Genomic DNA, 113,958 nt, shown 5'->3' on the forward strand with positions numbered 1-113,958 from the left:
CACGGCTTTGCTCCACGCTTCCTCCCCACGCTCGGTCACCCTTACGCAGTTGCGCTTCACTTCATTCGCTGTGGTCAGCTTATGGGAGGACTTGCACCTCCAGGAGTGCGCCCATGCTGGGCGCACATGAAAAAGCCGGCGTCCCAACGGACGCCGGCTTTCCTTATACAGCGGCAAAGCAGGCCGATAAGCCGGATTCTGTGCACGCGCCGCGCCCGAAGACTCGACCCGCGTGGCAGCCATTCCTCTAGGCGCGCCATTACTGACGCGCTCAAGCTTCCTACCCGCAGACGAGACGGGGGCCCCGTCCTGCATCGCGAAGATGCGCGCCTGCCTACTTGGAATTGCTCCGGGTGGAGGTTACCGTGCCGGTCTGCCTTGCGACAGCCGCGGTGCGCTCTTACCGCACCGTTTCACCCTTACCTGATCCCGACTTGCGCCGGGCCATCGGCGGTTTGCTTTCTGTTGCCCTGTTCCGCGTGTCGCCACGGATGGCCGTTAGCCATCACCCTGCCCTGTGGAGTCCGGACTTTCCTCGCCCTCGTTGGCCGAAGCCGTCGAGGCCGCGACTGCCTAGCCTGCTTTGCTGGCGCGAATTTTAACACCGAACTTGGAAGCGCCTAGCGCTTGCGTCGCCCCGCGCGGAACACGGACGTGTCGTCGTAGAACGCCGGCGATTCGTTCTCGGGCCACCAGCCCGGAATGCCGAGCACCGGCAGCGGCGCGAACATGCGGCTCGTCAAAGCGTCGGGGCCGAGCAGCGCCGCGCTGACGGCTTCATCGAGCCATGCGTCGCGCGTCGGGGTGTCCCATTCGAAATACTCTGCCGGAACGTCGACGATCCATGCATGGCCGGTGCAGCCCTTGAACGGCGCGATCAGCTTTTCGAGCAGCGCATGGCCGAAGCACCGCACTTCGCAGCTCCGCCCCCACGCATCGCGCCACGCGACAAACAGCGTCTGCCACTCGAAGCCGCGTAGCGCGGCGCTCAGCGAAGAATCGGCGCAAGCGAACAGCAGCGCGTTTTCGTCGAAGAGAGTCAGCATGTCGCGCACACCGCCACGCGTCGGGCCGACGCCGAGCACGTCGAGCTCCGCCGACTGGCGCGCGTTCAGCGCCGCCTTGATGCGCGGAAACGCGAACCACATCGAACCGTTGAAGAAGTCGTGCAGATTGTGGCGCGTCGGCACGCGACCGGTCGACGCTATATGCCCCTCGTACGCGGCACCCGGTGGCAGGTCGTCCTGCGCGATGAACGCAAGAGGCTGGCCGCGGCCGGTGGTCTGTTGCATCTGGGCGGCGTCGGCGTTCATCGCGGCGAGAAGGTCCGCGTGGCCGGTCAGCGCGGCTTGCTGCCAACGCTGACCGCGTGTGGCGAATTGCGCGAACCACGGCTTCGACCAGTCGATTGCGGCGAAGCACGGTGGCAGAGGCTCGGGAGCCATGCCGCGCGCAGCTTTGGCCGCCGCGGCTTCATGCGCTACCGCGGAGCCCGCTTTCGCCGCCTTATCAATATTGGCAGCGCGCTGCCCCGCCTCACGCTCCCGCATCTACCGCAGCCTCAAACGAGACGCCAGCCAATCGACTCCCCGCCTCGCAGCGGCACGACCGGCGTATCGCCGGCCGGCAGCTCGGCCGGCAGCGTCCATTCCTCACGACGCAGCGTGACCTTCTCCGTATTGCGCGGCAGACGGTAGAAGTCCGGACCATGGAAGCTCGCGAAGCCTTCGAGCTTGTCGAGCGCGCCGGCCTTGTCGAATGCTTCGGTATAGAGCTCGAGCGCGTGCAGCGCGGTGTAGCAGCCCGCGCAACCGCACGCGTGTTCCTTCAGCCCCTTCGGATGCGGCGCGCTGTCGGTGCCGAGGAAGAAGCGCGGATCACCCGAGGTCGCCGCCTCGACCAGCGCGACGCGATGGGTCTCGCGCTTGAGCACCGGCAGGCAGTAGTAATGCGGACGGATGCCGCCCTGGAAAATCGCGTTGCGGTTGTACAGCAGATGGTGCGCGGTGATCGTAGCGCCAAGCAGTTCCGGCGCGACGCCCGCTTCGCGGACGTAGTCGGCCGCGTCCTTCGTCGTGATGTGCTCGAACACGACCTTCAGCGCCGGAAATGCGCGGCGCAGCGGCATCATCACGCGATCGATGAAGACCTTTTCGCGATCGAACAGATCGATGTCCGAATCGGTCACCTCGCCATGCACGAGCAGCGGCATGCCGACTTCCTGCATCACTTCCAGCGTCTTCGCGCACTTCATCAGATCGGTGACGCCCGCGTCGGAGTTCGTCGTCGCGCCCGCCGGGTACAGCTTCACGCCGTGCACGAAGCCGCTCTCGCGCGCGCGGCGGATCTCGTCGGGCGGCGTGTTGTCGGTCAGGTACAGCGTCATCAGCGGCTCGAATTTCGCGCCCTCGGGAATCGCGGCGATGATGCGCTCGCGATATGCCTTCGCCATCGCGGTCGTCGTGACCGGCGGCTTCAGGTTCGGCATGATGATCGCGCGACCGAACTGGCGCGCGGTGTCAGGCAGCACGGCCGCGAGCATCGCGCCGTCGCGCACGTGCAGATGCCAGTCGTCCGGGCGGACCAGTGTGACGGAATCGGGGGAAACGTTGGAAGCAGTCATGGCAGGAATACGAGACTTCGCGCGCCTCGCTGATCGACCGGTCAAACCGCGTTGTAGCGGCCCAAACACATGTCAATTTCGCTATTTGGCGTCTCCGGCTCGGTGATATGCTTGGAAAATCATCATTGTAACGGCTCACTCCGTTCACAGGCTCACCTGCAACATGTGCCAACTTCTCGGAATGAACTGCGCCGCGCCGACGGACGTCACGTTTTCCTTTACCGGCTTTGCGGCGCGTGGCGGCGTCACCGATCACCACGCCGACGGCTGGGGCATCGCTTTCTTTGAAGACAAGGCGTGCCGCTTGTTCATCGATCATCAATCGTCGGCCACGTCGCCGATCGCCGAGATGGTCAAGCGCTATCCGATCAAATCGAAAAACACGATCGCGCACATCCGCAAGGCGACGCAAGGGCACATCCTGCTCGAAAACTGCCACCCGTTCATGCGCGAACTGTGGGGGCGTCACTGGATCTTCGCGCATAACGGCGACCTGCAGGCTTACGCGCCGGAACTGAACGGCGTGTATCAGCCGGTCGGCACGACCGACAGCGAACTCTCGTTCTGCGCGCTGCTGGAAGGTTTGCGTAAGGCTTTTCCGGGCGCGCAGCAGCCGCCGCTTCACGAGCTGTTCGCCGCGCTCGAGACGCTCACGCGTGAAATCACGCAGTACGGCGTGTTCAATTTCCTGATGTCTAACGGCCAGGCCCTGTTCGCGCATTGCTCGACGCATCTGCATTACGTCGTGCGTCGCTGGCCGTTTTCGACCGCGCATCTGGTCGACGCGGACGTGTCGATCGATTTCGCCAAATACACGACACCCGAAGACCGCGTCGCCGTCATCGCGACCAAGCCGCTGACCGACAACGAAGTGTGGACCGCGTTCAAGCCCGGCGATCTGCTGATGTTCCAGCATGGCGACGTGATCGGCTGCGCCAATATTCCGGTGCCGGAGTCGGTGCTCGAAAAGTTGCGCAATCCGGCACTCGACGCATCGGCGTCGGCCACGACGATCGCGGCGTCGAACGGCGCGCACGCGGTGGGCACGAGCGCAACCACGCTTTCACCCGACAGCGAAACCGATCTCGAAGCCGCCGATGACACGGCAGCGTTCGAGTCGTAAGCCGCCGCGTCACCCTACGCGTGCGAAACAAAAAGCCGCTCCACGGAGCGGCTTTTTTTCGTCCCGCGCGAGCCCCGAAACGAGGCCTGCGCACCCACCCTCAGTGCAGAATCTTCGCGAGAAAATCCTTCGCGCGATCCGACTTCGGATTCGCGAAGAAGTCTTCCTTGCGGTCGTCTTCGACGATCAAACCCTTGTCCATGAAAATCACGCGATGCGCGACCTTCTTCGCGAAGCCCATTTCGTGCGTCACGCACATCATGGTCATGCCTTCCTGCGCGAGTTCGACCATCACGTCGAGCACTTCGTTGATCATCTCCGGATCGAGCGCCGAGGTCGGCTCGTCGAACAGCATCGCGATCGGGTCCATGGACAGCGCACGCGCAATCGCCACGCGCTGCTGCTGACCACCGGACAGCTGCCCCGGATACTTGTCCGCATGTGCGCGCAGACCGACGCGATCGAGCAGCTTCAGGGCCTTCGCGGTCGCCTCGTCGTTCGAGCGGCCGAGCACCTTGACCTGCGCGAGCGTCAGGTTCTGCACGATCGACAGATGCGGAAACAGTTCGAAGTGCTGGAACACCATGCCGACCTTCGAGCGCAGCTTCGAGAGATTGGTTTTCTTGTCGGTCAGCGACTGGCCGTTGATGACGATCTCGCCCTTCTGGAACGGCTCGAGTCCGTTGACGGTCTTGATCAGCGTGGACTTGCCCGAACCGGACGGCCCGCACACCACGACCACTTCGCCCTTTTTGACTTCCGTCGTGCAGTCGGTCAGCACCTGGAAATGGCCGTACCACTTCGAAACATTCTTGATAGAGATCATCTTGCGACCTTTTTCTGAAGACCTTTGACGAGGCTCGACGCGATCACGCAGATCACGAAATAACACGCGCCCGCGAACAGTACCATCTCGACGTTCGTGCCGTCACGATCGCCAATATTCGTAGCCGTGCGGAAGAAGTCGGCGAGGCTGATCACGTAGACGAGCGACGTGTCCTGAAACAGCACGATACCCTGCGTGAGCAGCAGCGGCACCATCGCGCGGAACGCCTGCGGCAGCACGATCAGGCGCATCGCCTGCCCATAGGTCATGCCGAGCGCGAACGACGCGTTGACCTGGCCGCGCGGCACCGCCTGAATGCCGGCGCGGATGATCTCCGAATAATACGCGGCCTCGAACAGCGAGAACGCGACCATCGCCGAGGCGAGCCGGATGTCGATGTCGGCCGACAGACCGAGCACGCTTTGCAGCACCTGCGGCACGATCAGGAAGAACCACAGCAGCACCATCACGAGCGGGATCGAACGGAAGAGCGTCACGTAAGCCTGCGCGAACCATCCGAGCGGCTTGATCGGCGACAGTCGAAACATCGCGAGAATGGTGCCCCAGATGATGCCGAATACGATCGCGATCAGCGTGATCTTGAACGTGATGATCGCGCCGGTCCATAGCGTAGGCAGCGCGCCCGGAATACCGCTCCAGTCGAAATGATGCATCACTTTCCTCCGATATAGCCGGGCAGCCGGGCCTTCACTTCGACCCAGCGCATCAGTTGCATCACGATCAGATTGATCAGCATGTATGCGACCGTGACCGCGATGAACGACTCGTAAGTTTGCGACGTGTAGTCGACGAGCTGGCGCGCCTGCGCGGACAGATCGAGCAGACCGATCGTCGAGGCAACCGCGGAGTTCTTGAAGATGTTCAGAAACTCGGAGGTGAGCGGCGGCACGATGATGCGGTACGCGACCGGCAGCAGCACGTAGCGATACGTCTGCCACTGCGTGAAGCCCACCGCCAGACCGGCCGCGCGCTGCCCACGCGGCAACGCGTTGATGCCCGAGCGCACCTGCTCGCACACGCGCGCGGCGGTGAAGAGGCCCAGACACACGATCGACGATGAGAAGAACTGCGCGCCCGGCGGCAATTGCTTGAACCAGTTGCCGATCGACACAGGCAGCAGCTCGGGTATCACCAGATACCAGATGAAGAACTGCACGATCAGCGGAATGTTACGGAAAATCGCGACATAGACGGTGCCGACGCCCGACGCCCATTTGTTGGGCACCGTGCGCAGCACACCGAAGAGCGAGCCGACGATCAGCGCGATCACCCATGCCGACAGCGACACGGTGACCGTCACCCGCAGCCCCGAGAACAGCCAGCCCAGATAGGTGGTCGGCTCGCCCGTGGAGACGGGACTCAGCAGAATGCCCCAGTTCCAGTGATATGACATGACCAAGACTCCGGCAAAAAGAAACGGAAGAAGCGCGTGGCCCCTTCCGTTCCGTTCAGCGTTTCGAAAGTGTCGAAAAAGCAGCTAGGGTTTAGTCGATTGCCTTGTCGTTCGGGTTCTTGAACAGCGCACGCATATCGTCGCTCATCGGGAAGTTCAGGTTCAGGCCCTTCGGCGGGATCGGCGATTCGAACCAGCGCTTATAGATCTGTTCGCCTTCGCCCGACGTTTGCACCTTCGCGATCGCGTCGTCGGCGACCTTCTTGAAGTCGGGGTCGTTCTTGCGCAGCATGCAGCCGTACGCCTCCCGCGATTGCGGCGTGCCGACGATCACGAAATCGCCCGGGTTGCTCGACTTCGCGCGCTCGCCGGCGAGCAGCGCGTCGTCCATCATGAACGCGGCGGCACGGCCCGTCGACAGCGTCAGGAACGATTCGCCGTGATCCTTCGCGCTGATGATGTTCATGCCCATGTTCTTCTCCTGGTTCATCTTGCGAAGCAGGCGCTCGGACGTGGTGCCGGCGGTCGTGACGACCGTCTTGCCCTTCAGGTCCGGGAAGTCCTTGATGCCGGAATCTTTCTTGGTCATCAGGCGCGTGCCGATCACGAAGATCGTGTTCGTGAAGGCAGCCTGTTGCTGACGCTCGAGGTTATTCGTGGTGGAGCCGCACTCGATGTCGACCGTGCCGTTCTGCACGAGCGGAATGCGGTTCTGCGACGTGACCGGCACGAGCTTCACCTTCAGGTTCGGCATGTTCAGCTTCTGCTTGACGGCCTCGACGATCTTCATCGCGTAATCCTGCGAGTAGCCGATCACGTTCTGCTTTTCGTCGTAATAGGAGAACGGGATCGACGATTCGCGATGGCCCAGCGAAATGACGCCCGTATCCTTGATCTTTTTCAGCGTGCCCGAGTCTTGCGCATGCGCGCCAACCGTAAACAGTCCGAGAGTCGCGAGCAGCAGCGCAGCTTTTTTAATCTTCATCTTGATCTCCTTGGCAAGAACCGGCGCCAGTGTAACAAAGTAATTTTTCTGAAAGTATCGCTATTAACCATTCTGTTGCGCGCACGCCGCGATGGGCCCGCGGCGCCGTGGCACGGCCGTTTCGCGCATATGAGAAGGCGGGCGGCATCGATAGGATGCCGCCCGCCGGTCAAACACGCCGTCTTGTGGACCGCGTTGATGCACGAACTTTCGACGGTGTGCGCCTCCCGGCCCGGATACCGCGCCGCGTCACCGCCGTTTCAAACAAGATAGGACACGGTCCATCAGGGATACAAGCCGCGCATCTCGCGCGCCTGCAAAATCCGCTTGCACGCGACGATGAACGCAGCCGTGCGCACCGACACGTTCTGCTCGCTCGACACCTGCCACACCGCCGCGAACGCTTCGCGCATCACGCGCTCGAGGCGCTCGTTGATCTCGTCTTCGGTCCAGAAGAAGCTCGAGAAGTCCTGGACCCATTCGAAATATGACACTGTCACACCGCCGGCATTTGCGACCACGTCCGGAATCACGAGGATGCCGCGATCGTGCAGGATGTCGTCCGCCGCCGTAGTGGTCGGGCCGTTCGCGCCCTCGACGATGATCCTGGTCTTGATCTTGCCGGCGTTTTTTTCGGTGATCTGATTTTCCAGCGCCGCCGGAATCAGGATGTCCGACTCGACGGTCCAGAACTCATCACCGGTGATCGCGTCCGCTTCGGGGAAACCGCCGACGCCGCCCGTCTTCGCGACGTAGTCGAGCAGCGCGACCGCGTCGATGCCGGTGGACTTGTACACCGAGCCGGTGTGGTCCTGCACCGCGACGACCTTCGCGCCCGCCTCCTGGAACAGACGCGCGGCGATGCCGCCGACGTTGCCGAAGCCCTGCACCGCGATACGCGCGCCTTCAATGTCGAAGCCGATGCGGCGAGCCGCTTCGCAGCCCACCACGAACACGCCGCGGCCGGTCGCCTCGCGACGGCCGAGCGAGCCGCCGAGCGTGATCGGCTTGCCAGTCACGACGCCGGTGGCCGTCTGGCCCTGATTCATCGAGTACGTGTCCATCATCCACGCCATGATCTGCTCGTTCGTGTTCACGTCCGGCGCGGGGATGTCGGTATTCGGTCCGATGATGATGCCGATCTCGCTCGTGTAGCGGCGCGTCACGCGCTCGAGCTCGCCACGCGACAGCGTGCGCGGATCGACGCGGATGCCGCCCTTCGCGCCGCCGTACGGCACGTTCACCGCCGCATTCTTCACCGACATCCACGCGGACAGCGCCATCACTTCGGATAGCGTAACGTCCTGGTGATAACGCACGCCGCCCTTGCCCGGACCGCGCGACACGTTGTGTTGCACGCGATAACCCTCGAAGTGCGCGACCGTGCCGTTGTCGAGTTCGATGGGCACGTCGACGACGAGAATGCGCTTCGGGCGTTTCAGGGTTTCGAGCCAGCGGGACAGCGAACCGAGATACGGCGCGACGCGGTCGACCTGGCGCAGATAGTTGCCCCAAGGGCCGAGGTCTTCCTTATTGAGGTAGGAGGGAACGGCTTGCAACGTTGAGGCGGCTTGTACCGATTCTGCGGCTTGTTGCTGGGATGACATGAACGCTCCGGCGTTTGATCGAGTACGGGCATTGTGGAAAAACGCCGTATCGAAATCCAATGCCGTTTCCTTATCCCGTTATGTTTTTCCTGCATAACGTTCGCAAAGCCGCAAATTCGCGTCGTCGCGACGCAGGTTCGAGTTTGAGTTTTATGCCGCGGCTCAGGCGGCGCTCTGCCGGAGTTCCTCCGACACCACGTCCCACAACTGGCGCACGAGAATCTGGCGCGCGTCGTCGCTTTTCGCGGCGAGCTTGTCGCGATACAGGCGAATCTCCATGCTGAGCGTCAGCTGCCCTTCGGGCGTGCCGCGCGTCGCGCGATCGAGGCGGATCAGCCGGCCTTCGGCCACCGCATCTTCGACCGCGCTATGCGGCAGAAACGCGATGCCGTGACCAGCGAGCGCCATCGCCTTGAGCCCCTCGGCCATGTCGGTTTCGTAGAGCCGGTCGAGGTACAGGCGCTCCGGCGCGTTCGCGAGAATCACCTCGGTCATGCGCCCGAGGTACGCGTTCGGCGTGTACGACAGATACGGCGCGGGCGCATCGGCCGAGCCTGGCAGCGTGTGACGCGGCCGCCCCGCGCGGGCCGGCGCCGAGAACGGGCTGATCGGCTCGTGGCCGAGCGTCAGCATGTCGTAGCGCGCCGGATCGAGCGCGACCGGATGGCTCGGATGGTGGTAGCCCATCATCAGATCGCAGCCGCCTTCCACCAGCGAGAGCGCCGCATCGTGCACGTTCAGCGCGCGCAGCCGCGTGTGGATCGGGCCCATCTGCGCCTCGATGCGCTGCAGCCAGCGCGGGAAGTAAGTGAGCGACAGCGTGTGGGGGACCGCGAATTCGATCGTCGCCTGGGGCGTCGCCGTGTGGCCGCGCAGCAGCGCGCGCGCCTCGTGGAATTGCGACAGCATCGCGAGCGCCTGCTCGTTGAACACCTGGCCGGCCGCCGTGAGCCGCGTCGGATAAACAGAACGGTCGATCAGTTCCGTGCCGAGCCACGCCTCGAGCGCCTGGATGCGGCGCGAGAAAGCCGGCTGCGTGACGTGGCGCAACTCGGCCGAGCGGCTGAAGCTACGCGTTTCCGCGAGCGAAATGAAGTCTTCGAGCCATTTCAGTTCCATGCGATTGCGCTTGCCGTCGAGAGGGAAGAAGTCTGCATTCTAGCGGCGCGGATTGCGACCGACGCATCCGGGCGGGCCGATCGCGTCACAGTGGTAAAATCCACGGTTCCCTCCGTTCCCGACCCGCTCGCTGAGCGCTCAACCGCTTCAACCCGGTCCTCATCATGTCCGACACCCGCCCCGACACCCTGTTCGCGCTGAACGCGCTTTCCCCGCTCGACGGCCGCTATGCCGCCAAAACCGAAGCCCTGCGCGACTGGCTCTCGGAAGCCGCCTTCATGCGCAATCGCGTGACGGTCGAAATCCACTGGCTGATCGCGCTGTCGCGCGCCGGCTTCGCCGAAGTGCCGCGCTTCTCCGAGGCGTCCGAGCAATTCCTGCTGCAACTGGCCGAGCGCTTCACCGCGCACGACGCCGCGCGCATCAAGGAAATCGAGCGCGTGACGAACCACGACGTGAAGGCCGTCGAATACTGGTTGAAGGAATCGGTGAAGGGCCATGAAGAACTGGAGCGCGCGAGCGAGTTCATCCACTTCGCGTGCACGTCGGAAGACATCAACAACACGTCGCACGGCCTGATGCTCGCCGGCGCGCGCGAACACGTGATCCTGCCGGCGCTGCGCTCGGTGCATCAACGCCTCGTCGCGCTCGCGCACGCGCAAGCCGCCCAGCCGATGCTGTCGCGCACGCACGGCCAGCCGGCCAGCCCGACCACGCTCGGCAAGGAAATCGCCAACGTCGCCGCGCGGCTCGCGCGTGCGATCGAGCGGGTCGCGAAGGTCGAACTGCTCGGCAAGATGAACGGCGCGGTCGGCAACTTCAACGCGCACCTGTCCGCGTATCCGGAGTTCGACTGGGAAGCATTCTCGAAGGACGTCGTCGAGAACCGTCTGAAGCTCGCGTTCAATCCGTACACGATCCAGATCGAGCCGCACGACTACATGGCCGAGCTGTTCGACGCGATCTCGCGCGCGAACACGATCCTGCTGGATCTGGACCGCGACGTGTGGGGCTACATCTCGCTCGGCTACTTCAAGCAGCGCACGAAGGCCGGCGAAATCGGTTCGTCGACGATGCCGCACAAGGTCAACCCGATCGACTTCGAAAACTCGGAAGGCAACCTCGGCCTCGCGAACGCCACGTTGCGTCACCTCGCCGACAAGCTGCCGGTGTCGCGCTGGCAGCGCGACCTGACCGACTCGACGGTGCTGCGCAACATCGGCGTCGCGTTCGGCTACTCGCTGCTCGCGTACGACTCGCTGATCCGCGGCCTCGACAAGCTCGAAGTGAATGCGCAGCGTCTGAACGAAGACCTCGACAACTGCTGGGAAGTGCTGGCCGAGCCGGTGCAGACCGTGATGCGCCGTTACGGCATCGAGAATCCGTACGAGCAGTTGAAGGAACTCACGCGCGGCAAGGGCATCACGCGCGAGGCGCTGCAGAGCTTCATTGGCGGCCTGGCGATTCCGCAGGACGCGAAGGACCGCCTGCTCGCGATGACGCCCGGCTCGTACATCGGCCGGGCCGTCGAACTGGCCAAGCGGATCGGCTGATCTGCTGGCCCAGCTTCTTCAATGCATAAAAAAGCCGCTCCGAGGAGCGGCTTTTTTTCGTCCCGCGTTCGAAGCTGGAACGCGAAGCAATCAGAGACTCAGCGCGCGTCGACCTGCCTGAGCACCTCGTCGACGATCTGTTCCGGCGTCAGATCGATGCTGACCGTGATCGCTTCGTCGTCACCGGGCTCCTCGAGCGTATCGAGCTGGCTTTGCAGCAGCGACGGATCGAAGAAATGCCCGGTGCGATCCCCGAGACGCTCCGCGAGCACCTCGCGCGAACCCTTCAGGTAGACGAAGCACACGTCCTTGTCGCCGGCACGCAGAATGTCGCGATACGAGCGCTTCAGCGACGAACATGTGAACACCGCCGTCTCGCCCGCTTTCTGCTTTTCCTCGATCGCCGCGCGGATCGTCTTCAGCCACGGCCAGCGGTCTTCGTCGGTGAGCGGAATGCCGTGGTGCATCTTCTCCTTGTTCGCCGCGCTATGGAACGCGTCGCCGTCGGTGAACGCGCAATGCAGGCGCTCGGCCAGCATTTCGCCAATCCTCGTCTTGCCGGCGCCCGACACGCCCATTGCGATCAGAATCATTTGAAACTCCTTACAGGACCGCCGCGAGTGCGAAGGTCAGGCCCAGCCCCATCACCGAAATGATGGTTTCGAGGAGCGACCACGTCTTGAAGGTCTGCCCCACCGTCATGCCGAAATATTCCTTGATCAGCCAGAAGCCGCCGTCGTTCACGTGCGAGAAGATCAGCGAGCCCGAGCCGGTCGCGAGCACCATCAGTTCCGGCTTCACCTGCACCGCGCCCGCCGCCGCGATCGGCGCGACGATGCCGCAGGCGGTCGTCATCGCGACGGTGGCCGAGCCGGTCGCGAGACGCATCATCGCCGCGACGAGCCAGCCGAACAGCAGCGGCGACAGATGCACCGCGGTCGCCACGTTGGTGATTTCCTTCGAAATGCCGCTATCCATCAGTACGCGGCCAAAACCGCCGCCCGCACCGACGATCAGTGTAATACCCGCGATCGGCGCGAGACATTCTCCGCAGAACTTCTGAATCTGCTCGCGGTTAAAGCCGCGGCTCGCGCCGAAGGTCCAGAAGCTGACCAGCACGGCCGTCAGCAGCGCGACGTCGGTGTTGCCGAAAAAGCGCAGCAGATCGTTCGGCAGCGTCTTCGGCTCGAAGACCAGGTCGGCCCAGCTGCCGACCAGCATCAGGACCACCGGCAACAGGATCGTGACCAGCGTGATGCCGAAGCCCGGCAGTTCGCGCTTCGGTGCAGCGGCCTTCGCGGCGTTACCACTTTGCACGCCGTTGGCGTCCTTCACGTCGCTGCCCAGAAATTGTGCGGCAAGCGGATTTTCCTTCGGCAACTGGACATGACGGCTCACCAGCAACGCGAACAGCGGACCGGCGACGATCGCGCACGGCACGCCGACGATCAGACCGTAGGCGATCGTCTTGCCGATGTCCGCGTGATACGCCTGCACGGCGAGCAGTGCGGCCGGGTGCGGCGGAATCAGCCCGTGCACGACGGACAGACCCGCGACCATCGGCAGGCCGACCAGCAGCAGCGATTTGTTGGTGCGCTTGGCGACGTTGAACGCGATCGGAATCAGCAGCACGAAGCCGACTTCGAAGAACACCGGCAAGCCGACGATGATCGCGACCACCATCATCGCCCAGTGAATGTGTTTCTCACCGAACCAGTTGATCAGCGTGGTCGCGACGCGCTCGGCGCCGCCCGATTCGGCCATCATCTTGCCGAGCATCGTACCGAGACCGACGACGATGGCAATGTGCCCGAGGGTGTTGCCGTTCCCCGTTTCGAACGATTTGACGATGGTCTGCATCGGCATGCCGGCCACGAGGCCCAGCAGCAACGACACGATGATCAGAACGAGAAACGGATAGACCTTGAAGCGCGTGATCATCAAGATCAGCAGCGCGATCGCGATCAATGCGTAGACCAGCAGCAAGCTGCCGTGGGCAGATTCCATGAAGCCCCTCCTTTGGTTTATTGATTTCAGAGTGCGGATGCGGCCGGCACTACGTCTCACGGCAACCTGCGCGATGCCTGAAAACCCGGCTAGCCGCGCGGACGCTGAATTCTACTGTTTGTTTCCAGAAAGCGCGCGCAAATCCAGCACGCATATCAAGCAAAAAAAGAGTCTCGGCGCGACAGCCTGATGCGGCTGTATCGACGAGACTCCTGGGCCCGGTTCAGTTGACCGATGCGCTATTGGGTTGTGGGGCTTAGTGCGCGGGTGCCGCCAGCTGGCTCGCGGCGCGCGCGAGGCGCGTGAGCTCGTCCCAGTTCTGCGCGGCGAGCGCGGCCTTCGGCGTGAGCCACGAACCGCCGACACAGACCACGTTCGGCAGCGACAGGAAGTGCGGCGCGCTTTCCGGCGTGATGCCGCCGGTCGGGCAGAACTTCAGCGCCGGGAACGGGCCGTGGAACGCCTGCAGCATCGGCACGCCGCCCGCCTGCTGTGCGGGGAAGAACTTGACGATCTCGTAGCCGAGCTCGAGCGCGAGGATGATGTCCGACGGCGTCATCACGCCGGGCAACAGCGGCAGACCCACATCCTGCGCGGCCTTGTGCATGTCCTTGGTCAGACCCGGCGACACGCCGAACTGCGCGCCCGCCTTCTTCGCCTGGGCGCAATGCTCGGGCTTCGTGATCGTGCCGACACCGACCACGATATCGTCCGCGAGTTCGCACGCACGCTCGATCGCGCCGAGGCCCGCCGGCGTGCGCAGCGTGATTTCGAGCACCTTCACGCCGCCCGCGTGCAACGCGCGCGACACGTGTTCGCCCTGTTCGACCGTGTCGAACGCGAGCACCGGAATCACCGGGCCGAGGCGCACGATATCGCTTACTGTTTTCGACGTCATAGTCAGACTCCTTGTTTCTGCGGCGCCGCGCCGGCTTGCGCGGTGCTCGTGTGATGGTCGCTGGGTTGATGGCCGTGCTGATGGTCACCGTCGTGGCCGTGCTTGTGATGGCTGCCGTGGCCGTGCTGGCCGTCGACCGTGCCGCCCTCGCCGACCAGCTTGCCGAACACCGACGCGCCCTGCTCCGCCGGCGCCGCCGCCGCACGGAACACACCGAACAGCTCGCGGCCGAAGCCGACTTCGTTGTCCGCCTGATGCAGCGGCTCGGCGTTCGGACGCGCGGCCCACTCGGCTGCGTCGATCTCGATGTCGAGCACGCCCGCTTCGGCGTCGATCACCAGCATGTCGCCCGTGCGCACTTTGCCGATCGGGCCTTGCAGCAACGCTTCCGGCGACAGATGAATGACCGCCGGCACCTTGCCCGACGCGCCCGACATACGGCCATCGGTCACCAGCGCGACATGGAAACCCTGATCCTGCAGCACACCGAGCAGCGGCGTCAAACGATGCAACTCGGGCATGCCGTTTGCGCGTGCGCCCTGGAAGCGCACCACCGCGATGAAGTCGCGCTTGAGCTCGCCCTTGTCGAACGCTTCCTGCACCGCTTCCTGCGAATCGAACACGATTGCCGGCGCCTTCACCATGCGGTGCTGAGCCGCGACCGCCGAAATCTTGATTACGCCGCGGCCGAGCTTGCCCTGCATCAGACGCAGGCCGCCGTCCGGCTGGAACGGCTCCTTGATGCCGCGCAGCACCGCTGTGTCCGCGCTCGCCTCGACACCTGCCACCCATTGCAGCTTGCCGTCGAGCAGCTTCGGCTCCTCGGTGTAGCGCTTCAGGCCCTTGCCCGCGACCGTGTTCACGTCTTCATGCAGCAGACCGCCTTCGAGCAGATTGCGCACGAGGAACGCGACGCCGCCCGCTGCGTGGAAGTGGTTCACGTCGGCCTTGCCGTTCGGATAGATCTTGGCAAGCAGCGGTACCGCCTGCGACAGCGTGTCGAAGTCGTCCCAGTCGATCACGATGCCGGCCGCGCGCGCGATCGCGACGAGGTGCAGCGTGTGATTGGTCGAGCCGCCGGTCGCCAGCAGCGCGACGATGCCGTTGACGATCGCCTTCTCGTCGACCACATGGCCGATCGGCATGTAGTGGCCGCGCTCGACCGTCAGATCGAGCACGCGGCGCGCGGCCTGCGCGGTCAGCGCGTCGCGCAGCGGCGTGTGCGGATGCACGAAGGCCGAGCCCGGCAGATGCAGGCCCATCACTTCCATCAGCATCTGGTTACTGTTCGCGGTGCCGTAGAACGTGCAGGTGCCGTGGCTGTGATAGGCGGCCGCTTCCGCTTCGAGCAGCGCGTCGCGGCCGCACTGGCCGGTCGCGAACTGCTGACGCGTCCTGGCTTTGTCGTCGTTCGACAAGCCGCTTGCCATCGGGCCGGCCGGCACGAAGATCGTCGGCAAATGGCCGAACTGCAGCGCGCCGATCAGCAGGCCCGGCACGATCTTGTCGCAGATGCCGAGGCACAGCGCCGCGTCGAACATGTTGTGGGTAAGCGCGACGGCCGTGCTCATCGCGATCACTTCGCGCGAGAACAGCGACAGCTCCATGCCCGCGTTGCCCTGCGTGACGCCGTCGCACATCGCCGGCACGCCGCCCGCGAATTGCGCGACGCCGCCGTTTTCGCGCGCGGCCTGCTTGATGATGTCCGGGTAGTTTTTGTACGGCGCGTGCGCCGACAGCATCTCGTTGTACGACGACACGATGCCGATATTCGGCTCGCGAATCTGCTTGATCACGAGCTTGTCGTTGCCCTCGAGGCCGGCGAAACCGTGAGCGAGGTTCGCGCACGACAACGCGCCGCGCGCCGGAAAGCGCCCCTGCGCATGCTCGATGCGGGCCAGATACGCTTCGCGCGTGGGCTTGCTGCGCTCGATCACGCGTTGCGTGACCTTCAACAATTGCGAATGCGGGGAAACCATCGGAGCTCCTTCGTCGCTGGCGGCAGGCGCACGCATGACACCTGGCGGTATCGCGGGGTTGTGATATCGAACGACGTCATCTTAGTAGAAAAACTACACGATCGCAATGACGAACTCTGTTGCGGCGCCGCATGGCGCGGATCGCCAAGTCGCCCTACTGGCGCGCCTCAGCGCTTTACAGCAGAAACCAAGGGAATACACTTACTCGCCAATATGTAGTTTTTGTACCTGGCTTTTGTGCGCCAACGACCAATCGGATATAGTCCACACGTTCTTCAGCATAGTGCGAGTTTTCCGATGATGCTGTCCCAGGTGGAAGAGATGCGCGACCAGCTGCGCCCGTCCGAGCGCAAGCTGGCCGATTACGTGATCGAGGCGCCGCGCGAGGTGCTCGATCTGTCGATGACCGAGGTCGCCGCGCGCGCGGGCGTGAGTCAGCCGACGATCGCGCGCTTCTGTCACGCGCTCGGTTTCTCCGGCTTTCGCGAATTCAAGATCCGTCTCGCGCAGGGCATCGCCAGCGAAGTGCCCGCCGTCTATCGCGACGTGCGGCCCGACGAGCCGACGCCGGGCGTCGCCGCGAAGGTGCTCGACCGGACGATCGGCGCGCTGATTCAGGTGCGCAACAATCTGTCGTCGGATAGCGTCGCCGCGGCGATCGACATGCTCGCGCAAGCGAAGCGCATCGAGTTCTACGGAGCGGGCGGCTCAGGCATCGCCGCGCTCGACGTGCAGCACAAGTTCTTTCGGCTCGGCATGCCGAGCGTCGCGTATTCGGACCCGCATACGTTTCTGATGTCGGCCGCGCTGCTCGGACCTGGGGACGTGGTCGTCGCGATTTCCAATACGGGACGCACGCGCGACATCATCGATGCCGCGAAGGCCGCGCTGAACGCGGGCGCGAAGGTGATCGCGATCACGCACGGCAACTCGCCGCTCGCGCGGCTCGCAACCGTGGGCCTCTTTGCGAACGTCGACGAAGACACCGACATCTTCTCCCCGATGACCTCGCGCGTGTCACATCTGGCGATCGGCGACATTCTGGCGGTCGGCGTCGCGCTGAGCCGCGGGCCCGAACTGCTGGAGAAGCTCGCGCAAACGAAGGAAGTGATCCACCGGCGGCGGGTGGATTCGCAGGGGTGAACCGCTGCGATGGAATGCGGAACGACGGGATAACGCAAAAGGGCGGTGTGCCATTCAACCGGCATACCGCCCTTTGATCTTTTCCAGCGCCCTGCTTAACGCCGTCAGCCGCTCAGAACGGCTTGATCACCACCAGCGCGACCGCGGCGAGCATACCGAGCACCGGCAGCTCGTTGAACATCCGATACCACTTGTCCGAGCGGCGATTCTCGCCGCGCTCGAACCTGCGCAACAGCACGCCGCAATACGCGTGATAGATGACGAGGAGCACGACCACGCCGACCTTCGCGTGAATCCAGGCCTGCCCGCTGCCGATGCCGATCACGAGCCACAACCACAGGCCGCACGCGATTGCGGGCACGGCGATGAAGCTCATGAAGCGGAACAGCTTGCGCGCCATCAGCAGAAGACGCGCCGTCGCGGCGGGTTCCGTTTCCATCGCCAGATTGACGAAGATGCGCGGCAGATAGAACAGGCCGGCAAACCAGGAGGCAATCAATACGATGTGAAACGTCTTTACCCAAAGCATCGGCGGGTGTCCTTGTGGTCCTTGTTGTTGTGGCGCTTCGATTCGTGCTTTATTGACGGCCTTCGCCATGACCCAGCACGACGTATTTCAGCGACGTCAGCCCTTCGAGGCCGACCGGGCCGCGCGCGTGCAGCTTGTCGTTCGAAATGCCGATCTCGGCGCCGAGGCCGAACTCGAAGCCGTCCGCGAAACGCGTCGACGCGTTGACCATCACGCTCGCCGAATCGACTTCGCGCAGGAAGCGCATCGCGCGGTCGTGGTCTTCGGTGACGATCGCGTCGGTGTGCTGCGAGCTATACGTGTTGATGTGCTCGATTGCCGCGTCGATGCCGTCGACCACCTTGATCGCGAGCACCGGCGCGAGATATTCGGTGCGCCAGTCTTCCTCGCTCGCATCGACGAGCGGACCGACGCCCGCATCGGCCAGCACCGCGCGCGCCGCCGCATCGACGCGCAGCTCGACGTCCTTGCCGCGATACAGCTTGCCCAGCGGCGGCAGCACCTCAGCGGCGATGCCGCGCGCGACCAGCAGCGTCTCCATCGTGTTGCAGGTGCCGTAGCGGTGCGTCTTCGCGTTGTCGCAGACGTTCAGCGCCTTCGGCAGGTCCGCGCGATCGTCGACATAAACGTGGCAGATGCCGTCGAGGTGCTTGATCATCGGCACGCGCGCTTCGTTCATCAAACGCTCGATCAGGCTCTTGCCGCCGCGCGGCACGATCACATCGACGTACTCGGTCATCGTGATGAGCTTGCCGACCGCCGCGCGGTCCGACGTCGCGACCACCTGCACCGCGTCCTGCGGCAGACCGGCCGCTTCGAGGCCCTCGCCGATCAGCTTCGCGAGCGCGGTATTGCATTCGAGCGCTTCCGAGCCGCCGCGCAAAATGGTCGCGTTGCCGGACTTCAGGCACAGCGCGGCCGCGTCGATCGTCACGTTCGGGCGCGATTCGTAGATGATGCCGATCACCCCGAGCGGCACACGCATCTGGCCGACCTGGATGCCGCTCGGCCGGTACTTCAGATTGCTGATCTCGCCGATCGGGTCGGCCAGCGCCGCGACCTGGCGCAGGCCTTCGACCATCGTTTTCAGCGCCTTGTCGGACAGCGTCAACCGGTCGATGAACGCGGCATCGTGGCCCTTGCCGCGGGCGCGTTCGAGGTCGCGCGCGTTGGCGGCCTTCAGCAGATCGGCATCGCGCTCGATCGCCTCGGCAACGGCCGCAAGCGCCGCATTCTTCGCGGCGCTCGACGCCCGCGCCATCGCGCGCGAAGCCTGACGGGCGCGTTGGCCGAGGTCGGTCATGTACTGGTCGATATCCATGGTCATTCTCGTGATGCCGCGCACGCTGGCATGCGGTGGTCGGGCAGGATTAGCGAAAGATCAATCGATTGTAAGTCGGGTACCGGGGCTTTGCTCGCGCGCGGACAGCGGGTGCACTGTGCTGTCGCAGGTTCGCCGATGCGTTTCGTTCGGCGCGTGGCACGCGAAACGCGCTGGTCTGTGTGTGTGGAACGACTGGCAGTTGGTACACGATTGCTCGCGTCAGCCACTGCTTCGACGCTCGCGCGAATCAGCTGTGCCGCTTCAGACTGGCCGCCGCGCTGGCGCCGCCGTTGGCACCCGAGGTCGCGGCGGCGGCACTGGCGAAGCTGCCGACGGTTTCGGCGCCGCCACCGTCATCGCGAGTTCGAACAGGCCGTCCCACGGATCGGGCGGCGGATCGTTGCGATGATTACCCGGCGTGCCGCCCGACAGCCCCTTCACCTGCCGGTCGAGCCGCGCCGCCAGCGCGAGTGCCGTCTCGAGCGCCGCTTCGCTGACGCGCGACAGCGCAGGTCCGATCAGCCGTTCGCGCGGACCCCACACGCGGTTCTCGCGCGTGAGCATCGCGAGCGGCTTGCCGGCCGCGACGCCGCGCTTGATCCGCAGCAGCGTGCGCACTTCTTCGACGACCGCCCACAGCACGAGCACCGCGGCCTCGCCTTCACCGCGCAGCCCGTCGAGCATGCGCGCGAGACGGCCGACGTCGCCCGCGAGCATCGCCTCGTTGAGCTTGAACACGTCGTAGCGCGCGACGTTGAGCACCGCGTCCTGAACCTGATCGAAGCTCAGCGAGCCGTTCGGATACAGCAGCCCGAGCTTCTGGATTTCCTGATGCGCGGCGAGCAGATTGCCCTCGACGCGCTCGGCGATGAACGCGAGCGCACGCCGCCCCTCCTCGCCGGCTGCGACGCGCTGACCCTGGGCCGCGAGCCGCTGCCCGACCCAGTTCGGCAGCTGCGCGCGCTCGACCGGATCGATCTTCAGCGCGACGCCGGCGTCGGCGAGCGCGGTGAACCATGCCGACTTTTGCGTGGCCGCATCGAGGCGCGGCAGCGTAATCATCGTCAGCACGTCGTCGTTGACGGTGGATGCGAGCACCTTCAGCGCATCGGCGCCTTCCTTACCGGGTTTGCCCGACGGAATGCGCAGCTCGACCAGCTGACGGTCGCCGAACAGCGACATCGACTGGCTCGCGCCGAGCAGCGAGCTCCAGTCGAAACCGCGCTCGACCGTGAACACCGAGCGGTCGGTGAAGCCGGCCGCGCGCGCCGCCGCGCGGATGCGATCGCACGCTTCCTGCGCGAGCAGATGCTCGTCGCCGTATACGACGTACAGTCCGGCGAGGCCGCGGGCGAGATGCGCTTCGAGCGCGTCAGGTCGCAGTTGCATGGCTGGCGGTTGACGGGATGGATGAGATTCGACGAATCACGAACGGCGCGATGCTCACAGCGGCGGCGGCGGCAGCGGTGCGCGCGGCACGATGGCCGGCACGGCCTCGGCCGGCGTCGGATGCAGCGAGCGCACCACGCCGAGACGGCGGATCAGCTGATCGACCGCGTCGTTTTCCATGTCGGCGAACAGGATGTCGGACTCGGCGGCCTTCGCCTGCGAGAACTGGTCGCTATAGGTCATCGCGCGGTTCAGCGCGATCACGCTGCCCGGAATCAACACGGTGCCGTCCTTGCCGGTCAGCGTGTAGTTCATCTGCAGGTTCAGCTGATACTCGGCGACGACGCCCAGCGAATTCAGCGTCAGCGTGCTGACGTTGCGGTTCTGCGTGATCTGCAGCAGCGCATCGGCATTGGCGGGCGAGCTGACCACCACGGTGTCGCTGCCGCCCTGCACGATGCGCGTGAAGCGCGCCATGGCCGCGGGCGAGCCGCCCGCCACATAGAGGCGCTTGAACGCGAAGTCCTGCTGGCCGCGCAACTGGAAGCCGCAGGCCGACAACATCATTACGCTGCAAGCGAGCGTCAAAAACGATCTGCGAGTCACATTCGCTCCCGGTTCGCAGTGGATTCGCGGTGCCGAGGAACGCCGCCGGGCGGGCGGCGCTCCGTCTGCCGGATGAGGGCCTGGAACGTCAAACGACCACGTTCACGAGACGGCCCGGCACCACGATGATCTTCTTAGGCGCCTTGCCTTCGCTGAACTTCACGACCATTGCGTGCTCGGCCGAGAGCTGCTCGATCGCTTCGCGCGACGCGTCCTTCGCGACCGTGATCGCGCCGCGCACCTTACCGTTCACCTGCAGCACGAGTTCGATCTCGGCCTGTTCGAGCGCCTTCTCGTCGACCTTCGGCCACGGCGCGTCGAGCAGCGGGCCGAATTCGTCGGCATAGCCGAGCTCCTGCCACAGCTGGAACGTCAGGTGCGGCACGACCGGGTACAGCACGCGCAGCATCACACCGTAGGTTTCACGCAGCACGGCGGTCTGCGCGCCCTTCGCGCCGTCGAGCGCGTTGAGCATCTTCATCGCGGCCGATACCACCGTGTTGTACTGAAGACGCTGATAGTCGAAATCGGCCTGCTTCAGCACGCTATAGATCTCACGACGCAGCGCCTTGTCGGTGTCGTGGAATCGTGCGGCGTCCAACTGGCCGCCCGCGCGCAGCGCGGCTTCGTTCGTATAGCCGAAGTTCCACACGCGGCGCAGGAAGCGGCTCGCGCCTTCGACGCCCGAACCCGACCACTCGAGCTGCTGCTCGGGCGGAGCCGCGAACATCACGAACAGACGCGCGGTGTCCGCGCCGTGCTGATCGATCAGCATCTGCGGGTCGACGCCGTTGTTCTTCGACTTCGACATCTTCTCGACGCCGCCGAGCACGACCGGCTGGCCGTCAGCGTTGAGCACCGCGCCGACCGGGCGGCCCTTGTCGTCGAACGACACGGTCACTTCCGCCGGGTTGTACCAGGTCTTCTTGCCCGCTTCGTTTTCGCGGTAATAGGTTTCGTTGAGCACCATGCCCTGCGTGAGCAGGTTCTTCGCCGGTTCGCCGAACTTCACGAGACCGAGGTCGCGCATCACCTTCGCCCAGAAACGCGAGTACAGCAGGTGCAGGATCGCGTGTTCGATACCGCCGATGTATTGATCCATCGGCGCCCAGTAGTCGGTGCGCTCGTCGACCATCGTCTTCGCATCCGGCGACGCGTAGCGGTAGAAGTACCACGACGAATCGACGAAGGTGTCCATCGTGTCGGTTTCGCGCTTTGCCGCGCCGCCGCAGCTCGGGCACGTGCAGTTCAGGAACGCTTCGGACTTCGCGAGCGGATTGCCCGTGCCGTCCGGCACCAGGTCTTCCGGCAGCACGACCGGCAGGTCTTTTTCCGGCACCGGCACGTCGCCGCACTTCGGGCAGTGGATGATCGGGATCGGCGTGCCCCAGTAACGCTGGCGCGAGACGCCCCAGTCACGCAGACGCCACGTGATCTGCTTGTCGCCGAGGCCCAGTTCCTTGAGATCGGCGGCGATGCGGTCTACGGCTTCGTCGTAGGCGAGGCCGTCGTACTTGCCGCTGTTCACCAGCGTGCCGGTCTTCTCGCCGTACCAGTCCGCCCACGCTTCGGTCGAGAATTCCTTGCCCTCGACCGCAACGACCTGCCTGACCGGCAGACCGTATTTCTTCACGAACGCGAAGTCGCGCTCATCGTGCGCCGGCACGCCCATCACCGCGCCTTCGCCGTAAGTCATCAGCACGTAGTTGCCGATCCACACCTCGACTTTCGCCTGCGTCAGCGGATGCGTGACGTAGAAGCCGGTGGCCATGCCTTTCTTTTCCATCGTCGCGACGTCGGCTTCGGCGACGCCGCCGCGCTTGCATTCGTCGATGAACGGCTGCAGTTCCGGCTTGTCTTGCGCGAGACGCGTGGCGAGCGGATGCTCGGCGGCGATCGCGCAGAACGTGACGCCCATGATCGTGTCGGCGCGCGTCGTGAACACGCGCAGCAGCTTCTGTTCGCCGTCGATTTCATACGGGAAGCCGAAGTTCACGCCGAAGCTCTTGCCGATCCAGTTCTGCTGCATGATCTTCACGCGCTCGGGCCAGCCGAGGCCTTCGAGATCGTTCAGCAGTTCATCCGCGTACTGCGTGATGCGCATGTAGTACATCGGGATTTCGCGCTTTTCGACGAGCGCGCCCGAGCGCCAGCCGCGCCCGTCGATCACCTGCTCGTTCGCGAGCACGGTCTGGTCGACCGGGTCCCAGTTCACGGTGCCGGTTTTCTTGTACGCGATGCCCTTTTCGAGCATCTTCAGGAACAGCCACTGGTTCCACTTGTAGTAGTCAGGGCTGCAGGTCGCGACTTCGCGCGACCAGTCGATCGCGAGGCCCATCGACTGCATCTGCTTCTTCATGTAAGCGATGTTGTCGTAGGTCCACTGCGCGGGCGGCACGTTGTTGGCCATCGCGGCGTTCTCCGCCGGCATGCCGAAGGCGTCCCAACCCATCGGCATCAGCACGTTGTAGCCGTTCATCCGCAGATAGCGGTACATCACGTCGTTGATCGTGTAGTTGCGCACGTGCCCCATGTGCAGCTTGCCCGACGGATACGGCAGCATCGAGACGCAGTAGAACTTGGGCTTGTCGGTGGTTTCCGTCGTCTTGTAGGCGTCGATGGCGCGCCATTGCCCTTGCGCGGCGGCTTCGACGTCGGAGGGAACGTATTTTTCGTGCATGGTGTGTTGGGATCGCCAGGTTCGGTGCTTTCGCACCGGCCCGGTGCTCTGCAGAATGTCGTTGCGTCGTGTCCCCTTCGGCGGGGAAAGGGCTGATTATACCGTTCGCGGACGGGTGCGCCGCGCGGCGTGGCGCGGGACTGGGTATGCCGGATTCGTGAACGCGGTGCGCACCCGGTGGCGCTCAGTGCTGCGCGGCGGGCGGCGGCGGGTCCGTCACGAAGCCGATCCGCTCGAGCCCCGCCTGCTGCGCGGCGCCCATCACCTGCGCAATCACTTCGTAGCGCGTCGAGCGCTCCGCGCGCAGTTGGATGTCCGGCTGGTCCGCCCGCTTGCCGGCTTCGGCGAACTGCGCGCGCATCTGCGCGAGCGTGATCGGCTTGCCGTTCCAGTAAAGCTTGCCGGCGCCGTCAATCGAAAGGGAGATGGTTTGCGGGGTCTGGCGCGCGGGCGCCGCCGCGACCTTCGGCAGATCGAGCCGGATCGCGTGCGAGAACAGCGGCGCGGTGATGATGAAAATCACCAGCAGCACCAGCATCACGTCGATCAGCGGCGTCATGTTGATCTCGGCCATCGGCGCGGCCGTCTGCTTCTTCTCGAGTCCGCCGAATGCCATGTCGCCTCCTTGCGTCTGAGCTTGCCCGTGCGATGGGCGGTGTGTCGTGCGAGGAAGGTCGCGATGTGCCGAGCCCGCCGCGCGTGACAAGTCAGCGGTGCGCCTCGCGCGCCGCCTGCTGCGCGCGCGGAGGCGTCGGCGCGTGCTCGGTTGGGGAGCACACGTACGCATGCAGATCGTGCGCGAAGCCGTCCAACTCCTCGGACAATTGCCGCACGAGGCGGCCCAGCACGTTGTACGCGAGCACCGCCGGAATCGCCACCACCAGACCGAACGCGGTCATGATCAGCGCCTCGCCCACCGGTCCCGCGACGTTCTCGATCTGCGCCTGCCCGCTCGCCGCGATGCTGCCGAGCGCGTGATAGATACCCCATACGGTGCCGAGCAGACCGACGAACGGCGCGGTGCTGCCAACCGACGCAAGCAGCACCTGACCGAACTCGAGCCGCCGCTGCGACGCATTGAGCGCCTGGCGCAGCGCGCGCAGCACCCGTTCGCTGCGCTCGACGCGCGCGAGCAGCGCGCCCGGAATGTCGACCTCGGCCGCATTCAGCGCCGCTTCGGCGAGCGGCGCGAACACGCGCTCACGATCAGTGCGGCGCAGGATGGCGACGCCTTCGGCGAGCGTCGGCGCCTGCCAGAAGCGCGCGATCGCCCGGTTGGCCTGGCGTTTCGCGCGCGTCAGAATCCAGCTCTTGACGATCAGAAAACACCAGCTCGCAATCGACATGGCCAGCAGCACATAGGCGACGCCATGCGTGATTGCGTCGCTCGTTTGCAGGTAATGGATGATGCCGCTGCTGCCTGCCATCTGACCTCGCCTTGGGAAAGTGACTTCGGGAGGGCGCGCTCGGGATGCGCTACTCCGCCTCTGCGCAACGGGCTTCGCTCAACGCAGGCCGAGCACGTCCTGCATGTCGAAGAAGCCGTTGTCGTGGCCTTCGAGGAAGCGTACAGCACGGAGCGCGCCTTGTGCATATGACAGGCGGCTTGCCGATTTGTGCGTGATCTCGATGCGCTCGCCGATGCCCGCGAACAGCACCGTATGATCGCCGACGATATCGCCGCCGCGAATCGCCGAGAAGCCGATCGTCGACGGATCGCGCTCGCCGGTCACGCCTTCGCGACCGTAGATCGCGCAGTCGTCGAGGTTGCGGCCGAGCGCGTTGGCGATCACTTCGCCCATCGTCAGCGCGGTGCCGGACGGCGCGTCGACCTTGTGACGATGATGTGCCTCGATGATCTCGATGTCGTAGCCGGTCGAGAAGTGCCGCGCCGCGTATTCGAGCAGCTTCAGCGTGACGTTCACGCCGACGCTCATGTTCGATGCGAACACGACGCCGATCTTCTGCGCCGCCGCGCGCAACTGCGCTTTTTGCGCGTTGTCGAAGCCGGTCGTGCCGATCACCATTTTCACGTCGTGGCGCTGCGCGGCTTCGAGATGCGCGAGCGTCGCGTCGGGACGCGTGAAGTCGATCAGGTAGTCGGATTCGGCGAACACACGCTCGATGTCGTCGGACAGCAGCACGCCGGTCTCTTTGCCGAGGAACGCGCCGGCGTCCTGGCCAAGCTGCGCAGCGCCCGTGCGGCAGAGCGCGCCGGACAGCGTCGCGTCGGCATCGTTGACGACGGTTTCGATGAGCATGCGGCCCATTCGGCCCGATGCGCCTGCAATGGCAATTTTCATGACGATGAGGATTCGAAAAGAGTCAACCGGTATGGAGCCCGGCAAACGCAGCCCGGCGAATGCCCGGACCAGTGTGCCGGGGAATGCGCCCGGTCGATATAGGGACACGCGGCGGCAAGGAGCGAAATCGCCCGGCTCGCTGCTGGAGCCAATGCGGGCGGCCAGCCGGGACGGCTCGCTCAGGTGACTGACCGATACGGCCCGCTGCGGCGACCCACTGCCGCGGCAACACATTCATGCGGCCCAAGCGGCGCATTTCCGACCTCGCCTGGTGCCGGACAAACACACATCTGGCGGGCGCCGCACATGTGGCGCGCAGCCCGCCTCACAACACCGACGAGCAAATCAGTTGCTCGTTCCCGGCGTCGCCGGCGAAGCGTTCTGCGTCGGGCTGCCGCTGCTTTGCGAGCCCGTCGGGCCGACCGGGTTGCTCTCGTTCTCCTGAGCGGGCGGCGGCGGACGCTTGAACTGGAACTGCGGCTGACCGCCGGACGTCGGGCCTTGCGTCGGGATCCCGCCAGCGCCCGCTCTCGGCACGGCCGACCGCGCGGACGGCGCGCGGCTCGGCGTCGGCACCGCGCTCGTTGCGCGATTGGCCGCCTGGGCGGCTTCCGCGTTGGCGTCCATGGACGGCGTGGCGGCCTGCTGGGCGCCTTCGACCGACGGCGAGCGCGTCGTATCCACCGTAGGCGGTGCCGCGGCGGCAGCGGCTGCGCTCGCGGCGGCTGCGTCGCTAGCGGCCACCGCGTGGGCGGCCTCGGCCGCGCTCGCCGCGCGCGGCGGCGTCGCGTTCGGGCGACGGCCACTGCGATCACCGTCGATTTCGGCCAGCAATTCGAGATTGGTCGGCAGATCCTCGCCGCCCGTCCAGTGGGTCACGAGGTCGCCGGAGAAGTACACGACGAAGTCACGCTGCTGCACGATCGACGTCGAGCCGCGCTTGAAATAGAACACGTAATCCCAGCGATTCGCGTGGAACATGTCGGTCAATAGCGGCGTGCCGAGCAACTGACGCACCTGCGCGCGCGTCATGCCGACCTTCATCTGATCGGCCATTTCCTGTGACACGAAGTTACCTTGCACGACCGTAATCCGATACGGCGTAATGCGTTGGGCAACGCGCTGGGTCAGGCTGTCGTACGTGGAACATCCGGCAAGAACCGCGACAGTCGCAACAGCGATCAAGGTACCCCGCATGCGGCTCCCCCGGTAGATCAATTGAGATTTAGAAATCATTTCACTCACCGTGCGGGCCCGCTTGCGGGCCACGCTCATTCCATCGAAAATGACCAGAACGCCAAAACACATTACTATGAGAGCCCAGCATTGTACTCTAGGGATCCCTTGTCATGACCAATCCAACCGATCTCAAGAATATCGGGCTCAAGGCGACCCTTCCGCGCCTCAAAATCCTTGAGATTTTCCAGCATAGCCCGGTGCGTCACCTGACCGCCGAAGACGTGTACCGCAACCTCCTGCACGAGGAGCTCGATATCGGTCTCGCCACCGTGTATCGCGTGCTGACGCAATTCGAGCAGGCCGGCCTGCTCTCACGCAGCAATTTCGAATCGGGCAAGGCGGTGTTCGAACTGAACGAGGGGTCGCACCACGACCACCTCGTGTGCCTCGATTGCGGGCTGGTCGAGGAATTTTTCGACCCCGAAATCGAAAGCCGTCAGCAGTCCATCGCCAAAGCACGCGGCTTCAAGCTGCAGGAACACGCGCTGGCGCTGTATGGGGCGTGCACGAAGGAAAATTGTCCGCATCGTAAGCACTGATGCGTCGCGGGTCGCCTGCCAACGCGACCTGGCAAGTCAGAAAAAAGACCCGGCCGATGGGCATCGGCCGGGTCTTTTTTATTCAGACGGCGGCAATCGCCGCTATCCGACCAACTCCGCGCTCGACTCGAAGCCGAGCCGCCACGGCTCGGCCAACTGCAATTCGTCGCAATTCGGCGCATCGCCGCCCCGATCGACGACGATGAAGTCGCTGACCTGATCCAGCGCGAGCAGCGGATGGTGCCAGACCCCTTTCGCGTAATTGACGCCCTGCCACGCATCGGTCCAGAACGCGCGCATGCGCGCCGCGTCGAACTCGCCGGCCGGCGCGACCACCATCAGATATCGGCCCGCGCGTAAGGGAATGAAAGCCTGGCTGCCGAGCGGATGCCGCTCCATCATCGTGATCTCGACGGGCAGCGCGCGCGGCTGCGCGCGAAACAGACTGACGAGCGGCCGGCCGCCCTGCTCCACCACGTCGACGCGCGCGAGGTCGTGATAGCGCTCGGTGGTACCGCCGTTGATCGGAAAACGACGCGCGCCGTCGAGTTCGATCACGTCGCCGAACGGCGCGAAGGCCGCGCGCGTCAGGCGTTCCATCTGCAGGATCTTCATGCGTGCCGCTCCATGACGTTGCTTGCGTTAAGCGATCTCGCCCCACAGACGCAGGCGCGACACGCCGCCGTCCGGGAAGATGTTGAAGCGCACGTGCGTGACCGGCCCGAGCGCGGCGAGGTCGTCCGCGAACGCGTGCACGTGATCCATCTGCAGTTTCTGTTCGCCGAGCAGCACCGGCCAGAACATCGCCTGCGTGACGAGGGAATCGTCTGTGCCGCCCGTCACCGATGCCGCCTGCAGCGAGCAGCGATCCGGGAAGTTGCCCTTGAAGTGCGCGGTGTCCACTTCGATCTTGCGGATCGCGCCGGGCCGCGCGAGCGCGACGATCGCCCAGTCGTTGCCCGGCTCGCGACGCCGCCGCGTTTCCCAGCCGTCGCCCATGTTCACGCCACGGCCCGGCATCAGCATCTGCGAGGCCGGCCCGAAATGCTGGTTGTTCGCGGCGACTAGGTACGCGCCGTTTTCGATCGCGGCGAGATCGAGCAGCGTGCCGCGCTCGACGCGGCTCCAGTCGCGCTGCGGCTGGCCATACACGCGCAGTCGCGCGAGCCCGCCGTCCGGATACAGATTCACGCGCAGATGGGTGACCGGGCGCGCGTCTTTCACCTCGACGTAGTGATGCTGGTTGCCCTGTAGCGTTGTCGCCGGCACGAGCGGCTGCCAGTCGGCATGCTCGGGCGGAACGTCAGCGTCGCTATGGCAGGCATCGATCGACGCCGCCGGCGGGAAATTGCCGGTGAAGTGGCTCGTATCGAGATCGACCCCATGCACGACGCCCGGCCGCGCGAGCCGGATCACGCAATGGTCGTGGCCGGTCGTGCGCTTGCGACGCGTCTCCCAGCCGTCCATCCACTTGCCGTGGTCGTCGTATTTGCCGGGGATGAACACCGCCGGCTGCGGGTCGAGCACGCGCTCTTTCGGCGCGAAGAATTCGTCGCTGGCGAACAGCGCCTTCGCGCCGAGGCGCGGATCGGCGAGGTTCATGTAGCGGCGTGTGAAGGCGGGAGCGTTCGAGTCGAGGATCGGGTTGGCCATGATGTCGGTCGGTGTCGAAGAGGTCGGAAACAGCCGGCGGCGCCACGGCTACCGCCGGCTTTGCGAAAAATGGTCGAGGAGCTATCTGGAAAGCGATGCCGGTTCGTCTGGTCAGACCAGATCCCCGCGCAGCCGTCAGACCGCCGGCGCGGGTTCCGCCGCACCGGGTTCGACGAGCGTGTCGTCGACGACGGGCACGTAGCGCAGCGCCGCGTCGCGATTCAGCACGCGATGCGCGCGCGCCTTGTCGATATCGTTTTCCCACACGGCGACCACCACCGTCGCGACGCAGTTGCCGATCAGGTTGGTGAGCGCCCGGGCGATGCCGACAAACCAGTCGACCGGCAGAATCAGCACGAGACCGAGCACAGGAATCGCGGGAATCGCGGAGAGCGTCGCCGCGAGAATCACGATCGCAGAGCCCGGAATGCCGTGCGCGCCCTTCGACGTCACCAGCGACACCAGCACGACGACGATCAGGTCATGAATAGACAGCGGCGTGTTGGTCGCCTGCGCGATGAACAGGACCGCGAGCGTCAGATAGATCGAGAAGCCGTCGAGGTTGAACGAGTAGCCGGTCGGAATCACGAGACCGACCGTCGAATCCTTGACGCCCATCCATTCGAGCTTGCGCATGATCTGCGGCAGCACGGCGTCGGACGACGCGGTGCCGAGCACGATCGACAGTTCTTCGCGCAGATAGCGGATCAGCTTGAAGATGCTGAAGCCGGCGAGCCGCATCACCGCGCCGAGCACGACCACGACGAACACCGCGCAGCTCGCGTAGAACACCAGCACGAGCATGCCGAGCTGCTTCAGCGACTCGACGCCGTAGGTGCCGGTCGTGAACGCGATCGCGCCGAGCACGCCGAGCGGTGCGAGCTTGATGATGAAGCCCATCACGCGGAAGAACACCTGCGACAGCTCATCGATCAACCCGCTCACGCGCTGCGCGCGCTTGCCGAGCAGCGACAGCGCCGAGCCGAACAGCACCGAGAACACGAGGATCTGCAGAATGTCGCCGGTCGCGAACGCGTTGATCGCCGTGTCGGGGATGATCTTCAGCAGGAAGCCCGCTGTGTCCTTCAGGCTCTTCGCGTGCTCGGTATAGGTCGCGAGCGACGCCGCATCGAGCGAGTTCAGGTTCACGTTCATACCTGCACCAGGACGCGTCGCGTATGCGAGCACCGCGCCGATCACGAGCGCGATCGTCGTCATCGCCTCGAAGTAGATCACCGACTTCAAGCCCACGCGGCCGACCTTGCGCAGATCGCCCGCGTGCGCCATGCCGCTCACCACCACGCAGAACACGATCGGCCCGATCACCATCTTGATCAGTTTCAGAAAGCCGTCGCCAAGCGGCCGCAAGGACTGCGCGAAATGCGGAAACACGGCACCGAGCACGATGCCGACCACGAGCGCTATCACGACCCGGCCAAATAGCGAATTGAAGAATTTCAACACGGCTTCCTCCTGCGGATGGTTGTCTCGGTCACTTCTGTTCAGACTGGTCCGACCAGTGCTGTTATGGCGAATAGTAGGAAGCCGATATACCCACGTCAAGGACTCATCGAGCAGTGTTTACCCGTTGTGTTTTCGGCGATTTCGGGTCGGATTTCGGGATTTCAGACGGCGCGCGGCGCGCCTTCTCGCGCGCAAGTATTAGAATTGCGGTCAGACCACGCTACCGAGCGATCCCTCATGAAAAACGTCCCGCACACCGTCACCGACGCGGCCATCGCGACCATCCGCGAGCGTATCGAGGGGGGCGTCTATCCGGTGGGCAGTCTGCTGCCGGCGCAGCGCCAGCTATCCGATGAACTGTCGATCAGCCGGGCCTCACTGCGCGAAGCGCTTTCCACGCTGGAAGCGCTTGGTCTGCTGGTGATCCGCCCTGGCAAGGGCGTCTACGTGGAAAGCGCGCAGGCGAAAAACGCGCAGGCGTGGCGCTTCGCCGAGCAGTCGTCGCTGCCCGACACGTATCAGATGCGCTACGCGCTCGAAGGCTTCGTCGCGCGCATGGCGGTGCTCGCGGTCACCAACGACGACCTCGCGTGGCTCGAGGAAAACATCACCGCGATGCAAAGCGCGCTCGCCTGCGAGGAACTCGACGAAGCGGCTCGGCTCGACTACGCGTTCCATATGCGCATCGTCAGCATCGCGGGCAATGCGGCGATCGAGTCGATCCTGCGCAGCAGCGCCGAGATCATGCAGGAAAGCCAGCGCATGCCGTTCTACCGGCGCGAGCGGGTGCTGTCCACGTACACCGAACATCGCGCGATTCTCGACGCGTTGAAGGCCCGCGATTCGCTCGCCGCGGGCAAGGCGATCGAGACGCACATCGCGAACGCCGCGCAGCGCGCCGGCGTCTATTTCCCCACGCCGTAGACGGCAAAAATCGCAGACGAAAAAAAACCGCTCCGAAGAGCGGCTTTTTCATGCAGCGTGAAACCCGAAACTTACTTTGCGTTCGCGAGCGCCACAGCCGTGTCCAGCATGCGGTTCGAGAAGCCCCACTCGTTGTCGTACCAGCTCGACACCTTCACGAGACGGCCCGACACCTTGGTCAGCGTCGAGTCGAACGTCGACGAAGCCGGGTTGTGGTTGTAGTCGATCGACACGAGCGGTGCGTCGTTGTAACCGAGGACGCCCTTCAGCGCGCCTTCCGATGCTTCCTTCATGATCGCGTTGACTTCCTCGACCGTCGTGTCGCGCGCGGCGATGAACGACAGGTCGACGACCGATACGTTGATCGTCGGGACGCGGATTGCGTAGCCGTCCAGCTTGCCGTTCAGTTCCGGCAGCACGAGGCCGACCGCCGATGCCGCGCCGGTCTTGGTCGGGATCTGGCTATGCGTGGCCGAACGCGCGCGGCGCAGGTCTTCGTGGTACACGTCGGTCAGAACCTGGTCGTTCGTGTACGCGTGGATCGTCGTCATCAGGCCGTTCACGAGGCCGATCTTGTCGTTCAGCGGCTTGACCAGCGGCGCGAGGCAGTTGGTCGTGCACGATGCGTTCGAAATGACCGTGTCCGACGCCTTCAGCACGTTGTGGTTCACGCCGTAGACAATCGTCGCGTCGACGTCCTTACCGCCCGGCGCCGAGATGATGACCTTCTTCGCGCCGCCCTTGATGTGCGCGCTCGCCTTTTCCTTGGTCGTGAAAAAGCCCGTGCACTCCATCACGACGTCGACGCCCAGCTCGCCCCACGGCAGTTCGGCCGGGTTGCGGTTCGCCAGCACGCGGATCTTGTCGCCGTTCACGACGAGGTAGTCGCCGTCCACCGACACGTCGCCCGGGAACTTGCCGTGCGCGGTGTCGTACTGCGTCAGGTGGGCGTTGGTCTTCGCATCGCCCAGATCGTTGATGGCAACGATTTCGATATCGTGCTTCTTGCCGTTTTCATAGAAGGCGCGCAGGGTATTGCGGCCGATCCGGCCGTAGCCGTTGATTGCGACGCGAATCGTCATGATTTATCTCCTGATGGCTAAAAAATCCGTCTATGTTCGCCTGGTCGGACATTCGGTTCGGTGCGTTGCCGCGCGCAGCCACGAGGGGCGCGACGGCAACGCGACGCAACCATCAGCCGAGCGCGGCCTTGACCGTCGCCACCACGTGCTCGACGGTGAAACCGAAATGCTTGAACAGCACGCCTGCCGGGGCCGATTCGCCGAACGTGTCGATGCCGACCACGCCGCCTTCCAGACCCACGTACTTGCGCCAGAAATCCGACACGCCCGCTTCGATCGCGACGCGACGCACGCCATGCGGCAGCACGCGTTCGCGGTACTCGGCGTCCTGCCTGTCGAACACGGTCGTCGACGGAATCGACACGACGCGGGCGGCGATGCCTTCGCGCGCGAGGGGCTCGACGGCTTTCATCGCGAGTTCGACTTCCGAGCCCGTCGCGATCAGGATGATCTTACGCGCGACGATCTCTTCATCCCAGTCGCGCAGCACGTAGCCGCCCTTCTCGATGTTGGCGATCTGCGCGTCGGTGCGCTCGTTGAACTGCAAGTTCTGGCGACTGAAGATCAGGCACGACGGACCTTCATGCTCGATCGCATGGGTCCAGGCCACCGCGGTTTCGACCGTGTCGGCCGGGCGCCACGTTTGCAGATTCGGGATCAGACGCAGGCTCGCGACGTGTTCGATCGACTGGTGGGTCGGGCCGTCTTCGCCGAGACCGATCGAGTCGTGCGTGAACACGAAGATCGACGGCGACTTCATCAGCGCGGCGACGCGCAGCGCGTTGCGGCTGTAGTCGGAGAACGTCAGGAACGTGCCGCCGAACGCCTTGTAGCCGCCATGCAGCGCGACGCCGTTGATCGCCGCGCTCATGCCGAATTCGCGCACGCCGTAGTTCACGTAGTTGCCGGCGGCACGGCCTTCGGCATTCACGCGCACCGGCTTGGCGGCCTTCCAGTTGGTCAGGTTCGAGCCGGTCAGGTCGGCGGAACCGCCGAGCAGTTCGGGCAACACGGCCGACAGACCTTCGATGGCCTGCTGCGATGCCTTACGCGTCGCCACGGTCTCAGCGCGCTCGTTCGCGCCGGCGATGATCGCTTTCGCCTTATCTTTCCAGTCGGCCGGCAGTTGCTTCGCGCTGCGGCGCTTGAATTCGGCCGCTTCCTGCGGGTACTTCGCCGCGTAGGCAGCGAACGCCTCGTCCCATTCCGCTTCGAAGCGCGCGCCCGCTTCCTTCGCGTCCCATGCCGTGTAGACTTCCTGCGGAATCACGAACGGCTCCCACTTCCAGCCGATCGCTTCGCGCGTCGCCGCGATTTCCTTGTCGCCGAGCGGCGCGCCGTGCGAATCGTGCGAGCCCGCCTTGGTCGGCGCGCCTTCACCGATCACGGTCTTGCAGCAGATCAGCGTCGGCTTGTCCGACAGCTTCGCCTGCCTGATCGCCGCGTCGACCGCGTCGACGTCATGGCCGACCACGTTCGGGATCACGTTCCAGCCGTACGCTTCGAAGCGCTTCGGCGTGTCGTCGTGGAACCAGTGCACCACTTCGCCGTCGATCGAAATGCCGTTGTCGTCGTAGAACGCGATCAGCTTGTTCAGCTTCAGCACGCCCGCGAGCGAGCAGGCTTCGTGCGAGATGCCTTCCATCAGGCAGCCGTCGCCGACGAACACGTACGTGTGGTGATCGACGATCCTGGCGTCGGGCTTGTTGAATTCAGTGGCGAGCAGCGATTCGGCGAGCGCCATGCCGACCGCGTTCGCGAGACCCTGGCCGAGCGGGCCGGTGGTCGTCTCGACGCCCGGCGTGATGCCGTATTCCGGGTGACCCGGCGTCTTCGAATGGAGCTGGCGGAAGTTCTTCAGCTCGTCCATCGGCAGGTCGTAGCCGGTCAGATGCAGCAGCGAGTACAGCAGCATCGAGCCGTGACCGTTCGACAGCACGAAGCGGTCGCGATCGGCCCATTGCGGGTTCTTCGGGTTATGGCGCAGATGACGCGACCACAGGGCGACGCCGATTTCGGCCATGCCCATCGGCATGCCGGGGTGACCGGAGTTCGCCTTTTGAACGGCGTCCATGGCCAACGCGCGGATCGCGTTGGCCATCAGGGAGGTGGGTGCGGGAGACGGGGTCGTCATGTCGAGTCCGGAGACAGAGTCAGAAAGCGGGGGCGCGCTTGAGGCCCGGAAGCTCGGCGGTCACTTCGCTACGGCGCACGATGCGGCGCCAGGAGACGCGAAACGGGCAGAGCAAGCGGACAAGGCTGAAAGCGTCACATTCTAGCAGAAGGGTAACCCCTACCCGGCCGGAAAGCCGCCTGGCCGCGTGGTTCAACGCACACCGCCAGGCGGCGGCATTTACAATTCGAGCACCTGTGTGCCCGCACTACCGATCGAGCCCGTCCGCCGTGAACGCCCCGCTATTGTTCCAGCCTTGTCCCGACGCCGTCTACGGCTTTCCTCACGCGCGCCACGTCGAGCGTGTCGAATCCCGTTATCAGACGATCGAGATCTGGGACACGCCGCAGCTCGGCGCGCTGTTCACGCTCGACGGCCGTCCGATGACGTCCGCAGGCGACGAGTTCATCTACCACGAATGCATGGTGCATCCGGCCGCGCTCGCGCATCCTGCGCCGCGCGCGGCGCTGGTGCTCGGCGGCGGCGATGGCGGGGCCGCGAGGCAATTGCTCAGGCATCCGGGCATCGAGCGGATCGTCGTCGCGGAGCTCGATCCCGAGGTCGTGCGGCTCACGCGCGGACATTTGCCGCAGGTGCATGGCGGTGCGTTCGACGATCCGCGCGTCGAGCTGGTGATCGGCGATGCGGCGGACTACGTCGCGGCGGCGGCCCGCGCGACGCAGGGTGCAATGAACGTCGCGGCCGCGCAGTTCGACCTCGTCGTATTCGACCTGACGCCACCCGATTCGCCCGCGGCCGGTCTGTACACGCCGAGCTTCTACGCGCAGTTGAAGCGCGTGCTGCGTGCTGATGCGTTGCTGTCGCTTCATCTCGGCTCGCCGTACCACCACGCGCCGCGCATCGCCGCGCTGCTCGGCGATCTGCACGCCGCGTTCGCACAGGTGCGCACGCTGGGCACCTTCGTGCCGCTCTACGGCTCGCTATGGCTGATGGCGATCGCCAGCGACACGCTCGACCCCGCCGCGCTCACCGCCGACACGCTCACCGAGCGTCTCGCCGCGCGCGGCATCGATTCGCTGCGTCATTACGAACCAGCCCTGCACGCGGGGCTATTCTCGGCGGCGCGATCGGCGCGCGATAAACTGAGCCCGTTGACGAAGTCGTCCTTTTGAAGCGCGGACACCTTGCGCGAATCGGTTCGTGTGATGCCGGCGTGCCGCGCCCGACCGAAACCCGCAACCGTGGCCTCGCCGCCTCACAAGATCCGGAGAACTCCATGACCGCCCCCCACCCCGCCGGTGTGCCCTGGCTCACCCCCTATCTGACGGTGCGCGACGCGCGCGCGTCGACGGCATTCTTCTCGGCGGCGTTCGGTTTCGACGTGCGCGACAGCGTGCAGGACGAGGGCGTCGTCATGCACGTCGAGATGACCTATCAAGGCCAGCTGATCGTGATGTTCGCGCCTGAAGGCGCGTTCGGCTCGACCGCGAAGACGCCGAAAAGCGCGGGCACGATCGCGCCGCAATCGTTCTATGTCTATGTCGAGGACGTCGACGCCGTGTATGCTCGCGCGCTCGCGGCCGGCGCGAAGTCGCTGAGCGAGCCACAGGACCAGTTCTGGGGCGACCGCTTCGCGCAGGTCGAGGATATCGACGGCTATCGCTGGGCACTCGCCCGCCACCTGTCCTGAATTCAAGAGTCTCCCGTCGATGCCCCGTTTTTTTGTTGATATCCCGCTTTACGCCGACGACGTGATCGCACTGCCCGACGACGTCGTGCGCCACCTGGCCGTGCTGCGTCTGCAGCCAGGCGATTCCCTGGCGTTGTTCAACGGCCAGGGCGGCGAATACGGTGCCGAACTCGTCGAGGTCGAGCGTCGTGCGGCTCGCGTGAAAATCGGCGAATTTCGCGCGATCGAGGTCGAGCCGCCGTATCGGCTGACGCTCGCCCAAGGCATCGCAGGCGGCGACAAGATGGACTGGCTGATCGAGAAGGCGGTCGAACTCGGCGCCTCGGGCTTCGTGCCGCTCGCGACCGCGCGCAGCGTCGTGCGGCTTACCGGCGAGCGCGCGCAGCGGCGGCAGCAGCACTGGCAGGGTGTGGTGCGGGCGTCGTGCGAGCAGTGCGGACGTAATCGGGTTCCGGACGTGATGCCGGTGTGCGAGATTGGCGCGTGGCTCGATACGCTGTCGCGCGAGCCGGCGCCTGACGAGCTGCGCCTGCTGTTATCGCCGCGCGCGAGCATCGGCTTTGCGGCGCTGCCTGACGCGCCGCCGCCTGGTGGCGTGACGCTGCTGATCGGCCCCGAAGGCGGCCTTTGCGCCGACGAGGAAGTCGCCGCCGGCGAACAGGGCTTTACCGCGATTGGCTTGGGACCGCGTGTGCTGCGCACAGAGACCGCCGGAATCGCAGTGTTGGCGGGGCTCGCGGCGCGCTGGGGCGGCTGGTGAGCGGGAGCTTGCCCAAGCAGCGCGACAAAAGCAAAGGCCCGCCAATTAGCGGGCCTTTGCCGTTTATACCGCGACGTTCACTGTCAGACTCAAGCAGCTACGCCTGAACAGACGAAAATCCGGCGAACTTCAAGCGAACGAGTAGAACACCCGGAACGCGACCTTGCGCTCGGCCCAGAATTCGGCCGCTTCACGGAACACGTCGAGCAGCGTCTCGCGCCCTTCCTTGTCGAATTTCTGCGCGATCGGCAGGTGTTCGAGCACGATCACGAAGCCGGGCTGCGCGCCGGCCTTGTGCACGAGGTCGGTCAGGCAGTCGTAGAGCGCGTCGTAGTTCTTGCCGAAATGCTTGGGAAACAGGAACGACGTCGCGATCGTCTCGAGCACTTCCTGCTTCGAGGCGGCGTTCGCGCAGTACGCATACAGAAAGTGCTGGCCGAGCAGGTTGGCCTCGTCGGCGAGATCCTGCACGCGGAACGCGCGGATCGACTGCACGATGTTCGGCCGCACCGTCCTGAAAAGGCTCATGGGCTCCTCGTTCGATGAAACCACCGTGGCAGCCTCGCTTTGATTGTCGCGACCCTGCTCGTCGGCGCGCATCTTCATGACGCGTTGGAACAAATTGCCGTCGCCGGCCGCGAAAAGATCCGTCGCGACTCCGGAATCGTGCGCGTAGATGTTGTCGCTCATGCCGTTCATCCCAATGTCATTCAACAATATGGTTAAAACTGGTGTAATGGTCGTCCGAGTAATAACAATTGTCGGTCCGCTGTAGCGGACCTCCGCAGACGATGCGGCGCGCCCCGCGATTACGCGCGTGAGGCGTGGGGACGGTGTATTCGTGGTAATAGCCGCGCCGGTGGGCGGGCAGCACCCGTTCGTAGTTGCCGAATACGATGCCGTCCTTCTGATACGGGTAAGGCCCGCCGGCGGCAATGAGGTTCAACGTATCGACCGCCTCGCGCGGCAATTGCGCCAGCGCGATGGTGCCCACCTGCGCTTCCACCCCAGTTGGCGCCGAGTAATCTCGCGCCAGCGCTTCGGGCGCGGAACTGGACAACGCGCAGAGTGCGGCGGCACCGATCAGCACGCCTTTCATGCGCAACCAGTTGCGTGCCATGTATCAGGTTTCCCCGCTGTCAGATCACGAGTTTGACGACCATGAAAGTCGTAAGGGTATCGCTAATAGCCTTTGGAATCAACGTTCGACGGCCGATGGCACCCCGCCTCACCCCGCGGAAAAGCCGGTGGCGGGGACTTTGACGACTTTTGACAGAATGTTTAGCTCAATCAGGCTAAACTGAGCTCAATCGTGATCGAATGCAGTGCGGGCGGTGCAAGCGGCCGCTGGCAGAGGCGCTCGATTGCGGTTGTTAGAGCCTGAAACCACTGAGCCGAAAGGCCGTGTCATTGCCATTTTCGGGGTGGCGATCCCCAGCTTGCCCTGAGGGCGTGCCCATTGCGGGCACGCCTTTTTTTTCAGGTACGCCGGTGGGAAAACCGGCGCCGGGCCCGTCGCGGCCCGATCACGATGCGCAGTTAGCGGGTTGCGCTGACGTCCGCGACCAGCAGCGCCGCCATGTTGACGATCCGGCGCACCGTCGCCGATGGCGTCAGCACGTGCACCGGCTTGGCCGCGCCGAGCAGAATTGGGCCAATCGCAATGTTGTTGCCGGCCGCCGTCTTCAGCAGGTTGTACGAGATGTTGGCCGCGTCGATGTTCGGCAGCACCAGCAGGTTCGCGTCGCCTTCGAGCGTCGAATCGGGCAATACCTCGCGGCGCAGGTTGGCGTCGAGCGCGACGTCGCCGTGCATTTCGCCGTCAACTTGCAGCTGCGGCACGCGTTCGCGCAGGATCTCGAGCGTATCGCGCATCTTCTGCGCCGTCGGCGCGTTGCTCGAACCGAAGTTCGAGTGCGACACGAGTGCAACCTTCGGCTCGATGCCGAAACGGCGCACTTCCTCGGCTGCCATGATCGTGATCTCAGCCAGCTCGGCCGGTGTCGGATCGACGTTCACGTGCGTATCGACGAGGAAAATCTGCCGATTCGGCAGCACCAGCGCGTTCATCGCCGCATAGACTTTCGCGCCGGGCTTCTTGCCGATCACCTGATCGATGAAGTGCAGGTGGCGGTGTGTGGTGCTGACCGTACCGCAGATCATGCCGTCCGCCTCGCCCTTCTTGACCATCATCGAGCCAATCAGCGTGGTGCGGCGGCGCATCTCGAGCTTGGCCATCTGCGTGGTGATGCCCTTGCGCGACATCATCTTCGCGTATTCCTGCCAGAACTCGCGGTAACGTTCGTCATGATCGGTGTTGACGACCGTGTAGTCCTGCCCCGCGACGAGCCGCAGGCCATAACGCGCGATCCGCTGCTCGATCACGGCCGGCCGGCCGATCAGGATCGGCTTGGCGAGCTTTTCGTCGACGATGATCTGCATCGCGCGCAGCACACGCTCTTCTTCGCCTTCCGCGAACACGATGCGCTTCTTCTCCGGCTCGACGCTGCGCGCGAGCTGGAAGATCGGCTTCATCGTCGTGCCGCTGTGATAAACGAACTGCTGCAGATGCTGCGCGTATGCGTCCATGTCCTCGATTGGACGCTCGGCAACACCGCATTCCATCGCGGCCTTCGCCACCGCGGGCGCGACCTTCACGATCAGACGCGGATCGAAGGGTTTCGGAATCAGGTATTCCGGTCCGAACGATAGGTCCTGGATGCCGTACGCGGTCGCGACGATGTCGCTCTGCTCCTGGCGCGCCAGCTCCGCGATCGCGTTGACGGCGGCGATTTCCATTTCGCGCGTGACCGTCGTCGCGCCGGCGTCGAGCGCGCCGCGGAACAGAAACGGGAACACGAGCACGTTGTTGACCTGGTTCGGGTAGTCGGTGCGGCCCGTGCACAGCACCGCGTCCGGACGCACTTCGAGCGCGAGTTCCGGCAGGATTTCCGGCGTCGGGTTCGCAAGCGCGAGGATCAGCGGCCTGGCGGCCATCTGCTTGACCATGTCCTGCTTGAGCACGCCGCCGGCCGACAACCCGAGGAACACGTCCGCGCCTTCGATCACCTCGGCAAGCGAGCGCGCGTCGGTTTCACGCGCGAAACGCTCCTTGTCCGGGTCCATCAGTTCGGTGCGGCCCTTGTACACGACGCCCGCGAGGTCGGTCACGGTGATGTTTTCGAGCGACAGGCCGATGTCGACCAGCAGGTCCAGACACGCGAGCGCCGCCGCGCCCGCGCCCGACGCGACCAGCTTGACTTCCTTGATGTCCTTACCGACGACCTTCAGGCCGTTGGTGACCGCCGCCGCGACGACGATCGCGGTGCCGTGCTGGTCGTCGTGGAAGACCGGAATCTTCATGCGCTTGCGGCATTCGCGTTCGACGATGAAGCAGTCCGGCGCCTTGATGTCTTCGAGGTTGATGCCGCCGAAGGTCGGTTCGAGCGCGGCGATCACCTCGACCAGCTTGTGCGGATCGGTCTCGTTGATCTCGATATCGAACACGTCGATGCCGGCGAACTTCTTGAACAGGACGGCCTTGCCTTCCATGACCGGCTTCGACGCGAGCGGCCCGATGTTGCCGAGGCCCAGCACCGCGGTCCCGTTCGTGACGACGCCAACGAGGTTGCTGCGCGCGGTGAAGCGCGCGGCGTTCAGCGGGCTCTCGACGATTTCCTCGCACGCGAACGCGACGCCAGGCGAATACGCCAGCGCGAGGTCGCGCTGGTTGATCATCTGCTTGGTCGGGGCGATCGCGATTTTGCCGGGAGTCGGGAACTCGTGGTAATCGAGAGCTGCTTCGCGGAGTTTGGTATTGACGGGATTCGACATAAGGCGGGCTTCGGAGGGCAGATTAGAATAGACGTTCGACGGCATTGTAGCCCCAATTGCCTACGCAATTCCTTCAATACGGGTACAACAGCCGCGACTGAAACAGCGTGAAAGCGCGCGTTGCCCGTTGTCCGGATGGTCCGGCGCTTGCGACGGGGCATCACGCTCAATCACCCTGATCCGCGCCATTTCTCCAATCGTTCTCCGCTCACCGTCCGCCATCATGCTTTCCGAGTTTTCGCTGATCGATCGCTTCTTTGCCCGCCGCGCCGCCGCCGTGCGGCCCGCCAATGCCGAAGGCGGCACGCTCGGCATCGGCGACGATTGCGCGTTGCTGGCGCCGCCTGCCGGCGAAATGCTGGCGATATCGACGGACATGCTGGTCGAAGGCCGTCATTTCTTCGCCGATATCGATCCCGAAGCGCTCGGTCACAAGGCGCTTGCCGTCAATCTGTCTGACCTCGCCGCAATGGGCGCGCAGCCGCGGGCGTTCACGCTGGCCTTCTCGCTGCCGAAAGCCGACGAAGCCTGGCTTTCCGGTTTCAGCGAAGGCCTGTTCGCGCTCGCCGAGCGCTACGGTTGCGAGCTGATCGGCGGCGATACCACAGGCGGGCCGCTCAATCTGTGCATTACGGTATTCGGCAGCGTGCCGCCACGAACAGCCTTGCGCCGCGATGCCGCGCAACCCGGCGACGACATCTGGATCTCCGGCACTCTCGGCGACGCGCGCGCCGGCCTCGGCGCGCAGCGCGGCGAATGGTCCGCCACCCCGAATGACGCCGCGACGTTCCGCCGGGCGCTCGAACGCCCCGAGCCGCGCATCGCGCTCGGCCTCGCGCTGCGCGGCATCGCACACGCGGCGCTCGACCTGTCGGATGGACTCGCCGGCGATCTGCGGCACATCCTCGAACGCTCGTCGGTGGGCGCGAGCGTCGACGTCGATGCGGTGCCGCGCTCGGCCGCGCTACGCCGTCTGCCGCCCGACGTCCAGCAGCGCTGCACGCTCGCCGGCGGCGACGACTACGAGCTGTGCTTCACCGCGCCCGCCGCCGCGCGCGCCGCGGTCGAGGCCGCCGCGCAGAAGGCCGCCGTGCCGGTCACCCGCATCGGTACAATAAGCGCACTGGAGGCGGCCACCGACCGCCCGGCCATCGCGTGGCGCAACGCCAGCGGCGCGCCGCTCACTCTGACCTTGCAAGGTTTCGATCACTTTCATGCAGAATGACCCCCCGCTCGGCCCCGCCGACGACTTCCTCGGCGGCGAGCCGCCTCAGGCGCCTGGACCGCGCGCGCCGAAGCCCGCTCAGCCGCGCCGCGCGACCGCGCGCTTCATGCTGTCGCATCCAGTCCACCTTCTGTCGCTCGGCTTCGGCAGCGGGCTGTCACCCGTCGCACCGGGCACGATGGGCACGCTGCTCGGGTGGGCCTCGTTCGCGGTGCTGAGTCGTTATCTGACAGTTATTGAATGGGGCGTGCTGATCGGCGTCGGCTTTCTCGGCGGCATCGCGTTGTGCGGCTTTACCGCGAAGCGGCTCGGCGTCGAGGATCCGTCGGCGGTCGTGTGGGACGAAATCGTCGCGTTCTGGCTCGTGCTGCTGATGGTCACGCCTGCCACGCTCACCGGCCAGGTGTGGGCGTTCCTGATCTTCCGCTTCTTCGACATGGTGAAGCCGCCGCCGATCGGCTACTTCGACCGCCGGCTGAAAGGTGGCTTTGGCATCATGTTCGATGACCTGATCGCCGCATTTTTTACGTTGCTCGTGATTGCGCTGTGGCGGATGTCGGTTTGAGCGCTGCCTGTTTACCGTTCGAGTACCGTCCGACTCTTTTGGCCGCCGCCCCCCTGCCGTTCGCCGCGCCGCCCGGCCGGCTTCGTTTTCCGGATTGACTGACGCCATGCCTACCGATTCCGTCGTTCACCAGCTTGCGATCCGCGTGAGCAACCGTCTGCGCGACGAGCGCCTGATGCTCGTGACCGCCGAGTCCTGCACGGGCGGCATGGTCGCGACCGCGATCACCGACATCTCCGGCAGCAGCGGCTGGTTCGAACGCGGCTTCGTCACGTATTCGAACCAGGCGAAAAGCGAAATGATCGGTGTGCCGGCCGACCTGATCGAAAAGCACGGCGCGGTCAGCGAGCCGGTCGCACGAGCGATGGCCGAAGGCGCGCTGCGCAACAGCCGAGCGCAAGTGTCGCTGTCGATCACCGGCGTCGCCGGCCCCGGCGGCGGCACGGAAACCAAGCCTGTCGGCATGGTGTCGTTCAGTTGGAGCAACCGGCTGCACACGTCGGTGGAAACGAAGATTTTCAAGGGCGACCGCGACCAGATCCGCGTGCAGGCCGCGGCGCACGCGCTGCGCGGCCTGCTGGCGCTACTCGACGAACGCGAGCATTGAGCGGCGGCTAACTATCACTGAGGAGGCGGACAATGCCGGATTCGCGCGCGATCGCAGACGAACTGATCCGCCGCTTCGATCTGAAGCCCCATCCTGAAGGCGGCTTTTTTGCGGAGACCTACCGGTCGACCGCGCGTGTGCTGCGCGCCGGCGAACCGAACGAGGTTGGGAACACCCGTGCGGCGTCGACTGCGATCCATTACTTGTTGTGCGACGGCGCGCATTCGGCGTGGCATCGGATCCGTTCCGATGAAGTCTGGCATTTCTATGCCGGCGAGCCGCTGCTGGTCCACGTGCTCGATGAAAGCGATGCCGGCGGTGCGCTCGTCACGCACCGGCTCGGCAATCCGCTCACGCATCCCGATACGGTCTGTCAGGCCGTCGTGCCGGCCGGCTTGTGGTTCGCGGCCGAGTGTGCCGATCCGGCATCGTTCGCGCTGGTCGGCTGCACGGTCGCGCCGGGTTTCGAATTCAGCGAGTTCGAACTCGCGGAGGTGGACGCGCTGAAGACGCGGCATCCGCGGCATGCGGGGTTGATCGGGCGGCTCGCACCGGCGCGCTGACGCGCCGCGCCGGCCGTCGCGGGACCGCCCGCCGCGGGATCGCCCGCCGCGGGATCGCCCGACCGGTTCAACGAAACGCGTTGATCCGGTCGCGGGTGTCCTTCGCCGCCTGCGCGGCCGCTTGCGCGAAATCGTCGCCCTTGCCCGCGTAGATGATCGCGCGCGAAGAGTTGATCAGCATGCCGGTGCCGTTCGCGGTGCGTCCGGCGCTCACGGTGGCCTGCACGTCGCCGCCTTGCGCGCCGATGCCCGGAATCAGCAGCGGCATGTCGCCGACGATCCCCCGCACCACTTCGATTTCCTTCGGAAACGTCGCGCCGACCACGAGCCCAAGCTGGCCGCTCGCATTCCACTTCTGCGCGGCCAGTTGCGCGACGACCTGATACAACGGCCGACCGCTTGTCTCGAGAAACTGCAGATCCGAGCCACCCGCGTTCGACGTGCGACACAGCACGATCACGCCCTTGCCTGCGTGCTCGAGATACGGCTCGATCGAATCGAAACCCATGTACGGATTGACCGTCACCGCGTCGGCCTGGTAGCGCTCGAAGGCCTCGCGTGCGTATTGCTCGGCCGTGCTGCCGATATCGCCGCGCTTGGCGTCGAGAATCACCGGCAGGCCCGGATGGTTCGCGTGAATGTGGGCGATCAGCTGCTCGAGCTGCTCTTCTGCGCGATGCGCGGCGAAGTAGGCGATCTGCGGCTTGAACGACGACGCGTACGGCGCGGTTGCATCGACGATCGTGCGGCAGAACTCGAAGATCGCGTCGGCGCGGCCCGCGAGCGCGCCGGGAAATTTGCTGGGCTCGGGATCGAGGCCAACGCACAGCAGCGAGTTCGTGCGCTGCCAGGCGTCGTTGAGTGTCTGGATGAAATTGGACATGGTGAGTCTCGCGGCGAGCCGGTAATCGGAGGAGGCGCGTATTTTACCTGTCCCACGAACGCCGTCCGTCGATGGCGGTCACCGCGCGGCCCGCGCCTCATAGGCGATAGCAGCGCCAGGCCGCCCGTTCGGACGTTCGTCCGGCCGGCGGCCCGGCGGCTACGACTGCGGCTACTGCCTGCGCCGCGCGCCGCGCCCGCCCGGCATCGAGCGCAGTCCAGTCCGCTCGACCGTGAAGCGGAACGTGCGCGTCAACCGCTCGCCGCGCTTGAGCAGCGTCATGCCGTTCTCGCTCGCGCCGCCCGCCAGGTTCATTGCATTGATCGGATGATCGACCGGTTCGAAGCAGAAGAAGTCTTCGCCGGGCGGCGTGTACAGCACGTAATAGTCGGTGTCGGCGGCGATGTTCAGCGACAGACGGCGCTTCGGCCATACCACTGCCGCCTGGCCGCTCCAGCCGGTGAACGCGTGATTGACGATCGTCTCCGGCAGCGGATACGCGACGCCGAACTGCCACGCGGGGGGCGCCGGCACGTGGCGCACCGGCAGCCAGTCGTCGCCCGAGAGCCACAGGCCGCCGGCTGCCGCCGACAGTTCGGTGTCCGCGTCGCGCACGAAGAACGGATGCACGCCGAGCCCGAACGGCAGCGTCTCGCGGCCAGCGTTTTCGATGTCGAGCGAAACGACCAGCGTTGGGCCGTCCAGCGTATAGGTTTGTGTCGCGCGGAACGCGTACGGCTTGCCGTCGCTGCGGTCGAGCGCGAGACGCACGTGCTCGCGGCCCGCGTCGAGCACCTGCCATTGCGCGAGCCAGCCGTCGCCGTGAATCGGCAGCGGCTCGTCGGCGCGGTTGCGCGGCACCTCGACGCGCCGCCCGGCCACGCTGAAATGGCCGCCGCCGATGCGGTTCGAGTATGGCAAGAGCGGATAGCAGGCCAGCTGGTTCGGTTGCGTATCGCCACCGACGTGACTGCAGCGCCGGAAGATCGGCGTCAGCGCGCCGTCGTCGCGCCAGTCGAAGCGGGTCACGCCGCCGCCGATCGTCGGCGCGACATCGAGACGCAATTGCGAGTTGGCGAGCGTGATGCACGCGACATCGCCGGCGCTACCTTCGCCGAGGGCCACCGCCGACGTGCTCGGGCCCGCCAGCACGGGATTGGCGGCCGCGGCGAGTCGCGAGCGTCGCGTTTGAGAGGTTGGGGATGAGGCTGAAACGAGATTCGCAACAGTCATATCTGGCTCCATCGAGAGGCGTGGGACGTTGCCGTCAGGGTTGACGGGAGTGGCGGGCGACTTTTTGTGACCAATTCGCCTCGAGTCCGAACTGCATGCTGCCGATTCGTTGCCGGCCGGTCGCGGGCGTATTGCTCGCGCACCGAAACTGCCACATCGACTTCTGCTTCACCTTCAGGATCGCGGCCCCGGCGTGCGGCCGGGGCTGCGTCATTCTGCGCTAGATAGGCGCGCCCTGGAACAGCGGCTCCGCAACACCGCGCTGCGCGAGCGTCGCGACGAACAGGTCGCCCGCGAGCGTGTCGGCCGCGCGCGCCGTCGCATCGAGCTCGGCGTAGGCGCTCGTGATGTACAGCGTGTCGAGCGCCGTCTCGCCCTGGGCGCTGCCCGTGGCCTGGCCGAGCGCGGCACCGCCGATCGCGACGCAGCTCGGCTGCGTGGTCGGCACGTCGATGCGCTCGGTTTCCACGCCATCGGGGCCGTAACGCACCACGCGCGCGCCGCCCCATTGCGCGTTCCACAGGCCGCCGTCGCTGTCGACGGTCGAGCCGTCGGGGATGCCGTTCGCATCGGTCAGGCGAGTGAACAGGCGATCGTTCGCGATGCCGCCGTCCGCGCGATAGTCGCACGCGCGGATTTCACGCGTCGGCGAATCGCAGTAGTACATCGTCGCGCCGTCGGGACTGAATGCGATGCTGTTCGAAATCGCCGGCGCTGGCAACGGTAAACGTTCGAGCGACAGATCGTGATTCAACCGGTAAAAGCCGGCGACCGTCAGCCGTTGTCCGCTTTCGTCCTTGGTGCCGAACACGAAACGCCCTTGCCGATCGCAGCGGCCGTCGTTGACCCGTGTATTCATGCCGGGCTCGACGTCGACGATGCGCTGTGTGCTGCCCTTCTCCAGATCGAAAAACGCGAGGTGCGATGCGAGCCCGAGCAGCACGTAGCGCGGGTTTTCGCACAGTGCGAAGGTGGCGAGCCGCTCGGGCATGTCGAACGAATCGCTGCGGCCGTCGGCCGGATCGTAGCGCCACAGCCGCGCGCCTTCGATGTCGGTCCAGTAGAAGCGGGCGCTCCTCGCGCACCAGGTCGCGCCTTCGCCGAGCTCGCATTGCGCGTCGAGCAGCAGCGTGGCCCGCTGCACGCGCGGGCTGGCGCTCACGCCCAGCCTCCGTCGACGACGATGTCCTGCGCGGTGATCATGCGGCTGTCGTCGGCGGCGAGGAACAGCGCCATGCGCGCGAGGTCGGCCGGCATCAGCTCGGCGTCGATGCACTGGCCTTCCTTGATCTGGCGGCGGCCGTTGTCGTCGAGCCACAGGCGCAGCTGCTTGTCGGTCATCACCCAGCCCGGCACCAGCGTGTTGACGCGGATATTGAAGTGGCCGAGGTCGCGCGCGAGCCCGCGCGTCAAACCCTGCACCGCCGACTTCGACATCACGTACACCGGATAGCCGCCGTTCTTCAGCATCCAGCTGATCGAGCCGAGGTTGATGATCGAGCCGCTACGCGCGGCCTTCATGTCCTCCATCACGGCCTGCGCCGCGAAGAACTGATGGCGGATGTTCACGGCGATGCCCGCGTCGAACGACTCGCGCGTCACGTCGCCGATCTGATGGCGCTTGTCGTTCGCAGCGTTGTTGATGAGCACCTGGATCGGACCCAGCGCGGCCTTCACGTCGGCGATCGCTTTTTGCAGCGCGTCGACATCGGTCAGATCGCAGGCCAGAAACAGCGGCTTGTGTTTCGAATCGCCGAGCTGGTCGGCGAGCGCTTCGCCCGCGCTCGCGTCGATATCGAAGAACGCGACGCGCGCGCCCTGCGCCGCGAAGTGCTCGACGAACGATGCGCCGATGCCGGTCGCGCCGCCCGTGATCAGCACCGTACGGTCGACGAGGCTCGGATAGCGCGCGTACGCGGTGTCAGCGAGGCTGGCGTTTGCATTGGCCGGAGACGACATCGTTCGATTCCTTTATGAGCTTGGGATGGGGTGAAAGCGACTCAATCGCGCGAGCCGCGGTTCTTCAACTGGTCGAGCAACACGGCCGCGAGCAGGATCGCGCCGCGCACCAGGTACTGATAGAACGCGTCGATGTTCAGCAGGTTCATCACGTTCTCGACCGTACCCATGATCAGCACGCCGATCACGACGCCGGAGATCGTCGCGCGGCCGCCCAACAGCGACACGCCGCCGAGCACGCACGCGGAGATCACGTTCAGCTCGAAGCCTTCGGCGGCGTTCGGCTGACCCGACGTGATACGCGACGCGAGAATCACGCCGGCAAGCGCGGTGACGGCGCCCTGGATCAGAAAGATGTAGACGCGCGTGCGCTCCACGTTGATACCGGCGAGCCGCGACGCTTCCGGATTACCGCCGATCGCCAGCGTATTGCGGCCGTACACGGTCTGGTTCAGCATCACGCCGAACACGATGAAGCAGATCAGTGTGACCCAGATCGGCAGCGACACGCCGAAGAACGTCAGGCCGCCGAGCGCGATGAACGTATCCGACGACACGCCGACCGCCTGCCCATGCGACACGATGAAGCCGAGGCCGCGGACGATTTCCATCGTCGCGAGCGTCGTGATCAGCGCGTTGATGCGCAGATAAGCGATCACCGCGCCGTTGACGAAGCCGATCACCGCGCCCGCCGCGACCGCCGCGATGATCGCGATGACCGTGCTGTTGGTCGCGTTGAGCACCATCGCGCACAGCACGCCGGCGAACGCGACGGTCGAGCCGACCGACAGGTCGAAGTCGCGCGACGCGAGGCAGAACATCATCGTGCACGCGACCATGCCGATCTGCGAGATCGACAGCGCGAGGCCGAGCATGTTCTCGATCGAGAAGAAATGATCGACGGTCAACGACATCGTGACGAACATCAGGATGAAGATCACGATCAGGCTGTATTCGGTGATCTGCTGCCACCATTTGGCCTTGTCGCCGGTCTGCGGAATCAGCGCGTCGGCCGCGCTCTTGGCGGTCTGCTGCGCGAGGTTTTCTCTGGCTTGCATGTTCAATACTCCTCCCCGTTCCCCACGGGTTGCGGACTCGCGTCCGGATAAGGTTCAGGCCGCGCGCGACGCGCTCTGGTTGGCGGCGTTGGCGTTCGCGTTTTCAGGCAGCGCGGTCGAGCTTTGCGGCAGCGCGAGGCTCAGCACCGACTGCTCGGTCGCGTCCTGGCGCGCGAGCTCGCCGGAAATGCGGCCCTGGCGCATCACGACGATCCGGTCGGACACGCCGAGCACTTCCGGCAATTCCGACGAAATCATCACGATCGCGCAGCCGCGCTCCGCGAGCTGATAGATCACGTTATAGATCTCGTGTTTCGCGCCGACGTCGATGCCGCGTGTCGGTTCGTCGAGAATCACGACTTTCAGATCGGGCTCGGCGAGCCAGCGCGACAGAATCGCCTTCTGCTGGTTGCCGCCCGACAGGAAGCGGATCTTCTGCCGCCGATGCGGCGTCTTGATCTTCAGCAGCTTGATGAAACGGTCGGCCGTCTGCGCCTCCTTCTTGCGATCGAGAAACACGCCCGCGCGCAGATAGTGACGGCGGCAGCTGATGTTGATGTTCTCCGCGACGCTCGCCATCGCGACGATGCCCTCTTCCTTGCGATCCTCGGGGCACAGCACGATGCCGTGTTTGATCGCCTCGCCCGCGCTGCGCACCTTGATCGGCTTGCCGTCGAGTATGAGTTCGCCGCCCTTGCGATGCTCGGCGCCGTACACCAGATGCATCAGTTCGCTGCGGCCCGCGCCGACGAGTCCGAAGAAGCCGACGATCTCGCCGCGCCGCACCTCGAAGCTCGCCGGCTGCGCGAGCGGATGACCTTCGATCGCCTTCGCCGCGAAGCGCACTTCACCGAGCGGCCGCGCCGAATAGCTATAGATGTCCGAAATTTCGCGCCCGACCATCTCGCTGACGATCGTGTCGCGCGACACGCCTTCTAGCGTGGGATGCGACGCGACCTTACGGCCGTCGCGGAAGATCGTGCACGCGTCGCACAGCTCGTAGATCTCGTCCATCCGATGCGAGATGTAGATCATCGCGCGGTTGTCGGCGCGCAAATCGCGCACCAGCTTGAACAGCACCTCGGTCTCGCGGTGCGACAGCGAGCTGGTCGGCTCGTCGAGCGCGATCACGCGCGCGTTGCGCATCAGCGCCTTGCAGATTTCGACCATCTGCCGCTGCGCGATCGACAGCTTGCGCAGCTTCGCGTTCGGATCGAGCGCGACGCCCATCGCTTCGAGTCGCTCGCGCACGAAGCGCTTCGCCTCGCGCTTGTTGACCCAGCCGAGCGCATTGGGCAACTGGCCGAGCAGCAGATTTTCCGCGACCGTGAGGTCGGGCACGTACTGCAGTTCCTGGTGAATTACCGCGATGCCGGCACCGATCGACGCGGCCGCGCTCGGAAAGCGCACCTCGTTGCCGTCGATCATCATGCGGCCCGAATCGGGCTGATACTCGCCGCCGAGAATTTTCAGCAGCGTCGATTTCCCGGCGCCGTTTTCGCCCATCAGGCCGTGCACCTGGCCGACGTTGACGTCGAAGGACACACCGTCGAGCGCACGCACGCCTGGAAAAACCTTGCCGATATTGTCAAAACGTAGCGTCGCTGACACTTCGCCTCCTTGTCGACCGGAGTTAGCGCTTTAGCGCTTACTCCGGTCCCATGCAGTTTCATCGCGGTCGACCGGAGTTAGCGCTTTAGCGCTTACTCCGGTCCCATGCAAGATATTGCTGCTTCATGTTGACCGTACGCGTATCGCGCGCGATCCGTCTGTCTACCGCAGATCGTCTCTCGCCGCCGGCGCGCCGTCTCCTGCGCCAGGCAGGGAAAGCGACGCGCCGGCGGTGTACTTCATACCACCGCAAGTCTTGCGATTACTTCGACGCGAGGCCCATCTTCTCGCGCACTTCGCCGACGTTGTCGCGCGTCGCCAGCATGCCGGTCGTCAGCGTCAGCAGCGGCGGCTCCTTGCCCTGCGTGATCCACGCGTACATCAGTTCCGAGGTTTCCTCGCCGTGGCGCTTCGGGCTGATGATCACGGTGCCGTAGAAGCCCGTCGGCTGCGGCTTCTTGAACTCGTTCATCGCGGACTCCGAACCGCCGATGCCGATGCCGATCATGTTGTCGGCCTTGAAGCCACGGCCTTCCGCCGCGCGCACCGCGCCGAGCACGCCTTCGTCGTTCAGCGCGTAAGCGACCCAGTGCTTGAACTGCGGGTTCTTCGTCAGCGCGATGTTGGCGGCGTTGAACGCGTTTTCCGTGTCGGTCTTCGCCTGCGGCGCGGTGACGATGTTCGCTTTCGGGAAGCCCGCGGCGACCAGCGCGTCGGTCGCGCCGGTGGTGCGGTCATGCGCGGTCGGCAACTGCTCGTAGGTCACGTCGATCGCGCCGACGTCCTTCATGTCCCAGCCGCGCTTCTTGATTTCAGCCGCGATGCCGTCGCCGACCTGCTTGCCGATGTTATACGCCGAGATGCCCATGTGCGGCACCGCTTCGATCGGCTTGCCCGCGCCGTCGACGAGGCGGTCGTCGACCGTCATCATCTTCAGGCCGTCCGCCTTCGCCTTCGCGACGATGCCCGGCCCGAGCTTGACGTCGGGTGTGCAGATCACGAAGCCCTGTGCCTTCTGGGCGGCGAGGTTATCGATCGCGCTCATCACCTTCTCGCCCGACGGCGCGCCGATCTTCACGAGCGTGAAGCCCTTCTGCTTGGCGGCCATCTCGGCGAACTTCCATTCGTCCTGGAACCACGGTTCTTCCGGCTGCTTCACGAGGAAGCCGATCTTGACCGAATCGGCGGCCTGTACGACCGGTGCGTTGAAGAGCACACCCGCCGCCGCCGCTGCCAGCGTGAGGAAAATTCTACGTTTCATAATGCGTGTCTCCTGACTAATTGATAACGAGAAGGTAATCGGCCGCGTCTTCTTGTACCGGTCTGACACACGCGGCCAGCGCGTCGTCCGGTGTTCTGTGCGTCTTTTGGCGACGCAAATTCAGTCGTGGTAAAGCACCGAGCGCCCGCCATCGACGGTGATGCAGCTCGCATTGATGAACGGCGCTTCGTCCGACGCGAGGAACACCGCGGTCATCGCCACCTCTTCCGGACGGCCGATGCGCTTCATCGGCTGCAGATCGAGTGTCGCCTGCTTCGCGGCGGCCGGATCGGACTGCTCGTTCCACCAGTCGTGCGTCAGCTGCGTCTCGATGTAGCCCGGCGCGATCGCGTTCACGCGCACGTTGCGCGGCGCGTACTCGATGCCGAGCGCGCGCGTGAGGCCAATCACGCCGTGCTTCGCGACCGGGTACGGAAAGCAGCCCGGAATGATCTTGAACGCGTGCGTCGACGCGATGTTCACGATGCTGCCCGCGCCACGCTCGACCATGCCCGGCAGCACCGCGCGACAGCCGTTCCACACGCCGTCGAGATCGACCGCGAAGCAGCGCCGCCAGTCGGCGTCGGTCATCGTCAGCGGATCGCAGAACACGTTGATACCCGCGTTGTTGACGAGGATGTCGAGCGCGCCGAACGCGCGTTCGCCTTCGCTGACCGCGTGCCGCACCGACGCCGGTTGCGTCACGTCGGTCTGCACCGCGAGCACGCGCGCGCCGGCGCCGGTGCCAACTTCCGCCTCGATCTGCGCGGCCGTGCGCTGCGCCGTGTCGAAGTCGAGTTCCGCCAGCACGACCGCCGCGCCCTCGCGCGCGAACGCCAGCGCGATCGCCGCGCCGATGCCACGCCCGGCGCCCGTCACGAGAGCGGCTTTGCCGGCGAGCCGGTTCATTTCTTCGCGCCCGCGCGGGCGATCCGCAGACCGTTGATGAACGCCTTCGCATGCGACGCGGTCACCGCCGCGCTCTGGCCCGGCTTGTACAGCGCGGAGCCGAGGCCGAAACCGTTCGCGCCGGCGCTCAGGAACGGCCCCATGTTGTCCGGCGTGACGCCGCCGACCGGCACGAGCGGCACCTGCGCGGCGATCACCGCGCGCCATGCCTTGACGACCTGGCAGCCGAGCTGCTCGGCGGGGAACATCTTCAGCACGTCCGCGCCGTTCTTCAGCGCGATGAACGCCTCGGTCGGCGTCGCGACGCCGGGCGCGCAGGCGAGGCCCCGCGCCTTCGCGGCGATCACGACTTCCGGATCGCTGTGCGGCATCACGATGAGTTCGCCGCCCGCGGCCTTCACGTCGTCCACGAACAGCGGATGCAGCACCGTGCCCGCGCCGACGATCACGTCGGCCGGCAGCACCTTGCGGATCGCCGAGATGCTGTCGAACGGCTGCGGCGAATTGAGCGGTACTTCGACGATGCGAAAACCGGCTTCGTACAGGGCCTGACCGTGATCGGCCGCGTCGGCGGGCGTGACGCCGCGCAGGATCGCGATCAGCGGACAGGCTTCGAACGCGGCGATCAGACCCGCGTGCGGCATGTACGGTGCGGGCAGATTGATGTGTGGTTGCATGTCGGTTCCTTGTTTCGTGAGCGTCGTAAAGGGCTCTGCCGCCGGTCAGCCTGCGCGCGCCGCCTGGGCGGACGGCCGGACGAGCCCCGCTTCGACGGCGACGCGCCACAGGCCGCGTTCGGTTGCATGCCTGACCGGCTCCGCCCGCAGACAGCCGAATTGCGCGAGCGCGAGGCGGTAGCGCTCGCACAGCGCGTCGTTGCCGATCAGCCGCAGACTCTGCTGCGCGAGCGAGCTGCCTTGCTGCGCGAGTACCGCTTCGAGGCCGGCGAGTTCGTGCCCGATCAGCAGGCCCGACAGATAGTCCGGCTGTGCCTCGCTCGACAGCGCGCCGGTCAAGCCGAGCGTGCGCGTGCTGAACACGGTCGCGAGCACGCCTGCCTGGCCCTTCTCGCGCGCGATGTTCACGCCGCGCAGAAATGCTTCGGTATCCGGGCGATCGGGCGTGACCATCGTGCGGCCGAGAATCGTGTGCTCGCGCAGCGCGGCGAACACCTCGCCGGTCATGAACGTATGAAAACGCTCGATGCGCTCCGCCTGCACGACCGCCCATTTCGCGTGCGTGCCGGGCAGGCCGATCAGCGAGCGGGCGTTGCTGTCGACCGAGTTCGCGTCGTGCGCGCCGTCCGCGTCCGCGCTGAGCGCGCCGAAAATTTGCGTCTCCTCGCCGCGCATCACGTTCGGCAATTCACCGCGTTGCAGCACGCCCGGCACGATATGCAGCGTCGCGCCGCGCGCGGTCTGCACGCGGACGATACCGGCCACCAACGCATCGGCGTTCGCGGGTGTCTCGACATACGGCGCTTCGAGCCAGCCCTGCGCGCTGCCGACCATCCCCGCCGCGATCACCGGCACGCCGCGCGCGTGGTCGAGCCATGCGCCGCAGGCGTCGTCGAACGCGGCGTCGAAGCCGCCCTCGGCCGCGCTACGCGGCAGATTCATGATGCCGGCCGTCGATGCGCGCGTCGCCAGCACGCGACCGTGCGCGTCGAACAGATAGGCGCGCAGCGACGTCGTGCCCCAGTCGAGCGCGATCAGCGCGGCGTGCGTGAAATCGACGGCGGCGGTATCGGCAGCGGCGGTCGCCTCCGGCTTCACGCCCGTGTCGGGCGCGGCGGCCGCCCGGTGGTTCGCCAGCGTGGCGGTGCCCGCTTGTTTCATCGCTTGATCCTGCGCGTGGCCGGTCGCGGTGCGCGCCAACCGAGTTCTTCCGATATCGCGCGCGCCTCGCGCTGCACGACCGGAATCAGTTCGTCCATCCGTTCGAGCGGCATATAGGGAATCGTGCTGGCCACCGACAACGCCGCGACGATCGCGCCCGACGCATCGCGCACCGGCGCCGCGACGCAACGGATCGCCGCTTCGTTCTCTTCGAGATCGAACGTGTAGCCGCCGGCCGCGTAGTTCGTCATGCGCTGCAGGAAGGTCGGCGCATCGGGGCGGTTGTCCGGCTTGAAGCTGACGCCTGCGAGCGCGCGGCGCGACGCGTCGAACAGCGACTGCCATGCGTCCGGCGCGAGGTCGAGCATCATCGCCTTGCCGATGCCGGTCGACGCGAGCGGCATCCGATGGCCGACGCGCGAGCGCATTTCGAGGCCGCGCGTGCCGGGGATCTTGTCGATGTACAGCACGTCGTCGCCGTCGCGCACGCCGAGGTGGATCGTGTCGAGCGTCTGCTCGGCCAGCGACTCGAGGTGCTGACGCGCGACGGCCGTCAGCGGCATCTGTTCGAGCGCGATCGTGCCGAGCTCGATCAGCTTCGGCCCGAGCAGATAGCCGCCCTGCACCTGGCGCAGATAGCGCGCCTGCACGAGGCTGCTGACGAGCCGGTGCGTGGTGCTGCGGGTCGTGCCGAGCGCGGCGCCGAAGCTGCGCAGATCGCGCACCCCGGCCGCGGCCGCCTCGAGAATCGCAAGGCCGCGCAACAGTGTCTGCGTGCCGGCCTGCTGCGGCGTGATTTCCAGCAGCGTGACCGGCAGCCCGAGACCGTCGACGGTCGCCGCGCGCGCCACCGGGCGCGACGCCCTCGCGGTAACGGACGCACTGGCGGCGACATTGGCGGTGACGGCTGAAGCCTCGCGCGGCGCGGAATTCAGCGCCGGATTCGCGGCGCTGTTCGGCCCGCCGTTCGAGCCCTGCGCGGCCTCGGTCGCGCTGGCGGCGGGAGTGGGCATCGCTTTGTTCATGGCGATTCGCTTTCGGATGGTTTCTGCGCTTAGCGCGCGGGGCCGGAGAACAGGGCGGGAACGGGTGCGGCGCCGCGCTCGCGCGGCTGCTGTGGTTGGCTGCCAGACATGGTCGGTCTCGTCTCCGGTTTTTTTCTGTCGCTGTTCGCTGTTTCGGCGCGCTGGGGCGCCGACTCGCGATGCATGTTGGCTTGGATTGTAGGGCGACTTTTGAGAATCACCAATATGTGAATGTTGAGTCCATATAGTGAGATTTTAGTGGGCGATCGAGTGTTTAGCGAACTGTCGCGATCGCGGTCTGCTAACGCAAAAAAGCCCGCGCGAGGCGGGCTTCGAAGCAGGACAACGAGATCGAGGGCTCTTTCAATCCGGCAATTCAGCCGCGCCCATCCGCCGCGCAATCACGCGCGCGCGTTGCGTGAGATACGCCGAATTCCTGTGTTCATCGAAATACCTGGGGCGTGGCAGCATCACCGCGAGCCGCGCCGACTGCGCGGCCGTGAGCTTGCTCGCCGAGGTCTTGAAGTAGTACTGCGCGGCCGCCTCGGCGCCGTACACGCCGCTGCCCCATTCGACCGAGTTCAGATAGATCTCGAAGATGCGCTGCTTGTCCATCAGCGTTTCGAGCATCCACGTGATGATCAGCTCCTGGCCCTTGCGGATATAGCTTTTCTCGCGGGACAGAAACAGGTTGCGCGCAAGCTGCTGCGAGATCGTCGAGCCGCCGCGCACGATCCGGCCTTGCGCCTTGTTGCGCTCCCACGCCTGCAGGATCGCGTCGGTTTCGTAGCCTTTGTTGTTGACGAAGTTCGCGTCTTCGGACGCGATGATCGCGCGCTTCAGGTTGCGCGAAATCTGATCGTACGGCACCCACGTTCGCTGCACCGACAGATCCGGCCGGTCCTGCGACAGACGCCATGCGTCCGAGCGCATGAACGCGGTCGAGCGCGGATTGACGACGTTCCAGATTGCGATCTGCGCGAAGTAGTACGCCTGCGTCGCGAGCCAGGCGATGGCCACGACCGCGGTCAACCAGGCGAGCCAGCGCAGCGGGCCGGACTGGCCGCGCGAACCGCTGGCGCGCCGCGTCGCTGTCATGGTGCGTGCTATCCGCGCGCCGACGTTACGCGGGCGACGGCGCCGTCAGCAGCGCGCGCAATTCGGCGAGCACCGGCGCACTGTCCGGACGCACGCCGCGCCACACATGGAACGATTCGGCGGCCTGCTCGACCAGCATGCCGAGTCCGTCGGCGCCGCGCGCGCCGAGTTTCGCCGCGTGCTGCATGAAGATGGTCGGATGCGCGCCGTACATCATGTCGTAGGCGAGCGTGCCGTTGCCGAATGCGCGATCGTCGCACTCGGGCAGCGACGCATCGAGGCTGCCCGCGGTCGCGTTGACGATCACGTCGTACTGGCCCGCTTCGATCGCGCGGGCGCTGCCGCCAGTCAGACGGCAGTGCGCGCCGCTGGCAGCCTGCGCGAACTGGTCGACCAGCGCTTCGGCCTTCTGCGCCGTGCGATTGACGATCGTCAGCGTATGCGGTGCGCGCTCGAGCATCGGCAGCACGACACCGCGCGCGGCACCGCCCGCGCCGAGCAGCAGGATGCGCGCGCCCTTCAGCGACACGCCCAGATTCACCTCGATGTCGCGCACGAGGCCGAAGCCATCAGTGTTGTCGCCGTAGATGCCGTCGGCGTCGACCCGCAGCGTGTTCACCGCGCCGGCCGCCGCCGCGCGCGGCGACAGCGTGTTCGCGAATGCATGCGCGTCGAGCTTGAACGGCACCGTCACGTTCAGGCCGCGTCCGCCCGCTTCGATGAACGCGCGCACGTGCGGCACGAACGCGTCGAGCGGCGCGAGCAGATGACCGTACTCGACCGGCTCGCCGGTTTGCGCGGCGAAGCGGCCGTGGATGAACGGCGACTTGCTATGCCCGACGGGGTTGCCGATGACCGCGTAGCGCTCGCGCGTTGGGTTGCCGCTCATCGTCCCGGCTCCGTGATGTGTTGGTCGCGGTCGGCGTTGTTCGCGGCGTCGTTGCCGTCGCCGGTCGCCGCGGATTCGTCTGCGCTGGGGTTGTCGTTGGGATTGCCGCCGTCGGCTTCGGCTTCCGCTTCGGCTTCGCTTTCGGCGCTGTCGTCGGATGCGTCGAGCAACTCTTCCTCGCTCTCGTCCTCGCCTTCTTCAGCTTCGGCGCCGCTCGTCACGGTCGGTGCATCGAGCACGTGCAACAGACGCACCGACGCTTCGATCGTCAGTTCATCGATCGACATGACTTCCATCTGCAAACGCGTGCCGCGCGCATGCACGCCGAGGCCCGGCACGTGCAGCAGCAGCGGAATTTCCTCGAGACGCACGAGATCGCCCTTCACGACCGACGCGACCACCTGCTTGCGGTTTTCCTGCCTGAGCCAGCGCAGACACCAGAAGTACTCCATGCGACGCTGATAGTCGGCGTACGCGGTGTAGGTGTCGTCGAAGCCTTGCACGACCGCGAACAGATCGGCGTCCTTCGGCTTGAACGGCGCGGCGAGCTTGGCGGTCACGCCATGCTGCACGCACGCGATCAGCTGCCACTGATTCACGAGGTCGACGTAGCGGCGCAGCGGCGACGTGCTCCACGCATACTGCGTGACGCCGAGCCCTTCGTGCGGCGCGGCGTTGGTCTGCATGCGCGTGCGCTTCGGGCCGCTCGGCACGCCGAACGCGCGCTGCGTGCGATAGATGCCCGGCACGCCGTGATCGTGCAGGAACCCGCCCCACGACGAGTTCGCGAGAATCGCCAGCTCGGCGACGATCGTGTCGAGCGGCGAGCCGCGCCGGCGCGGCGTAATCGTGACGTGCTCGCCGTCGACGTAGAAATTGAAGTCGGTATTGCGCTGCACTTCGCGGCGCAGGCCGTAGCCGGCGCGCGCGGTCTGGCGCTTTTCGAACAGCGCTTGCGCGAACGGCCACAGCACGGCGATATCGTCCTTGTGCGGATACTCGCCGGTGCCCTCGGCGAGCGCCTTCTCGGTGACGATTTCGTCGAGCGTGTTGTGGCGCAGATTGTTCTTTACGAACACGCGCTCGGCGCGCGTTTCGCTCGCGACGATCTCCTGCGTCTCGCGATTGACGATCACGTACAGCGACAGCGCCGGCCGATACCCACCCTCGGCAAGCGTGAAGGTGTCGACGACGCTGTCGGGCAGCATCGTGATCTTGTCGCCGGGCATGTAGACCGTCGACAGACGCGCGCGCGCAATCGCATCGACTTCGTCGCCACGCTGGATGCCGAGCGCCGGCGCGGCGATGTGCACGCCGATGCGCACACGGCCGTCGGCCAGATGCTCGACCGAGAACGCGTCGTCGATTTCGGTCGTGGTGATGTCGTCGATCGAGAACGCTTCGACGTCCGCCTGCGGCAGATCGTCGGGCACGTTCGCGGCCGCGACGGACGGGAAGCCGGTGCCGTGCGGGAAGAACTCGGACAGGAATTTCGCTTCGTGCAGCGCGCGCGGCGACGCGATCGCGCCGCATTCGAGCATCAGCCGCGCCTGCGAGATGCCGCGCGCGGCCGCGGCGCCCTCGAGCGCCTTGTACTCGATGGTGTTCTTGTCGGGCTTCGTCAAGAGCGCGAGCCCCTTGCCGCCCGCGAACGCTTCAGGCAGACGGCCTGCCTTCAGCTCTTCCTCGTACTGCGCCTGCACGAGCGCCTGCTGACGCTTGCGCTCGAGGCCCGCGAGCGCCATCTTCAGTTGCTCCTGCGGCGCGCGCTGGTACATGCCGCGGCCCTTGCGGCGGAAGTACACCGGCGAGCCCTGCATGCGCAGCACCAGCGCCGCGCGCTCGATCGCGCCGAAGCTCGCGCCGAAGTACTCGGCGCCCAGCGTCGCGAACGGGAATTCATCGTCCGGCGCGCATTCCCACAGGAAGTCCAGATCGATCTCTTGCGCCAACGCGTCGGCCTGCTGCATCAGTTCGGCCGCGCTGGGCTTCTCGAACTCGATCAGCACATCCTTCGCGCGCACCTTCGCGCGCCGCCCGCCCGGCAACTCGACCTGAAACGCGTCGCCCTGGCGCGACAGCACGCTGCCGGCCTTGAAACTGCCCGATTCCTCGAAGAAGACGTTCACTCAATACTCTCGTTCTGACTTGCGTCTGCCGTCGCGCCCGACGCCCCGTGGCGATCGATCACTGCATGCGCGGCACGGCAACCTGTTCGTGATAGTGAATCCGCGGCGCGCACTGCGCGTGCCAGCGGGTTGAATCTTGCGACCAGCGGTGGCGGTCGGTGTGCCTCTCTGACTGACGTCCTGGCAGGGTTCGGTGCCGCCGCCCTTGCGTGCCGTCAGGCCGCCGCGCGCGGCGCCGGCGGCTCGACATGTTCGGCGTCGCAAAAGGCCAGCACGTCGTCGAGATACTGCGCGAACTCGCTGATCGCATGGTCGCTGCCCTCGATCAGCGTGGTGCGCGTGCTCGGATAGTGCGCGAGCATTTCGCGGTAGTCGAGCACTTCGTCGCCGGTGGCTGCCATCAAATAATAGCGTTCGGGCTGCGTGATCGACGCCACGCCGAGCGCGCGCAATTCATCCAGATGATGCGGCTCGACGACGATGCTGCCGCCACCGTGCCACAACGGCTGCTCGCCGAGATACGCGCTCAGGTCGCGCTGCGGCACGACCGCCGGGTTCAGCAACACGGCCGGCCAGCCGTGTTTCTCGGCCAGATGGGTGGCGAAGTAGCCGCCGAGCGAACTGCCGATCACGGTCACCTGCCGCGCATCGCCCTTCGCGCGTGCCTCGGCGACCAGCGATTCGGCGAGCGCCACGGTTTCGAACGGCGACACCGGCAGCATCGGGCAGCACCACTCGTCGGCGCGACCCAGCTCGGCGAGACGCGCTGCGAGCAGGCGCGCCTTGAACGAATTCGGCGACGAACGGAAACCGTGCAGATACAGAATCAAGACGCGCCTCGCGTCGAAAGACCGTCGAGCAGTTTCTGATGCACGCCGCCGAAGCCGCCGTTGCTCATCACCAGAATCTGATCGCCGGGGCGCGCCGCGTGGACCACTGCCTTCACGAGCGCGTCGAGGTTGTCGAACGCCTGCGCCTTGCCGTCGAGCGGCGCGAGCGCTTCGCCGAGGTTCCAGCCGAGCGCGTCGCGCCCGCTCGGCGCGCCGTAGCCGAACACGAGATCGGCGTCGGCGAGGCTCGCCGGCAGTTGCGCTTTCATCACGCCGAGCTTCATCGTGTTCGAGCGTGGTTCCAGCACCGCAAGGATTCGCGTGTTGTCGCGGCCGACCCGCGCGCGCAGGCCGGCCACCGTCGTCTCGATCGCGGTGGGGTGATGCGCGAAGTCGTCGTACACGGTCACACCCTCGACGCTGCCACGCACTTCCATGCGGCGCTTCACGTTGCGAAAGCCGGACAGCGACTTCGCGGCCTGCGCGGGCGGCACGCCGACATGGCGCGCGGCGGCGATCGCGGCGAGCGCGTTCAGGCGGTTATGCTCGCCCTGCACCTGCCAGTCGACCACGCCGACGCGTTCGCCGTTGTGATAGACGGCGAAGCGTTCGTCGACGGGCACGCCCTGCTCCGCCGCCTGGATCTCCCAGCCGCCCTGGACGCCGAAGCGCTCGACCTCGCTCCAGCAGCCGCGCGTCAGTACGCGCTCGAGCGCGTCCTCGCGGCCGTTCGTGACGACGCGGCCCAAGCGCGGCACCGTGCGGATCAGATGATGGAACTGCGTTTCGATCGCGGCGAGATCGGGGAAGATGTCGGCGTGATCGAATTCGAGATTGTTCAGCACCGCCGTTTTCGGGCGGTAATGGACGAACTTCGAGCGTTTGTCGAAGAATGCGGTGTCGTATTCGTCGGCTTCGATCACGAAGAAGCTCGAATCGGTGAGCCGCGCCGACACGCCGAAATTCAGCGGCACACCGCCGATCAGGAAGCCGGGGTTCAGGCCCGCATCTTCGAGCAGCCAGGTCAGCATCGAGCTCGTGGTGGTCTTGCCGTGCGTGCCGGCCACGGCCAGCACCCATTTGCCGTTCAGCACGTGCTCGCCGAGCCACTGCGGACCGGACACGTACGGCAGGCCGCGGTCCAGAATCGCTTCCATCAGCGGGTTGCCGCGCGTGACGACGTTGCCGATCACGAATAGATCCGCGTTCAGGCCGTTCAGTTGGTCCGCGTCATAACCCTCGATCAGACCGATGCCTTGCGCCTCGAGCTGCGTGCTCATCGGCGGATAGACGCCGGCGTCGCAGCCGGTCACCGTGTGACCCGCATTGCGCGCGAGCACCGCGAGACCGCCCATGAAGGTGCCGCAGATGCCGAGGATGTGGATATGCATAAGCCTGTCGTGCCGCGGGGGCGTTTCTTGCGAGGGATGAGAGAGCCACAGGACGGTCGGAACGACCGTCTGCAAAGGACGCCTATTGTAACCGACGCGACGCGCGCTGCCCCCTGCCGGCCACGCCCGGCGCCGCCCCGTGCGGGCCGCCGAACCGCGTCGCAGGCTCGATCGAGTATCATGCGAGGATGGTCCGCAAATCACATTTCGATCCGCAGCGCCTGCGCGAGGAAATCGCAATCGCGGCGGCACGCCTGATTGCCGAAGACGGCCTGGATTACGCCAGCGCGAAGCGCAAGGCCGCCCGGCAGGTCGTCGGCGAGACTCGTGTTGCCGGCGAATGGCTGCCGGACAACGATCAGATCGAAGAAGAAATCCGCGAATATCAGTCGCTGTTCCAGAGCGACAGCCAGCCGGCGCTGCTGCGGCGCCTGCGCATGATCGCGGTCGACTGGATGGAGCGGCTCGCACCGTTCAATCCGTATCTGACGGGCGCGGTGCTCGGCGGTACGGCCGGCGAGCATTCGGATGTGCATCTGCAGATGTTTTGCGACAACCCGAAGGAAGTCGCGATCTACATGCTCAATGCGAACATCCAGTACGACGTGTCGGAAACGCGCCATTTCGCGGGCCGCGGCTACGTGGAGACGCTGAGCTTTCTGTGGCGCCCCGCGGGCGAGCGCAACGCCGAGCCGGTCGGCATCCACGTCGCGCTGTACGAAACCGACGACCTGCGTGGCGCGGTACGCGCCGACGCGCGCGGCCGCACGGCGCGGGCCAATTTGCCGGCGGTGCAGGCGCTGCTCGACGGCGACGAAGTGCCGTCCTTCACCAATTGATCAGACAGAACGGAGCACGATGAACACGAGACGTATGCTGGCGGGCGCGGTCGTCGCGCTGATTGCCGCGGGCGGCGGCGTACTGGCCAATCACTGGCTCAATCGCGGTTCCGACCTCGCGTACGCGGCGCAGGCCGGAGCGCAGCCTGCCACCTCTGCGAGTCCCGTGCAGCAACTGTGGAGCGCGCCGGTCACGAACGTCGATGGCAAACCGCAGTCGCTGAGCCTGCTCAAGGGCCACCCGATCGTCGTCAACTTCTGGGCGTCGTGGTGCGCTCCGTGCGTCGAGGAAATGCCGGCGCTGTCGCAGATCCAGCGCGAGTACGCAAAGAAAGGCATCCAGTTCGTCGGCCTCGGCGTCGACTCGGAAAAGAACATCCAGACCTTCCTGCAGAAGATCAAGGTCGCGTACCCCATCTACGTGACCGGCTTCGGGGGCGCCGACCTCGCGCGCGCGTTCGGCAACCATGCGGGCGGTTTGCCGTTTACCGTCGTGATCGACGCAAAAGGCAACATCCGCTCGACAAAATTGGGCCAGATCGACCCGACGGCGCTGCGTCAGACGCTCGACGCGCTGTAAATTTCCCGCTTTCCCACGCTGCGCTTTTTGGCATGCGATTCCGTGCAGAACGAGCAAAAATACACGGATAATTCCCGAATTTGAGTGAAGTTGGGCCCAAGGCTGCGCGGCGGCCCGCGCCGGCCGTCGCCGCGTACGCGCGCGAAACTAGACAAGTTTCTCTAATCAGCGCTAAAGTGCGCGCAATTCCACGGAAAAAGAAGCGACCATGACGCGACTGCTGGTACTGCACGGACCCAACCTCAATCTTCTCGGCAGCCGGGAACCCGAGGTCTACGGTCGCGTGACCCTGCCGCAGATCGATCAGGCGCTGGTGGACCGCGCAGCCGACGCAGGCGTCGAACTCGCGTCGTTTCAGAGCAATCACGAAGGCGCGCTGGTCGACCGTATTCAGGCGGCCCGCACCGAGCAAACCGATTTCATCCTGATCAATCCCGCCGCGTACACACACACGAGCGTGGCCATTCGCGACGCACTGGCGGGGGTCGGCATCCCGTTCGTCGAGATTCATCTGTCGAACGTGCATCGCCGCGAACCGTTCCGGCATCACTCGTATTTCTCCGACCAGGCTGAGGGCGTCATTTGCGGCCTCGGCTGGAAGGGGTATCTGTACGCGCTCGAATTCGCGCTCGACCGGCTCGCGGCCGGGTCGTCGCGCGGCTGAATCCAAACACGTCCAATTTGAGCCGGCTACTGCGACTTGCACACGCCGGCACTCTACGCATTGAAAAGGGGCACCCTGATGGATCTACGTAAACTCAAAACTCTGATCGACCTCGTCTCGGAGTCCGGTATTTCCGAACTCGAAGTGACCGAGGGCGAAGGCAAGGTCCGCATCGTCAAGAATGCGCCGCCGGTTTACGTCCAACCGTCCGCCTCATACGCCGTACCGCAATTCGCACAACCGGCACCGTTCGGCGCTGTCGAAGCACCGGCAGCCCCCGCGGGCGCTCCGGCCACGCCGGCCGCCGCCGCACCGCAGGGTCACGTCGTCACCTCGCCGATGGTCGGCACGTTCTACCGCGCGCCGTCGCCGGGCGCCGATCCGTTCGTGCAGGTCGGTGACACGGTCAAGGAAGGCCAGACCATCTGCATCATCGAAGCGATGAAGCTGCTCAACGAGATCGAGTCGGACAAGTCCGGCGTGGTCAAGGAAATCCTCGTCGAAAACGGCCAGGCGGTCGAGTACGGCCAACCGCTGTTCGTGGTCGGCTAACGCGGCACGCACTATCCGCCGCCCGCGCGCCGCTCATTACGAGGCGCGCGACCGATCCTCTGCGGCAGCCGGCGTCGTGACCGACCCGGCGCCCATTGATGAGTCGAAAACCCGCTATGTTTGAAAAAATCCTCATTGCCAATCGTGGCGAGATCGCGCTTCGTATCCAGCGCGCCTGCCGCGAGCTCGGCGTCAAGACGGTCGTCGTCTATTCGGAAGCCGACAAGGAAGCCAAGTACGTGAAGCTCGCCGACGAGGCGGTCTGCATCGGCCCGGCACCGTCGAATCTGAGCTATCTGAACATGCCCGCGCTGATCAGCGCGGCCGAAGTCACCGACGCCGAAGCGATCCACCCCGGCTACGGCTTCCTGTCGGAGAACGCCGACTTCGCCGAGCGCGTCGAGCAGTCCGGCTTTACCTTCATCGGCCCGCGTCCGGAAACGATCCGCATGATGGGCGACAAGGTCACGGCCAAGCAGACCATGATCAAGACCGGCGTGCCTTGCGTGCCGGGTTCGGAAGGCGCGCTGCCGGACGATCCGAAGGAGATCGTGAAGATCGCCCGCCAGATCGGCTATCCGGTCATCATCAAGGCGGCTGGCGGCGGCGGCGGCCGCGGCATGCGCGTGGTCCACACGGAAGCCGCGCTCGTCAACGCGGTCATCATGACCCGCGAGGAAGCCGGCCGCGCGTTCGGCAACCCGCAGGTCTATATGGAGAAATTCCTCGAGAACCCGCGGCACATCGAAATCCAGGTGCTGGCCGACTCGTTCAAGAACGCCGTGTGGCTCGGCGAGCGCGACTGCTCGATGCAACGCCGTCACCAGAAGGTGATCGAGGAAGCGCCGGCGCCGGGCATCGCGCGTCGCCTGATCGACCGTATCGGCGATCGTTGCGCGGACGCGTGCAAGAAGATGGGCTATCTCGGCGCGGGCACCTTCGAGTTCCTGTATGAAAACGGCGAGTTCTACTTCATCGAGATGAACACGCGCGTGCAGGTCGAGCATCCGGTGACCGAACTGATCACCGGTGTCGACATCGTGCAGGAACAGATCCGCATCGCGGCCGGCGAGAAGCTCACGTTCCGTCAGCGCGACATCCAGTTCCGCGGCCATGCGATCGAATGCCGGATCAACGCCGAAGATCCGTTCAAGTTCACGCCGTCACCGGGACGCCTGACCTCGTGGCATATGCCGGGCGGTCCCGGCATCCGCGTCGATTCGCACGCCTACAATGGTTATTTCGTGCCGCCGCACTACGATTCGATGATCGGCAAGCTGATCGCTTACGGCGCCACGCGCGAACAGGCGATCATGCGGATGCGCATCGCGCTGTCGGAAATGGTGGTCGAAGGTATTCAGACCAACATCCCGCTGCACCGTGAGCTGATGCTCGACGCGAAGTTCGTCGAAGGCGGCACCAGCATCCACTACCTCGAAAACCGGCTGGCCGCGCGTCAGCAGGTCGCGGAAGAAGCGTAAGTCATGAGCTATCGGGAACTGGTTGCCGAACTGGCGCGCGAGCACGCGGAGGAGTTGTCCGACGCGCTGCTCGAGCTGGGCGCGTTGTCGGTGTCGGTCGAAGACGCCGACGCCGACACGCCCGACGAGCAGCCGCTGTTCGGCGAGCCCGGCCTCACGCCGGATCGCACGGCATGGCAGCATTCGCGCGTGATCGCCCTGCTCGCGCCGGAACACGATCCGGCCGTGCTGCTGACCGCCGCGGCCAACGAGATCGGACTCGATGCCGCGCCGGCATATACCGTGCGCGAGGTCGAGGAGCAGGACTGGGTGCGGCTCACGCAGTCGCAGTTCGATCCGATCCAGATCGGCGAGCGCATCTGGGTCGTGCCGTCGTGGCACGATGCGCCGGACCCCGACGCGCTCGTGCTCGAACTCGATCCGGGTCTCGCGTTCGGCACCGGCAGCCACCCCACCACGCGTCTGTGCATGGAGTGGATCGAGCAGTCGATCAAGCCCGGCCAGTCCGTGCTCGACTACGGCTGCGGCTCGGGCATCCTCGCGATTCTCGCGAAGAAGTGCGGCGCCGATCCGGTGATCGGCATCGATATCGATCCGCAGGCGGTCGAATCGGCGCGTCACAATAGCGAACGCAATCACGCCGAAGTCACCTATGGCCTGCCCGACGCCTGTCCGGCCGGCGAATTCGACGTCGTGGTCGCGAACATCCTCTCCAATCCGCTCAAGCTGATGGCGTCGATGCTGTCGTCGAAGGTGAAGCCGGGCGGCCACATCGCGCTGTCGGGCATTCTCGCCCGCCAGGCCGAGGAAGTCGCGCAGGTCTACGCGCGCTGGATCGATATCAGCGTGTGGCGCGAACATGAAGGTTGGGTGTGCCTCGCCGGAACGCGCCGCGAAAGCAATTAGAATAAGGCGTATTGTCAACCTAACGGCCTCAGGCTCAACGGCTCGATATGCACCTGGCGACGCGTTGCCCCTTCTGCGAAACTGTCTTCCTTCTGCAACCGGCGCAGCTTGCGCAGCGCCGCGGCCTCGTGCGGTGCGGGCATTGCCAGGAAGTCTTCGACGCGTCGAGCAGTCTGTTCGACGTCTCCGAAGGCGGCGATTTTTCCACCGCCAAACCGGTTGCCGCCGCGGCGGCAATCGAAGCGCTGTCGGGTGTGCGGCAACCCAACCCGGACTTCAGCGGGGTCGCGTGGGACCTGTGGGCGCCGGCTTCGGAACAAGACTCCACCAGCATTTCCCGCAGCACGCTCGATGCCCGTTTGCGCGACCACGCGAGCAGCGTGCCGCTCGCGCCGCTGCCGCTTGGCGGCAACGAGCACGCACCCGTCACATCGGGCACTCCTCGCCAGGCGACCGAACCGGAATTGCGCGCCGGCGCTTTCACGGCACCGCTGCCCGCGGACGATGAGCCGACGCTGGCCGACGCGCCGCTCGAACCCTTCGCCTATCCCGCCGACGACGCGGTCGATGAACCGCCTGTCGTCCCGCCCACCGCGCCTGCTCCCCCGCCGCGAGTCGAAGACGAAGCGCCGCGCGTCTGGCACAAGATCGAACGCCCTGAGCCGTCCACGCTCGATGAACCGGCGCTGCGCGAACCAGCAAGTCTGCATGGCATGCCCGACAACGAGCCGCACTTCGGCCCGGTCGGTGGGGGCGTGGGCGGCTTCGGCGCCGCCGCAGGCATGGGTGCCGCAGGTGCTTCGGGCGCCGGCGGTCCCGGCGGCCCGCGCCCGCCGGGCGGTCCGTCGCTCGCCCCATCGAGCGGCGAGCCATTCTCGGTCAATCCTCCCGTCAGCGATGGCGACGATCCGTTCCCGGTCGTGCGCGAAACCCGCCCGGTGGACGCCGGACGCGTCGGCTGGATCGTCGCCGGTGTGGTGCTCGCCGCGCTGCTCGTCATTGCGCTGCTCGCGCAACTCGCGTGGTGGCAACGCGAGACCGTGATGGTCAACCTGCCGCGCTCGCAGATCCTGTACGCGCAGGCCTGCGCGCATCTCGGCTGTCAGCTGACGCCGCCGCACGATATCGAAGGCCTGCTGGTCGAGCCCTCCGATCTGCGGCAGATCGACGGCCCGCACAAGCTCGAGTTGAAGATGCCGCTGCACAACCGCCTGAACATCGCGCTCGCCTACCCCGCGATCGAACTCACGCTGCTCGACGATCAGAACAACGTCGCCGTGCGGCGCGTGCTGTGGCCGCAGGATTACGTGCCGCCCGGCACCGTGATCGCGTCCGGCCTGCCCGCGCACGCGACGCAGACGATGATCGTGCACCTCGACACCGGCAGCGCGATTGCCTCCAATTTTCGCGTACAGATTTTTTATCCGTAACGCACCCTCGCGCGCCCGCTCCCGAGCGGGCGCATCATTGTCATCACTGACGCCCTTTTCGGAGCACAACACATGAGTCAAGTCACGCTGGGTGGCAACCCGATCGAAGTAAGCGGCACGTTCCCGTCGGTCGGCCAGCAGGCCGCCGCATTCTCCCTGATCGGCCGAGACCTGAAGCCGCTGACGCTCGCCGACTTCGCCGGCAAGCGCAAGGTGCTCAACATCGTCCCGAGTCTCGACACGCCGACCTGCGCGACGTCGACGCGCAAGTTCAACGAAGCCGCCGCGAAGCTCAGCAACACGGCCGTCATCGTCGTGTCGGGCGACCTGCCGTTCGCGGCGTCGCGCTTCTGCACGACCGAGGGCATCGAGAACGTGGTGACCGCGTCGACGTTCCGCGGCCATGAGTTCGCGCAAGCGTACGGCGTCGACGTGACGAGCGGTCCGCTGACCGGCCTGACCGCGCGCGCGGTCGTCGTGCTCGACGAAAACGACAAGGTCGTGCACGCCGAGCTGGTCGGCGAGATCAAGAACGAGCCGAACTACGACGCAGCGCTCGCCGCGCTGAAGTAAGCCCTCTCGCGCGCGAACGGCGGCGCCGCGCCTCGCGCGCGGCGCTGTCGGCGCGGCGCGTCTCTTCCCACCGCTTTCATACAGGAACGCTCGCCTTGGCTACGCTCATCTGCGGCTCGCTCGCGTACGACAACATCATGACCTTCGAAGGCCGCTTTCGGGAGCACATCCTGCCGGAGCAGGTCCACATCCTGAACGTAAGCTTTCTCGTGCCGACCATGCGTCGCGAGTTCGGCGGCTGCGCGGGCAACATCGCCTATGCGCTGAATCTGCTCGGCGGCGACGCACGCATCATGGGCGCGATCGGCGCCGTCGACGCACAGCTCTATCTGGACCGGCTCGCGCAGCTCGGCCTGTCGACTGAAAACGTGCTCGTCGTGCCCGACACCTACTCGGCGCAGGCGATGATCACGACCGACCTCGAGAACAACCAGATCACCGCGTTCCATCCGGGCGCGATGATGCAGTCGCATCAGAACCGCGCCGACGAAGTGGCGGGCCTGACGCTCGGCATCGTCGCGCCGGACGGCTATGACGGCATGGTCCAGCACTCCGAACAGCTTGCCGCCGCAGGCGTGCCGTTCATCTTCGATCCGGGCCAGGGCTTGCCGCTGTTCGACGGCGAGACGCTGCGGCGCATCATTGAACTTGCTACTTATGTAGCGGTCAACGATTACGAAGCCGCGCTGGTGAGCAACAAGACCGGCTGGTCGATCGAACAGATCGCCGGCCAGGTCGACGCGCTGATCATCACGCTGGGCGAGAAGGGTGCGCAGATCCATCACGGCGGCGGTATCGAAGAGATTCCGGCGGTCACGGCCAGGCAGGTGCTCGATCCCACCGGCTGCGGCGACGCGTTTCGCGGTGGCTTGCTCTACGGTATCGAGAAGGGTCTCGGGTGGGCCACGACCGGCCGTCTCGCCAGCCTGATGGGCGCACTGAAGATCGAGCATCAAGGCCCGCAAAACTACGCGCCCAGTCGGGCGGAAATCAACGAGCGGTTCAAGCAGGCCTTCGGATACGACCTGCACTGATATCGCGTGCTATGGGAGTTTGGGAATGAGAACATCGAGTCGCCTGATCGTCGTCACCTTGTTCGCCGGTTCGCTGGCCATGTCGGGGTGTGCGGTCAACAGCAGCTCTCCCGACGTTTTCACCGCCTCGCAGGCGCAGCGTGAACAGACGGTTCGCATGGCCACGGTGGAGAGCGTGCGCGCGGTGCGAATCAGCACGAACGACGGTCAGCCGATCGGCATCGGCGCACTCGGTGGCGCGGCGCTCGGCGCGCTCGCCGGCAGCACGATCGGCGGCGGACGTGGCTCGGTCGCGACGGGTATCGTCGGCGGCATCGGCGGTGCGGTCGCCGGCAATGCAATCGAAAACCGCGTCGCCATGCGTGACGGTATCGAAATCACCGTGCGCCTCGACAACGGCGACATGCGCGCCGTCACCCAAACTGCTACCGGCGAAATCTTCCGCGCCGGCGATCGCGTGAGGCTGCTGTCGAGCGGCGGCGTCACGCGCGTCACACACTAAGCGCACCTCCCGCGCGGCGGCGCGTAGTTCAGCGCCGCGACGACGACTTCACACGCATGGGTCCTCACGGGTCCATGCGTGTTTTTTCTTTTCGGGACGACGGGCAAAAAAAACCCGCCACCAGCACACCGGTAACGGGTCATTGACCGGGTGGCGCCCGCAAGAAATCGAGCACGACCCGGTCATCCGACACATCGGACGATGTGTCGACTTACTGCTACTGCTTACGGACGGCTGCCCGTCGGGAACGGCCATGCCGCTGCCGGGTTCAGCGCGGTCTTCACCGTCGCCGCCGGTGCGCTCGAGACAGCAGGCGCAGCGGGAGCAGGCGCGGCCTTCTTGGCGACAGCCTTTTTCGCAGGGGCAGCCTTCTTCGCAGGCGCAGCGGCCTTCTTCGCGGCAGCCTTCTTGGCAGGTGCAGCTTTCTTGGCTGCAGCCTTTTTGGCAGGCGCCGCCTTCTTGGCAGCGGCCTTCTTCGCCGCGACCTTCTTCGCCGGTGCTGCCTTCTTCGCTGCGGCCTTCTTCGCCGGTGCTGCCTTCTTCGCTGCGACCTTCTTCACCGCGGCTTTCTTCGCCGGTGCTGCCTTCTTCGCCGCGACCTTCTTGGCTGCAACCTTCTTGGCTGCAACCTTCTTCGCCGCGACCTTCTTCACTGCGGCTTTCTTCGCCGGTGCTGCCTTCTTCGCCGCGACCTTCTTCGCTGCAACCTTCTTCGCGGCGACCTTCTTCACTGCGACCTTCTTCGCGGCGACCTTCTTGGCCGGAGCAGCCTTCTTAGCCGGAGCAGCCTTCTTTGCTGCGGTCTTCTTTGCTGCGGGCTTCTTGGCCGCGGCCTTCTTTGCAGTTGCCATCATTTTCTCCTTCAGGTTTTCAGATGAGGTCAGTTCAAACTACACCCTTCGTCAAAACCCGCTTCCCGCGGACGCTTCTCAGGGCGCGCGCTACGAAGCGGGCTATTCATCGGCGTACGCAGGTGCGGCGCGCTTACGCTAATGAATGCGGTAAGGCGCGCCGTGCCCGAAGGCACCGCGCGCCAAATCTGGTCGGCGTCGCAAGGCGACGCCGGCAATTGCTTGATCGGGCCGCCGGCAACGACGCCAGCGGCTTTTTCCGGGGGGAAGTTTGCCCATCCCACTGAAGGGTCCGCAAAGCGCCTGTCATGTTTGTGGGCCGTCAAGGCACCGGGCACGCTTTGCATCAGGCCGTTCTGCTCCTAACCCGGGGCGCCGCGGCCACAGGCGGCGGCATCCCCATCAATGAATACATCCGCGATACGAATCCCGGCTTACTCCCAGGAAAGCGCACCGCCAGTCTGATATTCGATCACTCGCGTCTCGAAGAAATTGCGTTCCTTCTTCAGGTCGATCATCTCGCTCATCCACGGGAACGGGTTTTCCTCGTTCGGGTACAGCGGATCGAGACCGATCTGCTGGCAACGGCGGTTGCAGATGAAGCGCAGATAGCTCTTGAACATCGACGCGTTGAGGCCGAGCACGCCGCGCGGCATCGTATCTTCGGCGTAGCGGTATTCGAGCTCGACCGCCTGCTGGAAGATCGCGCGAATTTCGGCGCGGAATTCGGCCGTCCACAGGTGCGGGTTTTCGAGTTTGATCTGGTTGATCAGGTCGATGCCGAAGTTGCAGTGCATCGACTCGTCACGCAGGATGTACTGGTACTGCTCCGCCGCGCCGGTCATCTTGTTCTGGCGGCCGAGCGCCAGGATTTGCGTAAAGCCGACGTAGAAGAACAGGCCTTCCATCACACAGGCGAACACGATCAGCGAGCGCAGCAGCGTCTGGTCTGCTTCGAGCGTACCGGTCTTGAAGGCCGGGTCGGTCAGCACGTGGATGTACGGAATCAGGAATTCGTCTTTCGCGCGGATCGACGGGACCTCGTGATACGCGTTGAAGATTTCGCCCTCGTCCAGACCGAGCGACTCGACGATGTACTGGTAAGCGTGCGTGTGGATCGCCTCTTCGAACGCCTGGCGCAGCAGGAACTGGCGGCATTCGGGCGCGGTGATGTGGCGGTAGGTGCCCAGCACGATGTTGTTGGCGGCGAGGGAATCTGCCGTCACGAAGAAACCCAGGTTGCGCTTGACGACGCGGCGCTCGTCTTCGGTCAGCCCGTTCGGGTCTTTCCACAGGGCGATGTCGCGCGACATGTTCACTTCCTGCGGCATCCAGTGGTTGGCGCAACCCGCCAGATACTTTTCCCAAGCCCACTTGTACTTGAACGGCACCAACTGATTGACGTCAGTCTGGCCGTTGATGATGCGCTTGTCGGCGACATTGACGCGCGCTTCGGAAGCGGCCGCCGCGTTGGCAACCGCGTTGCCAATATGAGCGACGGGAGCGACAGCGACGTCGTTCGCGAAGACTTCTTGAGCGGAGGGAGCATGCGGCGCGGAACGCGTTCCGATTTGCGAATCCACAGCCGACCCCGCAGCGTTGCGCAACACGTTCGGTTGCGTCGCGCTCGAGGGAGTTACGGCAGTGATCTCGTCATCCCAGTTGAGCATAAATGTCACCATCAATTTAGAACGGTTTGTACCATCTTTTCACGAGCGATAAAAGAGTTCACTCGCGAAAATTCCTGTTTTCGATTCGCGTTGCTACGTTCATACAACACTTTGTTCGACATGCTGCGTGTGACCCATCCAGTGACGCGTGATGAACGCGAGTTGAACATGTGTTGCCGAGGTCCTTCGCGAACTCGAAGAGCAACGTTTCGACACGACGTTTCGTTGCTCTATCTATATGTATTGCGCAGTGCGTTGCGGCATCCGCCGACTGATCGATGGACTGATCGACTGATCGATGCCGCACGAGCCGCGCATCGCGAGAGTCGGCGGTGAGCCGTGTCGAGCGTGTTGCGTCAGCGTTGGCGGTCGAGGTGCGATGCCATGTCGTGCGATCGTCTGGTGTTGCCAACGGCTGGATTGCTTCGCTGCATCGACGAGCGGTGAGACTTCGATACTGCTCACCGCTCGTCGACCTGCTTTCTACTTCATCGATGGGGCGCGTCGCTCACCGCCTGCGGATCACCACCTACGACCCTCGCGTGCAGTTAGCAAGCATCGCTCCCGCTGCTTGCCAATCTTTACTGGCAAGCCTCGCACTCGTCGAAGCCAGGATCGCCCGGACGCATCATGCAGACCGGACCATCCGCTTCGGGTGCCGCGTCGAGCGCGACCGCGGCAGTCGCTGCGACCGCTGCAGCAGCCTGGAAGCCGCCGCCCACACCACCCGCCGCGCCACCGCCCACGCCGAAGCCGCCTGCCGCGCCGCCTGCGCCACCCGAGCCGTCATGACCCGAGCTCACCGCGTTCAGCGCGCCGTGCGCGACCGTCGACTTCTCGACGTGCGTCGCCGCCATCGTGCGCAGGTAGTAGGTGGTCTTCAGTCCGCGCAGCCATGCGAGCTTGTAGATCTCGTCGAGCTTCTTGCCCGATGCGCCCGCCATGTAGATGTTCAGCGACTGCGCCTGGTCGATCCACTTCTGACGACGCGAAGCCGACTCGACGAGCCACACCGGATCGACTTCGAACGCGGTCGCGTAGATCGCGCGCAGGTCGGCCGGGATGCGGTCGATGCGCGACAGCGTGCCGTCGAAGTACTTCAGGTCGGCGACCATCACTTCGTCCCACAGGCCGCGCGCCTTCAGGTCGCGCACCAGGTAGTCGTTGACCACCGTGAACTCGCCCGACAGGTTCGACTTCACGTACAGGTTCTGATAGGTCGGCTCGATGCACGCCGACACGCCGATGATGTTCGAGATCGTCGCGGTCGGCGCAATCGCCACGCAGTTCGAGTTGCGCATGCCGTAGGTCGAGATACGCGAGCGCAGCGCGGGCCAGTCCATCGACTCGCTCGAATCGACCTCGACATAACCGCCGCGCGCCTCGGCGAGCAGCGCCACCGAATCCTGCGGGAGGATGCCGCGATCCCACAGCGAACCGCGGTAGCTCGAGTAGCGGCCGCGCTGTTCGGCAAGCTCGGTCGACGCGTAGTACGCGTAGTAGCAAACCGCTTCCATCGAGCGATCGGCGAACTCGACCGCTTCCTGCGACGCGTACGGCGTGCGCAGCACGTGCAGGCAGTCCTGGAAGCCCATGATGCCGAGGCCGACCGGACGGTGCTTCAGGTTCGAGTTACGCGCCTTGGCGACCGCGTAGTAGTTGATGTCGATCACGTTGTCGAGCATGCGCATCGCGACGCTGACCGTGCGCTTCAGCTTGTCGTGGTCGAGCGCGAGCGTGCCGTCGGCCTGCTCCTTCAGGTGCGCGACGAGGTTCACCGAGCCGAGGTTGCAGACGGCGATTTCGGCGTCGCTCGTGTTCAGCGTGATTTCCGTGCATAGGTTCGACGAATGGACGACGCCGACGTGCTGCTGCGGCGAGCGCACGTTGCACGGATCCTTGAACGTGATCCACGGATGGCCGGTTTCGAACAGCATGCCCAGCATCTTGCGCCACAGTTGCGCCGCCGGGATCTTCTTGAACAGCTTGATCTCGCCGCGGGCGACCTTGTCTTCGTAAGCCGTGTAAGCCGTTTCGAACTCGGCGCCGAACTTGTCGTGCAGGTCCGGGCAGGTGGACGGCGAGAACAGCGTCCAGTCGCCGCCTTCCATCACGCGCTTCATGAACAGGTCGGGAATCCAGTTCGCGGTGTTCATGTCGTGCGTGCGACGACGGTCGTCGCCGGTGTTCTTGCGCAGCTCGAGGAATTCCTCGATGTCGAGGTGCCACGATTCGAGGTACGCGCACACCGCGCCCTTGCGCTTGCCGCCCTGGTTCACGGCGACCGCCGTGTCGTTGACGACCTTCAGGAACGGCACCACGCCCTGCGACTTGCCGTTGGTGCCCTTGATGTGCGAGCCGAGCGCGCGCACACGCGTCCAGTCGTTGCCGAGGCCGCCGGCGAACTTCGACAGCAGCGCGTTTTCCTTCAGCGCTTCGTAGATGCCGTCGAGGTCGTCATCGACCGTGGTCAGGTAGCAAGACGACAGCTGCGAGCGGCGCGTGCCGGAGTTGAACAGCGTCGGCGTCGAACTCATGAAGTCGAAGCTCGACAGCACGTTGTAGAACTCGATCGCGCGCGCTTCGCGGTCAATCTCGTTCAGCGACAGACCCATCGCGACACGCATAAAGAATGCCTGGGGCATTTCGATACGCACGTTGTCGTGATGCAGGAAGTAGCGGTCATACAGCGTCTGCAGACCGAGGTAGCCGAACTGCAGGTCGCGGTTCGCGTCGAGCGCGGCCCCGAGGCGCTTCAGGTCGAACTGCAGCAGCTTGTCGTCGAGCAGCTCGGCTTGCACGCCGCGCTTGATGAACTGCGGGAAGTACTCGGCGTAGCGCTCGCCCATCTCGGCTTGCGTGACTTCCTCTTCGAGAATCTCGCGGCGGATCGTATGCAGCAGGATGCGCGCGGTGACCTGGCTGTAGGCCGGGTCCTTTTCGATCATCGTACGGGCGGCGAGGATCGCCGAGTCGTACACCTGGCTCATCGGCACGCCGTCGTACAGGTTCTTCACCGTTTCCGCGACGATCGGCTCGGCGCTTACGGCGTCGCCGAGGTTCGCGCACGCGGACTCGATGATGCCGCGCAGCGCAGCCATGTCCAGCGGACGCGTGATGCCGTTGTCGGTCACGTTCAGGCCCGGGGTGCTGGCGCCTTCCGCTGTCTGACCTTCATGAGCGTCATGCGCGCGCGCCTGGTTGCGCTTCTCGCGATACAGCACGTAAGCACGCGCGACGTTGTGTTCGCCGCCGCGCATCAGCGCGAGTTCGACCTGATCCTGAATGTCTTCGATATGGAACGTGCCGCCATTCGGACGGCTGCGCACCAGCGCGCGCACCACGTTCTGCGTGAGTTGCTCGACCAGTTCGCGCACCCGTGCCGACGCCGCGCCCTGACCACCGTTGACGGCGAGGAACGCCTTCGTCACGGCGATCGCGATTTTCGACGGCTCGAACGACACCACGCTGCCGTTGCGGCGGATCACCTTGTAGTCGGCGTAATTCGCTTGCGGCGCGAGCGCCTGCGCGCCTTGGGTCTGGCCGAAGGCCTGGCCAGTCGGTGAGCCCTCGTAACGGGTCGTCACGTTGTCGGTGGTTTGCATGTGCAAAGCTCCTGGTCTTGGAAATATTGCGGCGAGTGCCGCGGATTAAATCAAACGCCGCGCCGCCGCGTGCGCGTGCGATGAGGTGCAGGAAGGCCGGCTACGCCGGTTGGTGGGATGCAACTGCGAGGAAGCCTGGTTCGATTTGATGACGGTCTTCATCGGGTCGGTCGCGATCACTGGCTGGTCCTTTCCTGAATGCTTCTGGATGCGGCCGGAGATCCCCTACCGGCTGCGCCCCAGGAATTTTTTTCGCTGTCTGGAATGCTTGCGGCGCCATGCTCGGGGAGCGGGACGCCGCAGACTTATCCACTCTTATTCACTCGGTTATGCACATGGTTATTCACAGCACAACACAAGATATAGTGCGAAACTCAGTTGTCGGCACCAAGTATAGTGGAGTTTCGAGACAGGTCAAAAGGTTTTATTTGCGCTCGCAGTCTTGACTTTTGCTTCACGCGGCGCGCAGAAGCTCCCCGGAGAAGCAGGCTGCGCCTCGTTCTCCGTGGATCACGCAAGATCGTGCGAAGGGGTTACCGCGTTTCGGAAAACTTGAGATAGGGGAAATACCGACCGTCGAGCAACGTGTCGCGCTGCAGTCGCGGCCACTCGAAATACGGACCGGGATCGGTCTTGCGACCGGGTGCGATGTCGGAGTGGCCGGCAAGCGCGTCGATCGGATAGCGTGCCTTCAGTGCTCTGACGAGCGCGGCGAGCGTGCGGTATTGCGCCGCTTCGAAGGCGGTGGTGTCGCTGCCTTCGAGCTCGATGCCGATCGAGAAATCATTGCAGCGCTCGCGGCCGAAAAAATTCGACGGCCCCGCGTGCCACGCGCGCTCGTTGCACGACACGAACTGCTCGAGTGCGCCATCGCGATGAATCACGAAATGTGCGGACACGCGCACGCCGCGCAGATGCGTGTCGTAGTACGGGTGAGTGTTGCAGTCGAGCGCGTTCTGGAACAGCTCGGCAATCGCGGTGCCGCCGAACTGGTTCGGCGGCAGGCTGATGTTGTGAACGACGATCAGCGTCGGCAGCGCGCCTTGCGGCCGCGCTTCGAAGTTTGGCGAGGCAAGCTTGCGTGCGGCAGGAACCCAACCGTCGGCATCGACGGTGTACGCGCCGCTCATCGGGCGTCGCGGCCGCTCGGACGCGCGCCGTGGCGCTGCGCGTGCGCGGCGCAGCAGAACGCCTGCCCCGCGACGCTGACCGAGTCGCTCTTCGGTGCATGCACGCCGCACTCGACGCAGCGGATCATCGGCTCGGCAAGCTGCGGCTGTTGCCCATTCGAAGAACGCGCGCCGCCATTCGCGGTGCCGGCAGCGTTGGCGCCGCCGGCACCGGTGCGTTGCGCGGATTGCGCGTCGTGGCGGCGCAGCGCCTTCACGAGCCATTGACCGACGATGAACAGCAGAATCAGCAAAAAGATTTGTCGCATGGGGACACTCACACCACGGGCCGGTGCAACAGCACCTCGAAAACAAAACGGCTGCCGACGTACGCGAGCAACAGCGCGACGAACGAGGCCAGCACCCAGCGCAATGCCGCACGGCCGCGCCAGCCGGACACCTTGCGCGCGGTCAGCAGCGCGCCGAACATCACCCACGAAAGAATCGCGAACACGGTCTTGTGATCGAGCCGCAACGCGCGGTCGATCAGCTGCTCGCTGAACAGGATGCCCGACAGCAGCGTCAGCGTGAGCAGCACGAAGCCGGCGCCGATCAGACGGAACAGCAGCTTCTCGAGCGTGAGCAGCGGCGGCAGCGCGTCGAGCCAACTCGACCACCAGCCATTGTCCGCCGCCGCGTGCCTTTGCGCGAGACCACCGCGCATCGAATGCAGACGCCGCTCGACCGCCAGCATCAGCACCGCGTGCAGCGCCGCGATCGCGAACAGACCGTACGCGATATTCGCAATCAGGAAGTGCAGCTTGAACATCGGCGCGGCCGCATACGGCAGCACGCGCACGCCGCCGAACGCGAGCGGCAGCAGCGACGCGACGCACGCGAGTGGCAACACCAGCAGGCGCAGTCCGTCGAGCGGGAAAAAGAAACTCTCGATCCAGTAGATGCCGGCGCCGAGCCAGAACATCGCCGACAGCGCGAACGCGAAGCCGAACACCATCGCGTTCTGCGGGAAGATCGTGGTATGGAGCAGCACGCCGTGAGCGAGCAGCGCGACGAACAGCAGCGCGCGCCCGGGCGCGCTCATGCCGGAGGCCACCAGAGCGCCCGCGTTGGCGGCATGACCGGGCAGCGGCGGCACGCTCTCGAGCAGCGGCCGCACGGCCGCGTGCCGGTGCGAGCGCCAGCCGGCCACGGCAAGACCGCCATAGAGAAGCGCGGTGAGGGCATACAGTACAATATCCATATTCGAAGTTTACACTAGGGCCCTACTCCGCGACGTCTTGCGCTTCGCGCGCTGCGCGGGCCCCACCGTTCATCGTTCCCCATGCTCGACAATCTGACTCAACGGATGGCGCGCGTCGTCAAGACGCTGCGCGGCGAAGCCCGGCTCACCGAGGCGAACACCCAGGAAATGCTGCGCGAGGTGCGTCTCGCACTGCTCGAGGCCGACGTGGCGCTGCCCGTCGTGCGCGAGTTCATCGCGAAGGTCAAGGAGAAGGCGCTCGGCGAGGAAGTGATCTCCAGCCTGTCGCCGGGTCAGGCGCTCGTCGGCGTCGTGCAGCGCGAACTGACCGCGGTGATCGGCGGCGATTACGAAGGCAAGGCCTCCGAGCTCAATCTCGCCGTCGCGCCGCCCGCGATCATCCTGATGGCGGGTCTGCAGGGCGCCGGCAAAACGACCACGGTCGGCAAGCTCGCCAAGCTGCTGCGCGAGAAGTACAAGAAGAAGGTGCTGACCGTTTCGTGCGACGTCTATCGTCCCGCCGCCATCGCGCAGCTGAAAACGGTGACCGAGCAGGTCGGCGCGGACTTCTTCCCGTCGGAGCTGAACCAGAAGCCGGTCGACATTGCCCGCGCCGCGCTCGACTGGGCCAAGCGCCACTATCACGACGTGCTGCTCGTCGACACGGCCGGCCGTCTCGGTATCGACGAGGTGATGATGAACGAAATCACCGCGCTGCACGCCGAGCTGAAGCCGGCGGAAACGCTGTTCGTCGTCGACGCGATGCTCGGCCAGGACGCGGTCAACACCGCGAAGGCGTTCAGCGACGCGCTGCCGCTCACCGGCGTCGTGCTCACCAAGCTCGACGGTGATTCGCGCGGTGGCGCGGCGCTCTCGGTGCGTCACGTGACGGGCAAGCCGGTCAAGTTCGTGGGTGTCGCCGAAAAACTCGACGGCCTCGAAGTGTTCCACCCGGACCGCATGGCGAGCCGGATTCTCGGCATGGGCGACATTCTCGCGCTGGTGGAGGAAGCGCAGCGCGGCGTCGACGTGCAGGCCGCGCAGAAGCTCGCCGACAAGGTCAAGAAAGGCGGCGACTTCGACCTCAACGATTTCCGCGCCCAGCTCACGCAAATGAAGGGCATGGGCGGCCTGTCGTCGCTGATGGACAAGCTGCCCGCGCAGTTTCAGCAAGCCGCGGCCGGCGCCGACATGAGTCAGGCCGAGAAGCAGATGCGCCGCATGGAAGGCATCATCAACTCGATGACGCCGGCCGAGCGCGCCAAGCCCGAACTGATCAAGGCGACCCGCAAGCGCCGCATCGCCGCGGGTGCGGGCGTGCAGGTGCAGGAAGTCAACCGCATGCTGAACCAGTACGAACAGATGCGCACGATGATGAAGAAGCTCAAGGGCGGCAACCTGCAGAAGATGATGCGCGGCATGAAGGGCATGATGCCCGGCATGCGCTAAGCTTGATGGGACCGGCGCGCGCTCGCGCCGAGTGCGGCGCGGCTGACTTCGGCATCGTGCGGGTTTATTCTGTAGCGCATCGCGCCGTCCCTCGCGGGAACGTCCCTCGGGACGTTGCCACTCACACTATGTATACAGTTACCGTCCGTCAGACGTCATGAACCGCGAAGAAGCCCTCCATATTTTTCAACACTCCGAAGAGATAGTTTCGGCCTCGGACGTCACTGCGTCGATCGCCCGCATGGCGGCTGCCATCCGCGACGAGATGAGCGAGGACTTCCCGCTCGTGCTGTCGGTGATGGGCGGCGCCGCGGTATTCACCGGCATGCTGCTGCCGCACCTCGATTTCCCGCTCGAGTTCGACTACATCCACCTGACGCGCTACCGCAATACGACGAAGGGCAGCAACGAGATGCAATGGCGCGTCGCGCCGGCCGAGTCGGTCAAGGATCGCGTGGTGCTCGTGCTCGACGACATCCTCGACGAAGGCGAGACGATGGCCGCAATCCGCGACCGCATCCTCGCGATGGGCGCGAAGCGCTTCCTGTCCGCGGTGCTGTGCGAGAAGATCATTCCGAAGGCGAAACCGCTGCGCCCCGATTACTGCGGCTTCGAAGTGCCGGACCGGTACGTGTTCGGCTGCGGGATGGATGCGAAGGGCTACTGGCGCAACCTGCCGACCATTCGGGCGCTGACCGAGGGAGCGTGAGCGGGGCATCCGCCCCACCGGCGAAAAAAAAGCAGCCTGCCTGGCTGCTTTTTTATGGCTGCGACGGTGGCAATGCGCGCACCGGCTCGCATTTCACAGCTTGTGCACGAAAGAGCGGATTCCACCGAGCATCATCTCGACTGAAATCGCGACGAGCACGAGCCCCATCAGCCGCTCGAACGCCGCCATCACACGTTCACCGAGCCACGCCTGAATGCGCTCGGCGAGCATCAGCACGATCGCACAGATGATCATCGTGACGGTCAGCGCGCCGACCCACTCGAACGTTTTGCCCGGCGCCTGCGAGGTCAGCAGCATGACCGTCGCCAACGCCGACGGACCCGCTAGCGCAGGAATCGCGAGCGGCACGATCAGCGGCTCGCCGCCGCGCGCGTCGCCGCCGAACGGACCGTCCGGATGCGGAAACACCATGCGCAGCGCAATCAGAAACAGCACGATGCCGCCGCCGATCCGCAACGACTGGTCGCTGAGGCTCATCATGCGCAGAAAGCTCTGCCCGAGCATCATGAACACCAGCAGGATCGCAAACGCGATCGCGACCTCGCGCAGGATCACGACCGTGCGACGCTCCGGCGACACACCGCGCAGACAGCTGACGAAGATCGGGATGTTGCCGAGCGGATCGGTGATCAAGATCAGCAGCACCGTCGCGGACAGGAAGGTGTACTCCACCGCCCGCTCCGCTTAGTTCGCCAGCGCCGCGCGCACTTTCTCGATTACGGTCTGCGCGGCGTCCGCGACCGGCAGCAGCGTCGCTTCGGCCTCGCGACGGCCCTGATACTCGATCTTGCCGTCCTTCAGACCACGGTCGCCGATCACCAGTCGATGCGGCACGCCGATCAGTTCCCAGTCGGCGAACATCACGCCCGGCCGCTCGCCGCGATCGTCGAGGATCACGTCGATACCGGCCGCGACGAGTTCCGCGTACAGCTTGTCGGCCTGCTCACGCACCGCGTCGCTGCGGTCATAGCCCATCGGGCACAGCACGACTTCGAACGGCGCAATCGACTCCGGCCAGATGATGCCCTTGTCGTCGAAATTCTGTTCGATCGCGGCGCCGAGAATCCGCGTGACGCCGATGCCGTAGCAGCCCATTTCCATCGGCCGAGGCTTTCCGGTTTCGTCGAGACAGGTCGCGTTCATCGCTTCGGAATACTTGGTGCCGAGCTGGAACACGTGGCCCACTTCGATGCCGCGGCAGATGTCGAGCACGCCCCTGCCGTCCGGCGACGGATCGCCCTTCTTCACATTGCGGATGTCGGCGACGACCGGCTCCGGCAGGTCGCGGCCCCAGTTCACGCCGGTGGTGTGATAGTCGACGTCGTTCGAGCCGACCACGAAGTCGCTCATGTTCGCGACCGTGCGGTCCGCGATCACCTTGACCGGCTTCTTCGTGTTGATCGGACCGAGATAGCCCGGCGGTGTGCCGAACGTCTCGACGATCTCGGCTTCGGTCGCCATGCGGAAATTACCGAGGCCCGGGAGCTTGGCCGCCTTGATCTCGTTCAGATCATGATCGCCGCGCAGCATCAGCAGCCAGATCGTCGGCTCGGCGCCTTCGTTCTCGGTGGCGAGCACGACCGACTTGATCGTGCGTTCGAGCGGAATGTTCAGCAGTTCGGCAACCGCCTCGCACTTCGCCTTGCCGGGCGTCGCGGTCTTCTTCATCTCTTCTGCCGGCGCCGCGCGCTCTGCGATCAGCGGTAGCGCTTCGGCCGCCTCGACGTTCGCGGCGAAATCGGAGGTCGGGCAATACGCGATGTCGTCTTCGCCGGTGTCGGCGATCACATGGAACTCATGCGAGCCGCTGCCGCCGATCGAGCCGTTGTCGGCCGCCACCGCGCGGAAGTCCAGACCGAGGCGCGTGAAGATGCGCACGTACGCGTCGTACATCTTGCGATACGACTCGCGCAGACCCTCCGCGTCCTTGTCGAACGAGTACGCGTCTTTCATGATGAACTCGCGGCCGCGCATCACACCGAAACGCGGACGGATCTCGTCGCGGAACTTCGTCTGGATCTGATAGAAGTTGACCGGCAGTTGGCGATAGCTCTTGATCTGATTGCGCGCGATGTCGGTGACCACTTCCTCGTGCGTCGGGCCCATCACGAAATCGGCCTGCTTGCGGTCCTTGAAGCGCAGCAGCTCGGGACCGTACTTCTCCCAGCGCCCCGATTCCTGCCACAGTTCGGCCGGCTGCACGGCCGGCATCAACAGCTCGATGGCGCCCGCCCGGTTCATTTCCTCACGCACGATCGCTTCCACCTTGCGGATCGAACGCAGGCCGACCGGCAGGTAGTTATAGATACCGCCCGCGACGCGACGGATCATGCCCGCGCGCACCATGAGCTTGTGGCTGATGATTTCGGCGTCGGCGGGCGCTTCTTTGAGAGTGCCGATAAAGAAACGGGAAGCTTTCATTCAAGGTGTCCAAAAGCGGCGGCTTCCGGTAAGACCGCCAGAAAAGGGGAAAATGAGGGAAATCGACACAGATCCGCGGCGAAGCCGGCAGGGTTCGCCCGACTGGCGGCGCCCTGCCCCCGTGCGGCGCCGAAACCGCCGCGCAAAGCTCTCTCACAAGGGATAGGCACGGAAAACCGACAGGCTACCGCAAACCCGGGCCTGTTGCGGCGAATCGCTCCATTCTGATGCGATTCGGTGCGTGGGGTCCGTTATCTGTTTATAATCAAAGCAATTTTAAAGGATTCGAAGGTGGTTGTATGCTGGATCGTGAAGGCTTTCGCCCGAACGTCGGCATCATCCTCTTGAACGCGCACAACGAGGTGTTTTGGGGCAAACGACTCCGTGAACATTCCTGGCAGTTTCCGCAAGGGGGCATCAAATATGGTGAGACCCCCGTGCAAGCGATGTATCGGGAGTTACACGAAGAGACCGGGCTGCTTCCTGAGCACGTCAAGGTGATCGGTCGCACGCGCGACTGGTTGCGTTATGAGGTGCCTGACAAGTTCATCAAGCGCGAAGTACGCGGTCATTACCGCGGCCAGAAACAAATCTGGTTTTTGCTCCGGATGGTAGGACGCGACTGCGACATCTGTTTGCGCGCCACCGACCACCCTGAGTTCGATGCGTGGCGTTGGAACGAGTATTGGGTGCCGCTCGACTGTGTGATCGAGTTCAAGCGGGATGTGTATCAGTTGGCGCTAACGGAGCTGTCCCGTTTCATGCGCCGGCCTGCGCCGCGTGCGGAAAAACCTGGCGGGCATCATGGGTCGCGTTATCCCCGGATAGCGTCGTCGATGCAAAGCCCGCCGGATTCCACGGTAAGCACGGTGGTCACCACCGTCACGACCGTAACTTCGGTCAGCGTCGAAACTTCGACGCACGTGCTGGTCGCGCCGGATTGCGGTCCCGGCTCACTTGATGCCAACATGAGATCGGAGGATGAGCGCGAAACGGCCGAAGCCGACGAGGCCGTCGCCCCGTTAGTCCGACGAGGCGTGCGCGATTAACCATTCCAGGCGGCGGCGCGCGCCGCCTCTCTCTGGCGCGGCTTTCGAGCCGCGTCTGTCTCTCGAGGGAATCAGATTGAAAGCACTTGCATTCGCCGTGGCGTGCGTCGCCACCGGCGCCCTGCTGGCAGGCTGTTCGAGCGCCGGCAAACCGACCAACAAAGACGACAGCGAGTTCACCTATCTGCTGGATCGCAAGAGCAACTGGGTTGAAAACAAGGTCGACACGTTGCCGCCGCTGCCCTCCGACGCGAACCTGCTGCCGTTCGAAGTCTCCGGCAATACGCCGCTGCAATTTGCGATCGACCCGAAGTCCGTCAGCGTCGGCGACGACGGCGTGGTGCGTTACACGGTGGTCGTCACGAGCCCGGGCGGTGCGCGCAACGTCAATTACGAGGGCATCCGTTGCGACACGTATGAATGGCGTCAGTATGCGGGCCTGAACGCCGATCACGACGGCTGGGACACGACGGTCGCAAACCCGTTTTCGCGGATAGAAAACGGCGCGCTGAATGCGTACCAGGCCGCGTTGTATCAGGACTATATGTGCGCAAACAAGATTCCGACCGGCAGCGCGCAGCACATCGTCGAGAACATTCGTTACAAGCGCACGCAGACGTCGCAGATTCATTGAGGCCGGTTGCGCGGCGCGCGCCCGACTCAGGCGCCGTTGCTTATCCGTGACGATTAAAAAGCCGTTCCAGCCTGCGCTGGAACGGCTTAATTGTTGGCTCTTCATACGCGCGATCTGCGCGCCGCCGCGCAGATCAAAGCACCACGAGATTGTCGCGATGAATCAGTTCGGGCTCGAGCATATAGCCGAGCACCGACTCAATTTCGCCGCTCGGACGCCGCTGGATCAGTTTGGTTTCCGCGCTGCTGTAATTCGTCAAACCACGTGCGACCTCGCGGCCTGACGCGCTCAGACACGCGATCACCTCGCCGCGCGCGAATGCACCCTGCACACCGACGATGCCGATCGGCAGCAAGCTCTTGCCGCCGGCGGTCAGTTTTTCGACCGCGCCGTCATCGATCACAACGTGGCCGCGCACCTGCAGGTGATCGGCCATCCATTGCTTGCGCGCCGCCATGCGCGCGGTGCGCGCGATCAGTTGGGTGCCGATCGCCTCGCCGGCCGCCAGTCTCACCAGCACGTCCGACTCGCGCCCACTCGCGATCACCGTATTGGCGCCGCTATGGGCCGCACGCTTCGCAGCGAGAATCTTGGTCAGCATGCCGCCGCGGCCGAGGCTCGAGCCCGCACCGCCCGCCATCGCCTCGAGCTCGGGCGCGCCGGCGTCGGCTTGCTGGACGAGTGTCGCGGTCGGGTCCTTGCGCGGATCTGCGGTGAAGAGGCCTTGCTGGTCCGTCAGAATGATCAGCGCGTCGCCCTCGATCAGATTGGCAACCAGCGCGCCGAGCGTGTCGTTGTCGCCGAACTTGATTTCGTCGGTGACGACCGTGTCGTTCTCGTTGATGATCGGTACAACTCCGAGCCCCAGCAGCGTGAGCAGCGTGGAGCGAGCGTTCAGATAGCGCTCGCGGTCAGCAAGGTCAGCGTGAGTAAGCAGGATCTGCGCAGTCTGGATGGAATGTTCGGCGAAGCGGCTTTCGTACACTTGCGCGAGACCCATCTGACCGACCGCCGCGGCCGCCTGCAGCTCATCGATTTCACGCGGCCGCTTCGTCCAGCCGAGCCGCTGCATGCCTTCGGCGATCGCGCCCGAGCTGACCAGCACGACTTCCTTGCCTTGCGCGCGCAGTGCGGCAATTTGCGCGGCCCAGCGGCCGATCGCCGCATGATCGAGGCCGCGCCCGTCGTTCGTGACGAGACTCGAACCGACTTTGACGACCAATCGCCGTGAATCTGCGATGACGGAACGCATTGTGCGCTGTCTCCCAAGATGACGCGTGATGCATACCGGCACCCGCCGCTGGCGCCGGCGCTCGAGTTGTTATTCCTGCGGATCGGTGCCGGCTTCGCGGGTCGCGGCCGGTACTTGCGTCCCGTCGCGGAAACGCACGTCGGAGGCCAGGTCTTCGGCTTCGGCCGCGCGTTGCGCGTCGGAGTGCTCGGCGAGGTAGTCGAACACGGCGTAGCAAAGATTTTCACAGCCCTGGCCAGTCAGCGCCGAGATCTCGAACACCGGACCGTCCCAGCCGAAGCCTTCGAGGAACGCCGCCACGCGCGCTTCGCGATCGTCCTCAGGCACCATGTCCAGCTTGTTCAGCACAAGCCAGCGCGGCTTCTGATAAAGCTCTTCGTCGTACTTGCGCAGTTCGTTGACGATCGCCTTCGCTTCCGCGACTGGATCGATCGATTCATCGAACGGTGCGATGTCGACGATGTGCAGCAGCAGCCCGGTGCGCTGCAGGTGACGCAGGAATTGATGGCCTAGGCCGGCGCCTTCCGCCGCGCCTTCGATCAGCCCCGGAATGTCGGCAATCACGAAGCTGCGGCTCGGCCCGACGCGCACGACGCCGAGGTTCGGTGCGAGCGTGGTGAACGGGTAATCGGCGATTTTCGGCTTCGCGTTCGACACCGACGAGATAAACGTCGACTTGCCCGCATTCGGCATGCCGAGCAGACCGACGTCGGCCAGCACTTTCAGTTCGAGGCGGACCATGCGGCGCTCGCCCGGCTTGCCGTCGGTCTTCTGACGCGGCGCGCGGTTCGTGCTGGACTTGAAATGGAGGTTGCCGAGGCCGCCGGCTCCCCCTTGCGCGATTTGCACGCTCTGGTTGTGCTCGGTCAGATCGGCGATCAGCTCGCCGGTTTCCATGTCCGTGATGGTGGTGCCGACCGGCATGCGCAGCGTGATGTCATCACCGCCCTTGCCGTAGCAATCCGAGCCGCGGCCGTTTTCGCCGTTGCGCGCCAGATGTTTTTTCGCGTAGCGGTAATCGATCAGCGTGTTGATGTTGCGGTCAGCCACCGCGATCACGCTGCCGCCCCGGCCGCCGTCACCGCCATCGGGGCCGCCGAACGGGACGAACTTCTCGCGGCGCATCGACGCGCTGCCATCCCCTCCGTCGCCGGCGATGACTTCAATCCTCGCTTCGTCAATGAACTTCATGTGTTACTCCGTCCCGTGGTGTACTGCCCGATTCGATGCAGGGGTTGATACTGATTGGATGCTGCTATTTTGCCGCGCGCGCCGCGCGTTGATCAATCGACCGAACGGCATAGTCCGCCGATGAGGAGCGGTCGACTGCCCGGCTTCGGCGCCAAGCTAAAGAGGCGCCGCAATAAAAAAAGCCCCGCGAACTTCGCGGGGCCTTTTTCCGGTCCTGAAGCCCGTGCCTGATTAAACTCAGGCTGCCGGGACGACGGAAACGGTGTGCTTCTTCGCCGCGCCCTTCGTCGAGAACTGGACGTGGCCGTCCTTCAGCGCGAACAGGGTGTGATCCTTGCCCATGCCGACGTTCTCGCCAGCGTGCATGCGCGTACCGCGCTGACGCACGATGATGCCACCAGCGTTGATAGCCTGGCCGCCGTAAACCTTGACTCCGAGGCGCTTCGACTCGGAGTCGCGGCCGTTCCGGGACGATCCGCCTGCCTTTTTGTGTGCCATTTGATTTGCTCCTTAACCGGTGCGCTTACGCGTTGATCGCGTCGATGCGCAGTTCGGTATAGTTCTGGCGGTGGCCGCCATGCTTCTGGTAGTGCTTCCGGCGACGCATCTTGAAGATCGTCACTTTGGCGTGACGACCTTGCGACACGACGGTAGCCTTGACGGAAGCCCCACTGACCAGCGGCGTACCGAACTTAATCGATTCGCCTTCGCCCACTGCGAGAACCTGGTCGAGCGTGATTTCAGCGTCAATGTCTGCCGGTATCTGTTCTACTTTAAGTTTTTCGCCGACGGCAACCTTGTACTGCTTGCCACCGGTTTTTATGACCGCGTACATTGAGAACCTCACTCTGTATTCATTTTTCCCACGCACCGCGCGCGGAAACTCTCGATTATACATAGAGTTAGCTGCTCGGTCAAAACCTGCTTACCAAACCGTCTACCGTCCGGCTTCGCCCTCCCTCGCAGGCGCTCGCAGATGGCAAACCTGTAACGCGCGGCGCCCCGCAGACGGCCTTGGCAGGCGCCCCGCGCGCCATGCGGACCGCATCCACGCCGCAGCCGACGACCCGGAAGCGCCCCGATCGCCTTATAATTCGCGGCACTACCCAATTCAGCCATCATGTCGTCGACTGCCACCACCTCCCCCAACGTCGCCAGCCTGCTTGCTCCGATCGCCGAAGACATGCAGCAGGTCAATCGCGTCATCCGGCAACGTCTTGCGTCGGACGTGATGCTGATCAATCAGATTTCCGAGTACATCATCAGCGCCGGCGGCAAGCGGCTTCGGCCCGCGCTGCTGTTGCTGGTGGCGGGCGCGCTGGGCGATACGACGGGGCACCGGCACGAGCTGGCAGCGGTCGTCGAATTCATCCACACGGCCACGCTGCTGCATGACGACGTGGTCGACGAGTCCGACCTGAGGCGCGGCCGCCAGACCGCCAATGCGCTGTTCGGCAACGCGGCGAGCGTGCTGGTCGGTGACTTTCTTTACTCACGGTCGTTCCAGATGATGGTCGGCGTGGGCAAGATGCGTGTGATGGAAATTCTGTCGGAGGCGACCAACATCATCTCTGAAGGCGAAGTGCTGCAGTTGTTGAACATGCACGATGCCGATGTCGACGAAGCCCGTTACATGCAGGTGATCCGCTACAAGACCGCAAAGTTGTTCGAGGCGGCCGCCCAGCTCGGCGCGGTGCTGGCCGGCGCGGACGCGAAAACCGAAGCCGCCGCCGCCGAGTACGGTCGTCGCATCGGCACCGCGTTCCAGATCATGGACGACTGGCTCGACTACACGGGGACGGCCGAGTCGATGGGCAAGAACGCCGGCGACGATCTGCGCGAAGGCAAACCGACGCTTCCGCTCATCTATCTGATCGAACGCGGCACGCCCGAGCAGTCGGCGCTCGCGCGCGAAGCCATCGAGCAAGGTGGCACCGACCGTTTCGATACGATTTTCGACGCGATCACGCGCTCGGGCGCGCTGGATCACACGCTCGAGTGCGCGAAACAGGAGGCGCAGGCGGCCGCGGCAGCAATTTCATCATTTCCCCATTCCATTTTCAAGGAGAGCCTGCTAGAATTATGCTCTTACTCGACGGCAAGACAGTCTTGAACAAGACTGAAACACCGAATTAGTCTGAATCGAGTCAGCAGTACCCAATCGGGGTGTAGCTTAGCCTGGTAGAGCGCTACGTTCGGGACGTAGAGGCCGGAGGTTCGAATCCTCTCACCCCGACCAGATTCTCCTTGTTAGCTCAAGGTTCAAAACCGCCGCAGCGTTGCTGGGCGGTTTTTTTGTTTTGCGCGGTGCTTTTTTCGTTGCTCTCGTGCTGCCCTTCGCCGCTTTCTTTCCTCCGACTCGCCAGGCGCAGCGCGTACGTTGCCACGTTGTCGTCCTAGCAGCGTCAGCCGTCGTCCACACCGGAGCGCGCGGCCCCCTCTGCTATATTCTCTCCATCCTTTCCCTTCTTTTTCACGACGCGTGGAACAACTTCCCTTATGGGCGCAGATCGGCGCCGTCCTTCTGCTGCTTGTCTGCTCCGCCTTCTTTTCCATTTCCGAGACAGCGATGATGGCGCTCAATCGTCATCGCCTCAAACATCTCGCCAGCAAGAACACGCTCGGCGCAAAGACGACTCAGGGCCTGCTCGCAAAAACCGATCAACTGCTCAGCGTGATCCTCATCGGCAACAACCTGTTCAACACGATCATTCCGGTACTGACGACATCGCTCGCGCTGCATACGTTCGGCCGCAATAGCCTCGTGCTGTCGATCGCGACCGGTATCGTCGCGTTTCTCATTATCGTGTTCGCGGAGATCGCACCGAAGATCGTCGGCGCGACGTTTCCCGAGAAAATCGCGCTGCCCGCGAGCCTGCTGATCGCGCCGTTGATGCGCGTCGCGAGACCACTGATCTGGTTTGTCAACCTGTTCGCGACCGGCATCCTGCGCGTGCTGCACATCAATACGAAGGGCGCGCGCGACCAGCGGCTGTCCACCGAAGAACTGCGCACTATCGTGCTCGAGTCGGGAAGCTTCATGCCCACCAAGCACCGCAGCATCCTGCTGAACCTGTTCGACCTCGAAAACATCTCCGTCGATGACGTGATGATCCCGCGTCGCCGTATCGAGGCCCTCGACTTCGATGCCCCGTTCGAACAGATCCTGCATCAACTGGAGACCTGCTATCACAACAAGCTGATCGTCTACCAGGGCGACATCGACCGCGTGCTCGGTGTGCTGCACGTGCGCAAGACGCTCTCAGCGCTGCACAACCAAGAGCTCGAGCGCGATACCTTGCGCGAGCTGCTCGCCGAGCCGTACTTCGTGCCAAGCGGCACGCCGGTGTTCCAGCAGTTGCAATACTTTCAGGAGAGCCGGCAACGCATCGCGCTCGTCGTCAACGAATACGGCGAACTGCAAGGCCTCGTCACACCGGAAGACATCATCGAGGAACTGATCGGCGAATTCACCACGTCGATTCCGCGCAGCGCCAGCTCACGCGGCGGCTGGAACGAGGCGGGCGAATGCATCGTCTCGGGAAGCATGCCGTTGCGCGAGCTGAACCGCTGGCTGCAACTCGGGCTACCCACCGATGGCCCCAAAACGCTGAACGGCCTGATTCTCGAAATCCTCGAAGACATCCCCGACGGCGACGTCTGCGTGCACATCGGAGACACCAAGCTCGAAGTGATGCGCAGCGACGATCAGGCGATCCGCACCGTCAAGCTTTTCAAACCGCCGTCGCGCACGAAGGCCGGTAAAGCAAGGTCAGGCTGAACTTCGCGCCGCCGCACGCTGATTTACGGTCAGCATCGCACAGGCTCGCGAAACGCGCCATTAGCCGAATGGCCGAATGGCATTCGGACGCCCGCAACCGGAAGATGAAGCCGTCATGTTCTAAAGGCGGCTCATCACCGGTCTCTCATGCAAACACCTTTTGCCACCGCCGCGGCATTGCCGCGCCCACTCGCTGTCGACGGCGAATCCAGCGCGACGAGTCTGAACGATCCCGACAACGCCCCAGCCGTGCGTCTGTTGACCGACACGTTGCACGAAGCGACGCGGCGCAATGCGTCGGATATCCACATCGAGCCGGCCGAGCATGGCTGGCGTGTGCGCCTGCGTATCGACGGCGTGCTGCATGAAATCCCGCGGCCGCCCGCCCATCTGCGCGACGCGTTCGTCACGCGTGTGAAAGTGCTCGCGCGCATGGACATCGCCGAGCGACGCGTGCCGCAGGACGGCCGGCTACGCCTCGCGACGTCGCCAGGGCGGCTCGAGGATTACCGCGTCAATTCGCTGCCGACACTGTTCGGCGAAAAGCTCGTGCTACGACGGCTCGACGCGTTGCCCGCCGATCTTTCGCTCGATTCGCTCGGCCTCGATCCGCGGCAGCGCGAAGCCGTCGACGCCGCGATCCGCGCGCCGCACGGTCTGATGCTCGTCACCGGACCGACGGGCAGCGGCAAGACACTATCGCTGTACTGCTTCCTGAACCTGCTGAACGGCGAGGCACGCAACCTCTGCTCGGTGGAAGACCCAGCCGAGATCCAGCTGGCCGGCATCAACCAGGTCAGCGTGCGCGAAAAAGCCGGACTGACTTTCGCGGTCGCGCTGCGGGCGTTTCTGCGTCAGGACCCGGACGTGATCATGGTCGGCGAAATCCGCGACAACGAAACCGCCGACGTTGCAGTGAAGGCCGCCCAAACCGGTCACCTCGTGCTGTCCACGCTGCATACGAACGACGCGCCCGCGGCCATCGCGCGGCTCATCGACATCGGTGTCGAGCCGTACAACCTTGCCGCCGCGCTGCGCATGGTGACCGCGCAGCGGCTGGTGCGGCGACTGTGCGTCGCATGCCGCGCGCCCGCGCCGCATTCGCCGGCGGCACTCCACGCCGCAGGCTTTGGCGAACATGCGCTCGACGGCTGGCAACCGTATGCGGCGACCGGCTGCGCGGTTTGTCATGGCATCGGCTATCGGGGGCGCGTCGGCATTCATCAGGTGATGCCCGTTTCCGACGCGATGCGTGAGCAGATCGTCGCGAGCGTGGGCGCGCACGAGCTGGCCCGCCTCGCGCAGATGGAACAGGTCGCGACGTTACGTGACGCGGCGCTTGCGCGCGTGCGCGACGGCACCACGAGTCTCGCCGAAGCGCTCGCCGCCACGGAGGTCGCATGAGTACCGCCGCGCTGTCACCAACCCGGTCCGTCTCAGCCGACCTGCGCTTCAGATGGCGCGGCGTCGACGCGGACGGCACGCGCCAAAGCGGCACGCTGATCGCGCCCGACGCGAGCGCCGCACGCACGATGCTCAAACGCGACAACCTCTTTATCGTCGAACTCGCAACGCAAGGGCCGGCGCCACGCCCGAAGACGAGCGCGGCCGCTGTCACGCTGTTCACGCGACAACTGTCCAGTCTGCTGCGTGCCGGTTTGCCGCTCGCGCCCGCGCTCGAACTACTCGCGCAGACGCCGACGTCGGGTCAGCGGCAAGGCATGCCGCGCATCGTCGGCACTATCGCGCGCGACATCACCGCCGGCCTGCGGTTTTCGGCGGCCTTGCAGCGGCACCCGGCGCAGTTCAATGCGCTGTATTGCCAGCTCGTCGAGGTGGGCGAAGCGGCGGGCGCGCTCGTCACCGTGCTCGCCCGCCTCGCCGACGATCGCGAACGCGCCGCCGCGCAGCGCGCCAAGGTGCGCGCGGCTCTCACCTATCCAGCCGCGATCCTGCTGCTCGCGCTCGCGATAACTGCCGCATTGCTGGTGTGGGTCGTGCCGACGTTCAAGCAGATCTTCGATGGCTTCGGCGCGAAGCTGCCCGCGCCGACGCAGTTCGTGCTGGCGCTCTCGGCGGCCGCCGCGCGCTGGAGTGTGCCGCTGTTCATACTGATGCTCGCAATGAGCTCGGCCATCACGCTCGTGCTGCGTCGTTCGGTAGGCGCGCGCATCCGCTTCGCGCGCCTGTCGCTCGACCTGCCGGTGGCCGGCCCGCTGCTGCGCACGCTGTGCGCGGCGCGCTGGAGTCGCGCGCTTGGCACCTTGCTGTCCGCCGGCACGCCGCTCGCCGACGCATTCGATTCGCTCACTCAGGCGACCGGCAATGCCTTCTTCGATCGCGCGACGGCAAGCATCGCCATCAGATTGCGGCGCGGCGAACGGCTCGCCGCGGCTATGCTCGCGGCCCGCTGCTTTCCTCCCGAAGTCGTGCAGCCCGTTGCAGTCGCGGAGGAATCCGGCGCGCTCGACAGCATGCTGCTCGATGTCGCGTCGCTTGCGGATCGCCAGGTCGACGACAGGATCGGCACGCTATCGAGCCTGTGTGAACCGCTCGTGATCGTCGTGCTCGGCACACTGGTCGGCGGGCTCGTCATCGCGATGTATCTTCCCATTATTCAACTCGGCAACGTGGTGTAGCATCGCAGCCGAATCCACTTCGTCACCATGCAGGCTCCTCTTCCGCTCGTGTCACAAACTTCCTCCAGCCTGCTCGCGGGCTTACTGCCGGGCCGCTTTGCCAGCGATATCGGCCTCGCGCTCGCGAGCCTGCCCACCGGCGTGCAGATCGCATTCGCGATCGTGCTTGGCCTCGTGATTGGCAGCTTCCTGAACGTGGTCGTGCATCGATTGCCGATCATGCTCGAGCGTGCATGGCGCGCCGAAATCAGCGAGACCACCGACGTGCCGCCGCCCGACCACGGACTGCCCGCGCGCTACAACCTGTGGGTGCCGCGCAGCGCGTGCCCGCATTGCGGCCATGTGCTGAGCGCGTGGGAAAACTTGCCGGTGCTGAGCTACCTGCTGTTACGCGGCCGTTGTTCCGCGTGCGGCACGCATATCAGCGCACGCTATCCGCTGCTCGAAATCGCGAGCGCCGCTTTCGCGGCAGGCGCACTGATAGCGTTCGGCCCGACGCTGATGGCACTCGCCGCGTTCGGCCTGTGCGCGACGTTGCTCGCGATGAGCGCGATCGACGTCGACACGCATTTGCTGCCCGACTCCTTGACGCTGCCGCTGTTGTGGGCCGGCCTGATCGTCAACTTCAACGGCATGTTCACGAATCTGCATGATGCGGTGCTCGGCGCTATCTTCGGATATCTGGCGTTGTGGGCCGTGCATTGGGTGTTCAAGCTCGTGCGTGGTATCGAAGGCATGGGCTATGGCGACTTCAAGCTGCTCGCCGCGCTCGGCGCGTGGCTCGGCTGGCCCGCGCTGCCGCAGATCGTGCTGGTCGCCGCGGTGGCCGGTGCCGTGATCGGCCTCGCGGCGACGTGGCGCGGCCGAATGCGCTTCGAGGAGCCGCTGCCGTTCGGGCCGTTTCTCGCGGCGGGCGGTGTGTTGACGCTGTTTGCCGGCACGCCGCTTTATCTGGCTCTGGGGGGCTGAACCATGTTCGTTGTGGGACTCACTGGCGGCATCGGCAGCGGCAAATCGACGGTGGCCAATCTGTTCGCCGCGCGCGGCGTGCCGCTCGTCGACACGGACCTGATCGCGCATCGCATCACCGCGCCGCATGGCCTCGCAATGCCGCACATCGCCGCCGAATTCGGCGCGCAATTCGTCGCCGCCGACGGCTCCCTCGATCGCGCGCGCATGCGCACGCTCGTGTTCAGCGACGAGACCGCGCGCAAACGTCTCGAAGGCATCACGCATCCGCTGATTCGCGCGGAAACCGAGCGCGAAGAGCGCGAAGCGGAAGGACCGTATGTGATCGTCGTGGTGCCGTTGCTGGTCGAGTCCGGGACCTGGAAGAACCGCGTGAATCGCGTGCTCACCGTCGATTGCAGCGTCGACACGCAGATCGCGCGCGTGATGAGCCGCAACGGCTTCAGCCGTGAGCAGGTGCTCGCAATCATTGCGCGCCAGGCCACGCGCGAAGCGCGGCTCGCCGCCGCCGACGACGTGATCGTCAATGACAATGCGCCGCTCGAAGAACTCGAGGCGCAGGTGGACGCTCACCATCAAGCCTATCTGTCGCTGGCGAAGGGCGATGCCGAGTTGTAGCGCGCGCAGACGCGTCGTCACCGGCACATTGAACTTTGCGCGCACGCGGGAGCCGAAGCGCTCATAACACCGGGAACTCACAAAAAAGTTGCGAAAGCGCGCAGAAAAAGTGCGTGATTGCCTGGGTAGTCCCACGGCATTAGAATGTTTTGCATTCCTGTCACCGACCACGCCCGAGGCGAGCCCGCTTGATCCTTTACGAGTACCCCTTCAATGAGCGAATCCGGACGCTGTTGCGGCTCGAAGATCTGTTCGAGCGCTTCACGTTCTTTCTGACTCAGGAAGACGCGCGGGAACATCACGTCGCACTGACAACGCTGTTCGAAATCTCCGAAGTGGCGGGCCGCGCGGATCTGAAATCGGATCTGATGAAAGAGCTCGAGCGGCAGCGGCAAACGCTCGCGCCATTTCGCGGCAATCCGGGCATCGAGCAGAACGCGCTCGAAGCGGTGCTCGGCGAAATCGAGCAGACGCTTGCGGGGCTCACGCAGATGCAAGGCAAGACCGGCCAGCATCTTGCAGACAACGAGTGGCTCGCGAGCATTCGCAGCCGCGCAATCATCCCCGGTGGTACCTGCAAATTCGACCTGCCCTCGTATTACGCGTGGCAACAGTTGCATCCCGATCAGCGTCGCCAGGACATCGCCAAGTGGGTGACACCGCTTTTGCCGCTGCGCGACGCGGCCACCATCGTGCTGCGGCTCGCGCGTGAGTCAGGCCAGGCGTCGAAGGTGATGGCGATGCAAGGCAGCTATCAGCAAATGCTGTCGGGCCGCTCGTATCAATTGATGCAGGTTCGCGTCGCTCCCGAATTGCGCGTGATTCCCGAAGCGAGCGCCAACAAGTACATGCTGTGGGTGCGCTTTACGGTGCAGGACGGCGATCTGCGGCCGCGCGCGGTCGACGTCGACGTGCCGTTCCAACTCACGCTCTGCAGCCTGTAATCGCCTGTCAATCACCGCCGCATTGAGCAGCGCACACCGGATTGGACCGACCGCGCCTTTGAACCGGCGCGAAATAGCCCTATATTCGTTACTTGTTCCGTTTTGCGATTGACCGTCCGACCGTATGCCTACCGTCGTCAAATGTCCTACCTGCGGTAAAGATGTCCGCTGGACCCCCGAAAGCCGTTTCCGTCCTTTCTGCTCCGAGCGCTGCAAGCAGATCGATCTGGGCGCATGGGCCGCCGAAAAATACAGGATTGGCGGCAACGAACAGGAAGGATTTTCGTCCGAAGAGGAAACGCCGCGCGGCGACTACAACCCGCACTGAGCGAGCCAGTAAAAAAGCCACGCGAACCGACGCTGCCGATACAGCGTCCGTTACCGCGTGGCCTTTTCAGTCACTGCCTTCAATCGATCACTTCTTCTCGGCCGCGAGCCACTCCAGCACCGGGATCGTGGCCGGCAGCAACGGCGAGACATCCGCAGGCAAGCTCTGCCAGACGAAGGCCTGGCCTTCACGCCCGTGCGGCTCGCCCGACCACTGCGTCACCTTGCAGAAGAAGAGGCGCACGTAGGCGTGCGGATAATCGTGTTCGAGCGTATGCCACAGATGGCTCGCCTCGACCTCGATTCCCAGCTCCTCGTGCAGCTCGCGCGCGAGCGCGGCCTCGACCGATTCGCCCGCTTCGAGCTTGCCGCCCGGAAACTCCCAGTAGCCCTCGTACGGCTTGCCCGTCGGACGCTGCGCGAGCAGATAGCGCCCATCCGGCTGCACCAGCACGCCGACCGCGACTTCGGTGACCGGACGGCCCGCGCCGTTGGCGCCGACGCTATTGCCGGCACTATTGCCGGCGCTTTTGTTAGCGTCGCTCATGCCGGCGTCTTACGGCCGGACCAGTCGCGCGCGAACTGCCATGCGACCCGTCCCGAGCGCGAGCCACGTTCGAGCGCCCACACGAGCGCATCGCCGCGCGCCGATTCGATCTCGGCGTCGTCGCAACCGAAATGGCGCAGCCAGTGCGCGATGATCGTCAGGTAGTCGTCCTGCTTGAACGGATAGAAGCTGACCCACAGCCCGAAACGCTCGGACAGCGAAATCTTCTCTTCGACCAGTTCACCCGGATGAATCTCGCCGTCCGAAGTGTGCTTGTACGTCTCGTTGTCGCTCATGTACTCGGGCAGCAGATGGCGGCGGTTCGACGTCGCATAGATCAGTACGTTGTCGGACTGCGCGGCCACCGAGCCGTCGAGCGCGACCTTCAGCGCCTTGTAGCCCGACTCGCCTTCTTCGAACGACAGGTCGTCGCAGAACACGACGAAGCGCTCCGGCCGCTTCGCGATCAGATCGACGATGTCGCCGAGGTCGTGCAGATCGTCCTTGTCCACTTCGATCAGGCGCAGGCCGTCTTTCGCATACGCGTTCAGGCACGCCTTGATCAGCGACGACTTGCCGGTACCGCGCGCGCCCGTCAGCAGCACGTTGTTGGCCGGCTGACCGCGCACGAACTGGCGCGTGTTCTGTTCGATCAACCCCTTCTGGCGATCGATGTTCTGCAGGTCGTCGAGCGTGATCGGCGAAATGGCATGCACCGGCTGCAAGTAGCCGCGACCCTGGCGCTTGCGCCAGCGAAAAGCGACCGCGGCCGACCAGTCGATGTCCGGCGCGGCGGGCGGAAGCATCGCTTCCAGGCGGCCGAGCACGGCTTCGGCCCGGTTCAGAAACTGTTCGAGTTTGTCCATGGTGAGTAGGCGGCCCGTGGCCGCGCTTTGAAGCTGATTACGAGCGGTAGTCGGCGTTGATGCTCACGTAGTCGTGCGACAGATCGCAGGTCCAGATCGTGGCTTGCGCATTACCGCGGCCGAGCACGACGCGAATGCCGATCTCGCTTTTTTTCATCACGCGCTGGCCGTCTTCTTCGCGGTAGGCCGGGTTGCGTCCGCCGGCAGTCGCGACCAGCACGTCGTCCAGATACAGATCGATCTTGCCGACGTCGAGATCGTCAACGCCGGCATAGCCGATGGCCGCGAGAATACGGCCGAGGTTCGGGTCCGATGCATAGAAGGCCGTCTTGACGAGCGGCGAGTGGCCGATCGCGTAGGCGATCTGGCGGCATTCGCCGACGCTCGAGCCGCCTTCGACATGCACGGTCATGAATTTGGTCGCGCCCTCGCCGTCGCGCACGATCAGTTGCGCGAGGCTCTGCGCGACCTCGGTCACCGCGTCGCGCAGCGCTGCATAAGCGGGCGAATCGGTGGACGTGATCGCGGGCAGGCTCGATTTGCCCGACGCGATCAGGATGAACGAATCGTTGGTCGACGTATCGCCATCGATCGTGATGCAGTTGAACGAGCGATCCGCGACGTGCTTCACGAGCTCGTCGAGGACCGGCTGCGCGACGGCTGCGTCGAACGCGAGGAAGCCGAGCATGGTCGCCATGTTCGGCTTGATCATGCCGGCGCCCTTGCTGATGCCGGTCAGCGTGACGGTATGACCGCCGATCGTGACCTGACGCGAGCTCGCCTTCGGCAGCGTGTCGGTCGTCATGATCGACTGCGCCGCGTCGTACCAGTTCGCTTCCTTGCGGTTCGCGAGCGCGGCCGGCAAGCCCGCCTTCAGACGATCGACCGGCAGCGGTTCGAGAATCACGCCCGTCGAGAACGGCAGCACCTGCTCGGGCACGATGTCGGCGAGACGCGCGAGTTCCGCGCAGGTTTCGCGCGTCGCGGCGAGGCCCGGCTCACCGGTGCCCGCGTTCGCGTTGCCGGTGTTGATCACCAGCGCGCGAATCGGCTTGCCGCCCGCGCGCACGCGCTGCAGGTTCTCGCGGCAGACCGTGACGGGCGCCGCGCAGAAGCGGTTCTGCGTGAACACGCCGCCTACCGTCGCGCCTTCGTCGACGGAAATGACGAGCACGTCCTTGCGGTTCGGTTTGCGGATATTCGCTTCCGCCCAGCCTAGCGTGACGCCGGCGACGGGGTGGAGTTGAGCGGGATCGATCGAGGGAAAGTTGACAGCCATGGTCGCGACCTGTCGAAGAAAATGCCGGCGGACGCCGGCATCGGGGAAACGGAACTGATGACCCGGGTGTGTTGCCGGGTCACCCGCGAAATCAAAACGGCCAAACGGCGCTTAAAAACGACACGGCGCGCCCGGAAGCGCGCCGCATCGCCATCAGGCGATCTTGCCGTGGCACTGCTTGTACTTCTTGCCGCTGCCGCACGGGCACGGGTCGTTGCGGCCGACCTTCGGCACGTTGTCGGCATTCATGTGCACGGCCGCCTGCGGCGCTGCGCCGTGGCCGTGGCTCATCGCGTCGCCGATCATCGCGGCGGTGGCCGCTTCGGCCGCGACCGGCGCGGCGGCACCGGCTTCCGCGAACTCGGCATGACGGAACTCGACGTGCTCCAGACGACCGCCCTGCTCTTCCATCTGCTCCGCGGCCGCTTCGAGCTGCTCCGGCGACTGGATCTGCACGTTCATCACGATGCGCGTGACTTCGAGCTTCACGGCGTCGAGCATCGCGGCGAACAGTTCGAACGCCTCGCGCTTGTATTCCTGCTTCGGGTTCTTCTGCGCATAGCCGCGCAGATGGATGCCCTGACGCAGATGATCGAGCGCGGCCAGATGCTCGCGCCACGCGCGGTCGAGCGTCTGCAGCATGATCGAGCGCTCGAACGCGCTGAACGATTCGCGGCCGACCAGCTGGACCTTCGCCTCATACCCTTCGTCCGCGGCGGCCTCGACCGCTTCGAGAATCTCTTCCGCGCTGATCGAGTTCGACTCGTTGATCATTTCCTGAATCGCGAGGTCGAGCTGCCATTCGTTGCGCAGCACTTCCTCGAGCTCGGGCACGTCCCACTGCTCTTCGATGCTGCCCACCGGCACGAACTGATGCACGATGTCGCCGACCACGCCGTGACGCATCGCGCTGATGGTCTCGGTGATGTCGTTCGCTTCGAGCAGTTCGTTGCGCTGCTGGTAGATCACCTTGCGCTGGTCGTTCGATACGTCGTCGTATTCGAGCAATTGCTTACGAATATCGAAGTTGCGCGCCTCGACCTTGCGTTGCGCCGATTCAATCGAGCGCGACACGATGCCCGCTTCGATCGCCTCGCCTTCCGGCATCTTCAGACGGTCCATGATCGCGCGCACGCGGTCGCCCGCGAAAATGCGCAGCAGCGGATCTTCCAGCGACAGATAGAAGCGCGACGAACCCGGGTCGCCCTGACGGCCCGCACGGCCGCGCAGCTGGTTGTCGATCCGGCGCGACTCGTGACGTTCGGTGCCGATGATGTGCAGACCACCCGCGGCCTTCACCTGATCGTGCAGCGTCTGCCATTCGTCGTGCAGCTTCTGGATGCGGCGCTGCTTTTCGTCGGCGGCGAGCGTTTCGTCCTGCTCGATGAACGACGCCTGCTTCTCCGCGTTGCCGCCGAGCACGATGTCCGTACCACGGCCGGCCATGTTGGTCGCGATCGTGACGCGCTGCGGACGGCCCGCTTCGGCGACGATTTCCGCTTCGCGCGCGTGCTGCTTCGCGTTCAGCACTTCGTGCGGCAAGCTGACCTGCTTCAGCAGATGCGACAGCAGCTCCGAGTTCTCGATCGACGTCGTGCCAACCAGCACCGGCTGACCTCGTTCGAAGCACTCGCGAATGTCGCGGATCACCGCGTCGTAGCGTTCCTTCGCGGTCTTGTAAATCTGATCCTGCCTGTCGATCCGCTTCGGCGGACGGTTGGTCGGGATCACGACCGTTTCGAGACCGTAGATCTCGTTGAATTCGTACGCTTCGGTGTCGGCCGTGCCGGTCATGCCGGCCAGCTTCGCGTACATGCGGAAGTAGTTCTGGAACGTGATCGATGCGAGCGTCTGGTTCTCGCTCTGGATCTTCACGTGTTCCTTCGCCTCGACCGCCTGGTGCAGACCGTCAGACCAACGGCGGCCGGCCATCAGACGGCCGGTGAATTCGTCGACGATGATCACTTCGCCGTTCTGCACGACGTAGTGCTGATCCTTGAAGAACAGCGTGTGCGCGCGCAACGCCGCGTACACGTGGTGCATCAGCGTGATGTTCTGCGGCGCGTACAGGCTTTCGCCGTCGCCGATCAGGCCCCACTCGGAGAGCAGGCGCTCGGCCTTTTCGTGGCCCGACTCGGTCAGGAAGACCTGACGGCCTTTTTCGTCCAGCGTGTAGTCGCCCGGCTTCTCGACGCCGGTGCCGTCCGCCTTCTCTTCGCCGATCTGGCGCTCGAGCAGCGGCGGCAGCGCGTTCATGCGCACGTAGAGTTCGGTGTGATCTTCGGCCTGGCCGGAGATGATCAGCGGCGTACGCGCTTCGTCGATCAGGATCGAGTCCACCTCGTCGACGACCGCGAAGTTCAGGCTACGCTGCACGCGCGCGTCGGTCTCGTAGACCATGTTGTCGCGCAGGTAGTCGAAGCCGAATTCGTTGTTGGTGCCGTAGGTGATGTCGGCGGCGTAGGCTTGCTGCTTCGCCGTGTGCTCCATCTGCGACAGGTTGATACCGACCGACAGACCGAGGAAGTTGTAGAGACGCGCCATCCATTCGGCGTCGCGCTGCGCGAGGTAGTCGTTGACCGTGACCACGTGGACGCCGCGGCCCGACAGCGCGTTCAGGTAGACCGGCAGCGTCGCGACGAGCGTCTTGCCCTCGCCGGTGCGCATTTCGCTGATCTTGCCGTAGTGCAGCGCCATACCGCCGATCAGCTGCACGTCGAAGTGGCGCATCTTCAGCACCCGCTTGCTGGCCTCGCGGCAGACCGCGAACGCTTCCGGCAGGATCTTGTCGAGCGATTCGCCGCTCGCGACGCGCTGGCGGAATTCACCCGTTTTGGCGCGCAGTTGGTCATCCGTCAATTGCTCGATCTGCGACTCGAGCGCATTGATCGCCGCGACGGTCTTTTGATATTGCTTGACTAGCCGCTGATTACGGCTGCCAAAAATCTTCTGTAGAAAACCGGTGGTCATCGGATCGGTGTCTGCGTCGCGGCTTCGGCTGGCTCGCGGTATGCACTATGCGTATACCGCGCCTGGGTCGGAAAGTCCTCGGCGGCTTAGTCCAAGAGTGAATTCGAATCGGGCATTTTAGCACGCGCCTCCGGCCGCGCTCGTGTCGCAGGCGTGACGGCGCCGGCCTCCGCCAGCCCCGCCCGGCAACCTCCGGCGCGGCGCGGACCGACTTCGCAAGCTGCCCGCGCGGTACAATCGCGGCGTGAGCGCGCATGGGGCGAGCTCACGTCGTCAATCCCAAACATGAGCCGTTTTTCGTCCTTTTCAAGGCCGCCGAAGCAGTTCGATCGGCGCCGTCCGCAACCGCTTGCCGAGGTACTCGGCCGCACGGACGCGTTCGCTGCGCTGCGCGCAGGCGTCGAGCAGATCGCCGCGCTCGAGAAGGATCTGCGCGAGCTGCTGCCCGATTATCTGGCGACGAGCGTCGAGCCTGGCTTCATCAAGGAGGGCGTGCTGGCCCTGTTCGCCGCGCACAACGCGCTCGCGGCGCGTCTGCGGCATCTGGAGCCGCGGCTGCTGGCGGATTTGCAGCAGCGCGGCTGGCCCGTGCAGGCGCTGAAGATTCGCGTGCGGCCGCAGCCGCTGAAAGAACCGCCGCCCGTAAAACAGGCGCGCATGACGCCGGCCGGCGCCGCCGCGCTGCAGGCGTTGAGCGAATCGCTCGAGCCTTCGCCGTTGCAGGAGGCGCTGGCGCGCATGGCCGCGCGGCATCGGCGCAATCGCTGAACGCTCGACGAAAAAAACGGCCCCGAGGGGCCGTTTTTCATTTGCTTGCCTGTTACGCTGGCTTTATGCGAACGCAGTCTGCGTCTCGTACGCGAAGCCGCGCGGGGCCTTCTGCGTGTCGTCGAAAGTGACGATTTCGTACGAGTCTTCGTGCGCGAGCAGCTCACGCAGCAACGCGTTGTTCAGACCGTGGCCCGACTTGTACGCAGTGTACGACGCGAGCAGCGGGTGGCCGACCACGTACAGGTCGCCGATGGCGTCGAGCATTTTGTGCTTGACGAACTCGTCGTCGTAACGCAAGCCGTCGTTGTTCAGGATGCGATACTCGTCGAGCACGATCGCGTTGTCCATGCTGCCGCCGCGCGCGAGGCCGAGCTCACGCATCATTTCCACTTCATGCGCGAAGCCGAACGTGCGGGCACGCGCGATTTCGCGCACGTACGACGTGTTGGCGAAATCCACTTCCAACGCCTGACCGGTTTTGTCCACGGCCGGGTGACGGAAGTCGATCGTGAATTTGAGCTTGAAACCGAAGTACGGATCGAGGCGCGCGAACTTGTCGCCGTCACGGATTTCAACCGGCTTCGTGACCTTGATGAATTTCTTCGGCGCGTTCTGCTCTTCGATACCCGCCGACTGGATCAGGAACACGAACGAACCCGCGCTGCCGTCCATGATCGGGATTTCCTCGGCGGTGACGTCGACGTAAAGATTGTCGATGCCAAGACCGGCGCAGGCGGACATCAGATGCTCGATGGTCGACACGCGCGCGCCGTCTTTCTGCAACACGGAAGCCAGACGCGTATCGCCAATCGCCAGCGCGGACGCAGGAATGTCCACCGGCGTGGGCAAATCCACGCGCGAAAACACGATGCCAGTGCCCGGCGCCGCCGGGCGGAGCGTCAGATTGACTTTACGGCCGGAGTGCAGCCCGATGCCGACAGTCTTGACGATCGATTTAATTGTGCGCTGCTTCAACATGGTGGCATTCTGTTCGATTGAAAATCCTAATCAGGATTTTTTATTCCATAGCGCGAATTATACTCCAATCCCCAGACCAGCGTCTTTGCGGGGAACGTGACAATCTGTTTCGCTGCATTACCCACTGGGCTCCGCGACGGAAAGCGTGACGGGCCGATGCCCCGGAATGGAGGCGTTTCCGGTCATCGGCCCGCGTAACGGCCTGTCACAAAAGCGTCGTAATCACCGTTGCCGTAACGCCACGCGGCATAAGCGCAGGGTCGCGACGAAGGTGCGACGTCAGCAACTAGCTCAACGTGGCGAGAATACTCGCTGCATCGCTGACTTCGAATTTGCCGGAAGCCTCGACGTTCAGCGTCTTGACCACGCCGTCGTCGATCACCATCGCGTAGCGCAGGGAACGGATCCCCATGCCGCGCGCCGACAGATCCTGCTCCAGACCAAGCGCCCGTGTGAAAGCCGCACTACCGTCCGCCATCATGCGCACCTTGCCCGAGGTGTGCTGATCGCGTCCCCACGCGCCCATGACGAACGCGTCGTTGACGGACACGCACCAGATTTCGTCGATGCCGGCAGCGCGCAACTGCTCGGCATGTTCGACATAGCCCGGTACATGTTTGGCCGAACAGGTCGGCGTGAACGCGCCGGGCAATCCGAAGATCACCACGCGCTTGCCCGCCGTCTGCTCGTGCACGTCGAAACTGTTCGGTCCGATCGTGCAGCCCGCCCGGTCGTCTTCGACGTACTCGAAGAGCGTCGCGTCGGGCAGCTTTTCACCTTCCTTGATCATGCTCAGTCCTTTGCATCGATGCGAAGCACGCTCGCACGTCCTCGTGTCGCAGTGAATTTCGGTTCGGCCCATTCAACTATAAGCCAACGCCGTTCGGCGGCAGCCACTTCGTCCGCTTCGCGAATCCGCAGAGGGCAGTTGCCCCTGCCGCGAATCAGACGATAAGCGACCTGCTTGCCGTTCACCCGCCACGCTCGTGCGTTCGTCCGCCAGCGCTGCATCTGCGACCTTACTCGCAACGCGGCAACGAAGCCTGCCCGTGCGCTCAGTCCGCCTGCTTGCGCAGGAATGCCGGAATGTCGTACGTATCGACGCCCTTTTCCTGCAGCGCCTGCACGTGCGAGGCCGCCGTGTCGCGCGAGGTGCGCCACACTGCCGGCGTATCGAGCGCGCCGTAGTCGGCCGTGCTGGCGTGGCCTGCCGCCGGTGCGTACGCCGCATGCGCCATGGCGCCGATCGGCTGGTTGTCGGTGCCGGTGCGCAGCAGCGTCATCGGTGCAGATTGCTGCTTCTTCGCCGCTCGGCCGAGGCCCGTCGCGACGACCGTCACGCGCAGCGCGTCGCCCATCGCGTCGTCGTACACGGCGCCGAATATCACCGTGGCATCTTCCGCGGCATAGCTCTTGATCGTGTTCATCACTTCGCGCGTTTCCGACAGACGCAGCGAGCGGCTCGACGTGATGTTGACCAGCACGCCACGCGCGCCCGACAGATCGACGCCTTCCAGCAGCGGGCTCGCGACGGCCTGTTCGGCCGCAAGACGCGCGCGATCGACGCCGGCAACCGTCGCCGTGCCCATCATCGCCTTGCCCTGCTCGCCCATCACGGTCTTCACGTCTTCGAAGTCGACGTTGACGAGACCGTCGACGTTGATGATTTCCGCAATGCCCGCGACCGCGTTGTTCAGAACGTCGTCAGCGCACTGGAAGCACTTGTCCATCTCGGCGTCGTCGCCCATCACCTCGAACAGCTTGTCGTTCAGCACGACGATCAGCGAGTCGACGTGATCCTCCAGTTGCTGCGAACCGGCTTCCGCCACGCGCATACGCTTGCCGCCTTCGAATTCGAACGGCTTGCTGACGACGCCAACGGTCAAAATACCCATTTCCTTCGCGATCTGCGCGACGACCGGTGCCGCGCCCGTACCGGTACCGCCACCCATGCCGGCGGTGATGAACACCATGTGCGCGCCGCGCAGTGCGTCGGCGATACGCTCGCGTGCTTCTTCAGCGGCGGCGCGGCCCATTTCCGGCTTGGCGCCCGCGCCCAGACCCGTGTTGCCGAGCTGGATCACCGCGGTGGCACGCGAACGCGACAGCGCCTGCGCGTCCGTGTTCATCACGATGAAGTCGACGCCTTGCACGCCTTTGTTGATCATGTGCTGAACGGCATTGCCGCCAGCGCCACCGACTCCGACGACCTTGATGATCGTGCCGCTCGTTTCGGTTTCCAGCATCTGGAATTCCATGTTGCCTCCGTCAAGATAAAAAGTTACCGCCACTCGGCGTTATCCGGCAGGAGATCGGGCAACCCCCTGTCGCGCGCCGGCCGCCGGCACCAGCGCGAATTTCTCGAAACCCGTAGTCAGAAGTTGCCGAGGAACCAGTCCTTCATGCGCGAGAACACCTGTCCCATCGACCCCGACTGCACCGCAACCTTGCGCCCGCGCATACGCTGCGAGCGTCCTTCGACGAGCAGACCCATCGCCGTCGAATAGCGCGGATTGCGCACGACGTCGGCGAGACCGCCCGCATACTCCGGCACGCCGATGCGCACCGGTTTCAGGAAAATGTCCTCACCGAGCTCGACCATGCCGATCATCATCGACGCGCCGCCCGTCAGCACGACGCCCGAGCTCAGCAGTTCCTCATAACCCGACTCGCGCACCACTTGCTGCACGAGCGAAAACAGTTCTTCGACGCGCGGCTCGATCACGGCCGCCAACGCCTGGCGCGACAGCGTGCGCGGACCGCGCTCGCCGAGACCCGGCACTTCGATCATCTCGTCCGGATCGGCGAGCGCCTGCTTGGCGATGCCGTAGTCGACCTTGATGTCCTCGGCATCCGGCGTCGGCGTTCGCAGCGCCATCGCGATGTCGCTCGTGATCTGGTCGCCGGCGATCGGAATCACGGCCGTGTGGCGAATCGCGCCTTCGCTGAAGATCGCGATGTCCGTCGTGCCGCCGCCGATGTCGACCAGCACCACGCCCAGTTCCTTTTCGTCTTCCGTCAGCACCGCGAGCGACGACGCGAGCGGCTGCAGAATCAGGTCGTTCACTTCGAGGCCGCAGCGACGCACGCACTTGACGATGTTCTGCGCCGCGCTCACGGCACCGGTCACGATATGCACCTTCACTTCGAGGCGGATGCCGCTCATGCCGATCGGCTCGCGCACGTCTTCCTGACCGTCGATGATGAATTCCTGCGTGAGGATATGCAGCACCTGCTGGTCGGTCGGAATGTTGATCGCCTTGGCGGTTTCGATTACGCGCGCGACGTCGGCCTGCGTGACTTCCTTCTCCTTGATCGCGACCATGCCGCTCGAATTGAAGCTGCGGATATGGCTGCCGGCGATCCCGGTGAACACGTTCGTGATCTTGCAGTCGGCCATCAGCTCGGCTTCCTCGAGCGCGCGCTGAATCGACTGCACGGTGGCTTCGATATTCACCACCACGCCCTTCTTGAGCCCCTTCGATTCGCTCTGGCCGAGACCGATCACCTCGTAGTGACCCTCGCCCTTCAACTCGGCGACGATGGCCACTACCTTCGACGTTCCGATGTCGAGGGCGACCAGCAGATCTTTATAGTCTTTACTCATAGCGTGCTCAGTGCGTGTGATGTCCGTTTACTTCTTGCCCTTGTCGGGTTCGCTGATGAAGCGCATGCCAGTGGCACGAATCGCGAAACCGTTCGGATAGCGCAAGTCCGCATTCTCGATATCCTTTCCCCAACGTTGCGTCACCGCGCTCCATGCCGCGGTCAGGCGCTTGCTGCGATCGGCCAGCGTGTCCTGATTGCGTTCGCGGCCCAACTCCACCTGCGTGCCGTTCGACAGCTTCACCGTCCACGCGTAGCGCGGCGACAGCGTCACTTCCTCGGGCGTCTCGTGGATCGCCGCGAACCACTTCTGGAAGTCGTGATAACGCGCGACGACTTCCTTCGCCGTACCGTCCGGGCCGTCGAACGCCGGCAGGTCTCCGTCGAGCTCGCCCTGGTTCGCGGTGAACAGCTCGCCGTCGACGCTCACCAGCTGATCGCTGCCCCACGTCCCAAGCGGCTTGTACTCCTCGAGCGTGACAGCCAGTGCATTCGGCCACACGCGCCGTACGCTCGCGTGACGCACCCACGGCATCTGCTCGAACGCCTGCCGTGCGGCGTCGAGATCGACCGTGAAGTAGTTGCCCTTCAGTCGCCCCACCACGCCGGCGCGTACCGTCGGCGAATTGATGTGCTCGGTATCGCCGTCGATCTGGATCTCGCGCAGCGCGAAATTCGGGCGCTGGATCAGCCAGTAAGCGCCCGCCGCCAGCAGCACGAGCACCAGCAACGCGTGCAACGCGTTGGTGGCGAGATTGAGCTGGCGAACGTTGTTCCACATGGTGTCGCTTGCGGTTGCCTTGGTTAATCCTGCAGCGTCAGCGCCAACACGCCGACCACCAGTTCCTGATAGCTGATGCCGACCGCGCGCGCCGCTTTCGGCGGCAGCGAGTGATCGGTCATGCCGGGCGCCGTGTTCACTTCGAGGAAGTACGGCTTGCCTTCGCCGTCGAGCATGAAGTCCGCGCGGCCCCAGTCGGTGCAGCCGAGCACATCGAACGCGCGGCGCGCGAGCACCTTCAGGCGCGCTTCCTCTTCGGCGCCGAGACCGCACGGAATCAGATACTGCGTGTCGTTGGCGACGTACTTCGCGTGGTAGTCGTAGAACTCGCCGGCCGGCACGATGCGGATCACCGGCAGGTCCAGATTGCCGGCGATGCACGCGGTGTATTCGCCGCCGCCTTCGATGCTCTTCTCGACCACGACGATACGGTCGTGCTTCACGGCTTCGATCAACGCGGCCGGCAGCGCGTCCGCGCTCTTCACCTTGATCACGGCGACACTCGAACCTTCGCTCGCCGGCTTCACGAACAGCGGCAGACCGAGCTTCGCGACGATCTCCTTGGCGCGCGCTTCGTAGTCGTCACCGCGCAGCACCGCTTCGAACGGCGGAGTCGGAATGCCGAGCTGCTGCCATACGAGCTTGGTGCGGAACTTGTCGAGACCGAGCGCCGAGCCGAGCACGCCGCTACCGGTGTAACGGATGCCATAGAAATCCAGCGCGCCCTGGATCTGGCCGTTCTCGCCGTAGCCGCCATGCAGCGCGTTGAACGCGCGCACGAAGCCTTCATCCTTCAACGCGGACAGCGGACGCTCGGCCGGATCGAACGGATGCGCGTCGACGCCCGCGTCACGCAGGCCTTGCAACACCAGGCGCCCGGAATTGAGCGACACCTCGCGCTCGGCGGAATTACCGCCGAGCAGCACTGCCACCTTGCCGAATTGTTTAGGGTCGATACTGCTCATCTCACACCTTCTGTTCCTGAGCGAGTCGAACCGGCACACCGCCGATCGAACCCGCGCCCATCGTAATCACCACGTCGCCGTCGCGCACCACCGTGGACAGCGCGTCCGGCACTTCATCCACCGTATCGACAAACACCGGCTCGACCTTGCCCGCAACGCGCAGCGCGCGCGCCAATGCGCGGCCGTCGGCGGCGACGATCGGCGCTTCGCCGGCCGCATAGACTTCGGTCAGCACGAGCGCGTCGACGGTCGACAGCACTTTCACGAAATCCTCGAAGCAATCACGCGTGCGCGTGAAGCGGTGCGGCTGGAACGCCAGCACCAGACGCCGGCCCGGAAATGCGCCGCGCGCCGCCGCCAACGTGGCGGCCATTTCGACCGGGTGGTGACCGTAGTCGTCCACCAGCGTGTAGGAGCCCGCGGCCTGGCCGTCGCTGAGAACCGGCACTTCGCCATAGCGTTGGAAGCGTCGGCCGACGCCGTTGAAATCCGCGAGCGCTCGCTGGATATCGGCATCTTTCACTTCAAGTTCAGTCGCAATTGCAATTGCGGCCAACGCGTTCTGCACGTTGTGCTCGCCCGGCAGGTTCAACGTGACGTCGAGCGGCGCCGCGTCTTCGCGCATCACGGTGAAATGCATGCGGCCTTCGCGAGCTTCGACGTTGACCGCGCGCACCTGCGCATCGGCCGCGAAACCGTAGCGGATGATCGGCTTCGACACGAACGGCAGGATCTCCTTCACGTTCGGATCGTCGACGCACAGCACCGCGATGCCGTAGAACGGCAAACGGTGCGTGAATTCGATGAAGGCCTGCTTCAGACGCGCGAAGTCGTGACCATAGGTGTCCATATGATCGGCGTCGATGTTCGTGATGACCTCGATCACCGGGAACAGGTTCAGGAACGACGCGTCCGATTCGTCCGCCTCGGCGACGATGAAGTCGCCGGTGCCGAGGCGCGCATTCGCGCCCGCGCTGATCAGCCGGCCGCCGATCACGAAGGTCGGATCGAGCCCGCCCGCGGCGAGCACGCTCGCGACCAGCGACGTGGTCGTGGTCTTGCCGTGCGTGCCGGCAATCGCGATGCCCTGCTTCAGACGCATCAACTCCGCGAGCATCACCGCGCGCGGCACGATCGGAATGCGGCGATGACGCGCGGCCAGCACTTCCGGGTTGTCGCTGCGCACCGCGGTCGACACCACCACCGCGTTCGCGCCTTCGATGTTCTCCGCCGCGTGCCCGATCGAAATGCGCGCGCCGAGCCCGGCGAGGCGCTCGGTGACCGCGTTGCCCGACAGGTCCGAGCCGCTCACCTGATAGCCGAGATTGACGAGCACTTCGGCGATGCCGCTCATGCCCACGCCGCCGATGCCGACGAAATGAATGTGTTTGACGATGTGTTTCATTGCTTTCCTTCTGGGCTCACGCCCGCCATCGAACCCGCAGCCGCCACCGTCGCGCAGATCTGCGCGACCTGTTCGGTGGCATCCGGTTTCGCGAGCGAGCGCGAACGCTCCGCCATTTCCGCGAGACTTTCCCGCGTCTGGCTGCGCAACCAGTCGGCGAGCTTTTCCGCCGACAGATCGCGTTGTTGCACGACCAGCGCCGCGCCGTTGTCGGCGAGGAACGCTGCATTAGTGGTCTGGTGATCGTCGACCGCGTACGGGAACGGCACGAACAGCGCCGCGACGCCGACCGCCGAGATCTCCGACACGGTCATCGCGCCCGAGCGGCAGATCACCAGATCGGCTTCTTCATAGGCGCTCGTCATGTCGTCGATGAACGGCACGAGCGAGACATCCGTGCCTGCCTGCAAGCCCGCCGCCGCGTAGTTCTCGCACAGCGCGTCGATATGCTTCGCACCCGCCTGATGCACGATGCGCGGCCTCTCGTTGGAGCCAAGCAGCGCGAGCGCGCGCGGCACGACTTCGTTCAACGCGGCGGCGCCGAGACTGCCGCCCACGACGAGCACGTTCAGCGGACCATTACGCTGCGCGTAGCGTGCTTTGGGTGGATTCGCCCGCGCAAGTTCCTCGCGAATCGGATTACCGGTCCATTCGCTGTGCGGCAGCGCATTCGGAAATGCGACCAGCACGCGCTTGGCGAGCTTCGCGAGCACCTTGTTCGCGAGACCCGCGATCGAATTCTGTTCGTGCAGCACGAGCGGCCGGCCGCTCAGCGCGGTCATCAGACCGGCCGGGAACGTGATGTAGCCGCCCATGCCGAGCACGACGTCGGGCTTCACGCGACGCAGCACGCTCAAACTCTGCGTGCATGCGCGCAGCAGGTTCACCGGCAGCATCAGCTTGGTCTTCAGGCCCTTGCCGCGCACGCCGCCGAAGCGCAGGTACTCCATTGGAATGCCGTGCTTCGGTACCAGCGTCGCTTCCATGCCCGCGGGGTTGCCGAGCCATACGACTTTCCAGCCCCACGCCTGCATCAGATGTGCGACCGCGAGCCCCGGGAACACATGTCCCCCGGTGCCGCCGGCCATCACCATCAGCGTGCGTTGTGGCAGAGCCGTCATACCTTGCCCCCGCGCATCAACACACGATTTTCATAGTCGACCCGCATCAGCACCGCGATCGCCACGCAGTTCAGCAAGATGCCCGAACCGCCGTAACTGACGAGCGGCAACGTCAGGCCCTTGGTCGGCAGTAGGCCGAGGTTTACGCCCATGTTGATGAAGGTCTGCGCGCCGAACCATATGCCGACGCCCTTCGCGACCAGACCCGCGAACGTGCGATCGAGTGCGAGCGCCTGGCGGCCGATCTCGAACGAACGGCGCACGATCCAGTAGAACATCAGGATCACGACGAGCACGCCGACGAAACCCAGCTCCTCGCCGATCACCGCGAGAATGAAGTCGGTATGCGCTTCCGGCAGATAGTTGAGCTTCTCGACGCTGCCGCCGAGACCGACGCCGAACCACTCGCCGCGCCCGAACGCGATCAGCGAGTGCGTCAGCTGATACGCCTTGCCCTGCGCGTAGCGATCGTCCCACGGGTCGAGGTAGGCGAAGATCCGCTCACGACGCCACGGCGACGCCCACACCAGCAACGTGAACGTGCCCACCGCGGTCGCGACGAGGCCGCCGAACAGCTTGCCGTTCACACCGCCGAGGAACAGCACGCCCATCGCGATCGCCGCGATCACCATGAACGCGCCCATGTCCGGCTCGAGCAGCAGCAGCATGCCGACGAGACCGACCGCGACGGCCATCGGCAGAAAGCCCTTGGCGAAGCTGTGCATGTATTCCTGCTTGCGCACCGTGTAGTTCGCCGCGTAGATCGTCACCGCGAGCTTCATGATTTCCGACGGCTGCATGTTCGTGATGCCGAGCGGAATCCAGCGGCGCGCGCCGTTCACGCCCTTGCCGACGTGCGGGATCAGCACGATCACGAGCGCGACGAGCGAGATCAGGAAGAGCTTCGGTGCGTACTTGTCCCACGTCGAAATCGGAATACGGAACGACACGACGCCGACCGCCGCGCCCATCAGCACGAAGATGATCTGGCGCACGAGGAACGCCCAATCGCGATACGACGCGTACTTCGGCGAATCGGGCATCGCGATCGACGCCGAGTACACCATCACGACGCCGAGCCCGAGCAGCGCGACGACGACCCACAGC

At 64.9% G+C, this 113,958-nt stretch carries 107 protein-coding genes, 1 tRNA gene and 1 other RNA gene (1 of these 109 only partly in view); 36 read left to right on the forward strand and 73 right to left on the reverse strand.

Translation table 11 applies throughout. The features are described from left to right. Nucleotides 1-171 precede the first annotated feature (171 nt). From rnpB to pyrC, 3 genes are all read right to left on the reverse strand, one after another. Nucleotides 172-585, reverse strand: an RNA gene (gene rnpB / locus F6X39_RS18625) — RNase P RNA component class A. 35 nt (nt 586-620) lie between these two features. Then, the gene (locus F6X39_RS18630; protein WP_187617676.1) at nt 621-1,550 is read right to left on the reverse strand and encodes a DUF3025 domain-containing protein; all 930 of its coding nucleotides are present in this window, start codon (nt 1,548-1,550) and stop codon (nt 621-623) included. A gap of 11 nt (nt 1,551-1,561) precedes the next feature. Further along, nucleotides 1,562-2,623, reverse strand: coding sequence for a dihydroorotase (gene pyrC, locus F6X39_RS18635; RefSeq protein ID WP_187617677.1), 1,062 nt, complete (start codon nt 2,621-2,623; stop codon nt 1,562-1,564). Between the two features lie 163 nt (nt 2,624-2,786). On the opposite strand from pyrC, the gene F6X39_RS18640 reads away from it, so the two are divergent. After that, complete coding sequence (locus tag F6X39_RS18640; RefSeq protein ID WP_184066725.1) at nt 2,787-3,746, forward strand: class II glutamine amidotransferase; 960 nt, start codon at nt 2,787-2,789, stop codon at nt 3,744-3,746. 100 nt (nt 3,747-3,846) lie between these two features. On the opposite strand, the gene F6X39_RS18645 is transcribed toward F6X39_RS18640, so the two are convergent. The 6 genes from F6X39_RS18645 to F6X39_RS18670 form a co-directional block, all read right to left on the reverse strand. Beyond that, nucleotides 3,847-4,572: an amino acid ABC transporter ATP-binding protein gene (locus F6X39_RS18645; RefSeq protein ID WP_090801826.1), complete on the reverse strand. Its 726-nt coding sequence runs from the start codon at nt 4,570-4,572 to the stop codon at nt 3,847-3,849. Further along, nucleotides 4,569-5,246 (reverse strand): glutamate/aspartate ABC transporter permease GltK, encoded by a 678-nt coding sequence (gene gltK, locus F6X39_RS18650; RefSeq protein WP_018421788.1) that lies wholly within the window; start codon nt 5,244-5,246, stop codon nt 4,569-4,571. Before gltK ends, F6X39_RS18645 begins: the two co-directional genes overlap by 4 nt. Beyond that, the gene (locus tag F6X39_RS18655) at nt 5,246-5,986 is read right to left on the reverse strand and encodes an amino acid ABC transporter permease (protein ID WP_018421789.1); all 741 of its coding nucleotides are present in this window, start codon (nt 5,984-5,986) and stop codon (nt 5,246-5,248) included. The genes gltK and F6X39_RS18655 overlap by 1 nt, the downstream gene beginning before the upstream one ends. Nucleotides 5,987-6,077: 91 nt before the next feature. Next, nucleotides 6,078-6,971 (reverse strand): glutamate/aspartate ABC transporter substrate-binding protein, encoded by an 894-nt coding sequence (locus F6X39_RS18660; protein WP_184022934.1) that lies wholly within the window; start codon nt 6,969-6,971, stop codon nt 6,078-6,080. Nucleotides 6,972-7,255: 284 nt separating this feature from the next. After that, nucleotides 7,256-8,578: a Glu/Leu/Phe/Val family dehydrogenase gene (locus F6X39_RS18665; RefSeq protein ID WP_184022933.1), complete on the reverse strand. Its 1,323-nt coding sequence runs from the start codon at nt 8,576-8,578 to the stop codon at nt 7,256-7,258. Between the two features lie 162 nt (nt 8,579-8,740). After that, nucleotides 8,741-9,697, reverse strand: a complete 957-nt coding sequence (locus F6X39_RS18670) for a LysR family transcriptional regulator (protein WP_018421792.1) — start codon at nt 9,695-9,697, stop codon at nt 8,741-8,743. Between the two features lie 164 nt (nt 9,698-9,861). Between F6X39_RS18670 and purB the strand changes: the two genes are divergently transcribed. Next, complete coding sequence (gene purB, locus F6X39_RS18675) at nt 9,862-11,250, forward strand: adenylosuccinate lyase (RefSeq protein WP_184066734.1); 1,389 nt, start codon at nt 9,862-9,864, stop codon at nt 11,248-11,250. 98 nt (nt 11,251-11,348) lie between these two features. Here the strand turns inward: purB and F6X39_RS18680 are convergent, their stop codons facing one another. The 4 genes from F6X39_RS18680 to edd form a co-directional block, all read right to left on the reverse strand. Beyond that, nucleotides 11,349-11,843: a gluconokinase gene (locus F6X39_RS18680; protein WP_187617678.1), complete on the reverse strand. Its 495-nt coding sequence runs from the start codon at nt 11,841-11,843 to the stop codon at nt 11,349-11,351. A 10-nt stretch (nt 11,844-11,853) separates the two neighbouring features. Beyond that, nucleotides 11,854-13,257, reverse strand: a complete 1,404-nt coding sequence (locus F6X39_RS18685; protein ID WP_187617679.1) for a gluconate:H+ symporter — start codon at nt 13,255-13,257, stop codon at nt 11,854-11,856. 256 nt (nt 13,258-13,513) lie between these two features. Next, complete coding sequence (eda, locus tag F6X39_RS18690) at nt 13,514-14,155, reverse strand: bifunctional 4-hydroxy-2-oxoglutarate aldolase/2-dehydro-3-deoxy-phosphogluconate aldolase (RefSeq protein WP_090801837.1); 642 nt, start codon at nt 14,153-14,155, stop codon at nt 13,514-13,516. 2 nt (nt 14,156-14,157) lie between these two features. Continuing rightward, nucleotides 14,158-16,134 carry a phosphogluconate dehydratase gene (edd, locus tag F6X39_RS18695; RefSeq protein ID WP_187617680.1) on the reverse strand — a complete coding sequence of 659 codons (1,977 nt, stop codon included), beginning with the start codon at nt 16,132-16,134 and terminating at the stop codon, nt 14,158-14,160. 297 nt (nt 16,135-16,431) lie between these two features. Between edd and F6X39_RS18700 the strand changes: the two genes are divergently transcribed. After that, nucleotides 16,432-17,277 carry a MurR/RpiR family transcriptional regulator gene (locus F6X39_RS18700; protein WP_090801838.1) on the forward strand — a complete coding sequence of 282 codons (846 nt, stop codon included), beginning with the start codon at nt 16,432-16,434 and terminating at the stop codon, nt 17,275-17,277. Between the two features lie 112 nt (nt 17,278-17,389). Here the strand turns inward: F6X39_RS18700 and F6X39_RS18705 are convergent, their stop codons facing one another. The 9 genes from F6X39_RS18705 to bamE form a co-directional block, all read right to left on the reverse strand. Next, on the reverse strand, nt 17,390-17,806 hold the full coding sequence (locus F6X39_RS18705; protein ID WP_184066746.1) for a CopD family protein: 417 nt from the start codon (nt 17,804-17,806) through the stop codon (nt 17,390-17,392). Nucleotides 17,807-17,855: 49 nt separating this feature from the next. Beyond that, a complete protein-coding gene (locus F6X39_RS18710; protein ID WP_187617681.1) occupies nt 17,856-19,127 on the reverse strand; it encodes a glutamate-5-semialdehyde dehydrogenase in 1,272 nt (423 codons plus the stop codon). Nucleotides 19,128-19,391: 264 nt separating this feature from the next. Next, nucleotides 19,392-20,519, reverse strand: a complete 1,128-nt coding sequence (gene holA, locus F6X39_RS18715; protein ID WP_184022926.1) for a DNA polymerase III subunit delta — start codon at nt 20,517-20,519, stop codon at nt 19,392-19,394. Nucleotides 20,520-20,573: 54 nt separating this feature from the next. After that, nucleotides 20,574-21,125, reverse strand: a complete 552-nt coding sequence (gene lptE, locus F6X39_RS18720) for an LPS assembly lipoprotein LptE (RefSeq protein ID WP_187617682.1) — start codon at nt 21,123-21,125, stop codon at nt 20,574-20,576. Nucleotides 21,126-21,213: 88 nt separating this feature from the next. Beyond that, entirely contained in the window at nt 21,214-23,805 is a 2,592-nt protein-coding gene (leuS, locus tag F6X39_RS18725; RefSeq protein ID WP_187617683.1) for a leucine--tRNA ligase, read from the reverse strand. A gap of 184 nt (nt 23,806-23,989) precedes the next feature. Next, on the reverse strand, nt 23,990-24,421 hold the full coding sequence (locus F6X39_RS18730) for an ExbD/TolR family protein (protein WP_018421805.1): 432 nt from the start codon (nt 24,419-24,421) through the stop codon (nt 23,990-23,992). 91 nt (nt 24,422-24,512) lie between these two features. Continuing rightward, the gene (locus F6X39_RS18735; protein ID WP_184058458.1) at nt 24,513-25,232 is read right to left on the reverse strand and encodes a MotA/TolQ/ExbB proton channel family protein; all 720 of its coding nucleotides are present in this window, start codon (nt 25,230-25,232) and stop codon (nt 24,513-24,515) included. 78 nt (nt 25,233-25,310) lie between these two features. Beyond that, the gene (dapB, locus tag F6X39_RS18740) at nt 25,311-26,108 is read right to left on the reverse strand and encodes a 4-hydroxy-tetrahydrodipicolinate reductase (protein WP_187617684.1); all 798 of its coding nucleotides are present in this window, start codon (nt 26,106-26,108) and stop codon (nt 25,311-25,313) included. Between the two features lie 345 nt (nt 26,109-26,453). Beyond that, the gene (bamE, locus tag F6X39_RS18745; RefSeq protein ID WP_187617685.1) at nt 26,454-27,305 is read right to left on the reverse strand and encodes an outer membrane protein assembly factor BamE; all 852 of its coding nucleotides are present in this window, start codon (nt 27,303-27,305) and stop codon (nt 26,454-26,456) included. Nucleotides 27,306-27,457: 152 nt separating this feature from the next. Between bamE and fur the strand changes: the two genes are divergently transcribed. Next, nucleotides 27,458-27,886, forward strand: coding sequence for a ferric iron uptake transcriptional regulator (gene fur, locus F6X39_RS18750; RefSeq protein WP_013090534.1), 429 nt, complete (start codon nt 27,458-27,460; stop codon nt 27,884-27,886). Between the two features lie 102 nt (nt 27,887-27,988). Here fur and F6X39_RS18755 read toward each other — a convergent pair whose 3' ends face one another. From F6X39_RS18755 to F6X39_RS18765, 3 genes are all read right to left on the reverse strand, one after another. Next, nucleotides 27,989-28,501 carry an ureidoglycolate lyase gene (locus F6X39_RS18755; protein ID WP_187617686.1) on the reverse strand — a complete coding sequence of 171 codons (513 nt, stop codon included), beginning with the start codon at nt 28,499-28,501 and terminating at the stop codon, nt 27,989-27,991. A gap of 27 nt (nt 28,502-28,528) precedes the next feature. Further along, nucleotides 28,529-29,539 carry an allantoicase gene (gene alc, locus F6X39_RS18760; protein ID WP_187617687.1) on the reverse strand — a complete coding sequence of 337 codons (1,011 nt, stop codon included), beginning with the start codon at nt 29,537-29,539 and terminating at the stop codon, nt 28,529-28,531. A gap of 135 nt (nt 29,540-29,674) precedes the next feature. After that, nucleotides 29,675-31,003 (reverse strand): C4-dicarboxylate transporter DctA, encoded by a 1,329-nt coding sequence (locus F6X39_RS18765; RefSeq protein ID WP_187617688.1) that lies wholly within the window; start codon nt 31,001-31,003, stop codon nt 29,675-29,677. A gap of 237 nt (nt 31,004-31,240) precedes the next feature. Here F6X39_RS18765 and F6X39_RS18770 point away from each other — a divergent pair, with 237 nt between their 5' ends. Further along, the gene (locus tag F6X39_RS18770) at nt 31,241-31,927 is read left to right on the forward strand and encodes a FadR/GntR family transcriptional regulator (protein ID WP_090801859.1); all 687 of its coding nucleotides are present in this window, start codon (nt 31,241-31,243) and stop codon (nt 31,925-31,927) included. Between the two features lie 71 nt (nt 31,928-31,998). Here the strand turns inward: F6X39_RS18770 and gap are convergent, their stop codons facing one another. Next, nucleotides 31,999-33,009 (reverse strand): type I glyceraldehyde-3-phosphate dehydrogenase, encoded by a 1,011-nt coding sequence (gene gap, locus F6X39_RS18775; protein WP_008923882.1) that lies wholly within the window; start codon nt 33,007-33,009, stop codon nt 31,999-32,001. 112 nt (nt 33,010-33,121) lie between these two features. Beyond that, nucleotides 33,122-35,143: a transketolase gene (gene tkt / locus F6X39_RS18780; RefSeq protein ID WP_184058466.1), complete on the reverse strand. Its 2,022-nt coding sequence runs from the start codon at nt 35,141-35,143 to the stop codon at nt 33,122-33,124. A 269-nt stretch (nt 35,144-35,412) separates the two neighbouring features. Between tkt and speE the strand changes: the two genes are divergently transcribed. The 3 genes from speE to F6X39_RS18795 all read left to right on the forward strand — a co-directional run bounded on the left by speE (nt 35,413) and on the right by F6X39_RS18795 (nt 37,593). Next, a complete protein-coding gene (speE, locus tag F6X39_RS18785) occupies nt 35,413-36,315 on the forward strand; it encodes a polyamine aminopropyltransferase (protein WP_187617689.1) in 903 nt (300 codons plus the stop codon). 104 nt (nt 36,316-36,419) lie between these two features. Further along, nucleotides 36,420-36,833: a VOC family protein gene (locus tag F6X39_RS18790; protein WP_187617690.1), complete on the forward strand. Its 414-nt coding sequence runs from the start codon at nt 36,420-36,422 to the stop codon at nt 36,831-36,833. Between the two features lie 19 nt (nt 36,834-36,852). Then, nucleotides 36,853-37,593 (forward strand): 16S rRNA (uracil(1498)-N(3))-methyltransferase, encoded by a 741-nt coding sequence (locus F6X39_RS18795; protein ID WP_187617691.1) that lies wholly within the window; start codon nt 36,853-36,855, stop codon nt 37,591-37,593. Between the two features lie 129 nt (nt 37,594-37,722). Here the strand turns inward: F6X39_RS18795 and F6X39_RS18800 are convergent, their stop codons facing one another. The 3 genes from F6X39_RS18800 to F6X39_RS18810 form a co-directional block, all read right to left on the reverse strand. Continuing rightward, complete coding sequence (locus F6X39_RS18800; protein ID WP_184050947.1) at nt 37,723-38,283, reverse strand: barstar family protein; 561 nt, start codon at nt 38,281-38,283, stop codon at nt 37,723-37,725. Between the two features lie 16 nt (nt 38,284-38,299). Continuing rightward, nucleotides 38,300-38,713 (reverse strand): ribonuclease, encoded by a 414-nt coding sequence (locus F6X39_RS18805; RefSeq protein WP_090801868.1) that lies wholly within the window; start codon nt 38,711-38,713, stop codon nt 38,300-38,302. A gap of 419 nt (nt 38,714-39,132) precedes the next feature. After that, a complete protein-coding gene (locus F6X39_RS18810) occupies nt 39,133-41,472 on the reverse strand; it encodes an NADP-dependent malic enzyme (RefSeq protein WP_187617692.1) in 2,340 nt (779 codons plus the stop codon). A 178-nt stretch (nt 41,473-41,650) separates the two neighbouring features. Between F6X39_RS18810 and thiL the strand changes: the two genes are divergently transcribed. From thiL to F6X39_RS18830, 4 genes are all read left to right on the forward strand, one after another. Further along, a complete protein-coding gene (gene thiL, locus F6X39_RS18815) occupies nt 41,651-42,652 on the forward strand; it encodes a thiamine-phosphate kinase (RefSeq protein ID WP_184022910.1) in 1,002 nt (333 codons plus the stop codon). Next, the gene (locus F6X39_RS18820) at nt 42,642-43,217 is read left to right on the forward strand and encodes a phosphatidylglycerophosphatase A (protein ID WP_184022909.1); all 576 of its coding nucleotides are present in this window, start codon (nt 42,642-42,644) and stop codon (nt 43,215-43,217) included. Before thiL ends, F6X39_RS18820 begins: the two co-directional genes overlap by 11 nt. A 106-nt stretch (nt 43,218-43,323) precedes the next feature. Then, a complete protein-coding gene (locus F6X39_RS18825; RefSeq protein WP_184022908.1) occupies nt 43,324-43,824 on the forward strand; it encodes a CinA family protein in 501 nt (166 codons plus the stop codon). Between the two features lie 32 nt (nt 43,825-43,856). Then, a complete protein-coding gene (locus F6X39_RS18830; protein WP_187617693.1) occupies nt 43,857-44,387 on the forward strand; it encodes a cupin domain-containing protein in 531 nt (176 codons plus the stop codon). 67 nt (nt 44,388-44,454) lie between these two features. Here F6X39_RS18830 and pyrF read toward each other — a convergent pair whose 3' ends face one another. From pyrF to mpl, 16 genes are all read right to left on the reverse strand, one after another. Then, nucleotides 44,455-45,270, reverse strand: a complete 816-nt coding sequence (pyrF, locus tag F6X39_RS18835; RefSeq protein WP_187617694.1) for an orotidine-5'-phosphate decarboxylase — start codon at nt 45,268-45,270, stop codon at nt 44,455-44,457. A 171-nt stretch (nt 45,271-45,441) separates the two neighbouring features. Beyond that, on the reverse strand, nt 45,442-46,503 hold the full coding sequence (locus tag F6X39_RS18840) for an aldose 1-epimerase (protein ID WP_187617695.1): 1,062 nt from the start codon (nt 46,501-46,503) through the stop codon (nt 45,442-45,444). A 220-nt stretch (nt 46,504-46,723) separates the two neighbouring features. Then, nucleotides 46,724-47,665 (reverse strand): SMP-30/gluconolactonase/LRE family protein, encoded by a 942-nt coding sequence (locus tag F6X39_RS18845; protein ID WP_187617696.1) that lies wholly within the window; start codon nt 47,663-47,665, stop codon nt 46,724-46,726. Continuing rightward, nucleotides 47,662-48,462 (reverse strand): SDR family NAD(P)-dependent oxidoreductase, encoded by an 801-nt coding sequence (locus F6X39_RS18850; RefSeq protein WP_090801880.1) that lies wholly within the window; start codon nt 48,460-48,462, stop codon nt 47,662-47,664. The genes F6X39_RS18845 and F6X39_RS18850 overlap by 4 nt, the downstream gene beginning before the upstream one ends. A gap of 41 nt (nt 48,463-48,503) precedes the next feature. Further along, nucleotides 48,504-49,520 carry an L-arabinose ABC transporter permease AraH gene (araH, locus tag F6X39_RS18855; protein WP_184022903.1) on the reverse strand — a complete coding sequence of 339 codons (1,017 nt, stop codon included), beginning with the start codon at nt 49,518-49,520 and terminating at the stop codon, nt 48,504-48,506. A 54-nt stretch (nt 49,521-49,574) separates the two neighbouring features. Beyond that, on the reverse strand, nt 49,575-51,131 hold the full coding sequence (gene araG, locus F6X39_RS18860) for an L-arabinose ABC transporter ATP-binding protein AraG (RefSeq protein ID WP_187617697.1): 1,557 nt from the start codon (nt 51,129-51,131) through the stop codon (nt 49,575-49,577). A gap of 262 nt (nt 51,132-51,393) precedes the next feature. Continuing rightward, on the reverse strand, nt 51,394-52,392 hold the full coding sequence (locus F6X39_RS18865) for an arabinose ABC transporter substrate-binding protein (protein ID WP_184050969.1): 999 nt from the start codon (nt 52,390-52,392) through the stop codon (nt 51,394-51,396). Nucleotides 52,393-52,512: 120 nt separating this feature from the next. Next, nucleotides 52,513-53,301, reverse strand: coding sequence for an SDR family oxidoreductase (locus F6X39_RS18870; RefSeq protein ID WP_187617698.1), 789 nt, complete (start codon nt 53,299-53,301; stop codon nt 52,513-52,515). Next, nucleotides 53,298-53,978, reverse strand: a complete 681-nt coding sequence (locus F6X39_RS18875) for a 2-dehydro-3-deoxy-6-phosphogalactonate aldolase (RefSeq protein WP_187617699.1) — start codon at nt 53,976-53,978, stop codon at nt 53,298-53,300. Before F6X39_RS18875 ends, F6X39_RS18870 begins: the two co-directional genes overlap by 4 nt. Nucleotides 53,979-54,023: 45 nt before the next feature. Continuing rightward, nucleotides 54,024-55,139 (reverse strand): 2-dehydro-3-deoxygalactonokinase, encoded by a 1,116-nt coding sequence (locus tag F6X39_RS18880; RefSeq protein ID WP_187617700.1) that lies wholly within the window; start codon nt 55,137-55,139, stop codon nt 54,024-54,026. Beyond that, the gene (locus F6X39_RS18885; RefSeq protein ID WP_187617701.1) at nt 55,136-56,164 is read right to left on the reverse strand and encodes an IclR family transcriptional regulator; all 1,029 of its coding nucleotides are present in this window, start codon (nt 56,162-56,164) and stop codon (nt 55,136-55,138) included. The genes F6X39_RS18880 and F6X39_RS18885 overlap by 4 nt, the downstream gene beginning before the upstream one ends. 363 nt (nt 56,165-56,527) lie before the next feature. Next, nucleotides 56,528-57,262: a monofunctional biosynthetic peptidoglycan transglycosylase gene (gene mtgA / locus F6X39_RS18890; protein ID WP_184022897.1), complete on the reverse strand. Its 735-nt coding sequence runs from the start codon at nt 57,260-57,262 to the stop codon at nt 56,528-56,530. A 25-nt stretch (nt 57,263-57,287) separates the two neighbouring features. Further along, nucleotides 57,288-58,151, reverse strand: coding sequence for a shikimate dehydrogenase (gene aroE / locus F6X39_RS18895; protein ID WP_184022896.1), 864 nt, complete (start codon nt 58,149-58,151; stop codon nt 57,288-57,290). Next, entirely contained in the window at nt 58,148-60,280 is a 2,133-nt protein-coding gene (locus tag F6X39_RS18900) for a ribonuclease catalytic domain-containing protein (protein WP_187617702.1), read from the reverse strand. The genes aroE and F6X39_RS18900 overlap by 4 nt, the downstream gene beginning before the upstream one ends. Before the next feature lie 215 nt (nt 60,281-60,495). Then, on the reverse strand, nt 60,496-61,110 hold the full coding sequence (locus tag F6X39_RS18905) for a YqiA/YcfP family alpha/beta fold hydrolase (RefSeq protein ID WP_187617703.1): 615 nt from the start codon (nt 61,108-61,110) through the stop codon (nt 60,496-60,498). Further along, nucleotides 61,107-62,501 carry a UDP-N-acetylmuramate:L-alanyl-gamma-D-glutamyl-meso-diaminopimelate ligase gene (gene mpl / locus F6X39_RS18910; protein WP_184066834.1) on the reverse strand — a complete coding sequence of 465 codons (1,395 nt, stop codon included), beginning with the start codon at nt 62,499-62,501 and terminating at the stop codon, nt 61,107-61,109. The genes F6X39_RS18905 and mpl overlap by 4 nt, the downstream gene beginning before the upstream one ends. Before the next feature lie 188 nt (nt 62,502-62,689). Between mpl and F6X39_RS18915 the strand changes: the two genes are divergently transcribed. From F6X39_RS18915 to F6X39_RS18960, 10 genes are all read left to right on the forward strand, one after another. Next, nucleotides 62,690-63,340 carry a UDP-N-acetylmuramate--alanine ligase gene (locus tag F6X39_RS18915; protein WP_187617704.1) on the forward strand — a complete coding sequence of 217 codons (651 nt, stop codon included), beginning with the start codon at nt 62,690-62,692 and terminating at the stop codon, nt 63,338-63,340. 19 nt (nt 63,341-63,359) lie between these two features. Then, the gene (locus tag F6X39_RS18920; protein WP_187617705.1) at nt 63,360-63,920 is read left to right on the forward strand and encodes a TlpA family protein disulfide reductase; all 561 of its coding nucleotides are present in this window, start codon (nt 63,360-63,362) and stop codon (nt 63,918-63,920) included. Between the two features lie 208 nt (nt 63,921-64,128). Further along, on the forward strand, nt 64,129-64,584 hold the full coding sequence (gene aroQ, locus F6X39_RS18925) for a type II 3-dehydroquinate dehydratase (RefSeq protein WP_184058517.1): 456 nt from the start codon (nt 64,129-64,131) through the stop codon (nt 64,582-64,584). Nucleotides 64,585-64,662: 78 nt separating this feature from the next. Next, the gene (gene accB / locus F6X39_RS18930) at nt 64,663-65,136 is read left to right on the forward strand and encodes an acetyl-CoA carboxylase biotin carboxyl carrier protein (protein ID WP_090801903.1); all 474 of its coding nucleotides are present in this window, start codon (nt 64,663-64,665) and stop codon (nt 65,134-65,136) included. A gap of 116 nt (nt 65,137-65,252) precedes the next feature. Further along, a complete protein-coding gene (gene accC / locus F6X39_RS18935; RefSeq protein ID WP_187617706.1) occupies nt 65,253-66,617 on the forward strand; it encodes an acetyl-CoA carboxylase biotin carboxylase subunit in 1,365 nt (454 codons plus the stop codon). Nucleotides 66,618-66,620: 3 nt separating this feature from the next. Next, nucleotides 66,621-67,523 (forward strand): 50S ribosomal protein L11 methyltransferase, encoded by a 903-nt coding sequence (prmA, locus tag F6X39_RS18940; protein ID WP_090801906.1) that lies wholly within the window; start codon nt 66,621-66,623, stop codon nt 67,521-67,523. A 47-nt stretch (nt 67,524-67,570) separates the two neighbouring features. Continuing rightward, complete coding sequence (locus F6X39_RS18945; protein WP_187617707.1) at nt 67,571-68,953, forward strand: zinc-ribbon and DUF3426 domain-containing protein; 1,383 nt, start codon at nt 67,571-67,573, stop codon at nt 68,951-68,953. A gap of 72 nt (nt 68,954-69,025) precedes the next feature. Further along, entirely contained in the window at nt 69,026-69,526 is a 501-nt protein-coding gene (tpx, locus tag F6X39_RS18950) for a thiol peroxidase (RefSeq protein WP_090801909.1), read from the forward strand. A 95-nt stretch (nt 69,527-69,621) separates the two neighbouring features. Continuing rightward, complete coding sequence (locus F6X39_RS18955; RefSeq protein ID WP_187617708.1) at nt 69,622-70,560, forward strand: carbohydrate kinase family protein; 939 nt, start codon at nt 69,622-69,624, stop codon at nt 70,558-70,560. A 25-nt stretch (nt 70,561-70,585) separates the two neighbouring features. Next, complete coding sequence (locus tag F6X39_RS18960) at nt 70,586-71,062, forward strand: glycine zipper 2TM domain-containing protein (RefSeq protein WP_187617709.1); 477 nt, start codon at nt 70,586-70,588, stop codon at nt 71,060-71,062. Between the two features lie 224 nt (nt 71,063-71,286). Here the strand turns inward: F6X39_RS18960 and F6X39_RS18965 are convergent, their stop codons facing one another. The 7 genes from F6X39_RS18965 to F6X39_RS18995 all read right to left on the reverse strand — a co-directional run bounded on the left by F6X39_RS18965 (nt 71,287) and on the right by F6X39_RS18995 (nt 79,558). Next, entirely contained in the window at nt 71,287-71,913 is a 627-nt protein-coding gene (locus F6X39_RS18965; RefSeq protein WP_187617710.1) for a histone H1-like DNA-binding protein, read from the reverse strand. 29 nt (nt 71,914-71,942) lie between these two features. Beyond that, on the reverse strand, nt 71,943-72,260 hold the full coding sequence (locus F6X39_RS18970) for a hypothetical protein (RefSeq protein WP_187617711.1): 318 nt from the start codon (nt 72,258-72,260) through the stop codon (nt 71,943-71,945). 87 nt (nt 72,261-72,347) lie between these two features. Further along, nucleotides 72,348-73,583, reverse strand: coding sequence for a ribonucleotide-diphosphate reductase subunit beta (locus tag F6X39_RS18975; protein WP_090805471.1), 1,236 nt, complete (start codon nt 73,581-73,583; stop codon nt 72,348-72,350). A 581-nt stretch (nt 73,584-74,164) separates the two neighbouring features. Beyond that, the gene (locus tag F6X39_RS18980; RefSeq protein WP_187617712.1) at nt 74,165-77,188 is read right to left on the reverse strand and encodes a ribonucleoside-diphosphate reductase subunit alpha; all 3,024 of its coding nucleotides are present in this window, start codon (nt 77,186-77,188) and stop codon (nt 74,165-74,167) included. A gap of 533 nt (nt 77,189-77,721) precedes the next feature. After that, entirely contained in the window at nt 77,722-78,318 is a 597-nt protein-coding gene (gene ampD / locus F6X39_RS18985) for a 1,6-anhydro-N-acetylmuramyl-L-alanine amidase AmpD (RefSeq protein WP_187617713.1), read from the reverse strand. Continuing rightward, a complete protein-coding gene (locus F6X39_RS18990; RefSeq protein ID WP_090801917.1) occupies nt 78,315-78,626 on the reverse strand; it encodes a PP0621 family protein in 312 nt (103 codons plus the stop codon). Before F6X39_RS18990 ends, ampD begins: the two co-directional genes overlap by 4 nt. Before the next feature lie 8 nt (nt 78,627-78,634). Continuing rightward, nucleotides 78,635-79,558, reverse strand: coding sequence for an inner membrane protein YpjD (locus tag F6X39_RS18995; protein WP_187610004.1), 924 nt, complete (start codon nt 79,556-79,558; stop codon nt 78,635-78,637). Nucleotides 79,559-79,639: 81 nt separating this feature from the next. Between F6X39_RS18995 and ffh the strand changes: the two genes are divergently transcribed. Together ffh and F6X39_RS19005 are read left to right on the forward strand one after the other, a co-directional pair. Beyond that, nucleotides 79,640-81,007, forward strand: coding sequence for a signal recognition particle protein (ffh, locus tag F6X39_RS19000; RefSeq protein ID WP_090801921.1), 1,368 nt, complete (start codon nt 79,640-79,642; stop codon nt 81,005-81,007). A gap of 157 nt (nt 81,008-81,164) precedes the next feature. Then, nucleotides 81,165-81,716 (forward strand): hypoxanthine-guanine phosphoribosyltransferase, encoded by a 552-nt coding sequence (locus F6X39_RS19005; RefSeq protein WP_008923084.1) that lies wholly within the window; start codon nt 81,165-81,167, stop codon nt 81,714-81,716. 93 nt (nt 81,717-81,809) lie between these two features. Here F6X39_RS19005 and F6X39_RS19010 read toward each other — a convergent pair whose 3' ends face one another. Continuing rightward, on the reverse strand, nt 81,810-82,409 hold the full coding sequence (locus F6X39_RS19010) for a MarC family protein (protein WP_018421862.1): 600 nt from the start codon (nt 82,407-82,409) through the stop codon (nt 81,810-81,812). 12 nt (nt 82,410-82,421) lie between these two features. Further along, nucleotides 82,422-84,158 carry a proline--tRNA ligase gene (locus F6X39_RS19015; RefSeq protein ID WP_187617714.1) on the reverse strand — a complete coding sequence of 579 codons (1,737 nt, stop codon included), beginning with the start codon at nt 84,156-84,158 and terminating at the stop codon, nt 82,422-82,424. Nucleotides 84,159-84,457: 299 nt separating this feature from the next. Here F6X39_RS19015 and F6X39_RS19020 point away from each other — a divergent pair, with 299 nt between their 5' ends. Together F6X39_RS19020 and F6X39_RS19025 are read left to right on the forward strand one after the other, a co-directional pair. Next, nucleotides 84,458-85,207 (forward strand): RNA pyrophosphohydrolase, encoded by a 750-nt coding sequence (locus F6X39_RS19020; protein ID WP_184066873.1) that lies wholly within the window; start codon nt 84,458-84,460, stop codon nt 85,205-85,207. A 76-nt stretch (nt 85,208-85,283) separates the two neighbouring features. Continuing rightward, nucleotides 85,284-85,841: a CNP1-like family protein gene (locus F6X39_RS19025; protein WP_184058542.1), complete on the forward strand. Its 558-nt coding sequence runs from the start codon at nt 85,284-85,286 to the stop codon at nt 85,839-85,841. A gap of 133 nt (nt 85,842-85,974) precedes the next feature. Here F6X39_RS19025 and proB read toward each other — a convergent pair whose 3' ends face one another. From proB to rplU, 4 genes are all read right to left on the reverse strand, one after another. After that, nucleotides 85,975-87,093: a glutamate 5-kinase gene (proB, locus tag F6X39_RS19030; RefSeq protein WP_184022882.1), complete on the reverse strand. Its 1,119-nt coding sequence runs from the start codon at nt 87,091-87,093 to the stop codon at nt 85,975-85,977. A 69-nt stretch (nt 87,094-87,162) separates the two neighbouring features. Beyond that, a complete protein-coding gene (gene cgtA / locus F6X39_RS19035) occupies nt 87,163-88,284 on the reverse strand; it encodes an Obg family GTPase CgtA (protein WP_184051016.1) in 1,122 nt (373 codons plus the stop codon). A 237-nt stretch (nt 88,285-88,521) separates the two neighbouring features. Next, nucleotides 88,522-88,782 (reverse strand): 50S ribosomal protein L27, encoded by a 261-nt coding sequence (rpmA, locus tag F6X39_RS19040; protein WP_008923994.1) that lies wholly within the window; start codon nt 88,780-88,782, stop codon nt 88,522-88,524. 25 nt (nt 88,783-88,807) lie between these two features. After that, nucleotides 88,808-89,119 carry a 50S ribosomal protein L21 gene (gene rplU / locus F6X39_RS19045; protein ID WP_007180329.1) on the reverse strand — a complete coding sequence of 104 codons (312 nt, stop codon included), beginning with the start codon at nt 89,117-89,119 and terminating at the stop codon, nt 88,808-88,810. A 285-nt stretch (nt 89,120-89,404) separates the two neighbouring features. Between rplU and F6X39_RS19050 the strand changes: the two genes are divergently transcribed. After that, on the forward strand, nt 89,405-90,397 hold the full coding sequence (locus F6X39_RS19050; protein ID WP_026229109.1) for a polyprenyl synthetase family protein: 993 nt from the start codon (nt 89,405-89,407) through the stop codon (nt 90,395-90,397). Between the two features lie 49 nt (nt 90,398-90,446). Further along, nucleotides 90,447-90,523, forward strand: a tRNA-Pro gene (locus tag F6X39_RS19055). 16 nt (nt 90,524-90,539) lie between these two features. Here F6X39_RS19055 and F6X39_RS36875 read toward each other — a convergent pair. Next, the gene (locus F6X39_RS36875; RefSeq protein WP_262414743.1) at nt 90,540-90,671 is read right to left on the reverse strand and encodes a hypothetical protein; all 132 of its coding nucleotides are present in this window, start codon (nt 90,669-90,671) and stop codon (nt 90,540-90,542) included. A 182-nt stretch (nt 90,672-90,853) separates the two neighbouring features. Between F6X39_RS36875 and F6X39_RS19060 the strand changes: the two genes are divergently transcribed. The 7 genes from F6X39_RS19060 (at nt 90,854) to yacG (ending at nt 97,563) form a co-directional block, all read left to right on the forward strand. Continuing rightward, entirely contained in the window at nt 90,854-92,065 is a 1,212-nt protein-coding gene (locus F6X39_RS19060) for an HlyC/CorC family transporter (RefSeq protein WP_410450208.1), read from the forward strand. Nucleotides 92,066-92,212: 147 nt separating this feature from the next. Next, nucleotides 92,213-93,469 carry a GspE/PulE family protein gene (locus F6X39_RS19065; RefSeq protein ID WP_187617716.1) on the forward strand — a complete coding sequence of 419 codons (1,257 nt, stop codon included), beginning with the start codon at nt 92,213-92,215 and terminating at the stop codon, nt 93,467-93,469. Next, the gene (locus F6X39_RS19070; RefSeq protein ID WP_187617717.1) at nt 93,466-94,704 is read left to right on the forward strand and encodes a type II secretion system F family protein; all 1,239 of its coding nucleotides are present in this window, start codon (nt 93,466-93,468) and stop codon (nt 94,702-94,704) included. The genes F6X39_RS19065 and F6X39_RS19070 overlap by 4 nt, the downstream gene beginning before the upstream one ends. 27 nt (nt 94,705-94,731) lie before the next feature. Continuing rightward, nucleotides 94,732-95,673, forward strand: coding sequence for a prepilin peptidase (locus F6X39_RS19075; RefSeq protein ID WP_187617718.1), 942 nt, complete (start codon nt 94,732-94,734; stop codon nt 95,671-95,673). 3 nt (nt 95,674-95,676) lie between these two features. After that, nucleotides 95,677-96,291, forward strand: coding sequence for a dephospho-CoA kinase (gene coaE / locus F6X39_RS19080; protein WP_187617719.1), 615 nt, complete (start codon nt 95,677-95,679; stop codon nt 96,289-96,291). Nucleotides 96,292-96,479: 188 nt separating this feature from the next. After that, nucleotides 96,480-97,235, forward strand: a complete 756-nt coding sequence (gene zapD, locus F6X39_RS19085; protein WP_008921182.1) for a cell division protein ZapD — start codon at nt 96,480-96,482, stop codon at nt 97,233-97,235. A 124-nt stretch (nt 97,236-97,359) separates the two neighbouring features. Continuing rightward, the gene (gene yacG / locus F6X39_RS19090; protein ID WP_187617720.1) at nt 97,360-97,563 is read left to right on the forward strand and encodes a DNA gyrase inhibitor YacG; all 204 of its coding nucleotides are present in this window, start codon (nt 97,360-97,362) and stop codon (nt 97,561-97,563) included. A gap of 87 nt (nt 97,564-97,650) precedes the next feature. On the opposite strand, the gene F6X39_RS19095 is transcribed toward yacG, so the two are convergent. From F6X39_RS19095 to secA, 4 genes are all read right to left on the reverse strand, one after another. Beyond that, complete coding sequence (locus tag F6X39_RS19095; RefSeq protein WP_187617721.1) at nt 97,651-98,109, reverse strand: NUDIX domain-containing protein; 459 nt, start codon at nt 98,107-98,109, stop codon at nt 97,651-97,653. Then, the gene (locus tag F6X39_RS19100; RefSeq protein WP_090801949.1) at nt 98,106-98,975 is read right to left on the reverse strand and encodes an ATP-binding protein; all 870 of its coding nucleotides are present in this window, start codon (nt 98,973-98,975) and stop codon (nt 98,106-98,108) included. Before F6X39_RS19100 ends, F6X39_RS19095 begins: the two co-directional genes overlap by 4 nt. Before the next feature lie 37 nt (nt 98,976-99,012). Continuing rightward, the gene (argJ, locus tag F6X39_RS19105; RefSeq protein ID WP_187617722.1) at nt 99,013-100,254 is read right to left on the reverse strand and encodes a bifunctional glutamate N-acetyltransferase/amino-acid acetyltransferase ArgJ; all 1,242 of its coding nucleotides are present in this window, start codon (nt 100,252-100,254) and stop codon (nt 99,013-99,015) included. 153 nt (nt 100,255-100,407) lie between these two features. Continuing rightward, nucleotides 100,408-103,224 carry a preprotein translocase subunit SecA gene (gene secA, locus F6X39_RS19110; RefSeq protein WP_187617723.1) on the reverse strand — a complete coding sequence of 939 codons (2,817 nt, stop codon included), beginning with the start codon at nt 103,222-103,224 and terminating at the stop codon, nt 100,408-100,410. A 285-nt stretch (nt 103,225-103,509) separates the two neighbouring features. On the opposite strand from secA, the gene F6X39_RS19115 reads away from it, so the two are divergent. Then, on the forward strand, nt 103,510-103,992 hold the full coding sequence (locus F6X39_RS19115) for a DciA family protein (protein WP_090801953.1): 483 nt from the start codon (nt 103,510-103,512) through the stop codon (nt 103,990-103,992). 63 nt (nt 103,993-104,055) lie between these two features. Here F6X39_RS19115 and lpxC read toward each other — a convergent pair whose 3' ends face one another. The 9 genes from lpxC to ftsW form a co-directional block, all read right to left on the reverse strand. After that, on the reverse strand, nt 104,056-104,973 hold the full coding sequence (gene lpxC, locus F6X39_RS19120; protein ID WP_090801955.1) for a UDP-3-O-acyl-N-acetylglucosamine deacetylase: 918 nt from the start codon (nt 104,971-104,973) through the stop codon (nt 104,056-104,058). 286 nt (nt 104,974-105,259) lie between these two features. After that, nucleotides 105,260-105,763 (reverse strand): peroxiredoxin, encoded by a 504-nt coding sequence (locus F6X39_RS19125; RefSeq protein ID WP_184051040.1) that lies wholly within the window; start codon nt 105,761-105,763, stop codon nt 105,260-105,262. A 265-nt stretch (nt 105,764-106,028) separates the two neighbouring features. Further along, on the reverse strand, nt 106,029-107,231 hold the full coding sequence (gene ftsZ, locus F6X39_RS19130; protein WP_184006597.1) for a cell division protein FtsZ: 1,203 nt from the start codon (nt 107,229-107,231) through the stop codon (nt 106,029-106,031). A 116-nt stretch (nt 107,232-107,347) separates the two neighbouring features. Continuing rightward, complete coding sequence (gene ftsA, locus F6X39_RS19135) at nt 107,348-108,580, reverse strand: cell division protein FtsA (protein ID WP_008921172.1); 1,233 nt, start codon at nt 108,578-108,580, stop codon at nt 107,348-107,350. Nucleotides 108,581-108,607: 27 nt separating this feature from the next. Further along, nucleotides 108,608-109,360, reverse strand: a complete 753-nt coding sequence (locus F6X39_RS19140; RefSeq protein WP_187610016.1) for a cell division protein FtsQ/DivIB — start codon at nt 109,358-109,360, stop codon at nt 108,608-108,610. Nucleotides 109,361-109,383: 23 nt separating this feature from the next. After that, complete coding sequence (locus F6X39_RS19145) at nt 109,384-110,325, reverse strand: D-alanine--D-alanine ligase (RefSeq protein WP_090801962.1); 942 nt, start codon at nt 110,323-110,325, stop codon at nt 109,384-109,386. A 1-nt stretch (nt 110,326) separates the two neighbouring features. Next, a complete protein-coding gene (murC, locus tag F6X39_RS19150) occupies nt 110,327-111,730 on the reverse strand; it encodes a UDP-N-acetylmuramate--L-alanine ligase (protein WP_184066906.1) in 1,404 nt (467 codons plus the stop codon). Further along, a complete protein-coding gene (murG, locus tag F6X39_RS19155) occupies nt 111,727-112,851 on the reverse strand; it encodes an undecaprenyldiphospho-muramoylpentapeptide beta-N-acetylglucosaminyltransferase (RefSeq protein ID WP_187617724.1) in 1,125 nt (374 codons plus the stop codon). The genes murC and murG overlap by 4 nt, the downstream gene beginning before the upstream one ends. Next, nucleotides 112,848-113,958 carry the 3' portion of a putative lipid II flippase FtsW gene (ftsW, locus tag F6X39_RS19160; RefSeq protein ID WP_187617725.1) on the reverse strand. Its footprint extends 155 nt past the window's final position, so the window shows 1,111 of its 1,266 coding nt (coding positions 156-1,266); the start codon falls outside the window, past its right edge — the gene reads right to left on this strand; it ends in the stop codon at nt 112,848-112,850. Before ftsW ends, murG begins: the two co-directional genes overlap by 4 nt.

Source organism: Paraburkholderia sp. UCT2 (assembly GCF_014397665.1).
Taxonomy (GTDB): domain Bacteria; phylum Pseudomonadota; class Gammaproteobacteria; order Burkholderiales; family Burkholderiaceae; genus Paraburkholderia; species Paraburkholderia tuberum.

Coding starts and splice junctions, on each gene's coding strand:
- F6X39_RS18630 (WP_187617676.1), bottom strand. CDS start 1,550: ATGCGGGAGCGTGAGGCGGGGCAGCGCGCTGCCAATATTGATAAGGCG.
- pyrC (WP_187617677.1), bottom strand. CDS start 2,623: ATGACTGCTTCCAACGTTTCCCCCGATTCCGTCACACTGGTCCGCCCG.
- F6X39_RS18640 (WP_184066725.1), top strand. CDS start 2,787: ATGTGCCAACTTCTCGGAATGAACTGCGCCGCGCCGACGGACGTCACG.
- F6X39_RS18645 (WP_090801826.1), bottom strand. CDS start 4,572: ATGATCTCTATCAAGAATGTTTCGAAGTGGTACGGCCATTTCCAGGTG.
- gltK (WP_018421788.1), bottom strand. CDS start 5,246: ATGCATCATTTCGACTGGAGCGGTATTCCGGGCGCGCTGCCTACGCTA.
- F6X39_RS18655 (WP_018421789.1), bottom strand. CDS start 5,986: ATGTCATATCACTGGAACTGGGGCATTCTGCTGAGTCCCGTCTCCACG.
- F6X39_RS18660 (WP_184022934.1), bottom strand. CDS start 6,971: ATGAAGATTAAAAAAGCTGCGCTGCTGCTCGCGACTCTCGGACTGTTT.
- F6X39_RS18665 (WP_184022933.1), bottom strand. CDS start 8,578: ATGTCATCCCAGCAACAAGCCGCAGAATCGGTACAAGCCGCCTCAACG.
- F6X39_RS18670 (WP_018421792.1), bottom strand. CDS start 9,697: ATGGAACTGAAATGGCTCGAAGACTTCATTTCGCTCGCGGAAACGCGT.
- purB (WP_184066734.1), top strand. CDS start 9,862: ATGTCCGACACCCGCCCCGACACCCTGTTCGCGCTGAACGCGCTTTCC.
- F6X39_RS18680 (WP_187617678.1), bottom strand. CDS start 11,843: ATGATTCTGATCGCAATGGGCGTGTCGGGCGCCGGCAAGACGAGGATT.
- F6X39_RS18685 (WP_187617679.1), bottom strand. CDS start 13,257: ATGGAATCTGCCCACGGCAGCTTGCTGCTGGTCTACGCATTGATCGCG.
- eda (WP_090801837.1), bottom strand. CDS start 14,155: ATGACGTCGAAAACAGTAAGCGATATCGTGCGCCTCGGCCCGGTGATT.
- edd (WP_187617680.1), bottom strand. CDS start 16,134: ATGGTTTCCCCGCATTCGCAATTGTTGAAGGTCACGCAACGCGTGATC.
- F6X39_RS18700 (WP_090801838.1), top strand. CDS start 16,432: ATGATGCTGTCCCAGGTGGAAGAGATGCGCGACCAGCTGCGCCCGTCC.
- F6X39_RS18705 (WP_184066746.1), bottom strand. CDS start 17,806: ATGCTTTGGGTAAAGACGTTTCACATCGTATTGATTGCCTCCTGGTTT.
- F6X39_RS18710 (WP_187617681.1), bottom strand. CDS start 19,127: ATGGATATCGACCAGTACATGACCGACCTCGGCCAACGCGCCCGTCAG.
- holA (WP_184022926.1), bottom strand. CDS start 20,519: ATGCAACTGCGACCTGACGCGCTCGAAGCGCATCTCGCCCGCGGCCTC.
- leuS (WP_187617683.1), bottom strand. CDS start 23,805: ATGCACGAAAAATACGTTCCCTCCGACGTCGAAGCCGCCGCGCAAGGG.
- F6X39_RS18730 (WP_018421805.1), bottom strand. CDS start 24,421: ATGGCATTCGGCGGACTCGAGAAGAAGCAGACGGCCGCGCCGATGGCC.
- F6X39_RS18735 (WP_184058458.1), bottom strand. CDS start 25,232: ATGGCAGGCAGCAGCGGCATCATCCATTACCTGCAAACGAGCGACGCA.
- dapB (WP_187617684.1), bottom strand. CDS start 26,108: ATGAAAATTGCCATTGCAGGCGCATCGGGCCGAATGGGCCGCATGCTC.
- bamE (WP_187617685.1), bottom strand. CDS start 27,305: ATGCGGGGTACCTTGATCGCTGTTGCGACTGTCGCGGTTCTTGCCGGA.
- fur (WP_013090534.1), top strand. CDS start 27,458: ATGACCAATCCAACCGATCTCAAGAATATCGGGCTCAAGGCGACCCTT.
- F6X39_RS18755 (WP_187617686.1), bottom strand. CDS start 28,501: ATGAAGATCCTGCAGATGGAACGCCTGACGCGCGCGGCCTTCGCGCCG.
- alc (WP_187617687.1), bottom strand. CDS start 29,539: ATGGCCAACCCGATCCTCGACTCGAACGCTCCCGCCTTCACACGCCGC.
- F6X39_RS18770 (WP_090801859.1), top strand. CDS start 31,241: ATGAAAAACGTCCCGCACACCGTCACCGACGCGGCCATCGCGACCATC.
- gap (WP_008923882.1), bottom strand. CDS start 33,009: ATGACGATTCGCGTCGCAATCAACGGCTACGGCCGGATCGGCCGCAAT.
- tkt (WP_184058466.1), bottom strand. CDS start 35,143: ATGACGACCCCGTCTCCCGCACCCACCTCCCTGATGGCCAACGCGATC.
- F6X39_RS18790 (WP_187617690.1), top strand. CDS start 36,420: ATGACCGCCCCCCACCCCGCCGGTGTGCCCTGGCTCACCCCCTATCTG.
- F6X39_RS18795 (WP_187617691.1), top strand. CDS start 36,853: ATGCCCCGTTTTTTTGTTGATATCCCGCTTTACGCCGACGACGTGATC.
- F6X39_RS18800 (WP_184050947.1), bottom strand. CDS start 38,283: ATGAGCGACAACATCTACGCGCACGATTCCGGAGTCGCGACGGATCTT.
- F6X39_RS18805 (WP_090801868.1), bottom strand. CDS start 38,713: ATGGCACGCAACTGGTTGCGCATGAAAGGCGTGCTGATCGGTGCCGCC.
- F6X39_RS18810 (WP_187617692.1), bottom strand. CDS start 41,472: ATGCCGTCGAACGTCTATTCTAATCTGCCCTCCGAAGCCCGCCTTATG.
- thiL (WP_184022910.1), top strand. CDS start 41,651: ATGCTTTCCGAGTTTTCGCTGATCGATCGCTTCTTTGCCCGCCGCGCC.
- F6X39_RS18820 (WP_184022909.1), top strand. CDS start 42,642: ATGCAGAATGACCCCCCGCTCGGCCCCGCCGACGACTTCCTCGGCGGC.
- F6X39_RS18825 (WP_184022908.1), top strand. CDS start 43,324: ATGCCTACCGATTCCGTCGTTCACCAGCTTGCGATCCGCGTGAGCAAC.
- F6X39_RS18830 (WP_187617693.1), top strand. CDS start 43,857: ATGCCGGATTCGCGCGCGATCGCAGACGAACTGATCCGCCGCTTCGAT.
- pyrF (WP_187617694.1), bottom strand. CDS start 45,270: ATGTCCAATTTCATCCAGACACTCAACGACGCCTGGCAGCGCACGAAC.
- F6X39_RS18840 (WP_187617695.1), bottom strand. CDS start 46,503: ATGACTGTTGCGAATCTCGTTTCAGCCTCATCCCCAACCTCTCAAACG.
- F6X39_RS18850 (WP_090801880.1), bottom strand. CDS start 48,462: ATGTCGTCTCCGGCCAATGCAAACGCCAGCCTCGCTGACACCGCGTAC.
- araH (WP_184022903.1), bottom strand. CDS start 49,520: ATGCAAGCCAGAGAAAACCTCGCGCAGCAGACCGCCAAGAGCGCGGCC.
- F6X39_RS18865 (WP_184050969.1), bottom strand. CDS start 52,392: ATGAAACGTAGAATTTTCCTCACGCTGGCAGCGGCGGCGGCGGGTGTG.
- F6X39_RS18870 (WP_187617698.1), bottom strand. CDS start 53,301: ATGAACCGGCTCGCCGGCAAAGCCGCTCTCGTGACGGGCGCCGGGCGT.
- F6X39_RS18875 (WP_187617699.1), bottom strand. CDS start 53,978: ATGCAACCACACATCAATCTGCCCGCACCGTACATGCCGCACGCGGGT.
- F6X39_RS18880 (WP_187617700.1), bottom strand. CDS start 55,139: ATGAAACAAGCGGGCACCGCCACGCTGGCGAACCACCGGGCGGCCGCC.
- F6X39_RS18885 (WP_187617701.1), bottom strand. CDS start 56,164: ATGAACAAAGCGATGCCCACTCCCGCCGCCAGCGCGACCGAGGCCGCG.
- mtgA (WP_184022897.1), bottom strand. CDS start 57,262: ATGACAGCGACGCGGCGCGCCAGCGGTTCGCGCGGCCAGTCCGGCCCG.
- aroE (WP_184022896.1), bottom strand. CDS start 58,151: ATGAGCGGCAACCCAACGCGCGAGCGCTACGCGGTCATCGGCAACCCC.
- mpl (WP_184066834.1), bottom strand. CDS start 62,501: ATGCATATCCACATCCTCGGCATCTGCGGCACCTTCATGGGCGGTCTC.
- F6X39_RS18915 (WP_187617704.1), top strand. CDS start 62,690: ATGGTCCGCAAATCACATTTCGATCCGCAGCGCCTGCGCGAGGAAATC.
- F6X39_RS18920 (WP_187617705.1), top strand. CDS start 63,360: ATGAACACGAGACGTATGCTGGCGGGCGCGGTCGTCGCGCTGATTGCC.
- aroQ (WP_184058517.1), top strand. CDS start 64,129: ATGACGCGACTGCTGGTACTGCACGGACCCAACCTCAATCTTCTCGGC.
- accB (WP_090801903.1), top strand. CDS start 64,663: ATGGATCTACGTAAACTCAAAACTCTGATCGACCTCGTCTCGGAGTCC.
- accC (WP_187617706.1), top strand. CDS start 65,253: ATGTTTGAAAAAATCCTCATTGCCAATCGTGGCGAGATCGCGCTTCGT.
- prmA (WP_090801906.1), top strand. CDS start 66,621: ATGAGCTATCGGGAACTGGTTGCCGAACTGGCGCGCGAGCACGCGGAG.
- F6X39_RS18945 (WP_187617707.1), top strand. CDS start 67,571: ATGCACCTGGCGACGCGTTGCCCCTTCTGCGAAACTGTCTTCCTTCTG.
- tpx (WP_090801909.1), top strand. CDS start 69,026: ATGAGTCAAGTCACGCTGGGTGGCAACCCGATCGAAGTAAGCGGCACG.
- F6X39_RS18960 (WP_187617709.1), top strand. CDS start 70,586: ATGAGAACATCGAGTCGCCTGATCGTCGTCACCTTGTTCGCCGGTTCG.
- F6X39_RS18965 (WP_187617710.1), bottom strand. CDS start 71,913: ATGGCAACTGCAAAGAAGGCCGCGGCCAAGAAGCCCGCAGCAAAGAAG.
- F6X39_RS18970 (WP_187617711.1), bottom strand. CDS start 72,260: ATGCAAAGCGTGCCCGGTGCCTTGACGGCCCACAAACATGACAGGCGC.
- F6X39_RS18975 (WP_090805471.1), bottom strand. CDS start 73,583: ATGCTCAACTGGGATGACGAGATCACTGCCGTAACTCCCTCGAGCGCG.
- F6X39_RS18980 (WP_187617712.1), bottom strand. CDS start 77,188: ATGCAAACCACCGACAACGTGACGACCCGTTACGAGGGCTCACCGACT.
- ampD (WP_187617713.1), bottom strand. CDS start 78,318: ATGAGCGGCGCGTACACCGTCGATGCCGACGGTTGGGTTCCTGCCGCA.
- F6X39_RS18990 (WP_090801917.1), bottom strand. CDS start 78,626: ATGCGACAAATCTTTTTGCTGATTCTGCTGTTCATCGTCGGTCAATGG.
- F6X39_RS18995 (WP_187610004.1), bottom strand. CDS start 79,558: ATGGATATTGTACTGTATGCCCTCACCGCGCTTCTCTATGGCGGTCTT.
- ffh (WP_090801921.1), top strand. CDS start 79,640: ATGCTCGACAATCTGACTCAACGGATGGCGCGCGTCGTCAAGACGCTG.
- F6X39_RS19005 (WP_008923084.1), top strand. CDS start 81,165: ATGAACCGCGAAGAAGCCCTCCATATTTTTCAACACTCCGAAGAGATA.
- F6X39_RS19015 (WP_187617714.1), bottom strand. CDS start 84,158: ATGAAAGCTTCCCGTTTCTTTATCGGCACTCTCAAAGAAGCGCCCGCC.
- F6X39_RS19020 (WP_184066873.1), top strand. CDS start 84,458: ATGCTGGATCGTGAAGGCTTTCGCCCGAACGTCGGCATCATCCTCTTG.
- proB (WP_184022882.1), bottom strand. CDS start 87,093: ATGCGTTCCGTCATCGCAGATTCACGGCGATTGGTCGTCAAAGTCGGT.
- cgtA (WP_184051016.1), bottom strand. CDS start 88,284: ATGAAGTTCATTGACGAAGCGAGGATTGAAGTCATCGCCGGCGACGGA.
- rpmA (WP_008923994.1), bottom strand. CDS start 88,782: ATGGCACACAAAAAGGCAGGCGGATCGTCCCGGAACGGCCGCGACTCC.
- rplU (WP_007180329.1), bottom strand. CDS start 89,119: ATGTACGCGGTCATAAAAACCGGTGGCAAGCAGTACAAGGTTGCCGTC.
- F6X39_RS19050 (WP_026229109.1), top strand. CDS start 89,405: ATGTCGTCGACTGCCACCACCTCCCCCAACGTCGCCAGCCTGCTTGCT.
- F6X39_RS19060 (WP_410450208.1), top strand. CDS start 90,854: ATGATGGCGCTCAATCGTCATCGCCTCAAACATCTCGCCAGCAAGAAC.
- F6X39_RS19065 (WP_187617716.1), top strand. CDS start 92,213: ATGCAAACACCTTTTGCCACCGCCGCGGCATTGCCGCGCCCACTCGCT.
- F6X39_RS19070 (WP_187617717.1), top strand. CDS start 93,466: ATGAGTACCGCCGCGCTGTCACCAACCCGGTCCGTCTCAGCCGACCTG.
- F6X39_RS19075 (WP_187617718.1), top strand. CDS start 94,732: ATGCAGGCTCCTCTTCCGCTCGTGTCACAAACTTCCTCCAGCCTGCTC.
- coaE (WP_187617719.1), top strand. CDS start 95,677: ATGTTCGTTGTGGGACTCACTGGCGGCATCGGCAGCGGCAAATCGACG.
- yacG (WP_187617720.1), top strand. CDS start 97,360: ATGCCTACCGTCGTCAAATGTCCTACCTGCGGTAAAGATGTCCGCTGG.
- F6X39_RS19095 (WP_187617721.1), bottom strand. CDS start 98,109: ATGAGCGACGCTAACAAAAGCGCCGGCAATAGTGCCGGCAATAGCGTC.
- F6X39_RS19100 (WP_090801949.1), bottom strand. CDS start 98,975: ATGGACAAACTCGAACAGTTTCTGAACCGGGCCGAAGCCGTGCTCGGC.
- argJ (WP_187617722.1), bottom strand. CDS start 100,254: ATGGCTGTCAACTTTCCCTCGATCGATCCCGCTCAACTCCACCCCGTC.
- secA (WP_187617723.1), bottom strand. CDS start 103,224: ATGACCACCGGTTTTCTACAGAAGATTTTTGGCAGCCGTAATCAGCGG.
- F6X39_RS19115 (WP_090801953.1), top strand. CDS start 103,510: ATGAGCCGTTTTTCGTCCTTTTCAAGGCCGCCGAAGCAGTTCGATCGG.
- lpxC (WP_090801955.1), bottom strand. CDS start 104,973: ATGTTGAAGCAGCGCACAATTAAATCGATCGTCAAGACTGTCGGCATC.
- F6X39_RS19125 (WP_184051040.1), bottom strand. CDS start 105,763: ATGATCAAGGAAGGTGAAAAGCTGCCCGACGCGACGCTCTTCGAGTAC.
- ftsZ (WP_184006597.1), bottom strand. CDS start 107,231: ATGGAATTCCAGATGCTGGAAACCGAAACGAGCGGCACGATCATCAAG.
- ftsA (WP_008921172.1), bottom strand. CDS start 108,580: ATGAGTAAAGACTATAAAGATCTGCTGGTCGCCCTCGACATCGGAACG.
- F6X39_RS19140 (WP_187610016.1), bottom strand. CDS start 109,360: ATGTGGAACAACGTTCGCCAGCTCAATCTCGCCACCAACGCGTTGCAC.
- F6X39_RS19145 (WP_090801962.1), bottom strand. CDS start 110,325: ATGAGCAGTATCGACCCTAAACAATTCGGCAAGGTGGCAGTGCTGCTC.
- murC (WP_184066906.1), bottom strand. CDS start 111,730: ATGAAACACATCGTCAAACACATTCATTTCGTCGGCATCGGCGGCGTG.
- murG (WP_187617724.1), bottom strand. CDS start 112,851: ATGACGGCTCTGCCACAACGCACGCTGATGGTGATGGCCGGCGGCACC.